Source organism: Brumimicrobium glaciale, from assembly GCF_004152935.1.
GTDB lineage: Bacteria > Bacteroidota > Bacteroidia > Flavobacteriales_D > Crocinitomicaceae > Brumimicrobium > Brumimicrobium glaciale.
In genome coordinates this window covers 230,687-346,029 of sequence record NZ_SETE01000002.1, presented here as the reverse complement: position 1 = coordinate 346,029, position 115,343 = coordinate 230,687, and the positions used below count along the sequence as shown (strand labels likewise).

General features: G+C 33.2%; 106 protein-coding genes (2 of these 106 running past the window's edge). 55 read left to right on the top strand and 51 right to left on the bottom strand.

Features of this window, described 5'->3' with window-relative positions:
* The 13 genes from ERX46_RS05165 to ERX46_RS05100 form a co-directional block, all read left to right on the top strand.
* Positions 1-1,189, top strand: partial view of a patatin-like phospholipase family protein gene (locus tag ERX46_RS05165; protein ID WP_130092774.1) — the 3' portion only. Its footprint begins 1,094 nt before the window's first position; only the last 1,189 of its 2,283 coding nucleotides appear in the window; its start codon lies off the left edge, out of view; it ends in the stop codon at positions 1,187-1,189.
* A 4-nt stretch (positions 1,190-1,193) separates the two neighbouring features.
* Positions 1,194-1,538 (top strand): translation initiation factor, encoded by a 345-nt coding sequence (locus ERX46_RS05160; RefSeq protein ID WP_207214124.1) that lies wholly within the window; start codon positions 1,194-1,196, stop codon positions 1,536-1,538.
* A 375-nt stretch (positions 1,539-1,913) separates the two neighbouring features.
* The gene (locus tag ERX46_RS05155; protein ID WP_130092772.1) at positions 1,914-3,137 is read left to right on the top strand and encodes an ABC-three component system protein; all 1,224 of its coding nucleotides are present in this window, start codon (positions 1,914-1,916) and stop codon (positions 3,135-3,137) included.
* The gene (locus ERX46_RS05150) at positions 3,134-3,640 is read left to right on the top strand and encodes a three component ABC system middle component (protein WP_130092771.1); all 507 of its coding nucleotides are present in this window, start codon (positions 3,134-3,136) and stop codon (positions 3,638-3,640) included. The genes ERX46_RS05155 and ERX46_RS05150 overlap by 4 nt, the downstream gene beginning before the upstream one ends.
* Position 3,641: 1 nt before the next feature.
* Complete coding sequence (locus ERX46_RS05145) at positions 3,642-5,687, top strand: DUF3732 domain-containing protein (protein WP_130092770.1); 2,046 nt, start codon at positions 3,642-3,644, stop codon at positions 5,685-5,687.
* Between the two features lie 260 nt (positions 5,688-5,947).
* Positions 5,948-7,621, top strand: coding sequence for a hypothetical protein (locus ERX46_RS05140; protein ID WP_130092769.1), 1,674 nt, complete (start codon positions 5,948-5,950; stop codon positions 7,619-7,621).
* Between the two features lie 650 nt (positions 7,622-8,271).
* Complete coding sequence (locus ERX46_RS05130) at positions 8,272-8,517, top strand: hypothetical protein (protein ID WP_130092768.1); 246 nt, start codon at positions 8,272-8,274, stop codon at positions 8,515-8,517.
* Positions 8,518-8,753: 236 nt separating this feature from the next.
* Positions 8,754-9,788, top strand: coding sequence for a tRNA 2-selenouridine(34) synthase MnmH (gene mnmH, locus ERX46_RS05125; RefSeq protein WP_130092767.1), 1,035 nt, complete (start codon positions 8,754-8,756; stop codon positions 9,786-9,788).
* Positions 9,781-10,818, top strand: coding sequence for a selenide, water dikinase SelD (gene selD / locus ERX46_RS05120; RefSeq protein WP_130092766.1), 1,038 nt, complete (start codon positions 9,781-9,783; stop codon positions 10,816-10,818). The genes mnmH and selD overlap by 8 nt, the downstream gene beginning before the upstream one ends.
* 74 nt (positions 10,819-10,892) lie before the next feature.
* Positions 10,893-14,267, top strand: a complete 3,375-nt coding sequence (locus ERX46_RS05115; RefSeq protein ID WP_130092765.1) for a PKD domain-containing protein — start codon at positions 10,893-10,895, stop codon at positions 14,265-14,267.
* 207 nt (positions 14,268-14,474) lie between these two features.
* Positions 14,475-16,373, top strand: coding sequence for a S8 family serine peptidase (locus ERX46_RS05110; protein WP_130092764.1), 1,899 nt, complete (start codon positions 14,475-14,477; stop codon positions 16,371-16,373).
* Between the two features lie 579 nt (positions 16,374-16,952).
* Positions 16,953-17,384 carry a hypothetical protein gene (locus tag ERX46_RS05105; RefSeq protein ID WP_130092763.1) on the top strand — a complete coding sequence of 144 codons (432 nt, stop codon included), beginning with the start codon at positions 16,953-16,955 and terminating at the stop codon, positions 17,382-17,384.
* A 425-nt stretch (positions 17,385-17,809) separates the two neighbouring features.
* Entirely contained in the window at positions 17,810-18,361 is a 552-nt protein-coding gene (locus tag ERX46_RS05100) for a hypothetical protein (RefSeq protein WP_130092762.1), read from the top strand.
* 397 nt (positions 18,362-18,758) lie between these two features.
* On the opposite strand, the gene ERX46_RS05095 is transcribed toward ERX46_RS05100, so the two are convergent.
* Entirely contained in the window at positions 18,759-19,610 is an 852-nt protein-coding gene (locus ERX46_RS05095) for a Cbp1 family collagen-binding glycoprotein adhesin (protein ID WP_130092761.1), read from the bottom strand.
* Between the two features lie 82 nt (positions 19,611-19,692).
* Between ERX46_RS05095 and ERX46_RS05090 the strand changes: the two genes are divergently transcribed.
* Positions 19,693-21,474, top strand: coding sequence for a M61 family metallopeptidase (locus ERX46_RS05090; RefSeq protein ID WP_130092760.1), 1,782 nt, complete (start codon positions 19,693-19,695; stop codon positions 21,472-21,474).
* A 129-nt stretch (positions 21,475-21,603) separates the two neighbouring features.
* Here the strand turns inward: ERX46_RS05090 and ERX46_RS05085 are convergent, their stop codons facing one another.
* The 6 genes from ERX46_RS05085 to ERX46_RS05060 form a co-directional block, all read right to left on the bottom strand.
* The gene (locus ERX46_RS05085) at positions 21,604-22,737 is read right to left on the bottom strand and encodes an alginate O-acetyltransferase AlgX-related protein (RefSeq protein WP_130092759.1); all 1,134 of its coding nucleotides are present in this window, start codon (positions 22,735-22,737) and stop codon (positions 21,604-21,606) included.
* A 3-nt stretch (positions 22,738-22,740) separates the two neighbouring features.
* Positions 22,741-24,162 carry an MBOAT family O-acyltransferase gene (locus ERX46_RS05080; RefSeq protein WP_130092758.1) on the bottom strand — a complete coding sequence of 474 codons (1,422 nt, stop codon included), beginning with the start codon at positions 24,160-24,162 and terminating at the stop codon, positions 22,741-22,743.
* An 11-nt stretch (positions 24,163-24,173) separates the two neighbouring features.
* Positions 24,174-25,319, bottom strand: coding sequence for a cysteine desulfurase family protein (locus tag ERX46_RS05075; RefSeq protein ID WP_130092757.1), 1,146 nt, complete (start codon positions 25,317-25,319; stop codon positions 24,174-24,176).
* Positions 25,320-25,452: 133 nt separating this feature from the next.
* Complete coding sequence (gene glmM / locus ERX46_RS05070; RefSeq protein WP_130092756.1) at positions 25,453-26,838, bottom strand: phosphoglucosamine mutase; 1,386 nt, start codon at positions 26,836-26,838, stop codon at positions 25,453-25,455.
* A gap of 11 nt (positions 26,839-26,849) precedes the next feature.
* Positions 26,850-27,338 carry a 6,7-dimethyl-8-ribityllumazine synthase gene (gene ribH, locus ERX46_RS05065; protein WP_130092755.1) on the bottom strand — a complete coding sequence of 163 codons (489 nt, stop codon included), beginning with the start codon at positions 27,336-27,338 and terminating at the stop codon, positions 26,850-26,852.
* A 2-nt stretch (positions 27,339-27,340) separates the two neighbouring features.
* Positions 27,341-27,982 carry a tetratricopeptide repeat protein gene (locus ERX46_RS05060; RefSeq protein ID WP_130092754.1) on the bottom strand — a complete coding sequence of 214 codons (642 nt, stop codon included), beginning with the start codon at positions 27,980-27,982 and terminating at the stop codon, positions 27,341-27,343.
* A 176-nt stretch (positions 27,983-28,158) separates the two neighbouring features.
* Between ERX46_RS05060 and recF the strand changes: the two genes are divergently transcribed.
* The 4 genes from recF to ERX46_RS05040 all read left to right on the top strand — a co-directional run bounded on the left by recF (position 28,159) and on the right by ERX46_RS05040 (position 32,705).
* Positions 28,159-29,268, top strand: coding sequence for a DNA replication/repair protein RecF (gene recF, locus ERX46_RS05055; RefSeq protein ID WP_317127177.1), 1,110 nt, complete (start codon positions 28,159-28,161; stop codon positions 29,266-29,268).
* Positions 29,265-29,567: a DUF721 domain-containing protein gene (locus ERX46_RS05050; protein ID WP_130092753.1), complete on the top strand. Its 303-nt coding sequence runs from the start codon at positions 29,265-29,267 to the stop codon at positions 29,565-29,567. Before recF ends, ERX46_RS05050 begins: the two co-directional genes overlap by 4 nt.
* Before the next feature lie 52 nt (positions 29,568-29,619).
* Entirely contained in the window at positions 29,620-30,900 is a 1,281-nt protein-coding gene (locus ERX46_RS05045) for a lipopolysaccharide biosynthesis protein (RefSeq protein ID WP_130092752.1), read from the top strand.
* A gap of 686 nt (positions 30,901-31,586) precedes the next feature.
* Positions 31,587-32,705 (top strand): N-acetyl sugar amidotransferase, encoded by a 1,119-nt coding sequence (locus tag ERX46_RS05040; RefSeq protein WP_130092751.1) that lies wholly within the window; start codon positions 31,587-31,589, stop codon positions 32,703-32,705.
* An 82-nt stretch (positions 32,706-32,787) separates the two neighbouring features.
* On the opposite strand, the gene ERX46_RS05035 is transcribed toward ERX46_RS05040, so the two are convergent.
* From ERX46_RS05035 to ERX46_RS05015, 5 genes are all read right to left on the bottom strand, one after another.
* Positions 32,788-33,471, bottom strand: coding sequence for a TrmH family RNA methyltransferase (locus tag ERX46_RS05035; RefSeq protein WP_130092750.1), 684 nt, complete (start codon positions 33,469-33,471; stop codon positions 32,788-32,790).
* A gap of 71 nt (positions 33,472-33,542) precedes the next feature.
* Entirely contained in the window at positions 33,543-33,815 is a 273-nt protein-coding gene (locus ERX46_RS05030) for an HU family DNA-binding protein (protein WP_130092749.1), read from the bottom strand.
* 315 nt (positions 33,816-34,130) lie between these two features.
* On the bottom strand, positions 34,131-35,087 hold the full coding sequence (gene fmt, locus ERX46_RS05025) for a methionyl-tRNA formyltransferase (RefSeq protein WP_130092748.1): 957 nt from the start codon (positions 35,085-35,087) through the stop codon (positions 34,131-34,133).
* Positions 35,087-36,418, bottom strand: a complete 1,332-nt coding sequence (locus ERX46_RS05020; protein ID WP_130092747.1) for an MATE family efflux transporter — start codon at positions 36,416-36,418, stop codon at positions 35,087-35,089. Before ERX46_RS05020 ends, fmt begins: the two co-directional genes overlap by 1 nt.
* Positions 36,419-36,608: 190 nt before the next feature.
* Positions 36,609-38,681, bottom strand: coding sequence for a T9SS type A sorting domain-containing protein (locus ERX46_RS05015; RefSeq protein ID WP_130092746.1), 2,073 nt, complete (start codon positions 38,679-38,681; stop codon positions 36,609-36,611).
* A gap of 329 nt (positions 38,682-39,010) precedes the next feature.
* Here ERX46_RS05015 and ERX46_RS05010 point away from each other — a divergent pair, with 329 nt between their 5' ends.
* The gene (locus ERX46_RS05010) at positions 39,011-39,532 is read left to right on the top strand and encodes a GreA/GreB family elongation factor (protein WP_130092745.1); all 522 of its coding nucleotides are present in this window, start codon (positions 39,011-39,013) and stop codon (positions 39,530-39,532) included.
* A gap of 63 nt (positions 39,533-39,595) precedes the next feature.
* Here the strand turns inward: ERX46_RS05010 and ERX46_RS05005 are convergent, their stop codons facing one another.
* Positions 39,596-40,183 carry a pseudouridine synthase gene (locus ERX46_RS05005; RefSeq protein WP_130092744.1) on the bottom strand — a complete coding sequence of 196 codons (588 nt, stop codon included), beginning with the start codon at positions 40,181-40,183 and terminating at the stop codon, positions 39,596-39,598.
* 107 nt (positions 40,184-40,290) lie between these two features.
* On the opposite strand from ERX46_RS05005, the gene ERX46_RS05000 reads away from it, so the two are divergent.
* Together ERX46_RS05000 and ERX46_RS04995 are read left to right on the top strand one after the other, a co-directional pair.
* Positions 40,291-41,064, top strand: a complete 774-nt coding sequence (locus ERX46_RS05000; protein WP_130092743.1) for an enoyl-CoA hydratase-related protein — start codon at positions 40,291-40,293, stop codon at positions 41,062-41,064.
* Positions 41,065-41,100: 36 nt separating this feature from the next.
* A complete protein-coding gene (locus ERX46_RS04995) occupies positions 41,101-42,264 on the top strand; it encodes a 3-hydroxyacyl-CoA dehydrogenase NAD-binding domain-containing protein (protein WP_394345103.1) in 1,164 nt (387 codons plus the stop codon).
* Between the two features lie 237 nt (positions 42,265-42,501).
* Here the strand turns inward: ERX46_RS04995 and ERX46_RS17470 are convergent, their stop codons facing one another.
* On the bottom strand, positions 42,502-42,642 hold the full coding sequence (locus ERX46_RS17470) for a hypothetical protein (RefSeq protein ID WP_165366155.1): 141 nt from the start codon (positions 42,640-42,642) through the stop codon (positions 42,502-42,504).
* A 511-nt stretch (positions 42,643-43,153) separates the two neighbouring features.
* Between ERX46_RS17470 and ERX46_RS04990 the strand changes: the two genes are divergently transcribed.
* The 6 genes from ERX46_RS04990 to ERX46_RS04965 all read left to right on the top strand — a co-directional run bounded on the left by ERX46_RS04990 (position 43,154) and on the right by ERX46_RS04965 (position 49,622).
* Positions 43,154-43,966, top strand: a complete 813-nt coding sequence (locus tag ERX46_RS04990; protein ID WP_130092742.1) for an XRE family transcriptional regulator — start codon at positions 43,154-43,156, stop codon at positions 43,964-43,966.
* 341 nt (positions 43,967-44,307) lie between these two features.
* A complete protein-coding gene (locus ERX46_RS04985; RefSeq protein ID WP_130092741.1) occupies positions 44,308-44,841 on the top strand; it encodes a hypothetical protein in 534 nt (177 codons plus the stop codon).
* Between the two features lie 137 nt (positions 44,842-44,978).
* Complete coding sequence (locus ERX46_RS04980) at positions 44,979-45,350, top strand: response regulator (protein ID WP_130092740.1); 372 nt, start codon at positions 44,979-44,981, stop codon at positions 45,348-45,350.
* Entirely contained in the window at positions 45,351-46,772 is a 1,422-nt protein-coding gene (locus ERX46_RS04975; RefSeq protein ID WP_130092739.1) for a sigma-54-dependent transcriptional regulator, read from the top strand. It begins immediately after the preceding gene.
* Entirely contained in the window at positions 46,769-48,172 is a 1,404-nt protein-coding gene (locus ERX46_RS04970; protein ID WP_130092738.1) for a sensor histidine kinase, read from the top strand. Before ERX46_RS04975 ends, ERX46_RS04970 begins: the two co-directional genes overlap by 4 nt.
* A gap of 4 nt (positions 48,173-48,176) precedes the next feature.
* Positions 48,177-49,622, top strand: a complete 1,446-nt coding sequence (locus tag ERX46_RS04965) for a hybrid sensor histidine kinase/response regulator (protein WP_130092737.1) — start codon at positions 48,177-48,179, stop codon at positions 49,620-49,622.
* Here ERX46_RS04965 and ERX46_RS04960 read toward each other — a convergent pair.
* Positions 49,612-51,090, bottom strand: a complete 1,479-nt coding sequence (locus ERX46_RS04960; RefSeq protein ID WP_130092736.1) for a hypothetical protein — start codon at positions 51,088-51,090, stop codon at positions 49,612-49,614. The genes ERX46_RS04965 and ERX46_RS04960 overlap by 11 nt on opposite strands.
* A gap of 243 nt (positions 51,091-51,333) precedes the next feature.
* Here ERX46_RS04960 and ERX46_RS04955 point away from each other — a divergent pair, with 243 nt between their 5' ends.
* The 4 genes from ERX46_RS04955 to ERX46_RS04940 all read left to right on the top strand — a co-directional run bounded on the left by ERX46_RS04955 (position 51,334) and on the right by ERX46_RS04940 (position 55,904).
* Complete coding sequence (locus ERX46_RS04955; protein WP_130092735.1) at positions 51,334-51,978, top strand: protein-L-isoaspartate(D-aspartate) O-methyltransferase; 645 nt, start codon at positions 51,334-51,336, stop codon at positions 51,976-51,978.
* Complete coding sequence (locus tag ERX46_RS04950) at positions 51,978-52,682, top strand: hypothetical protein (RefSeq protein WP_130092734.1); 705 nt, start codon at positions 51,978-51,980, stop codon at positions 52,680-52,682. Before ERX46_RS04955 ends, ERX46_RS04950 begins: the two co-directional genes overlap by 1 nt.
* Positions 52,683-52,684: 2 nt before the next feature.
* The gene (locus tag ERX46_RS04945; RefSeq protein WP_130092733.1) at positions 52,685-53,449 is read left to right on the top strand and encodes a hypothetical protein; all 765 of its coding nucleotides are present in this window, start codon (positions 52,685-52,687) and stop codon (positions 53,447-53,449) included.
* Positions 53,450-53,576: 127 nt separating this feature from the next.
* A complete protein-coding gene (locus tag ERX46_RS04940; protein ID WP_130092732.1) occupies positions 53,577-55,904 on the top strand; it encodes a choice-of-anchor B family protein in 2,328 nt (775 codons plus the stop codon).
* 315 nt (positions 55,905-56,219) lie between these two features.
* Here ERX46_RS04940 and ERX46_RS04935 read toward each other — a convergent pair whose 3' ends face one another.
* Positions 56,220-57,056, bottom strand: coding sequence for an alpha/beta hydrolase family protein (locus ERX46_RS04935; RefSeq protein WP_130092731.1), 837 nt, complete (start codon positions 57,054-57,056; stop codon positions 56,220-56,222).
* A 743-nt stretch (positions 57,057-57,799) separates the two neighbouring features.
* Here ERX46_RS04935 and ERX46_RS04930 point away from each other — a divergent pair.
* From ERX46_RS04930 to ERX46_RS04915, 4 genes are read left to right on the top strand one after another with little or no spacing between them, the layout of a single operon-like run.
* Positions 57,800-58,180 (top strand): hypothetical protein, encoded by a 381-nt coding sequence (locus ERX46_RS04930; protein ID WP_130092730.1) that lies wholly within the window; start codon positions 57,800-57,802, stop codon positions 58,178-58,180.
* Positions 58,181-58,184: 4 nt separating this feature from the next.
* On the top strand, positions 58,185-59,186 hold the full coding sequence (locus ERX46_RS04925) for a CBS domain-containing protein (RefSeq protein ID WP_130092729.1): 1,002 nt from the start codon (positions 58,185-58,187) through the stop codon (positions 59,184-59,186).
* A complete protein-coding gene (gene aroF / locus ERX46_RS04920) occupies positions 59,183-60,181 on the top strand; it encodes a 3-deoxy-7-phosphoheptulonate synthase (RefSeq protein ID WP_130092728.1) in 999 nt (332 codons plus the stop codon). The genes ERX46_RS04925 and aroF overlap by 4 nt, the downstream gene beginning before the upstream one ends.
* Complete coding sequence (locus tag ERX46_RS04915; protein ID WP_130092727.1) at positions 60,181-60,852, top strand: KdsC family phosphatase; 672 nt, start codon at positions 60,181-60,183, stop codon at positions 60,850-60,852. Before aroF ends, ERX46_RS04915 begins: the two co-directional genes overlap by 1 nt.
* Positions 60,853-61,168: 316 nt before the next feature.
* On the opposite strand, the gene ERX46_RS04910 is transcribed toward ERX46_RS04915, so the two are convergent.
* The 4 genes from ERX46_RS04910 to ERX46_RS04895 all read right to left on the bottom strand — a co-directional run bounded on the left by ERX46_RS04910 (position 61,169) and on the right by ERX46_RS04895 (position 63,900).
* Complete coding sequence (locus ERX46_RS04910; protein WP_130092726.1) at positions 61,169-61,378, bottom strand: hypothetical protein; 210 nt, start codon at positions 61,376-61,378, stop codon at positions 61,169-61,171.
* Positions 61,379-61,520: 142 nt separating this feature from the next.
* Positions 61,521-62,093, bottom strand: coding sequence for a hypothetical protein (locus tag ERX46_RS04905; RefSeq protein ID WP_130092725.1), 573 nt, complete (start codon positions 62,091-62,093; stop codon positions 61,521-61,523).
* Positions 62,093-62,863, bottom strand: a complete 771-nt coding sequence (locus tag ERX46_RS04900; RefSeq protein WP_130092724.1) for an META domain-containing protein — start codon at positions 62,861-62,863, stop codon at positions 62,093-62,095. The genes ERX46_RS04905 and ERX46_RS04900 overlap by 1 nt, the downstream gene beginning before the upstream one ends.
* Positions 62,864-62,892: 29 nt before the next feature.
* Positions 62,893-63,900, bottom strand: coding sequence for an amidohydrolase family protein (locus tag ERX46_RS04895; RefSeq protein WP_207214123.1), 1,008 nt, complete (start codon positions 63,898-63,900; stop codon positions 62,893-62,895).
* 300 nt (positions 63,901-64,200) lie between these two features.
* Here ERX46_RS04895 and ERX46_RS04890 point away from each other — a divergent pair, with 300 nt between their 5' ends.
* The 7 genes from ERX46_RS04890 to ERX46_RS04860 all read left to right on the top strand — a co-directional run bounded on the left by ERX46_RS04890 (position 64,201) and on the right by ERX46_RS04860 (position 72,351).
* Complete coding sequence (locus ERX46_RS04890; protein WP_130092723.1) at positions 64,201-64,920, top strand: hypothetical protein; 720 nt, start codon at positions 64,201-64,203, stop codon at positions 64,918-64,920.
* A gap of 4 nt (positions 64,921-64,924) precedes the next feature.
* The gene (locus ERX46_RS04885) at positions 64,925-65,824 is read left to right on the top strand and encodes an alpha/beta hydrolase (RefSeq protein ID WP_130092722.1); all 900 of its coding nucleotides are present in this window, start codon (positions 64,925-64,927) and stop codon (positions 65,822-65,824) included.
* A gap of 83 nt (positions 65,825-65,907) precedes the next feature.
* Positions 65,908-68,601: a T9SS type B sorting domain-containing protein gene (locus ERX46_RS04880; protein WP_165366154.1), complete on the top strand. Its 2,694-nt coding sequence runs from the start codon at positions 65,908-65,910 to the stop codon at positions 68,599-68,601.
* 542 nt (positions 68,602-69,143) lie between these two features.
* Positions 69,144-69,809, top strand: coding sequence for a metal-dependent transcriptional regulator (locus ERX46_RS04875; protein ID WP_130092720.1), 666 nt, complete (start codon positions 69,144-69,146; stop codon positions 69,807-69,809).
* Between the two features lie 87 nt (positions 69,810-69,896).
* Positions 69,897-70,337, top strand: a complete 441-nt coding sequence (locus ERX46_RS04870; RefSeq protein ID WP_130092719.1) for a peroxiredoxin family protein — start codon at positions 69,897-69,899, stop codon at positions 70,335-70,337.
* A gap of 111 nt (positions 70,338-70,448) precedes the next feature.
* The gene (locus tag ERX46_RS04865; protein ID WP_130092718.1) at positions 70,449-71,408 is read left to right on the top strand and encodes a peptidoglycan DD-metalloendopeptidase family protein; all 960 of its coding nucleotides are present in this window, start codon (positions 70,449-70,451) and stop codon (positions 71,406-71,408) included.
* Positions 71,409-71,466: 58 nt separating this feature from the next.
* Positions 71,467-72,351 carry a patatin-like phospholipase family protein gene (locus ERX46_RS04860; protein ID WP_130092717.1) on the top strand — a complete coding sequence of 295 codons (885 nt, stop codon included), beginning with the start codon at positions 71,467-71,469 and terminating at the stop codon, positions 72,349-72,351.
* 51 nt (positions 72,352-72,402) lie between these two features.
* Here ERX46_RS04860 and rlmD read toward each other — a convergent pair whose 3' ends face one another.
* The 5 genes from rlmD to ERX46_RS04835 all read right to left on the bottom strand — a co-directional run bounded on the left by rlmD (position 72,403) and on the right by ERX46_RS04835 (position 78,545).
* On the bottom strand, positions 72,403-73,833 hold the full coding sequence (gene rlmD / locus ERX46_RS04855; protein ID WP_130092716.1) for a 23S rRNA (uracil(1939)-C(5))-methyltransferase RlmD: 1,431 nt from the start codon (positions 73,831-73,833) through the stop codon (positions 72,403-72,405).
* A 104-nt stretch (positions 73,834-73,937) separates the two neighbouring features.
* On the bottom strand, positions 73,938-74,714 hold the full coding sequence (gene lpxA, locus ERX46_RS04850) for an acyl-ACP--UDP-N-acetylglucosamine O-acyltransferase (protein WP_130092715.1): 777 nt from the start codon (positions 74,712-74,714) through the stop codon (positions 73,938-73,940).
* Complete coding sequence (locus ERX46_RS04845; protein ID WP_130092714.1) at positions 74,704-76,116, bottom strand: bifunctional UDP-3-O-[3-hydroxymyristoyl] N-acetylglucosamine deacetylase/3-hydroxyacyl-ACP dehydratase; 1,413 nt, start codon at positions 76,114-76,116, stop codon at positions 74,704-74,706. Before ERX46_RS04845 ends, lpxA begins: the two co-directional genes overlap by 11 nt.
* A gap of 28 nt (positions 76,117-76,144) precedes the next feature.
* Positions 76,145-77,173, bottom strand: a complete 1,029-nt coding sequence (lpxD, locus tag ERX46_RS04840; RefSeq protein WP_130092713.1) for a UDP-3-O-(3-hydroxymyristoyl)glucosamine N-acyltransferase — start codon at positions 77,171-77,173, stop codon at positions 76,145-76,147.
* A 100-nt stretch (positions 77,174-77,273) separates the two neighbouring features.
* Positions 77,274-78,545: an HD domain-containing protein gene (locus tag ERX46_RS04835; protein WP_130092712.1), complete on the bottom strand. Its 1,272-nt coding sequence runs from the start codon at positions 78,543-78,545 to the stop codon at positions 77,274-77,276.
* Positions 78,546-78,568: 23 nt separating this feature from the next.
* Here ERX46_RS04835 and porX point away from each other — a divergent pair, with 23 nt between their 5' ends.
* From porX to ERX46_RS04815, 4 genes are all read left to right on the top strand, one after another.
* A complete protein-coding gene (gene porX / locus ERX46_RS04830; protein ID WP_130092711.1) occupies positions 78,569-80,113 on the top strand; it encodes a T9SS response regulator signal transducer PorX in 1,545 nt (514 codons plus the stop codon).
* 72 nt (positions 80,114-80,185) lie between these two features.
* Positions 80,186-80,602, top strand: a complete 417-nt coding sequence (gene tsaE, locus ERX46_RS04825; RefSeq protein WP_130092710.1) for a tRNA (adenosine(37)-N6)-threonylcarbamoyltransferase complex ATPase subunit type 1 TsaE — start codon at positions 80,186-80,188, stop codon at positions 80,600-80,602.
* Positions 80,599-81,819 carry an alanine dehydrogenase gene (locus tag ERX46_RS04820; protein ID WP_130092709.1) on the top strand — a complete coding sequence of 407 codons (1,221 nt, stop codon included), beginning with the start codon at positions 80,599-80,601 and terminating at the stop codon, positions 81,817-81,819. The genes tsaE and ERX46_RS04820 overlap by 4 nt, the downstream gene beginning before the upstream one ends.
* A gap of 271 nt (positions 81,820-82,090) precedes the next feature.
* Complete coding sequence (locus tag ERX46_RS04815) at positions 82,091-82,792, top strand: hypothetical protein (RefSeq protein ID WP_130092708.1); 702 nt, start codon at positions 82,091-82,093, stop codon at positions 82,790-82,792.
* A gap of 6 nt (positions 82,793-82,798) precedes the next feature.
* Here ERX46_RS04815 and ERX46_RS04810 read toward each other — a convergent pair whose 3' ends face one another.
* Genes ERX46_RS04810 through ERX46_RS04800 form a run of 3 tightly spaced genes read right to left on the bottom strand, consistent with a single transcriptional unit; the run spans position 82,799 to position 85,350 of the window.
* The gene (locus ERX46_RS04810) at positions 82,799-83,401 is read right to left on the bottom strand and encodes a DUF1684 domain-containing protein (RefSeq protein ID WP_130092707.1); all 603 of its coding nucleotides are present in this window, start codon (positions 83,399-83,401) and stop codon (positions 82,799-82,801) included.
* Positions 83,402-83,443: 42 nt separating this feature from the next.
* On the bottom strand, positions 83,444-84,109 hold the full coding sequence (locus ERX46_RS04805) for a YggS family pyridoxal phosphate-dependent enzyme (protein ID WP_130092706.1): 666 nt from the start codon (positions 84,107-84,109) through the stop codon (positions 83,444-83,446).
* Entirely contained in the window at positions 84,106-85,350 is a 1,245-nt protein-coding gene (locus ERX46_RS04800) for a DUF1015 domain-containing protein (RefSeq protein WP_130092705.1), read from the bottom strand. Before ERX46_RS04800 ends, ERX46_RS04805 begins: the two co-directional genes overlap by 4 nt.
* Before the next feature lie 705 nt (positions 85,351-86,055).
* Here ERX46_RS04800 and rimO point away from each other — a divergent pair.
* Positions 86,056-87,369 carry a 30S ribosomal protein S12 methylthiotransferase RimO gene (rimO, locus tag ERX46_RS04795; RefSeq protein WP_130092704.1) on the top strand — a complete coding sequence of 438 codons (1,314 nt, stop codon included), beginning with the start codon at positions 86,056-86,058 and terminating at the stop codon, positions 87,367-87,369.
* Between the two features lie 101 nt (positions 87,370-87,470).
* On the opposite strand, the gene ERX46_RS04790 is transcribed toward rimO, so the two are convergent.
* The 10 genes from ERX46_RS04790 to ERX46_RS04745 all read right to left on the bottom strand — a co-directional run bounded on the left by ERX46_RS04790 (position 87,471) and on the right by ERX46_RS04745 (position 96,847).
* Positions 87,471-87,869 carry a hypothetical protein gene (locus ERX46_RS04790; RefSeq protein WP_130092703.1) on the bottom strand — a complete coding sequence of 133 codons (399 nt, stop codon included), beginning with the start codon at positions 87,867-87,869 and terminating at the stop codon, positions 87,471-87,473.
* Positions 87,866-88,207 (bottom strand): hypothetical protein, encoded by a 342-nt coding sequence (locus ERX46_RS04785; protein WP_130092702.1) that lies wholly within the window; start codon positions 88,205-88,207, stop codon positions 87,866-87,868. The genes ERX46_RS04790 and ERX46_RS04785 overlap by 4 nt, the downstream gene beginning before the upstream one ends.
* A gap of 33 nt (positions 88,208-88,240) precedes the next feature.
* Complete coding sequence (locus tag ERX46_RS04780) at positions 88,241-88,465, bottom strand: YtxH domain-containing protein (RefSeq protein ID WP_130092701.1); 225 nt, start codon at positions 88,463-88,465, stop codon at positions 88,241-88,243.
* 353 nt (positions 88,466-88,818) lie between these two features.
* A complete protein-coding gene (locus ERX46_RS04775) occupies positions 88,819-90,090 on the bottom strand; it encodes a T9SS type A sorting domain-containing protein (protein WP_130092700.1) in 1,272 nt (423 codons plus the stop codon).
* A 233-nt stretch (positions 90,091-90,323) separates the two neighbouring features.
* Entirely contained in the window at positions 90,324-91,442 is a 1,119-nt protein-coding gene (locus ERX46_RS04770) for a hypothetical protein (protein WP_130092699.1), read from the bottom strand.
* Positions 91,442-91,921 carry an RNA polymerase sigma factor gene (locus ERX46_RS04765; protein ID WP_130092698.1) on the bottom strand — a complete coding sequence of 160 codons (480 nt, stop codon included), beginning with the start codon at positions 91,919-91,921 and terminating at the stop codon, positions 91,442-91,444. The genes ERX46_RS04770 and ERX46_RS04765 overlap by 1 nt, the downstream gene beginning before the upstream one ends.
* A gap of 453 nt (positions 91,922-92,374) precedes the next feature.
* A complete protein-coding gene (locus ERX46_RS04760; protein WP_130092697.1) occupies positions 92,375-93,670 on the bottom strand; it encodes a paraquat-inducible protein A in 1,296 nt (431 codons plus the stop codon).
* Between the two features lie 156 nt (positions 93,671-93,826).
* A complete protein-coding gene (locus tag ERX46_RS04755; RefSeq protein ID WP_165366153.1) occupies positions 93,827-94,255 on the bottom strand; it encodes a 3D domain-containing protein in 429 nt (142 codons plus the stop codon).
* 169 nt (positions 94,256-94,424) lie between these two features.
* Entirely contained in the window at positions 94,425-95,003 is a 579-nt protein-coding gene (locus ERX46_RS04750; protein ID WP_130092696.1) for a hypothetical protein, read from the bottom strand.
* A gap of 182 nt (positions 95,004-95,185) precedes the next feature.
* On the bottom strand, positions 95,186-96,847 hold the full coding sequence (locus ERX46_RS04745) for a SulP family inorganic anion transporter (protein WP_130092695.1): 1,662 nt from the start codon (positions 96,845-96,847) through the stop codon (positions 95,186-95,188).
* A 152-nt stretch (positions 96,848-96,999) separates the two neighbouring features.
* Here ERX46_RS04745 and ERX46_RS04740 point away from each other — a divergent pair, with 152 nt between their 5' ends.
* Together ERX46_RS04740 and murQ are read left to right on the top strand one after the other, a co-directional pair.
* Positions 97,000-97,338 (top strand): DUF6150 family protein, encoded by a 339-nt coding sequence (locus tag ERX46_RS04740; protein ID WP_130092694.1) that lies wholly within the window; start codon positions 97,000-97,002, stop codon positions 97,336-97,338.
* Between the two features lie 35 nt (positions 97,339-97,373).
* Positions 97,374-98,195, top strand: a complete 822-nt coding sequence (gene murQ, locus ERX46_RS04735) for an N-acetylmuramic acid 6-phosphate etherase (RefSeq protein ID WP_317127182.1) — start codon at positions 97,374-97,376, stop codon at positions 98,193-98,195.
* Positions 98,196-98,453: 258 nt separating this feature from the next.
* On the opposite strand, the gene ERX46_RS04730 is transcribed toward murQ, so the two are convergent.
* The 8 genes from ERX46_RS04730 to ERX46_RS04700 form a co-directional block, all read right to left on the bottom strand.
* A complete protein-coding gene (locus ERX46_RS04730) occupies positions 98,454-99,488 on the bottom strand; it encodes a hypothetical protein (RefSeq protein WP_130092692.1) in 1,035 nt (344 codons plus the stop codon).
* An 8-nt stretch (positions 99,489-99,496) separates the two neighbouring features.
* Positions 99,497-100,156 carry a DUF4159 domain-containing protein gene (locus ERX46_RS04725; protein WP_130092691.1) on the bottom strand — a complete coding sequence of 220 codons (660 nt, stop codon included), beginning with the start codon at positions 100,154-100,156 and terminating at the stop codon, positions 99,497-99,499.
* Positions 100,157-100,166: 10 nt separating this feature from the next.
* Positions 100,167-100,895 (bottom strand): 16S rRNA (uracil(1498)-N(3))-methyltransferase, encoded by a 729-nt coding sequence (locus ERX46_RS04720; RefSeq protein ID WP_130092690.1) that lies wholly within the window; start codon positions 100,893-100,895, stop codon positions 100,167-100,169.
* Between the two features lie 9 nt (positions 100,896-100,904).
* On the bottom strand, positions 100,905-101,897 hold the full coding sequence (gene holA / locus ERX46_RS04715) for a DNA polymerase III subunit delta (protein WP_165366152.1): 993 nt from the start codon (positions 101,895-101,897) through the stop codon (positions 100,905-100,907).
* Positions 101,898-102,162: 265 nt separating this feature from the next.
* Complete coding sequence (locus ERX46_RS04710; protein ID WP_130092688.1) at positions 102,163-103,551, bottom strand: leucyl aminopeptidase family protein; 1,389 nt, start codon at positions 103,549-103,551, stop codon at positions 102,163-102,165.
* Positions 103,552-103,681: 130 nt separating this feature from the next.
* Positions 103,682-103,858: a GldL-related protein gene (locus tag ERX46_RS17465; protein ID WP_165366151.1), complete on the bottom strand. Its 177-nt coding sequence runs from the start codon at positions 103,856-103,858 to the stop codon at positions 103,682-103,684.
* A gap of 252 nt (positions 103,859-104,110) precedes the next feature.
* Positions 104,111-104,923, bottom strand: coding sequence for an alpha/beta hydrolase (locus ERX46_RS04705; RefSeq protein WP_130092687.1), 813 nt, complete (start codon positions 104,921-104,923; stop codon positions 104,111-104,113).
* 60 nt (positions 104,924-104,983) lie between these two features.
* Positions 104,984-105,685, bottom strand: a complete 702-nt coding sequence (locus tag ERX46_RS04700) for a KilA-N domain-containing protein (RefSeq protein ID WP_449374882.1) — start codon at positions 105,683-105,685, stop codon at positions 104,984-104,986.
* A gap of 536 nt (positions 105,686-106,221) precedes the next feature.
* Here ERX46_RS04700 and ERX46_RS04695 point away from each other — a divergent pair.
* Positions 106,222-106,494 carry a hypothetical protein gene (locus ERX46_RS04695; RefSeq protein WP_130092686.1) on the top strand — a complete coding sequence of 91 codons (273 nt, stop codon included), beginning with the start codon at positions 106,222-106,224 and terminating at the stop codon, positions 106,492-106,494.
* Positions 106,495-106,699: 205 nt separating this feature from the next.
* On the opposite strand, the gene ERX46_RS04690 is transcribed toward ERX46_RS04695, so the two are convergent.
* Entirely contained in the window at positions 106,700-107,779 is a 1,080-nt protein-coding gene (locus ERX46_RS04690) for a M42 family metallopeptidase (protein WP_130092685.1), read from the bottom strand.
* A gap of 301 nt (positions 107,780-108,080) precedes the next feature.
* Between ERX46_RS04690 and ERX46_RS04685 the strand changes: the two genes are divergently transcribed.
* The 4 genes from ERX46_RS04685 to ERX46_RS04670 all read left to right on the top strand — a co-directional run bounded on the left by ERX46_RS04685 (position 108,081) and on the right by ERX46_RS04670 (position 111,051).
* A complete protein-coding gene (locus ERX46_RS04685; protein WP_130092684.1) occupies positions 108,081-108,395 on the top strand; it encodes a rhodanese-like domain-containing protein in 315 nt (104 codons plus the stop codon).
* Positions 108,395-109,336: a DUF368 domain-containing protein gene (locus ERX46_RS04680; RefSeq protein WP_242494533.1), complete on the top strand. Its 942-nt coding sequence runs from the start codon at positions 108,395-108,397 to the stop codon at positions 109,334-109,336. The genes ERX46_RS04685 and ERX46_RS04680 overlap by 1 nt, the downstream gene beginning before the upstream one ends.
* A gap of 2 nt (positions 109,337-109,338) precedes the next feature.
* Positions 109,339-110,091, top strand: a complete 753-nt coding sequence (locus tag ERX46_RS04675) for a shikimate dehydrogenase family protein (RefSeq protein WP_130092683.1) — start codon at positions 109,339-109,341, stop codon at positions 110,089-110,091.
* A 327-nt stretch (positions 110,092-110,418) separates the two neighbouring features.
* On the top strand, positions 110,419-111,051 hold the full coding sequence (locus tag ERX46_RS04670) for an AlbA family DNA-binding domain-containing protein (protein WP_130092682.1): 633 nt from the start codon (positions 110,419-110,421) through the stop codon (positions 111,049-111,051).
* A 151-nt stretch (positions 111,052-111,202) separates the two neighbouring features.
* On the opposite strand, the gene ERX46_RS04665 is transcribed toward ERX46_RS04670, so the two are convergent.
* Positions 111,203-112,060: a mechanosensitive ion channel family protein gene (locus ERX46_RS04665; RefSeq protein WP_130092681.1), complete on the bottom strand. Its 858-nt coding sequence runs from the start codon at positions 112,058-112,060 to the stop codon at positions 111,203-111,205.
* A 78-nt stretch (positions 112,061-112,138) separates the two neighbouring features.
* On the opposite strand from ERX46_RS04665, the gene ERX46_RS04660 reads away from it, so the two are divergent.
* Positions 112,139-112,900 (top strand): YdcF family protein, encoded by a 762-nt coding sequence (locus ERX46_RS04660; RefSeq protein ID WP_130092680.1) that lies wholly within the window; start codon positions 112,139-112,141, stop codon positions 112,898-112,900.
* 213 nt (positions 112,901-113,113) lie between these two features.
* Here the strand turns inward: ERX46_RS04660 and ERX46_RS04655 are convergent, their stop codons facing one another.
* The 3 genes from ERX46_RS04655 to ERX46_RS04645 form a co-directional block, all read right to left on the bottom strand.
* Entirely contained in the window at positions 113,114-113,740 is a 627-nt protein-coding gene (locus tag ERX46_RS04655; protein ID WP_130092679.1) for an NUDIX hydrolase, read from the bottom strand.
* 7 nt (positions 113,741-113,747) lie between these two features.
* A complete protein-coding gene (locus tag ERX46_RS04650) occupies positions 113,748-114,377 on the bottom strand; it encodes a hypothetical protein (RefSeq protein WP_130092678.1) in 630 nt (209 codons plus the stop codon).
* Positions 114,378-114,492: 115 nt separating this feature from the next.
* Positions 114,493-115,343, bottom strand: the final stretch of a protein-coding gene (locus tag ERX46_RS04645) for a S46 family peptidase (RefSeq protein ID WP_130092677.1). It continues 1,294 nt past the right edge of the window; 851 of the gene's 2,145 nt are visible here — the last part of the coding sequence; its start codon lies beyond the right edge, outside the window — the gene reads right to left on this strand; its stop codon occupies positions 114,493-114,495.

Here is a 115,343-nt window from a genome sequence, read left to right as displayed (position 1 = left end):
AGAAAACTGGAAAAAGCAAACTGGAAAGAAGAAACCGAAATTAATTTTATTGAATACCAGTGGAGGTGGGTTAAGAAGCGCAATGTGGACTTTTAGAGTATTGCAGGAACTCGATAGTTTAACCGGTAAAGAGTTTATGAAAAACATTCAAATGATTACCGGAGCTTCTGGTGGAATGGTAGGCGCTGCATATTACCGTGATTTAATGATCATGGAAAAAGAAGACGATATCACCACACGAACAAGTGGAAAATACCTGATCAATATTTCTAAAGATCTACTGAATCGTTTGTCTTTTTCAATTTCTACAAATGATATGTTTTTCCGTTTTCAAAAAGTGGAAATCAATAATTTTAAATACAGCAAAGACAGAGGTTATGCGTTTGAACAAGCTTTGGTTTCGAATCTAGATGGTGCGTTTTCAAGAACTTTAGGAGAATATGAAGCGTATGAACGATCTGGAGAATTTCCAACGATGATCTTTACACCAACTATTGTAAATGACGGTCGAAGATTGTTGGTGAGTTCCCAGCATCACGGCTATTTGCAAGCCACTGATAAATTAGATGAAAGGGTTGGTTTGAATCCACAAATGGAGAATATTGAATATTTGAAATATTTTAAAAAGAATAATCCAAAAGAGGTGAGTTTTACTTCTGTCTTGAGAATGAGTTCCACTTTTCCATACATTATGCCAATGATTACGATGCCTACAGATCCAGGGATGCAAGTTATGGATGCAGGAATTAGAGATAATTATGGTTCTAAAATAACTGTCAGGTATTTAATTGCGTTAAGAAATTGGATTAAAGAAAATACCAGCGGAGTAATTGTCTTAAAAATTAGGGATACAAAAAAGACTTTAGTCGGTGAAACATTCGAAAATATTGGATTATTTGATCGTTTGTTATTGCCTTTTGGAAACATGTATGGAAACTTCCCAAGGGTTCAAGATTTCAATCAAGATGAATTGTTTTCTACTGCAATTCGCTCGATGAATTACCCTATTGAAGTGGTGACATTCAATTTGCGCGAGAATTTTAACGATAAAATTTCGTTGTCGTGGCACTTAACAAAAAAGGAAAAAGAGAAAATTATCAATGCAATTCATTCAGAAGAGAATCATGCATCGTTAGAGCGATTGTTGAGTATTTTAAAAATGGATGTAATACAAAAAGATACAAAATAGAATTATGGGAAAAAACAGTAAAAAACGCGAAAATGTAGTTTACAGCACAAATCCAAATTTCGGTTACAACGATGAAGAAGAAATGGAAGAGGAAACCTTAGAAAACAACCAACAATTGCTGTATGTTTCCATAGACCGCAAGCAAAGAAAAGGAAAAGATGTCACCCTTGTTGAAGGTTTCGTAGGTACTGAAGACGATTTGAAAGATTTAGGGAAAAAGTTAAAATCTTCCTGCGGAGGCGGAGGAACTGTAAAAGATGGCGAAATTTTAATTCAAGGAAATCACAGAGATAAGGTGATGGAGCTTTTGGAGAAGGATGGGTATAAAACGAAGCGGAAAGGAGGGTAGTGCAATTTAAAATGTCTGTACTGTGATTTAGAGTGATTATTTTGATGGGCTATGATTAAAAATCTTTATTCAGAGCTTTTAAAAAAGGACATTCTATCATTACTGAGCATCTTAAAAATAATATTTGAAGATGAAGAGTTGGATGAGAATTGAGTATGTTGGAATTTCCGACATACCTATCAACATTTTGCTATTAAAGGAGAGAGTCAAGATCAAAATTATGTTTCAGATTTTGATAAGGAATTATTGAAGAAGATTGAGGGTAGGCGAGGTGTTTATTTGCTGTTGAAAGAGTGGTTAAGAAATAATTGTTAAATTAGTTGCTAAAAAATATAAGAGTTATCAATATGTTGAGGCTAATTAAAAAGTTAGAGTATGAGTGATTCTGCGAAAGGTCCTGCGGCAGGATATATATATCAATTTGAACTCGCCTTGGTCGAATTAGCTAAAATGAGTAAAGATGATGTTTTGTCTATTGAAAGAATGGATGACTTGGCTATTCAGGATGAAAAAGGTCATTACATTTTAACAATGCAAGCAAAGCATAGCATTTCTATGACTGGATCAACCTTTGGTAGCACTTCTGTTGATTTGTGGAAGACACTGGTTAATTGGTTGGATAAACTCAAGAAAGGACATATAGTTGAGGGGAATAATTTCATTGCTATTACCAACGTAAAAATACCATTGACTTCTATTGTCAGGGAATTCGGAATTGAAAAGTTTGAAGTCGTTGTTGATAAGATTAAAAATATAAAAATTAATCAAGAAAAAAAAATCAAAGAGAATGCAAACAAAGAAAAAAAATCACCGGCTATAGATGCCACTCTCAAAAGAATAGATTTAGTATTAAATGATCTATCAAATTTGAAAATTATTCTATCAAAATTTTCTTTTAAAGAAAAATATCAACTAAAAGATGACTTTTTTGATTCAATTCAATTAGGCTCAATCACAGATGATTCATATAAATCTAATCTATACGATAACTTTCTAGGTTGGGTTGTGAGTAGATCAAAAGAAAATTGGGTCAATGAAAATGAAGCACAATTTACAAAGAAAGATTTTGAGGAAAAATATGATCACCTTCGGAAAGTTCACCCATTAAAAAAGGCATTGTTCAGGAATAAAAAAGATATCCCTGAATTTCTAAAAATCAATTTGACAGAAATAAGAAGTGATACCTACATTCAACAAATTGAAGATATCGAAAGAGATATTGAGGATAAGGAGGAAATAGTCAAAGATGCGGTCATGGACTTTATTCTATGTGACATCGAAATTTCTCATTTGATTACCTCAATGAACACTTTTACTAAACCCGATTACGAAGATTTTAAAGAATCATGTATAGATATCTGGAAAAAAGTAAAAAGAAAACATGCTCCAAAGGATAAAAGTCATTATTCCGATGAAGAACAGAATAATATAGCCATCAAAATTTTTGATGAAATAATGTTGGATGTTAAACTAGACTTTATGAATACATTCGATTTTAATAATTCTAATAAATACGTTCAAAATGGAACTTTTTTAAAATTATCTAATGAACCTAAAATAGGGTGGAATCCTAGTTGGATTAAAAAGTATACGATATGAATAAAGAATTAGATTTATTTGACATTCTTCAAAATACAACAATAGGTGTAATCGCAATTCAAAGTTTCATCCTTGGCTATAATGCGGTGACTAAAGATTCAAAAAGCAAAACAATTTCACCCCATATTAATCATCTATTTTACGTTCTTCCAATTGTGTTTGAAAATTCTTCCGTTGAAACATTTATATCCTCAAGAGAGCTTTACACTGCTATTTCTAAAGATAAAACTCTAACTCTTGGGCTTCAAGAGCTTGCTAACAAAATGTCAACACAAACTTTTGACAGTTTGAACTTAGGATTTAATAAAGGAATATTCACATTGGATAAAAAGTCTATGAGAATAGGAATCACAGAAAAATATCAAAATAAGAGCATATTGAACAAGATGAAAATACCAGATCAATATTTTGGAGATATTCGTAAAGCATCATTTCGATTAGGAAATATTTTTGGGAGGAAAGATGAAAAAATGCTTCAACTGACACTAAACATTAGATTTTAACATGGATTTAAAAGTAAAAGATATAATACTATACCCAGTCAATACAGATTTGAAACCAAGAATATTACCTTTCAATTATAAAAAGGTAAACGTTATTTCTGGTTATAGCAAAAGAGGTAAGTCTTCCATAATCGAAATCATTGATTATTGCTTAGGAAATACTGAGCCAAACATTCCAATAGGTAGGATTAGAAATATGGTCTCCGTTTTTGCGCTTAAAGTAATTATTAATGGAACGTATGCGTTTATTGGAAGAAACAGTCCTGGGCAAACAGGTAAAAGTTCAGATATAATGTATTATCAAGAGGTGTCTTCAAAAGGTGAGTACCCTGATTTTAACACAAATAAGTGGAAGGAAAACCTAGATAAATACAAAATTAATAAAGAAAGTCTTGTTCAAATTCTAAATACAAAAGGTGGCTTTCAAAATTTGGAAGAAGATTCTTTTTTTACAGACAAGCCATTGACAATAGGATTTAGAAGTACTAGCTCATTTCTATTTCAACCTCAGGGTCTAATTGCAAATGGAAATACGATTTTCTATAAGACTGAGGAGTTCTATTATATAGATAGATTAAAAATATTTTTTCCATTAGCTTTAGGATACAAATCTTATGAAATACTAATTCTTGATTCAGAAATAAAAGAACTCGAGAAAATAGAGCGGAAAATAAAGGACAAAATTGAAGATATCACACTTCGATATGAGAATTGGAAAGAGGAGATGTATGAATATTACAGTGAGGCTATAAAACTTGGTTTATCGAGTACTGACATAAATATCATCAGTTCAAATGTTACCCAAATTAGGGATGAATTGGAATCTGTTTTCAATGAAGTCAGAAAGAGTAACACTTACAAAAAAGGTTCTGGACTTCTTTTTAGCACAAAGCTCAAGGAGTTAGATGTTCAAAGAAGAGATACATTAAGAAGTTTACAAGAGAATAAAATGGAATATAATCAAATTCTTAAATTTGAAGCAACCAAAGATGATTATATTGAAAATGTTTCCAAAGAAATTGAGACTAGATTAAAACCTGTAAATTGGTTTCTTCAAAGAAAGGGAAATGATTTGTGCCCTTTCTGTGATTCTAACTCAAAAAAAGCTCTTGAAAATCTTCAAAAACTTAGTGAGGTCAATAGTCAGAACATCAACTTATTAGACAGCAAAAAAGATGAAGTTTTTTCATTCGAAAAAGAAAAATTGAGCTTAAGAAATAGAATTTCAGTTCTTGAAGAGAAGATGAAACAAGTCGATAGCGTTATCGGTATTTTAAATAAAGAATTAGAAGAAGATCAAAACTCATATCAGGGAGTTTATGAGTTTGTTGGAAAAGTTTCTAATTTCTTAAAACATATTGAGTCACCATCTGATCAATATGACGAGCAGCTTAAGAAAATTATTGGTGAACTACATACTAAGAAAACTAAAGTCTCTGGATTAAGGAAAAAATTTAATAAAGAATCGACTTTAGAAAGGCTGACAAAAACAATTAAAACATACGTAGATATTTTACCTATAGAAAACAGAGAACATTGCAATGTTTTACTTGATCCGGATAAACATTTAGGTATTAGAATTGAGGATAAGCTAAATAAATCAACAACTTTTTTAAACAAAATAGGTAGTGGTTCAAATTACATGTGCTATCATCTAGCGACTATGCTGGGGATTCACGAATTTTTCTATAATCTAAAGGAATCAGGAAAGAAGAATTATGTTCCAACAATTTTGGTTCTGGATCAACCAAGTCAAGTTTACTTCCCAGATAGAATTGCGGATAAGAAAAAATTAAGTACAGAGGAATCCGAGGACAAAACAAATACAAAGAAGATATTTGAGGTATGTAAAATATTCATGGAGAGAACTAATCATGAGGTACAAGTAATAATACTTGAGCATGCAAATATGGATATGTGGCAAGGTCTAGAAAAGGACATACATTTGGTTGAAAATTGGCGAGGAAAAGAAGAGGCTGGAAATTTCACGGATGATTACAATGCATTAATACAAAAGGATTGGATTTTAAAAGATGATGTTAATTAAAGCCATAACTAAGCTACTGTATTTTAATTATATGCTCTTTTATCAATCAGAAAGTGAGTAAAATTTATATTGCGTTATTCTTGGCATTATATATGTGTTAAAAGAGAATTTGCAACTAATTATACTCGTAATTATTAGCATTATTTCAATAGATAAACCAATAATGGAAAGACTCATTAATTACACGAACCAATTGAATTTAACTATATTTACTTTCCCCAATAATCACTTACAATCTCACCTTTATAATTATTGAAAATATGAAACAATTTATATCCTTTTTTCTTTTAATTCCTATTCATTTATTTGCTCAAAACGAACTTTCAATTTTAGAAACAAATCATGTTGAAACTGAAAACCTCGGATCGAAAGCAAGTTCATCTCCTAAGCCCACTATTTATGATTTTATTGGAATCTGGCAATATGGGCAGAATGCCGAAACATTAAACATTTCTAAAAACCCTAAGACTGACTCTGTTTTTATACAATACAATTCATATAGTGATGGTTATGAGGATAGATTCATAGAAAATGTCCGCTTTGATAAAGGAGAAATTATTGGTGATTATTATGGAGCTAAAAGCAATGTAATTATTGTAATCGAAGAGGGAGATTTATTATTCACGATTGATCCATTTCACGAATTCAGTCCTATTAAAGAACAAAAATTCAAAAAATCGGGGAAATATATCTTTAAATACAATGCAAGTACTTCACAGGAATTCCTATTTGATCAGCCTACTCTGAATTCAAAAAAGACAGACAGTTTGCCTCCCGGAGATAGGTTTTTAATTTTAAATGAGCCTATTTCTGATTTGTTTTACGAGAATCAATATTACGTTAGTCGTTATCACAAAAATGAAATCAAAAACGATAATTTATATCTTTTAAAGAGTAAATTGAGTAACACTAAACCGCTATTTCCAAAAAACATTCAGTTGAAAGGATACCCTAATCTCAATAAAAGCGAGATTTTTGTATCAAAATTATACACCACTGGAGAACTCAATGAAAACACAATTGTTCTGCCTCTTCATGCCGAGCAGAATAAAAAGGGACAGAAGAAACTGCGTATTGATGATGAAGCTTACGCGAAACTTTATTTAGTAAATATTTGCAAAAAGTTTACAGACGTTTTTATCACGGGGACAGTTGATTTAAGTGAAAATATTTATAGTATTGTTGTTGATTTTCAGTACGATAATTCATATGAAACCTATTTAGTGAATTATGATTTGAAAGGAAATTATGTAGACCATATTTTAATTGGTCAAGGTGATTATGTAGAGAGTTTTTCAAGAGTAAATACCGTTTTTACTCCAGAAGAAATGTTCATTAACAAAGAAATAGTAGATTTCGATGAAATCAATTCCGATATGAATAATTTTATTTATAAAACCTATTCTTCAAAGAGATATGTAATTAATGAAAAAGGTCAGATATTAGCGTCAAACCATGGGCATTCTTACAGGGTTTTACCACAAGCCTCATTAGCTATTTCATCACACAAAGTAGAGAGTAAAACCTATGGAAAGATGCAATTGAAATTATTATTGAATTACAAAGACACCAGTATGTTTGGAGGATACGCTATCTCTATGTCAACGGAAATTGAAACAGCGAATGGAATGGAATTGACAATCCCGATGGATATTTCAATGCAAACTGGTTTTTGGTTGCCACCATTTGGCGATTTCTTGACACCAACAGATGAAATACAGAAAATATTCATAACAAACCGTTTAGAAGGTTTTGATGAGAGAGTAAAAGTAAATATGCAGTTAATTGACGTTAATGAAGACGGAGAAGAAGATCTACTCATTGAGCTAAGAGATAAAAATTATGTGAGTGAGCCGAAATCTTATTTTTGCTTTATCTATGAGGCAGGAACATGGGTGTATAGCAATTATAATAAAACAGCGATTCATTTTTAACGGCGATGAAATTGATACTGCAATCACCAGAATAAAATGACTAAAATTCTTTAATTCAAAAATATTCGAACTATTAATTTCTGAAAATGTATATTTAACCTTTATGCATCACGAATTGACAAAAATGAATAAAAATATTTTATTTACAGGAGCGACTTCTGGAATAGGAAAAGCAACAGCTATTAGACTTGCAGTAGAGGGAAACAACCTTATTTTATGTGGGTGAAGAGCAGAAAAATTAGAAGAACTTAAAACTTTACTTTCAAAAAAAGTAAACGTAGAAACATTGTTCTTTATGAATTAAGGAAATTTGATATTGGATCAGATAATGCAACTCAAGGAGCTGACTTCCATGCAAACCACGTTTTTATTAAAAGCAAAGATAAGTATACAAGTTACCATGCCTATTATAAGAAGGATGTCGAAATTTCAATTGAAAAGAGAAGTGACAAACTTAAATTAATCATTAAAAACACCGCAATTAACACGCACGAAATTTTCAATCTGAAAAAAATTGAAGAAATTGATTTTTTACCGAACAATCCAAAAGACACCTATAAATCTTATATTGATAAAGTCTATTATGATACTATAGCTAGGTTTACGTCAGAAAATCCTGAAAACTATTTGATCATAATTCTCATAGAGGAGTGGATATTGATAGTTTAACATTAGAGTATTATGCTGACAAACCTAAATACAATAGACTGTCCGAAAATGATACTTTTTTTAAAGCGAAAGAAAACAATAAAATATATGTCGTTCTTAAAAGCTATACTGAAAACACGGTAACTATTGGTGAAAAAATAAGTTTCGATGTTAGTGAGATAAATAAACAAGACTCTTTGACCATGGAAAAAGTGTTAAAAATGCTTGACTCGCTAAACAAAGAATAAAGTCATCTAAACTGACTTTAGCGATTATCCTGTAAAAACCTTTTACTTTTAAATGCCTGTCGGGAAAATTGCCAAGAGAAATATCTATTTTTACCTTACTATTTGCAATTGAAGCATATATAAATTCTATGCCTACAGTATTGTATTTAATACTAAAATTATTGAGGTTTTTATTTAAATTTAGAGTCTCTCTTAATGAATACAGTTTACCGCTGAAAAATTACATGGACTTTAAAATGAAACAAATCATTACCGTAGACTTTTACTATCAGAATTTAGAACACATTCCAATCATTGATGTTAGGTCGCCAGGAGAGTTTGAGAAAGGACATATTCCCAATGCTCACAATATTGATTTATTTACAAATGAAGAACGTGCAATAGTTGGAACGGCCTATAAAAAAGAGTCAAAAGAAAGGGCTATTGAACTTGGATATGAGTTTGTAATTCCCAAACTAAATGATTTTTTCACTCAATCTGTTGGCGTTGCTCCTGAAAATGAAGTTGTAGTTCATTGTTGGCGAGGAGGAATGAGAAGTAATGCTTTTGCCGATCATCTTATCGAAAATGGATTTAATAAAGTTTACGTTATAGAAAAAGGATACAAAGCTTTTAGAAATTATGTATTACACTATTTTGAACAACCCTTTAATCTTAAAATTTTAGGTGGATATACAGGGACAGGCAAAACTGAAATACTGCATTTTTTAGAAAATAAAGGGCGACAAGTGATTGACTTAGAAGGATTGGCAAACCATAGAGGGTCAGCATTTGGAGGAATAGATCTTCAACCTCAGCCAACAACAGAGCAATTCGAAAACAATCTATGTTCAAAATTACGTAGTTTAAATCCGATCCTACCTATTTGGATTGAGGATGAAAGCAGAATAATTGGGACTGTAATAATTCCTAATCTATTTTATATTAAAATGAAGGAAATGCCTGTCTATTTCTTAAATGTTCCTATTGAGAAAAGAATAGAACACCTTGTTGATACTTACGCTAGTTTAAGTCAGGATAAATTGGCAGATGCAATTGGTCGAATAGGTAAAAAGCTTGGATATGATAAAGCTAAATTTGCTTTGGATGCGCTTGAAAATAAAAATTATTATAAAGTTGTAGAGATTATCCTTTTCTATTACGATAAATACTACTTAAAAGGATTACAAAAACGTCAAGAATCTTCAATTCAAGAACTTGAAATCACCTCCGCGAATCATGAAGAAATTGCGGATATTTTAATACGCTTAATAGATGAAAATAATGGATGAACCAATAAAATTAACAAGTTTTAGTCACGGTGCCGGTTGTGGCTGCAAAATATCACCAAAAGTATTAACTACAATATTAAAAACGAGTACACCTAAAATTGAAGACCCGCGTCTTTTAGTAGGTAACGATACTAGAGATGATGCTGCTGTTTATGATATGGGAAATGGAACAGCCATCATTAGTACAACAGATTTTTTCTTACCTATAGTGGACGACCCTTTCACTTTTGGAAGAATTGCTGCTACTAATGCAATCAGCGATGTATATGCAATGGGAGGAAAGCCTTTAATGGCAATTGCTATCTTAGGTTGGCCCATTGATAAATTAGCTCCTGAAGTTGCTGCGCAAGTAATGGAAGGAGGCAGAAAAGCCTGTGCTGATGCAAATATTATATTGGCTGGCGGACACAGTATTGATAATCCAGAACCTATCTTTGGACTTGCAGTTACAGGATCAGCTGTAATCGCTAATTTAAAATGCAATGATACCGCGCAATCAGGAAGTATTCTTTACCTAACCAAACCTTTAGGTATTGGTATTTTAGCCACCGCACAAAAGAAAGGGTTACTAGAAAAGGAACACAAAGACATTGCCACCAATTCGATGATCATTTTAAATGATGTTGGATTAGCACTCTCAGAAATTGATGCCGTTACCGCTTTAACAGATGTAACTGGATTTGGGTTAATGGGACATTTATTGGAAGTGTGTGAAGGAAGCAATGTATCAGCGCATATCAATTATAGTAAAGTTCCGATTTTCAAAGAAATACATAGCTATCTTGATCAACAATGTATTCCAGGGGGAACATTAAGAAACTGGGAAAGCTACGGACATAAGTTGAATATTGAAGACGAAAGACAAAGACATATCTTGTGTGATCCACAAACCAGCGGAGGATTACTCATTGCTGTAAAGAAAGAAGCTGCTCAAAAAGTAGAATCTATTCTAAAAAGCAAGGGACTTTATGCTGAACCAATCGGAGAGCTCATAGAAAAATCAGATTTTTCAATATATATTAATGAATAAAAGACTCATTTTCAAGAACATCATCTATTTAAGATAAATTCACTAATTTTGAAGTCAAATGAAATATCCTACTTATGAAATTTAAATTTGCATCTTTTCTAATACTTAATTTACTCATCGTTCATTGTGCTATAGGTCAACATGGCGAAGTAGATCTTTCGTTTAACCCATACGACACCACATTATTTGGAACTTATATTGGTCCTGATGATGAAGTGAAAATTATATATGAGCAATTGGATGGTAAAAGAATTGTAGCGGGTGAGTTTCTGAATTACAATGGTGAGTTAAAAAAATACATCACTCGTATAACTTCATCAGGAGCACTCGATACTTCATTCAATCAATCTCAGTTTGATCTTGGGTTCAGCATTAGCGGCTTAGATGTTCAAGGAGATGGGAAAATAATTGTTGGAGGTGGTATCAGCGTAACAAATCTAGGTTATAGAAATATTGTAAGATTAAATTCAGATGGGACAGTGGACACAACTTTTGATACTGGTCCAACGCCAGGAGGTTATGTGAGGAAAATTAAAATCCAGCCAAATGGTAAAATTCTTGTTGCAGGGAATTTTACAGGTTGGAATGGGAGTCCGAGTAAAATTATCCGATTGAATACAGATGGAACTATTGATTCAACATTTCTCGTCAATGGAACAATTAGTTACATTCACGATATTGGTTTGTTGAGTACCGGTGAGATAATAATAACTGGAGACTTTACATCTCTAAATGGAATCAGCTGTAAAGGTTATGCAAAGTTGAATTCGGATGGTACTGCAGTTACTGGATTTACATATGATAGCTTTTTAGGAGTCGCAAATTTTTGGCATAAGAGTCAAGTACAGGATGACGATAAAACTATAATTCAATCGTCAGGAAAATTGTACCGAATAAATTCTAATGGAACTATTGACACCAGTTTCACGAATTCAAATGGTGGAAGCATACACGCTTTAAAACTTCTTTCTTCCGGTAAAATAGCTATTGGTGGTGGATTTAACAGTTTCAACGGGCATCCTTCAAAAAGAGTAGCTGTATTAAATAATGATGGAACTGTAGATACTACTTTTAATACTCAAATAAATGGAAATTCTCCGGGTGTAAAATGCATCACTGAAACTATCACTGGTAATCTTGCAATTGGAGGGACTTTCACTAAGGTCAATATGGCAATGCATACGAATTTAACGGAGGTTGATTTAACGGGAACAACCATCATTCCCCCTCTAGGAATTCAGCAAGGATTTGTCTTTTCACTGGCAATTCAACCTGATAATAAAATTTTGGTTGGAGGCAGTTTTACTCACTATGCTGGACAAGCTTCTAGAGGTTTAGCTCGTTTAAATATGAATGGAGAACTAGACACAGCATTTCAAAATAAGTTAGGTCTTGGAGTAGCGGGAGAAATACAAGACATTTATGTTTTACCGAATCAAAAAATCTTGGTTGGAGGAAACTTTCTTTCTGTAAATGGATATCCTGCAGATAGAATTGCTCGTATTAATGCAGACGGATCAGTAGATACCACATTCAACGGTCCAACATTTTTGCATGGTGGAGTTAACTCAATAGATGTTCAACCCAATGGTAAAATTCTTGTGGGAGGAAATTTTCGATACGTAAATGGCAGTCCTCAAGATTATATAGCACGTCTGGAGGTGGACGGAGCATACGACAATTCTTTCTTTTCTCCTTTGTGGGATAACGTTACTTTTGGAATGTCTGCCAATAAAATTCAAATTGTTTCCAATTCAAAAATAATGGTTACAGGAAAGTTCGCTTGTTGTAATCCAGTAGTTAGACTCAATGCTAATGGAACAATAGATGGAAGTTTCTACTTCAATTTGAGTGGAACTGTCTATGATTTTGTGGAACTAGATAATGGTAAATACATCATTGGAGGAACGGCCTTCTCTAATAATGGACAAGTTCCATATCTTTTAATGGGAATAAATTCCGATGGATCTTACGACCCGACTTTCAATGAAACAAATCCTGGATATTTTGGCTACTCAAGCAGTTTGGTTAAAACAATAAATCGTATTTCAGATGACCATATTTTGGTGTCAGGTACTTTTCCTAGTGTACCTAATGGAACACGAAATGCCTTTATTTTATCCAATAGTGGACAACGAGATACACTTTTTGATGTACCAGAGAGTTTTTCTATGGGCCAAGTTAGAGCATTAGATATTCAGTCTGACGGACGTATTATTGTAGCTGGTAATTTTGATTACATTGGCTCTGTAAAACGCAATGGTATTGCTAGATTACACAGAAGTACTTTTCTAACGGATCAAGTGGATTGTGAAGATACAACATATCAATTTGGAAATTGGTTAATAGACCCAGTGCTGCCTGGTACTTATGTGGACACTTTGCAATCTGCAATGGGTACAGACTCAATTGTTTCCCTGACGCTTACTTTAAACAATACACTTATTAAAGACATGAGTCAATTTGATGAGTTTACGTTATTTGCCGAAGAAAGTGGATACAGTTATCATTGGATTGATTGCGTCTCTAACGCTACAGTTATTGGAGAAACAAATCAGTATTTCTCACCAAGTACACCTGGAACTTATGCTGTTGAACTAACCCTTAACCATTGTGTAGATACTTCGAATTGTGTTACCATTAATTTTTGTAATAGTATTTCAGACTATTCTTATGTAGACAATGGAAACGGAAATTATTCTTTCACCAATAGCTCTACAGGAGATTTTACCGATGTTCATTGGGCTTTTGGTGATGGTTCGACATCTATTTTAGAAAACCCGAATCATACCTTTAATACTAATGGAACTTACTATGTTGTGTTAACTGTTAATGATTCCGTGAATACGATAACTTGTTTTGATTATTTTATCGATACAATTATAGTTTCAAATGCACCAGTTCAGTTGGATTGTAATGCTGGGTTTGTTGTTTATCCAGACACAAATGGAGGTGTTAATGTTATAAATAGTTCAACAGGTAATAACCTAAGCTATTTATGGGATTTCGGTGATGGAACAACTTCAACTCAACAAAATCCTACTCATAATTACAACAGTAATGGCCCTTTCTATCTTTGCTTAACAGTAGATAATCAAGCGGGTTGTGTTGATTTTTATTGTGATTCTATAGGTGAAAATGGTGTTGTTTTTAAAGCAAATGGATTTACCATTAACGTAAGTTCAACGCCTAATACTGTAGGTCTGAATAATGAAGTAAATTTGAATTTAGAAGTAGACATCTATCCAAATCCTACTTCAAATCAGTTATCAATCCTAACTGAATTAAGTTTAAATAAAGTAACAATTTTCGATTTTACAGGTAAAATTTTAAAAACAGCTATTGATGGTTTTGATAAAATTGATGTTTCAGACTTAAGTTCTGGAACCTACTTTATTGTCTTGAGTACAGAAAAAGGATCTATAAATAAGCGATTTGTAAAACTCTAATTTAAAATTTAGGGAAAGTAATTTTTCTACATAAAGTGATTTGACGGCAATATTTTATTGAATTAATAAATAACTTCACTAAAATATGTTGGGTTTAGATATTTCAAATGATCTCCAAAAAAAAACTCAAGCCGAAACAATTTACTGAACAACAATACTTTAAATTTATTACTTTTATAGATTAGCAATGGTTCAAAATTTATACTCATGAAAACTACTACGAAAAAACTTGTTTTATTCTTTAGCGTTTTATTCTTCTTTCAATCCGAATTAATAGCGCAAAGTGAGAGTGACAGATTGAAAATTATAGAACAAACCAATACCAAGAAACTAAATGAGTTATCGAAAAAAGCAAATACTCATTATATTACGGCCCTTAAAAAAGCACTAGCGGAAGGAGTAGAGACAGAAATCCTAAATAGCAATAATGAAATAGGATATTTGTCTGGATTTGATGCACAAGGAAATCCTGTTTATGATTTTGACGATAATGTAAATTCAGCAATAACGAGTCGTGTAGATAAAATTTGGAGTGGTGGAACCAGTGGACTCAATCTTGATGGTTCAGGAATAGAAATCGGACATTGGGAAGCAGGTGGTTTGGCTTTAACAACGCATCAAGAACTTGCGGGCAAAATTACGCATGCTGAAAATGAAGCGGTGAGTAGCCATTCAACACACACAGCTTGCACCATGATCGGAACCGGAATTGATACTGACACACGTGGAATGGCTTCAAGTTCAACTATTGTTTCGCGCAGAAGCAGCAATGATGAAGCTGAAATTGCAAATTTTGGCGCTGCAGGAGGAATTTTATCGAATCATTCCTACAGCACAGGAAATCCGAATGGTAATATTCCACTTTATGGTACATATACTACTAACGCCGGAGAATGGGATGAAATTTTGTATAACGCTCCTTATTTAACGTTGTGCAAATCGGCAGGAAACACACGGAATGATGGCGTAAATGTGAGCGATAACGGTTACGATCTTATCTATACCGTGGCAGTAGCTAAAAATTTATTGTCCATTGGAGCTGTAAGTGATGTGAGTATTTATAGCAGTCCATTGTCTGTTTCTCAATCTTCATTTAGTAGTTGGGGCCCAACCGATGACTGGAGAATAAAGCCTGATCTAGTGGCAAATGGTGTATCACTTTATTCAGCAGACAATGCGAATGATACAGACTATTCAGTTAAAAGTGGTACGTCGATGTCTACACCGTCTGTAGCTGGAGCTATTGCATTATTACAGCAGCATTATCGCAACGAGAATAGTCTTTATATGAAAGCAGCAACTGTTAAAGCTTTATTGTTAGGAACAACTGAAGAAGCTGGTGCGAATGATGGTCCAGATTTTCAAAATGGTTGGGGACTAATCAATGCCGAACGTGCTGCACAAGTAATTTCAAATAATGGTACGACTTCAAGAATGGATGAACTCACATTAACCAACGGGAATATATACACAACTACTTTTGAAACAAATGGATTATCTCCCTTAGCGCTAACAATAGCCTGGACAGATCCTGATGGAAGTCCTGTTGGAGGTACAGATAGTCAATCACCAATGTTGATTAATGATTTAGATGTCAGAATCACCAAAGACGCTGAAATTTACGAACCTTGGGTAATGACTCCAAATGCTACTTCTGATAATTTTGATGATGCTGCAACAAAAGGCGATAATTTTAGAGATAATGTTGAACGAATTGATATCAATACTTTGCCACAAGGCGTTTACACAGTTACCGTAACCCATAAAAACAACTTGGTAAATGGAATCCAAGATTTCTCTATGGTTATTAATGGAATATCAGTAAGTACTGCAAGTACAGTAGATTTAAATGACCAAAATAATTCAATTTTAATCTATCCAAATCCATCTAGAAATGGTTATTTCAATATATCCATTCCAGAGGAGCATAACGCAGATAATTATGAAATACAAATGTTTGATTTGTTGGGGAAAATGATGAAAAGCATTAACTATAACGATAAAGAAATTAAAATGGATGTTTCTACTTTGAATTCAGGATTGTATATCATGCGAGTAAGAACAGAGGGTAAAGAGTATAAACAATTGGTTGTTGTTGAGAATTAAAATATTTCTATCCACCCAAGGCTCGAAAAGCCTGTCATTCCGAAGAAGTACAACCACTGAGGAGCTCACCGACCTCTGGCGGAATCCCTTTTAAAAGAAGTGCGACTTAGCTTGTTAACCCAAACAAGTTTATACTGTCAATATAATTCTCTTGGTAATTATAGCTTTTTATGATTGACTCTACATAAAGTATCCAGTAGCCTCAATTTACAACTGAGACGTTTACAAGCGCAAGTCTGGATCTCTTTTTTGGTTATTCACCATTATAGATTCTGATTTTTATAACAATGCCGAGGAATCCGATCAGAGACGGAGAACTCTCTTCTTTTCAATCTAGAAACCTGATTCTTATCTATTTTGATAAAAAGAACGGGTATGATAAAGGCGGATCAAATTTTATGATCTCATTTTTTTGAATATTGTAAAGCGGTTAATATCTAGGATTTAAGCAACGTTCTAACAATACCCAATTAAATTCTTTCGTTTTTATACGCTATAAAATTAAATTTTACTAATTTAGAAATGGCAGCAAAATAACAGTCTAATGAATCTTCTAAACTATTTTAAAAAATACCTATTATGAAATACACTCAAATAATTACATTATCTATTCTACTTTCTTTATCATTTCTATCTTGTAAAAAAGAAAGCTCTAATTTGTGCCATGATTACTTAATAGGGGAGTATGCAGTAAAAGATTCAATATCTGGAGGTATGAGTCCAGGAGATTATGACCACAAATCTTATGATCTAGAGATATTGGCTTCAACTTGTTCTCCTAATAAAATAAGGATTTCAAATTATGCAAATAAGAATTTAAGTGGAACCGCTTTTGAAGTAGTTTGTGAAGTAGATAACAATGTTATTACTGTTCTTGATCAAGACATTAATAATGTTAACGTTAGAAACTCATCAGGATTTGCTACTAATGATTCAATTTTTTTCGAAATTAGCTATGAAAGTAGTTTGGGTGAAGTTTTTTATGGAGACTGTTTTGGGAGAAAAAAGTAGCTAAATATTTATTAGCGATCTGAAAAAAAAAGTAGGCGCTAAATGAAATGCTGTAGGCAATCAATTTTAATATTTTCAAATATTAATGATTATACCATAAACTCAAGAGGAACTTTGAAAATCTGATTTTTATAATTTTTATAAAAACGTAGTCTTGTAAATGGATGTCTTTTGCATTTTGCAGATGTATAGTTAGTTGAGCTTTTATTAATTATTTCAATTTTTCGGGTTTTACAATGGTTTCTATCGTTTGCTGAGTGGACAATTGTCTATCCTCATTAAATGTTGTCCTATTGGGTCTTTAAATAATAAACGCTTAGGAATCTACAGCAAAACATACATCGCTTGAAGACCTTAGAAAAAAAAAGTAATCATTATATTTGTTAATAGTTTGTCCTATCTCAAACCCATTTTAATATTATTTAATGAAAAACTTACTCAAAATATTACTGCTTTTTATTCCCTTCACATTTTTCGCACAAAGTGATTCATTAAATCAATATAATACAAGTGGAAAAAAAAATGGCACTTGGCAAATTTATTTGGATAGTTCACTTTTTGAAATAGATGTGAAAGGTAAAGCATTTTTTATCGCCTTTGAGTCGTATGATAATGGTAAAAGTGTATTTAAACATTATGAAAATCGAAATGTAGATGCTGATTCGATGTCGCACATTGGAGTATGGCCAAAGAAAGGTTCGCCGCAATTATTGACAGGTGTTTTTAAATGGTATTTAAGTGACGGACGAATTTCAAACCATGAAGAATATAGAAATGGCTGGCCTTGGTATTTTAAATCGTATGCATATTCTAAAAAAAATCCTCAAATAAGCTCATTCAATGAAATACTGGATTGGTCTAGAAAATATAAAGGTTTGGAAGGTTCTTTTTATTATGAAGAACTTTGGAATGGGAAGGTGAATAATCAAGGATATTATAGAAAAGGGAATCGACGTTGGCGAGTCTATAGAAATTAATAAATAATTTGGTTACCAAGATAAGTCGTTATCTATAATTCCATAATTTATTAAAAAGAAAACTTATCGTCACCAACTAAAAATCTCCAGCAATAGGAGAACTATTATATTTTTTAAAAAAGGATGATTAAGATTCAACTTATTCGTAATTTGTTTTAATATTTATCACCGCCACAGAGTGGTGCAGTGTTATTAAAACCACTATTGATATGCCTCTATAAGCCACAGAATTGGCGACACATGGTTGCAATTCAAGTAAATAATTATTGGCCTTCGCTGTTCAAAAAAATAAATAAGGTTCAATTAATCAGTCTAGAGAGTGATATCCGATATACATTCAACAAAAAAGCGTGATAACCCTAAGATCACCACGCTTCCAATATTTTAAATCAATTCCTTACTTCACAGTAATCACTAAATAATTTGAAATTTTCCAAAATTTATCGGAGTCCAAAATGATCAATTTATTTCCTTTCCATTCGTAAGATGCGATTGGGTGGTCAGTTATCAAATCTGGTTTATCTCCGACAACTCTAATTTCTTTAATTTTAGTCTTATCCATTTTCTGGAAGTATTTTTCATTCAAATTAGCTGCAATATTTGTTTTACGACCAATTCCAATAAATCCACCTTCTCTCACTAAGACACTATTGGCAGTTAATTCATCCAATGTTCCATAAGCGTAATAAACAGTATTCAATTCTTTTATGACATCTAAAGTCATTTCAACTTGTTCTTGGTACTCGTCAAATAATTCTGAATACTCCATGTCTAAGTCAGCCAAAGTCCTTTGTAAAGAAGAAATTTGTTCATCTTTTGCACGAATTTGCATTACCAAACGATCTCTCATGTTTTCTAACTCAGCAATCTTTAAATCTTTTTCTTTTAATTTCTGCTTTAGATTTTTAAGGCTTTGTGCGTTTTGCTTTCTTAAAAAGTTGATATTTTGAATCTCTTGTAGAATCCATTCTTGATCATCTTTTGATATTTCTGGATTGTCACTTCTTACTCTTATTTCTTCTTCCTTAATGTTAATTTTAGCAAGGTTACTTTGTACCTCATTAAAGAAAGAAATTGCTTCGTTTAGTGCAGCGTCTTTTTGTGAACTTTCGAGTTCTAATTGAGCAACTTTGTTTCGAAGTTCAACCATTTCAGCTTCTTTCTCAGAAGTAGCATTGACATCATCGTTAGCATCGCCTTTACAAGCAGCGAAAACGAAAAGTAGTGTAAATAAGAATAAGTATTTCATTAATTTGTTTATTTGATTCTACTCACAAAACTAACGAATTCTTTGGGTAAATCGTATATTTGAGAAAATTCAATGATATATTATGAAAATTTACAATTTACTTGCTTTAATTTTATTGTTTAGCGGAACAGTTTTAGGTCAAAAAGTACATCACGAACTTTCAATGCCCGCTCCCGAAACCCACTACTTTCATGTAGAAACTACACTTACTGATTTTAAGGAAGAAAAATTGGTTATTGTTATGCCAGTTTGGTCTCCAGGATCTTATTTAGTGAGAGAATTTCCTAAAAATGTGAATCTTGTTCGTGCAAAAGACGAAAATGGAAATGATCTTTCTGTTCAAAAAGTGAGCAAAAATAAGTGGGAAATTAATAAAGGAAATTCCAAAAAAGTCACTGTAAATTATGAAGTTTATTCTTTTGAATTAACAGTAAGAACTTCATTTTTAGATAAAACACATGGTTATCTTAACGGAACCACCATTTTTACATTCCCTGAAGGTCACACAGATTTAGGTGGAACTTTAACCATCATTCCTCATTCATCTTTTAAAACCATTACAGCTCCTTTAGAAAAATCAAAAGAAGGATTTAGTAATGACAACAATGCGGAGACTTTTGTTTTTGAAAACTTTGAACAACTTGCAGATACACCAATCGAGATAGGAAATCAAGAATTGTTTAGCTTTCAAGCTGCTGGAATAAAGCACAATGTCGCAATGTATGGACCTGGAAATTACGATATAGAAAAATTAAAAGTAGATATGGCAAAGGTTGTTGAATCAACCACAGCTGTTTTTGGACAAAATCCAAACAAAGAATATTGGTTCATCATTCACAACACAGACAGCAGAGGCGGAGGATTGGAGCACATGAATTCTACAACTTTAAATGTAAACAGATGGACTTATGGGCCAGAAAACTACAATAAATTTCTTTCTTTGGTTGCCCATGAATATTTCCACGTTTGGAATGTGAAACGTTTACGTCCAGCGAATCTTGTTGAATACGATTACAGCAATGAAAACTACACAGATTTACTATGGGTAATGGAAGGATTCACCTCTTATTATGATGAATTGATTTTAAGAAGAGCTGGTTTTTATACTGAACAAGAATACATGGATGTTTTTAAGAGCACAATCAATTATGTGGAAGGAACACCAGGAAACAACATTCAACCAGTTGCACACTCTTCTTATGACGCTTGGATAAAGTCTTACCGTCCAAATGAAAACAGTAGAAACACAAATATTTCGTACTATTCAAAAGGAGGCTTATTGGCCCATGCAATTGAAGCGATGATTATCAAGAAAACGAAAGGTAAAAAGTCATTGGATGAGTTTATGCAAGTACTATATTCTAAGTTTTACGAAGAAGACAATACAGGAATGACGCCTGCTCAATTCAAAACTACTTTAGAAGATTTCTTAGGTGATAACTTGGATGAATTCTTTAAGAAATACGTTTATGGAACAGAAACAATTCCTTATGCTACTTACTTCAAGGACTTAGGATTGAAAATAGAACAAATAAGAGAAACTAGAACTTCATTAGGAATTACAATGTCTAATAATGAAGGAAAATTAATCGTAAATGGAGTTCAGTCGAATAGTGCTGCTGAGCGTGCTGGGATTTCTCCAAACGATGAAATAATTGCCTTTAACGGATTTAGAGTTGGTGTTAGTGACCTTCAAGATTTCTTAGGTAAATTGGCTGTAGATGATGAATTCAATTTGATAATCGCAAGAGGTGATCAATTGATGAGTATCGACGCTAAGATGGGAACAATTGAGTCGCCGCGTTATGAGTTTACATACGAAGTAAATAAATTAGGAACATATTGGTTAAGAGAAAAGAAATAAGGTTTAAAAAATAGGGTTGGTTTGTGTTTTACAAATCTGCTATGTGTTTGCGCTGTGTTTTATGCGCTGTAGGCATGCGCTAATAGCGCAAGCCTACTGCACATAAAACACAAACCAATCACGTTTTTTTTATTCATAATCTTTCAAGAAGTTTTCAATGTTCGTTTCCAGTCCAATATAAACCACCACATCAGGCTTCATTCTCTCTACAATTTCTTCATTCACTTTGAATTGCCACGCATCAAAAATGAACACACTTTCTTTGAATGCTTCTTTTAAAAATTGACGTAGCGCTAAGGCAAACGAATCACGAATAAAGAGCACTCTTATACCATTATCTAAATCCTTATTGATAAATCGATTTTCATAATCCCACGGATAAGCAAAACCTTTTATACTTTCAAATCCATATTTTTTTGCTTCCTTGGCTTGTGGATTATCTATTACCGCAGTTTCATTAATTTCACTTAATTCATCAATTCCCATAACACGATGGTGGAATCCTTCTTTATGATTTTCATCAATTTCCCATGTAATCTTAGGAATATCAAGAATGGTTTTCGTTGGAAACTCAGCTCTTAATTTTTCTATTAATAGATTACTGATGTAATAGCCAGCTCGATCATTCCAATGATTATCTAATTGGTAGTAAACCTTAAAACTGTCTCTCTTCGCCTTTAATAAATCACTTGGATCAATAATTAAATTTGGGAAATCTTTCTTAAAATGCGCTTTAAGTGATTCAATTCTATTTGTTTCAGAAACAAAAACACTATAAGGCAATTTGTCTTTATAAATTCGTTGCTTTATAGGCGCAATGATCCAAAATACAGGAATATCCAGCTCTTCATAATAGCGCATTCTTTCTTTCCATTCATTTGAAAAAGAATCCAGTGTTTCAGGCGAAAAATCAGAATTGCCATTGATAATATCTATTTCTCTACCAGATTTAAACATCCAACCGTCTTTTCCTATTATCGCTTTTTCAGGATGTGGTGAAATGTTGAAAATATTAAATTTCATTTGATGAAAGTAATTCAACATTGGAGTTCTGAAAAAGAAATTATCCTTGGCATAAGCGTCATAATCTCCGGGGAAATTGTCTAATTTGTTGATGTTTAAAGACACGGAATCGCTGAAGGTCCTGTTCTCATCTTTACGATCAAAGCCTTTAACACCAGAAATGTTGAAGAAAAACGGCACCATTATAATCAAGAGAAATAGAATAGTGAGCTGATATTTAATGAATTTATTTTCCTTCATATCTTAGAATCTAAAATAAATAAAAGGACTGTAAGATCCAGAATTTATATAAATAATGCAAATGAGTAAAAGCGCTACCACACCAAAATCCATGAATGATTGAAATGCAAATTTTTGAAATAGTTTTCTTTTTATCAAGAATTCTTTGATTTTGAGGAAAAACAAAGAGCTTGAAAGTATTGCCAATAACAAGATTAAAATCCTTTCATTATTTAAATAAGTTAAGAAATTCATGTTTTCTGACAGTTGAAAGCTGAAAAGCGTTGCAATATAATCAAGCGCATCAGAGAAGACTTCTACTCGAAATAAAACCCATCCAATCATTACTACAAGAATGGTATAAAACCATTGAATACCTTTTGGGAGTTTATCTAAGATTGTTTTAAATCCTAAACGCTCCATGATTAAGAAAAAACCATGAAATAGTCCCCAAATAACAAAACTCCAAGTCGCTCCATGCCAGATTCCAGTGAGGAAGAATACAGTTATCAAATTGAAATAGGTTTTGTATGGACCTCCTCTGTTTCCGCCTAATGGAATGTAAACGTAATCGCGGAACCATGTGGACAAAGATATATGCCATCTTCTCCAAAATTCTTGAATACTTTTAGAAATATATGGAAAGTTAAAGTTCTCAAGAATTTTAAATCCAAACATTCTCCCTAATCCAATGGCCATGTCTGAGTATCCAGAGAAATCGAAATAAATTTGAAGAGAATAAGCAATTATTCCCAACCAAGCTGTTGGAGTGTCTAGGGAATCAAAAGAACTATTGAAAATGTTATCTGCTAATTCTCCACAAGTATTAGCAATGATTACTTTCTTAAATAATCCGAGAACAAAGCGTTGAATTCCTGATCGAAAAAGAGGGAAGGAAGAAACCCTGTGTTTAATTTGGCCAACAATGTCATTGTACCTTACAATAGGTCCAGCGATTAGTTGTGGAAATAAACTAATGTAAAGGGCAATGTTTGAAAGTGTAGTTTTCTCGGTGTTTTCATTTCTATACACATCCCAAATCAAAGACATTTGTTGGAAAGTAAAGAATGAAATTCCTAAGGGTAAAACGATATTCTGAAATGGAATTGCTGAATAATCTGAATTTATTGCAGTTCCAACGATGTTAATATTATCAATTAGAAAATCTAAATATTTAAAAAGTACGATAATGAGAATGTTCACTATCAAACCAATAATTAACCAAGTTTTCTTTAATGAATTATTCTTTTCAATCTGTTTTACAAATAGGTAATTAACCAGAATTGAGCCAATTAAAATTAACGTGTAAGAAACACCTCCCCATGCATAAAATAGTAAACTAGCCAGTAAAATGGTGTAGTTCCTATATTTTTTTGGAGTTAAATAATATAGAATTAATAGTAACGGCAGAAATGCAAATAGAAATACTATACTATTAAATAACATAGAGTGTTAATTTAATCAACTAATTCCTTTTCAAACACTTCTTTTAAAACTGTAACTGCGAAATCAACTTCTTCTTTTGTTGTGTATCGAGAAAATGAGAACCTCACGTTTGGTTTTGTAGTATCTGCTTTAATTCCTTCTAAAACATGTGAACCTTTGGCGCTTCCTGATGTGCAAGCCGAACCTCCAGAACATGCTACACCTTTTAGGTCGAGCGTAAACAAGAGCATTGCTGACTTACTTGTTTTAGGCAAGCAAACATTTATGACAGTGTAAAGACTATTTTCTGGTTTAATATCTCCATGAAATCCAACATCATCGATGTTCTTCTTCAATTCACTAATCATGTGCGATTTCAATCCTTGAACATGGTTTTGATGGGCTTCTAAATCTTCATAAGCAATTTCCATTGCTTTAGCTAAACCTACAATTCCATATAAATTCTCTGTTCCACCTCTTAAACCGCGTTCCTGAGAACCTCCGTGAATAAATGGTAAACCTTTGATGTTATTCTTGATGTATAAAAACCCAACTCCTTTCGGTCCATGAAATTTATGTGCCGCTCCAGTGATGAAATCAATGTCTAATTTGCTTAAATCGAAATTGTAATGTGCCATTGTTTGCACAGTATCTGAATGAAAATAAGCATTGTATTTACGACAAATCTCGCTTACACGTTCTAAAGGAAGTAAATTTCCAATTTCATTGTTTCCATGCATTAATGAAACCAATGTTTTTTTATCGCTATTGGCCAAAAGTTCTTCAAGATGTGCTAAATCGACATGTCCGTTTGGAAGTAATTTTACCAAAGCGAATTCTAAAGCGTTCTTTTTACAAACATCTTCAGCAGTATGAATAACAGCATGGTGCTCAATTTCAGAAGTAATTACTCTTTTAACGCCTAATTCATTAATGGCTATGCTAAAAGCCATATTATCGGCTTCAGTTCCTCCAGAAGTAAAAATAATTTCAGAAGGTTTTGAGTGAATTAGACTAGCAACTTTTCTTCTTGAAGTCTCAATTGTTCCTTTAGCCTGACGACCAAAAGAGTGAGTAGAAGATGGGTTTCCAAATTCATTTTTTAAGAAAGGTACCATTGCTTCAAAAACTTCAGGAGCAATTGGTGTAGTTGCAGCATTGTCTAAATAAACTCTCATTGTTGTGTATTGTTCTTTAAGTCTAAAAAAGTGACTTATTATTTAATTGTGCAAATTAACTAAAAACCAGACTAAGTATTTAAAATAGAATTTTTAAAAATTTCTATTCTTGTAATCTTATGAAAATAAATGATTACAATATACTTTCAATTTCAGCCATAATTTCCTTAGCTAATTGGTCTGCTTTTGATTCGTTCTCGCTTTCAGCATAAATTCTGATGATAGGTTCCGTGTTACTTTTACGTAAGTGTACCCATTCTTTATCAAAATAAATTTTTACTCCGTCAGTTGAATCTACTTCTTGTTTGCTGTATTTCTTAGCCATTTCAACAAGCACCTGATCAACATTTGTTTGAGGAGTTAACTGAATTTTGTTCTTTGAGATCGTATATTTTGGGTAACTGTCTCTTAATTCAGAAGCAGTCATTTTCTTGTTTGCTAAATGCGTTAAGAAAAGTGCAATTCCAACCAATGCGTCACGTCCGTAGTGTAATTCAGGAAGAATAACTCCTCCATTTCCTTCACCACCAATAACTGCATTTACAGCTTTCATTTTTTCAACAACATTTACCTCACCAACAGCTGATGCAAAATATTCGTGACCATGTTTCTCTGTTACATCACGTAAAGCACGTGTTGAAGAGAGATTAGAAACAGTAGAACCGCCTTTGTGTCCTAAAACAAAGTCAGCTACAGCAACTAATGTATATTCTTCTCCGAACATTGTACCATCTTCACAAACCATTGCTAAACGGTCAACATCTGGGTCAACAGTAATTCCTAAATCTGCTTTGTGTTGTAAAATTGCTTCAGAAAGATCCGTTAAATGAGCTGGTAAAGGCTCGGGATTATGAGCGAAAACTCCTGTTGGTTCACAGTGAATTCCAGCTACTTTCTTTACGCCTAAAGCATCTAGAAGTAATGGAACTGCAATTCCTCCAGTTGAGTTAACGGCATCAACAACAATTGAGAAATCAGCTTTCTTAATTGCTTCAATATCTACATAAGGAAGATTTAAAACAGCTTCAATATGCTTTTGAATATAATCGTTATTCTTTGTAAGTTTCCCTAGTTTATCAACGTCAGCAAAAATAAATGCTTCTTTTTCTGCGATTTCTAGTACTTTTTCACCTTCAGCTCCAGATATGAATTCTCCTGCTCCGTTAAGTAATTTCAATGCATTCCATTCCTTAGGATTATGGCTTGCAGTAATTATAATTCCTCCATGAGCTTTCTCCATTGTTACTGCCATTTCAACAGTTGGAGTAGTGGAGAGGCCTAAATCAATAACATTTATTCCTAAACTTCTTAATGATGCAATTACTAAACTGTTTACGATTGGACCAGAAATCCTGGCATCCCTACCGATAACAACAGTTAACTTCTTTGCGTTATTTTCCTGCTGTAACCAAGTTCCGTAAGCAGATGAAAATTTAACAACATCAAGAGGAGAAAGTCCTTCACCGACTTTTCCACCAATTGTTCCTCGAATTCCTGATATAGATTTAATTAAGGTCACGTTATAAGGTTTTAAATAGATTTTTTTAAATGTACCATTTTTATGCAAGCAATGGCAGCTTCAATTCCTTTGTTACCATGCTTTCCGCCAGAACGATCAATTGCTTGTTGCAAATTGTTGTCTGTTAAAACACAAAAGATAGCTGGTTTATTGTATTTCAATCCAACATCTTTTACACCCTGAGCTGTTGCATTGCAAACAAAATCAAAATGCTTTGTTTCACCTTGAATCACGGAACCAATTGCCACCACGCCATCAATGTCTTCTTTTTCAAGTAACCATTGGGAAGCAAGCGGTAATTCAAATGATCCAGGAGCGTAATGCACATGAATATTTTCTTCTTTGACACCATTTTCTAGTAACGCTTCTTTAGCACCTTTAAGTAAGTTAAAAGTGATATTTTCGTTCCATTCAGAAACAACAATGCCGATTTTGAAATCGGCACCGTTTGGTATACTGTCTTTATCGTAATGCGATAAGTTTTTATTTACTGTAGCCACAATTATTCAATTACTGAGTTTTCTGCTCTAGTGATATATTTATCAATTCCTTTTTGACTAGCAAATGAAAGATAATCACTTTTGATAATTTTGTAAAATTCTGTTGCTTTTGAGAAATCTCCCGCTTCTTCAGCATTGATTCCAGCTTTGAAGTAGAACATTGGTGTAGTTACATCATTTGTTTTACGTTCAGCTGCTTTTACGTACATTTTAACTGCGTTCTTATAGTCTCCTAATTCAGAATAACAATCTCCTTGTGTTCCAATAGCCAAAGTCATCAAATATGTATCTTCGATTTTTACACCTTTCAACTCCTTCAATGCTGCTTCGTAGTTTCCTTGCTCGAAATATAAATTTCCAAGCGCGTACTGTGCTACTTCTCCACCTTTGTATCCATCGTATTCAGATGTAAGATATTCAAACTCCTCTGTTGCCAAACGTGTTGAATCGTTCTCTAGATACATTATACCATTTGCAATTTCTGCTTCAGATGCCTTCTCTTTCGGTCCAGAAATGAAGTTCTTATATGCTAGTACAGCAAGTACTATCACTGCAATTACACCTACAACCATTGTAGAGTATTTAAGGATCTTGTTGCCCTTAAATTGTTCGATTATTTCTTCCTTTGTAATGTTTTCACTCATAATTAGCTATTTTAAAGCAAGTGCAAAAATAAGTTTTTTTTTCATCCAAAACGAACTATTTATAAAAAGTCCTGTGTTAGTAACTATTTTTAATTTTTTAAGTGTCATTAAATACTGTAAATACTTTACAATTTCCCTATATTTACCGGGTGAGTAATCATATATTTCTATCAAAATTGAGCTTGATTAATTTTAAAAATTATAAACAAGCCGATGTATCGCTATCGCCCGATATCAATTGTTTCATTGGTCCAAATGGTGCCGGTAAAACGAATATTCTCGATGCTATTTACTATTTAAGTATGTGTAAATCGTACTTGAATCCAATCGACAGTCAAAACATTTTATTTGATGAATCTTTTTTTGTGATTCAAAGTACTTGGAATAAAGATAATGTTCAAGAAACTGTTTATTGTGGTGTAAAGAAAGGTCAAAAGAAGGTTTTTAAGAAAAATAAAGTCACTTATGAGAAGTTAGCTGATCATATTGGACTTTTTCCAGCGGTGATGATTTCTCCTTATGACAGGAACTTGATTTTAGAAGGAAGCGAAGTGAGAAGAAAATGGATGGATGGGATTATAGCCCAATTTGACCGAGATTTTCTTCAAGATTTAATAAAATATGGAAAAGTATTGAGTCAAAGAAATGCGCTTTTAAAAAACATGGGGAGCTATGGATTTTTCGATCAAGAAAGTATCAGTGTTTGGGATGAACAATTGGTTGCCTGCGGAAATAACATTCATAAAGCGAGAAAAAGAGTCGTGGAAGAATTTATTCCAATTTTTCAAAAGTATTATCAGTGGTTATCTGATAACAAGGAAGAGGTCAGTTTAGAATACCGGTCTCAATTATTTGATCATTCATTTGAAGATCTTTTAGAAGGTGCAAAACGCAGCGATCAGAGAAAACAATACACAACCGTTGGAACACATAAAGATGATTTCATTTTTACTATAAAAGGTCACCCAATTAAGAAATTCGGATCGCAAGGTCAACAGAAATCTTATTTAATAGCATTGAGATTGGCGCAATATGAATGGCTTTTATCTCGTTTAAACCGTAAACCTGTTCTTTTATTAGATGATATTTTTGATAAACTAGATAATGGAAGAGTGGAAAGATTGATGCAAATGGTGAGTGATCAAGATTTCGGACAAGTTTTAATTACAGATACCGACAAAGAACGAATTGCTACTATCTTTGAAAATAATCAAATTGAATACAAAGCTTTTCATATTGATGAGAATACAATTGTTGAATCAGAGACAAAAATTGCAGCTATATGAGTGATAAAGAGCGTAATCAAAAAGACCAAGGAATAGATAAAATCATTGATAAAATGATGAAAGCTTGGGGCTTGGAAGGAAAAATGAAGGAAATGGACATCATTAATGCATGGCCAGAAATGATGGGACAAGGAATTGCCAATCGAACTGAAAAAATCTATATCAGAAACAAAGTCCTGCACATAAAATTGAATTCTTCAGTGATGCGTGATGAATTGCATTATGGTAGAACCGTAATTATTCAAAGAGTAAATGAATTTGCTGGTTCTGAAGTGGTCAATGACATTTGGTTTGAATAAAAGAACGATCAACAATACTATCCACTTGTTTTCTGAATTAATAATTCAATAAATGCGCTCCAAAATCAATTTAAAATCTGAGTTGATCAAGTCTGCAATAGTGCTTTCTTCTGGAACTGTGTTGGCTCAAGCGATAAGTTATTTACTTACTCCTTTTATCACAAGACTATATTCTCCTGAAGATTTTGGAGAATTTGGAATCATTATGAGAATAGTGGCTTTCCTCGCTGTGATTGGCGCTGCAAGATATGAACATGCGATTCCTTTACCTAAAAAGAATGAACATGCGTTTCATATTTATCGCTTGTCGCTTAGGATTTTAATGTGGACGGTTGGACTGACATTGTTAGCCGGAGGAATATTTTGGTTATTCAAATCTGAATCAAATAATTTATTGTTTTACATTGTAACTATTAGCGCTATTACTGGCTTTACAGTTTTCATAAGTATTGGTCGACATTGGGCAATTCGAATGAAATGGTTTAAAAATATTTCTATTTCCACCTTAATAGCCTCAGCGACGACAAATACGGCAAAGTTACTCGCTGGAATTGCCGGCTTGGGAGTTATAGGATTGGTAATTTCGACTTTGTTAGGAGTAATTGTTGGGAGTTTGGTTTTTGTTTTTGACGCTTTTGGGATTTATAAAAGGAACAACAAGAAGTCGAAGCTTCGTAGAGCAGTTGTCGCAAGACAATACCGAGAATTCCCTAAAGTGAATCTTCCACATTCTTTAATTGACGCAAGTAGAGAATTAATCATTGCTTTCTTCTTGACTTTATACTTAAGTACTTCTTTATTTGGGTCTTATGACCATTCTTTTCGAATGTTAAAGATTCCATTACTGTTGATTGGTGTAGCTGTGGGACAAGTTTTATACAATAAAATTTCAGCTGATTTCGCTCAGAAAAAAGTCATTTATCCTTTACTAAAGCGCTCGGTAATCCTCTTGACTTTAATAGGGATAATTCCATTTACAGTAATATATATTTGGGGAGCTCCAATATTCGCCTTTGTTTTTGGAGAGGAATGGAGGCTGTCTGGTCAAATAGCAGCAGTTCTTTCGCCTTGGTTAATGGCTAATTTTGTAGCGTCATCAATTTCTATGGTTCCAGCAATAATTGGAAAATTAAAATGGTTCTTTTGGATTGGAATTGTAACGACAATAATGCAATTGTCCTTCTTTGCAATGTTTCCCGAGTTAATGGAAATTTTAAGAATAACCGAAATTGGAGTGTTTGAGATTATTTCTTGGATTATGTTTGTACTGTTTTGGGGAAGTACGATTTGGTTGTTAAGGATCGTGAAGGGCTTGGACCATAGTAATGGATGATTTTCAATGTTAGCGTAAAATATGTTTTTTTACGCGTGGAGTATTGAAAAGTTTTTTTTACCCTTATTTTGGATGTCGGAGTAAAATGTGTTGATGATTTCCTTCAAATGATTTAAAGTATTGCAATTATAATAGTTTTGCATATGAAGTCGTCAAAACCATTGTATTTTGTATAAACTATCATCAAATAGATACAAAATCTAAATATAATTTGTTCAAAAACAGTTGATTGAAGCCTTACTTGTGAGCGTAAATATTTACGTTCATAAATTTAAGATGTCAAATTTGGTATTCTTGAAATCATAAATATCGCCTCAGCATCGAGTTATTTTAGTTACCTATTAATACTCCAATATCCGACAAACTCCCATCTTTTTCTAAGGTAAACTGAAAAATTAATCTTTCGTGGACAATATTTTATAGGGCCTTCTCCTAGTAGTTGGTGTATTTTGCAATGTGCTTTTTTTTAGGTTCACCAGAATATCGATCCTATATTTCCGGATATTGTGCTCATCTCGGTTGTTACAAAAGAACAAATTTTAATGGTGAAGAACAGAAACTACCAAGCCTAAACTTTCATTTAATATATTTTAATCTTTTGTTAAAATTATAAAAGTATGAAAATAATAGACCGCAATATCTTAAAAATTAAACCGTTGTATTCTTAGACTGAAAATGTACAAATCATGAGTAATTATAAAGTTTGTAAGAACTGTGTTATGGATACATCTGATTCAGATATTTCCTTCGATTCAGAAGGAATATGTAATCATTGTAATCAATATAATTTTTTACGCAATGTTGAATACAAGAATTGGAACAAAGAATTTCAATCCATTATTGACCGAATCAAGAAAAGAGGTAAATCACATCCCTACGATTGTATTGTGGGTTGTAGTGGTGGAACTGATAGTTCTTATATGTTGCATAAACTTAAAGACTGTGGACTTAGAGTTCTAGCAGTGCATTACAATAGTGGATGGAATAGCGAAGAGGCAAATCATAATGTCAAATCTATGACAGATATTATTGGGGTAGATCTGTATGAGTTTACGGTTAATTTTGAAGAATTCAGAGCACTTCAAATAGCTTATTTAAAAGCTGGAGTAATAGATCTTGACATACCTATAGATCATGCTTTATATGGATCACTTTACCAGGTAGCGAGAGATAAGAATGTGCCATTTATATTAACGGGGCATAATTTCGAAACAGAATGTGTAATGCCGAACAGTTGGATTACGGACAAGCTTGATAGTAGAAACATAATGGATATTTATAAACAATATGGAGATGGTACTTCTTTAAAATCCTACCCAATGCTAACTTTATGGAAAAAATTTCTCAATTATAATATTAGAAAAATTGAGATGATTTTTATTCTCAATTACCTAGATTACGATAAAGAAAAAGCTTCCGAAGAAATGAAATCTATTTATGGTTGGGAGCGTGTTCGAGTGAAACATGGGGAATCTATTTGGACTCGATTTTATCAATGTCATATTCTTCCAACAAGATTTGGGATTGATAAGAGAAGAGCTCATTTTTCTAATTTGATTCTTTCTGGTGTAATGACCAGAGATGAAGTTTTGTTGGAGTTAGAAAAACCTATATACAAAGACAAACTAGAAGAGGATAAGAAAATTATATTTGACAAGTATCGTTTTAATAAGGTAGAATTTGATCAATGGATGACTCAACCAATACGTAAACATTCTGATTTTAAGGATGAAAAATCACTGAAAAAGTGGTATTCAAATCTCAGGAATTTTATACCTGGACTTAATATATCTACGAGACATTAGTAAAGAGTCCAAAGAAAAATATGTTTAGTTGCCTAAGTATATCAAACTTTTTACCTATAAAATCTAACCCTAAAATCACAGACTAACCATTCTCCAGCGCAATTCTTCTCATAAAATCTTTTACAACATTCTCTGGATTTTTGATAATGTTCTTACACCATTCAATCTTTAAAGCGGTTTGTTCTTCTTTTGAAATTTTCCAGTTTAAGTTTTCTTGATTTTCTAATCGTGTGCGCACCGTATTTATCGTTAATGCAGCAGAAACGGAGATGTTAAAGCTCTCCGTAAATCCAACCATTGGGATTTTTACATAATAGTCAGATAAATCGAGTGCTTTTTCTGAAAGTCCAGTTTGTTCTGTTCCAAAAAGAAATGCGATTGGTTCGTCAATCGGAACATCATTTATGGTATAAGCGTCGGTGTGTGGAGTAGTGGAGGCAATTTTGTAACCTTTGTCTTTCAATGTTTGAATACAAGTCGTGGTCGGATAAAGTATATCTGTATAATGATAGTGATTTACCCATTGTCCAGCGCCAAGTGCAATATCCTTATTTACATTAAATTTATTGTCTTTTTCAATAATGTGTAAATCTTGAATTCCAAAACAATCACAGCTGCGCATTACCGCACTTGCATTGTGTTCTTGGTATAAATTTTCAACTGCCACTGTTACATGTCGGGTTCTTTCAGCAGCAATTCTTTCAAATTTTTCAATTTTAGCAGGAGTAATAATAGAATACAACGCTTCTAGCAACTTTTCATTCATATAATTAAAGTTTTAAACAAAAAAAAGGGAGCTTTTCGGGCTCCCTGCAATTTTTTTAAAAGAATTGCTTTCTAGTTAACAGAGCTTGCTAACTCAGAACCAGCTTTAAACTTAACAACTTTTTTAGCTGCAATTTGAATTTCTTTTCCTGTTTGAGGATTTCTTCCAGTTCTAGCTGCACGCTCAGAAATAGAGAAAGAACCAAAACCGATTAAAGAAAGGCGATCACCTTCTTTTAATGCACCTGTAGTTGCGTTAATAAATGCGTCTAAAGCTTTTTTTGAATCTGCTTTTGACAATCCAGCTTCTGAAGCCATTGCTTCGATCAATTCTGCTTTGTTCATAGTTATGGTTTTTTTTTGTTAAAAATTATACTCTAGCAAATATAGCGGAATATCCACTACTCACAAGCGTTTGAGTGAAAAAAAATCACAATATGTTGAAAAAATCATCAAAATAAGGGTAAACAATTGCTCTTCTCCTTTGTTTTCGGGCGATCTGATCAATTAATGTTTATTTTCAATGAAATGTTAAAAAACTATTTCTCTAACTAAAGTTTAGTTTTAATCGACTAAAACACCTTCTAAATAGGCTAATTACACCATTCGAAAACAAAAAAAACATCAATTCGAATGTAATATAATCAAGAATAGGATCGCTTAATTTACAATTTCCCAATCCTCAATTGGAAATCCAGCTAAAAATGAAACTGCAGCTAACCTTTTCTTTCCTTCTAATTGTACTTCACTTAAAGTTAATGCGCCAAATGAAGTTTCTAAGATTAAACTTTTATTATCATTTACTAAAACCGTTTCTGAATACTTTTCAGTATCGCGTACTTCGGAGTGAAATAATTTCAAGGTCTTTTCATCTTTACTTTCCTTATGTTGAAGTTTAATCCAAGCTGTAGGATATGGTGACATTCCTCTAATAAAATTATGAATTGCTTCAATAGGTTGATTCAAATCCAATAAACAATCCTGCTTTGAAATTTTTGGAGCTGCTTTTAAATCACTTTCTGGTTGTGGTTTTGCTTGCGCATTCCCTAAACGAATTAATTCAACTGTGTTTGCAACTGTTTGTGCTCCTAAAACCATCATACGGTCATGCAGTTCACCAGCTGTTTCATTTTTACCTATCGATATTTTATCGCTCATCAAGATTTGACCTGTGTCTATTTTTTCATCTATATAAAAAGTAGTCACTCCTGTTTCTGTTTCTCCATTTATCACAGCCCAGTTTATAGGGGCCGCTCCTCTATATTGTGGCAATAAAGATCCGTGTAAATTAAATGTACCCATTGTTGGAATTTCCCAAACAACTTTCGGCAGCATTCTGAAAGCAACAACAATAAATAAATCAGCTTTGTAGGACTGTAATTCTTGAATAAAATCTTCGTCCTTTAATTGAGTAGGCTGTAAAACAGTTAAATCATGTTTAATAGCACAATCTTTCACGGCGCTTCCTTGCAATTTACGTCCACGTCCAGCTGGTCTGTCCGGTGCAGTAACTACCGCTTTTATATTGTATGATTCTGAAATCAATTTTTCTAAAATCGTAACCGCAAATTCTGGGGTTCCCATAAATACGATATTCAAATCCTTCTTTTCTTTCATTAATATTCTTTTTTACGCCAGTTAAATATAGATAAATACAATAGTGACAATGCCCCAAGAGAGATGAAGTAGAGATATTCAACAGTCCATATTGCTGCGATACTCCAGTTCCATACTTTAATAGTGAAATAAGCATAGGCAATATAAACAATCATTCCGAAAATTTCAATTGCCAAACTGACCCTTGTATTTCCAGATCCATTAATCGTTTGAAAGTAAGGCGTGGAAAGTCCAAATATCAATATTGAACCAAAAACCATCCTTAATATATAAGCACTGTCTTCTAAATATGCTTCTTCCGGATTAATTATGGAAATTAATTGTTCTGGATAGAGCAGTGCGCCATGGAAAATTGCCAATAGAAATAACATCGTTAAGAACTGAATCCGCTTCACAACTTTTGGAATGATGGTTTTGTCCTTGGCATCCATATATTGTGCTACATAAGTTTTTGTGGTGGCTCCAAATCCAAATATGGGAACAAATGCCAAAAAATAAATGGCCCGGATGTTTTGTGAGACAGTTAAATCATAAGTACTCATTTGTTCTATCCAAGTAAAGAAAACTGTCCAAGTTGCTAAAGCGAAAAAACCTTGAATTACCAATGGCATTCCTACGTTAAATAAGCGACGCAGACTTTTCAGTGTAACCTGGAATTTGGAGAAAATTCCGTAAGTTATGCGTTCTTTCGAAGAAAATAGAAGTACCAACAGTACCAAAGCAGTTAATCCTTCTGAAATCACAGAAGCCAGTGCAGCCCCTTTAACACCCATGGGTTCGATATCCCAAAACCCGAAGATGAGTAAATAATCTAAAATGATATTTGAAGTAGCAAAAAATGCTGTACTGACCATGATTACCCATGTTTTTCCAGTCGCCATAAAGAAGCTATTCAGGGCCAACATTAAAACGCCCATGAAAAATCCGTAGGACCGAATAGAAAGGAAGTTAATTTGTTCTTGCGCTAATTCTTTGTTTCTAGAATATCCCATGAGCATATCTCCTACATGATTTTGAATCAAATAAAAGAATACAATTGCAAATAAAAAAATCACAAAAAGGGCAGATTGAAAAGTGGCATTTAAAGCTTTATTTTCACCTTGACCAATTCGTCGCGCCATGATAATTTGAGCTGCATCACCTAATCCAGTTAATCCCATGAATAATGTCACGTAAATTAATCCTGCATTTCCACTCGCATCAAAACTTAAAGTACTGAATCGACTAAGAAAAGCGGCATCAGTAATCATAACGATTGACTGAATAAACGTTCCCAGCATTAAAGGTAAAGCGACTTTTAAGATTTGTTTATATGAAATAGAAAGCTGCATATCAAATTTTCAATAAGCCGCAAAAATAATCATTCGATTGCTTGAAAGCATAGATTAATTGAAAACAATAGTAGATTGAGATCTTTTTATGAAATTGGTTTCATTCTAATCCCAATTCCTATAAATTCAAAATTCCTTGCTCCTAACTCTCTACTCAAAACTTTCTACTCACTACTGAAGACTGTTTCACTTACTGTTTAACAATTTTCTCTTTTTGAAGAACCTCTTCATTTGAAATAAGGAGGACAGTATAAATACCGTTTGCTAGTGGACTCATTGAAAAAACATATTCATTAAGTCCTTTTTTTGCTGGTAATGTTTCTAATTTCTTCACCAATTTCCCACCAGTATCATAAATCTCAATATAAACGATTTGTGCTTGATCTATTTCAAATTGAATAGCCACTTGATCAGATGTTGGATTTGGATAAACATTACCTGACGAAATATTATTTGGAGGAATAACATATTTAAGTGTGTCAAAACAACCTCTTGAATCTCTAACTACGCATTGAACGGTGTCGTTTGTACAACCACCTTTGAATTTATTGTCAGTGGAATAATTTTGGTTATTCCAAGAGTATTCAAAAGGTGCAACTCCTCCAATGGATGAAGCTTCTATCACGACATTGCAAAAACTGTAGTCTATGACTTTTAATTGCAATCTTATTCTTGTGGTATCTGGACTGAATAGTTGAGCCATAAAACCTGAATTGCCACTATTTGATAAGGCTAGAAATCCAAAAGAATAAATCTCTCCAGTATTGTACTTTCGCTGCAGTCCATAATAATCGCCCCATCTTTCGTAGCCTCCACTCAATCGATTTACATAATTGCTTCCAGCTTTTATTTTGAGAACTGGTGAATATTGACGTTCATTATTACAATAAATGGTTGAATTACCAGGGTAATCAGTAAATGAGCTATGATTAAATCCAATAATTACTTCTCGATCACAAGTCTCATTTCCAGACCATGCAATATTTGGATATCCATAATCTCTTTCAGAATCTCCAATTATACGTCCTGAAACAATTGGAGAATTGTAAACACTGGATATTAAGCCATGATAAACACCGCAATAGCCTGTAGAAGGATCAATGGTATTACTTACAAATTGTATCTCATCATCTATTAGAATTCCGCCAAGTACACGTCCATCATTGGTTTGAAGACCACTGGTCGCATCAGATGTATCCGTATCAATCTGTCTTGCATTTGGTGGGACACCGTAAGAAACATCAGAAGTTAAGGGTGAAATGAGTAATGATCCATTATCGATTTCTAAAAAGAAAATAGTATCGTTTTGAATATCAAAGTTCCTGTTAGAAAGTAAAAACTGTTTATCCGAATTTCCTTTTGCTCCAGTTATCAAGTGCAGATTACGAAGATAATTTCCATCATAAGTGATGTTGTCATAAAGCGTGGCTTGCATTGTGGTGTCTCCAGAGTACGCCTTAAATTTATCCATTTCCCAAATGATAGAACCATCAAATCCAGTTTGCCAAGGCTCATTAGGAACAATTAAATTTCCAGTGAAGTATACTTTGTCATTCGTTATTGAAATAGTAGGGAAATCAGTCCACCTATTGCTGTTAAGCGGGTTTCCAGGTAAATTGTAAATAAACCATGGATCACGTGGATCATTTGTGGAGCTGAAACACATGATAACTTCGCTTTTCAATGGATCATTGTCTTTGAGAAAAGCAAGGACAAATCTATCTTCTTCAGAATCGTAGGCGAGCTTTGGATCGTAATAATTACTAGAAGGAATTCCAGCAACAAAACTTTTTAATGAAATCATTTGATCTTCGAATAATGTAGTGTCCGAAGTCATGTCATAAGCCCAAACAGTACTGTTCATCGATAACATAAGGATTCCATCATTTGAAATAGCTAAGGTATTGTCACTTGGTATTCCTCCAGGAATTGGTTTTTTTGAACCATTGTACCATCGACTAGGAATAAACGAATCACCAACAACTGGCTGGGCAACTGATTTAAGATAAGTAGATTGAAAACCTTTTTTTTGTGTGCTAAAATATTCTTTACTCAACTTTTTCTGTCTCAATAAATGAGATTTTGTTGAGTTTCCATCTGGCAAGGGCATTTCTAAATTATTGACCACTTCTAAATATGGACTTTGTTTCTGAAAATCAGTGATAGTTTTTGACTTGTTAATCGAAAAGTTAGTTTTTCTGAAATCCTGTCCCACCATATAATGAGAGAGTATAATGAAACATAAGAATGTAGTGATGCGCATGTTAATTCAAATTTATACTCTAAAAATACATAAATACATTTTATAAAAAAAGCTATATTAAACTATCTGTCAATATTAAAGCACATTTAATTATTTTCAAACGCTCTTTTCATAAATTTTTTATTTGAAAAATAACAGCGATAGTTTGAGGTGTATAAGCAGAAGTAGAAGACAATTAGAGCAACTTTTACATTACAAATTAAAGTGAGGTTTAATTGCTTTTTTTTATTTCAATTTGTGAAAACTTATGATTATGAATTCCTTAGAATTATAAACAGAAGTTTAAAATCCGTATATTCAGATTTCACTCAAAATAAAACAGAGTCAAAATGAGCAGAGGATTTGTTAGAGAAGGAGATCAAGAAGAAGCACCAGTTATTCCACCTAGAGCTGCTTTACCGAATAATGTAACAAATTACGTTACACAAGAAGGCTTCGAAGCACTGAAGTCTGAAAAAATTGAACTTTTGCATGAATTGTCGAATTTTGAAAAGACTGATGAAAGAGAAAAAAGAAGGAAATCTGCCGAAATTGACGGAAAACTAAATTTACTGAATGAACGCATAAATTCTGCAAGAATTCTAGATGCTAAAGATCAAAATTTAGATGAAGTAAGATTTGGTGCAACGGTAACTTATAAAATTGATTCATCAAAAACTCCAGTTACTTTAAAAATCGTAGGAGTGGATGAAGCAAATATTCGAGAAAAGAAAATAGCCTTTATTGCCCCAATTGCCAAAGCCATGATTGGAAAAAAAGTAGGAGAAATAGCACGACTTTCTTTAGGAGGTGAGGAGCGAGAAGTTGTGATTTTAGAGATTGTTTATGGAGCTAAAAGTAAGCCGCAGTAGTGCAGCTGTAGCTGTGCTTAGCATTTAATATTGCTATAATTATACAACTGCCACAGTATTCAATTATAACCGCCAACCCGCAATAACATCATTCGGATCGATTTCCACCACATCACCGGGTTTCATTTCTCCCAAATCAAATTCACCAATCGAAAATCTTACTAATCGTAAGGTTGGAAATCCAACAGCGGCTGTCATTTTTCTTACTTGCCTATTTTTACCCTCCCTTAAGGTCAAAGCAATCCAACTTGTCGGAATTTCTTTTCTCACGCGAATTGGAACACTTCTTTCTGGTAAATTTGGTGTTTCTATTTTCTCACATTCCGCTTTAGCAACTCGGTGTTGTTTTCCATTGTGTTTGATGGAAATCGTTCCTGCTGCTAATTCCTTGCAAGCTTCTGGAGTTATTTCGTGATCCACTTGAACGTAATATGTTTTAGGGGATTTATTCATTGGATCTAAAACACGATTTTTAAATTCATTGTCATTGGTCAAAAGCAATAAGCCTTCGCTTGTCTTATCCAAACGTCCAATAGGATAAACATCGATTGGAAATTTATGTAAATCACCCAACAAACTAGCATTTTCATCTCCTGTGAATTGTGATAACATATCATAAGGTTTGAAAACTGCGAAATACTTTTTTACCATGTCTAATTGAATTAATCTTCAAAAATGAAGAGAATAAATTGAAAAATCAATTACTAAGTTCCATTTATGGTCGATTCTTTTATATTTTTAGCAAAAAAGAAATAAAAATGGTTCTACAATTCACAAAAGAAAATGGCGTTGCAACGTTAAAGTTTAACCGCCCAGATAAATACAATAGTTTCAATCAAGAAATGGCATTCGCTGTTCAAAAAGCACTAGATGACTGTAAAGACGATGATTCGGTTCGTGTAATTGTTCTCACAGGAGAAGGAAAAGCATTTTGTGCTGGTCAAGATTTGGCAGAAGCAACAGATCCGAATGGACCGCCTTTGAAAAACATCGTTGGAGAACATTACAATCCAATCGTTATGCGTTTGCGTGAAATTGAAAAACCAATTATCGCAGCCGTGAATGGTGTAGCAGCAGGAGCAGGGGCAAACCTTGCTTTAGCTTGTGATATTGTGGTAGCGAAAAAATCGGCAGCGTTTATTCAAGCTTTCGCAGCCATTGGATTAATTCCAGATTCCGGAGGAACATTCTTTTTGCCAAGATTAGTTGGAGCGCAAAAGGCATTGGCTTTAATGATGACAGGAGATAAAGTTTTGGCCGAAGAAGCAGAAGCGATGAACATGATTTATAAAGCAATCGCAGATGAAGATTTTGATGCTTATATTGAGAAAATGGCTTCCAAAATGGCGAAAATGCCAACAAGAGGTTATGGTTTGACCAAGAAAGCGGTAAATGCTTCATTTAATAATTCTTTGAAAGAACAATTAGATGTTGAAGAGAAATTGCAAGCTGAAGCGGGTTCAACAGAAGATTTTAAAGAAGGAACACAAGCGTTTTTAGAAAAACGTAAACCAGAATTTAAAGGAAGATAAAATACTGTTTAAACGATATTTAAAGAATTTAAAATAATGAGTAAAATTAAAGTTGGTGTATTAGGTGCTGGAACGATGGGGGCAGGAATTGCTCAAGTTGCTGCTCAATCTGGACACAGGGTTGTTTTAGTTGATGTCAATAAAGACGCAATAGAATCTGCCAAAGAAAAGCTAAGAAAAATCATTGAACGTTTGATTGAGAAAGGAAAATGGACAGATGAATATGGAAATGGCGTTTATGGTAGAATCAAGTTTTCTACTGAAATGCAGGATTTCGAAGGTTCAGGAATGATTATCGAAGCAATTGTAGAAAATATTGAAGTAAAACACGCTGTTTTCTCAAAATTAGAATCAATAGTTGATGAAAAGTGCATTTTAGCATCAAACACTTCTTCACTTTCAATTGCTGCAATTGGATCTATTTTAAAGAATCCAAGTCGTGTAATTGGAATTCATTTTTTCAATCCAGCACCGTTAATGCCATTGGTTGAAATTATTCCAGCGGTTCAAACAAGTGAATCTGTAACAAAAGAAGCAAGATCAATCATTGATTCCTGGGAGAAAGTTACTGTTTTGGCGAAAGACACACCTGGTTTTATTGTGAATAGAGTTGCACGTCCATTTTACGGAGAAGCATTGCGCATTTACGAAGAAGGAATAGCTGACTTTGCGACAATTGATTGGGCAATGACAGCACTTGGAGGATTTAGAATGGGACCATTTACGCTAATGGATTACATTGGGAACGACATCAATTATACGGTTACAGAATCTGTTTTTAAAGCGTTTTATTACGATCCAAGATATAAGCCTTCGTTTACTCAAAAACGACATTCAGAAGCTGGTTATTTAGGAAGGAAATCGGGGAGAGGTTATTTCGATTACAGTGAAAATGCTGTTGCATTATCCCCAAAGAAAGATGAAGTTTTAGGAAAACAAATTTTAAATCGAATTTTAGTGATGTTAATTAATGAAGCAGCAGATGCTTTATTCTTGAATGTTGCTACAAAAGAAGACATCGATTTAGCAATGACCAAAGGCGTAAATTATCCAAAAGGATTATTGAAATGGGCTGACGAATTAGGTATAGACAATGTCTTGAATGAATTAAATAAACTTTTCGAAGAGTATGGAGAAGATCGTTACAGACCTAGTCCAATGTTGAAAAGAATGGTCAGAGAAGACAGAAAGTTCTTTTGATATTATTACATTATTTATTAAAACGCCGCTTTGGTTATGGTCGAAGTGGCGTTTTTTTTGTGGGTTTGAGGTTTTGAATGAATTGACTTTTAATCAATAATTTATAATTCAGACTTTTGAATAATTCAACATTGAGATTTCAAAGTTTTTATCACTAATACATTTGAATAGCGTCTATGAATACGCATATTATTTCCGCTTCTACCTCTATTCAAAACTCACCACTCAAAACTCAATTTAAAGCTCCCTCAACTTATACATCATCTCTCGAACTTTGTCTCTCATCAATGCCACATGAGCATAATTCTGAATTTTAATAGCTTCAATTTTTTCCTTCTCTAGCGCTACAATTTGATTTTCAATTTCCTTTTTACTCATGGCTTTAGTTTTTAGTTAATTCTCTTCAAATAGAAGTGTTCTTAGTTAATTATCATCAAATATAGAAGTGCAGAACGTAAAAATTTTACGTTGTGTTTAGGTTTTAATCCACTTTCAATATTTTTACGAATATATGTAAATATGATTAATATATCGACATTATTGTGATTAAAATATTGTTTTTATATATTTGCAATAAAACAAATGAGATGTATAGCTGATTTAAAGACCCATATTTACAGCTACTTATGGGTTTTTTTGATATCAATTTGTTATTTATACAAAATCTCACATTAAAATTTAATTGATTGGTATTTCTGAACAACTGCTTTTGGCGTTAGGGTTTTACGGTATAAAAAACTGGATGTATTCATTCTTTGGATAAGCTGCAAAATAGTATAAGGTTTGTCTAAATTAATGATGCTCATCAATATTATTTTCTAATAAAACTCTATTTGATTAAAATATTTTCGTATATTTGATTAATATATAAACAATTAAACGGCGAAACATGCAAATTTACTTATCATCAAACTTAAAATTATTGAGAAAGAACCGTAAGAAATCTCAAGAAGATGTTGCTCAAGAACTTGGTTTGACCCGATCTTCGTATTCCGGTTATGAAAATGGAGTAGCTGAACCTGGAATTGAAAATTTGGTGAAGATGAGTAAGTTTTACCGAATTCCATTGGACGATTTGCTAAAGAAAAATATGGTAGACTTGACCGAAAGTGATTGGGAAGCTATTGAAAAAGGAGTTTATGCTGATGTTAAAGGAAGAAAATTGCGTGTTTTAACAGCGATGGTTTCAGAAACGAATGATGACGTCATCGAAATGATTCCACAAAAAGCCAGTGCTGGATACACTTTAGGATATGCAGATCCAGATTATATTAAAGTTCTGCCAACATTCCAATTGCCTTTTCTGAAGAAAGATAAAAAATACCGTTCATTTCCAATCTCTGGTGACAGTATGCCGCCTGTTTCCCCAGGTTCTTATGTTGTTGCAGAATACATTCAAAATTGGGAATCAATAAAAAACAATCATCCCTATATTATCATAACAAAAGAAGATGGGATAGTTTTTAAAATTGTCAACAAAGTTCCAGGCAGAGAGCATTTTATTCAATTGTCTTCAACTAATCCAATGTACGAACCTTATATGTTGGATATCAACGAGGTGATTGAGATATGGAAATTCGTTAACTACATTTCTCATGATTTACCTGAGGTGACTATCTCAGAAAATGATTTATTGAAGTCTGTAAAATCAATCCAAAATCAGGTGAATGAAATGAAATCACTTATGCAGAAGAATTTTTAAATGATGATTCCAAATCCTTAATAAAGTGAAAGGTGGTGGAATCCTAGTTGAAACATGATCTGTTATATCAATTGAACTATTTTGAATTTTAAAACCTAAAGCTTTGTTGTTAATACATTTTTTAAGGAAGAAGATTGTTTTAGAATTTCATAATAGTTGTACTTTGATGTATAACGGTGCTCTGCAATTTATATAGATCGAATTTTCTGGATCTTCGTTTACCGCATCTCATCCACTTCCTTAATTTTTCAATTTCTTTTTCTCTATTCTTTATTTCACTGATGATAAATAAGCTTTACTAACCTTAACTGCGACGGACTCCAAACAAGAGCTAAACCTTTGTGGTAAAGAAAAAAAAGTTAACGCCACTCCAAAATCTAATAATTACCTCATTTCCTTCAAATACTGATTTTAATCATTTTATTTTACCACCAAAATCATTCTTCTACACTGATATTTTGATGAGTTTTGCCAAAGTGGAAGCAAACTTATTATATATACAAGAAGACGAGCTCAAACCAGAGTTTCAAAAACGATTGTGTTTTTTTAGTAGAACAACTGATCCTTTGTTTATTGTTATTCAATTGAAGGTTTCACCAATAGGTTCAGAACCGATGATTAATGACCTAAAAGAAATAAGAAAGGATAAAGCAATTAAGAAAGTTGACAATTGGATAAAAATCTGTTTTGCTAAACATCAAAAATTATTTGTAACGGTAATAGACGGACTTCCTAAGCCATCCAATCCATATCTAGATTTTTCTGGTATCAATAAGCTTACAGTTTATCGTTCTAGAATAAATGGAGATCAAATTATTCCTTTAATTAAAGGATATTTTGCTTCTGAAGATTTGAACTTACAGTTTTTTACATAACTGTAGATTATTTCCCGATTGTGTGAATTATTTTCTACAATAATTTCGATTCATGCATTCCCAATCTTTAATTTGTGTTAATTTTGAACTAAGCAAGTGTTGCATTGTTTCTTATTCAAAGCATTAATTTATTTGTAATGAAACGCCCAATTTTATTAATAGTTGACGATGAGTGTGATATCAAAGCATTGTATAAATCGATTGTGAATAGACACTTTGATTTTGATATTGTTGAAGCAAACTCTATTAAAGCGCTACAGAGTGTTTTGATGGATTGTGCTCCTGACTATGTACTTTTGGATTTATGTTTACAAGATGGTTCTGGATTCGATGTAGTTCCAGCGTTAAAAAAAGCGAATCCAAATGTTCAGTTTTTAGTCATTACAGCTTTTAATCACTGCAAAGAAAAAAATAGAGCTGCAGAGCTCGGAGCGGTTGGTTTGTTGTCAAAACCTTTTGAAAAAGAAGCACTTGTGGAGTACCTTAAACAAATGCATAAATCATGGTAAATGACAAAAGATAAGATTCTTATTATTGACGATGATGTCGATATTTGCATGTTACTCAAACGTTTTTTTGAGCGTAACGGGTACGTAGTAAAGATTGCCTTCAAAGGTATGGAGGGATTAAATTACGTGAAAAACGAAAAAGTTGATATTATATTAACAGATTTCAGATTGCCTGATAAAGATGGTTTTCAAATGATTGAAGCCATTAAAGAAATCAATAAAAATATCCCTGTTATTGTAATTACTGGTTATTCAGATGTCAATCAGGCCGTTAAAGTCATTCGCTTAGGAGCTTATGAATATGTTACTAAACCAATTTATCCAGAGGAAATATTATTGCTTGTTCAAGATGCTTTAAAAAAACAGAAAAACGAACCTCAATTTACGGAAAAGGATGTTGTTTTAGAACCTAAGCCTAAATCCGTAAAAAAATCCAATACCAAAAACGATAACTTTCTAATTCCAAATAGTCCATCAGCGAAAAAGGCGCAAAGACTCATAAAGTTGGTTGCTCCAACAAACATGACTGTCGTGATATTAGGTGAAAGTGGAACCGGAAAAGAAGTAGTCGCAAGAATGATCCACGAAGCATCTACTCGACAAGGACAACCTTTTATACCTGTAGATTGTGGAGCTTTACCTCAAGAATTAGCTTCAAGTGAGCTTTTTGGACACGTTAAAGGTGCTTTTACGGGAGCATTTTCTGATAAGAAAGGAAGCTTTGAATTGGCTGATGGGGGGACTTTATTCCTAGATGAGATTGGTAATTTATCTTATGAGAATCAAGTGAAACTCTTACGTGTACTGCAAGAAAGGGTTATTCGAAAAGTTGGAAGTGAGAAGGATATGCCAATTGATGTACGTATAATCGTCGCAACAAACGAAGATTTGAAAGTAGCAATGCATAAGTCCACTTTTAGAGAAGATATTTATTACAGAATTAATGAGTTTAAAATTGAATTAAAACCTTTGAGAGAGAGCAAAGAAGAACTTTCAGATTTTGTTGATTTTTTCTTACAGAAATCAAACCAAGAGCTCTCAAAATCAGTAAATAAAATAGACGACAAGGTATGGGAAGTATTTAATTCTTATTCATGGCCTGGGAATATTCGTGAATTAAAAAATGCAATAAAACTTTCTGTTTTAATGACCGAAAATGATTCTATTTCAAAAAATGACTTGCCTTATGATATTTTAAATCCACACAATACAAATTGGAACAATAATGGCAGTAAAAATGATACTGATACAAAGCAGAAATCTCTCTTATTGAAAGATGTTGCAGCTGAGGCTGAAACAAAAGCTATTTTGAGAGCTTTATCTATTGCTAATAACAATAAGACCAAAGCTGCTGATATTTTAGGCGTTGATAGAAAAACGTTATACAATAAATTGAATGTTTACGGTTTACTGGAAGAATGATAAAAGGTAGGAAATCAAGTTATTATAATTATTTTTTAATGTTGTCACTGGCGCTAATTGCTGGTTATTTCTTTACTTCTCTAATTTTTTTGAACAGGACTTCCAAATCAGGGAAACAAGCCGAACAGTTTGGGATGACTGTTGAAAAGACAAACTCCGTTATTCAACAAATTACACAATTAGAAACTTCTTCTTATAGCTATGTGATCACTAAAACAAAAGAAAGTGAGGCGATTTACATGCACAAGAAGGAAAGGTTAATCAAATATGCTAAAAAACTTGGGGATCATTGTTCTGCTCATCATTTCGCAAATCATGAAACTGAAAAGCTCAATCGACTAATTTCTCAAAGAATTGCCACCCTAGACAATATGATGGTCCAAGATTCAATGACCACAGAAATGCAAATGCAGCAAATGTCATTCGGTAATGAAACGACCATGGCAATTCTGAATACGCTCAAGAAAATTCGCGCTATGAATACTGAAATGCGTGAAAAGAGTCAGAAAGATGCTGAAATGTCAAATAGAAACGCCATGGTTTTATTGACTCTTTTTGGAGCGGTAATGTTACTCATTGTTTTCATCAGCTTTTTCAAAATGAGAAAAGAAATCCTAAGAAATGAGCGTTATTTAAAAGAAATAAATCAAATTAATTTAGAGCTGAGCTCGATGAATGAAAATTTAGAGAACTTCGCTTTCGTTGCCTCGCATGACCTAAATGAACCACTTAGAAAAATAAAAACTTTTGGTGATCTGATAGAAATTGAGTTAGCCAATGAGAAAGTTGATCACAACACGATAGTTTCACATGTCAATCGAATGCAAGCCGCTTCATCGAGAATGCAAGAATTGATTGAAGATTTACTTTCTTATTCAAGAATTTCTCGCCAGTTTGATATTGTTAAGCAAATTAACCTAAAAGAGGTAGTGAATACCGTGATTAGTGATTTAGAAGTTAGCATTAAAGAAAATAATGCGATTGTTAATATTCATGAATTACCAACCGCAATAAATGCTGATCAAATTCAGATGCGTCAATTATTTCAAAATTTAATTAGTAATGCAATTAAATTCAAAAATGTTGATGTAGATCCAATAATTGAAATTCATAGTGAACGAGTGAATAGCAATCAAATTGAAATAGAAGAATTAGTGAATAGCGATATCCAGAATTACTGGAAAATTTCAATTGCTGATAATGGAATTGGATTTGACGAGAAATATGTAGACAAAATATTTGCAGTTTTTCAGCGTCTACACGGTCGTTCAGCTTATGAAGGAACAGGAATTGGGCTTTCAATTTGTAAGAAAATCACTGAAAATCATAAAGGAAGTATTTCTGCTCATTCAGTTGAAGGAAAAGGAGCAACATTTGTAATTTATTTACCTGTAAATTAGAATAATGAGTATCAAAGTACTAATTATAGATGATGATGAAGATGATTTTGTAATCATGAGTCACTTCTTGTCAAAAATTCAAACAGAAGAATATGAAGTTTTTTGGTGCAATGATTACGATTTTGCTGAAGAGGAAATTCTAAAAGGCGAGCACGATATTTACCTTATCGATCATTTTCTTGGAAAAGGCGAGGGGATAGAAATTATTGAGAAAATTCGTGCAAGAAACATCTTGAAACCAATGATTTTATTAACTGGTTCAAGTGATTATTCTGTTGATGAAAAAGCCATGGCCAAAGGAGCTTCTGACTTTTTAGTAAAGAAAGAGGTTCGCGTGGATACAATTGAACGTGCCATGCGTTATGCAATTGAAAGATATCATCAGCAACGCTATATCAGAGCACAAGAAAAAAAGTACAGAAGTTTATTTGAGCTCAGTCTAGAACCCTTTTTAGTGTTGGATGAAGAATTAAATATTTCTGAATACAACGCTGCATTTTTGCATGTTTTTCATGATCAAAATACACCTTTAGATCATTTAAAATCTAAAGCATTTAGTGAACTTTTTAAATATGATTTTGATTTTAAAGCACTAATACAACAATTAGAAAAAGAGGGTTTTGTAAAAGGATTTAAAACTACACTTCTTGACCATGACAAGGATGTCGTAGCTATTCTTTCCATTGCTCATCTTCCAAAAAGTGGTGATATTGAGGAGAATGCTTATCATGTTGCAATAAGTGATCTAACTAAAATAATGGAGCAAGAAGCCGAACTGAAAAAGGCTGAAAAAATGAGTATGTCTGGGCGTATGGCACGAATGATCGCACATGAAGTTAGAAATCCATTAACGAATATTCGCTTGGCAGTTGGTGAATTATCAGCTCTATCGGATCAAACAGAAGAAAATAGCGATGCAAAGCTGTTGGAACAAATGATTGAAAGAAATACAATCAGAATTTCAGATTTAATTGATGATTTACTGAAATCAGCACGTCCATCGGAATTGGAAAAAGTTCCTTCGGATTTAAAAACCATCATTAATGCCGCAATCGATTTTTGTCAAGACCGCGTTGAATTACTCAATGTTAACCTAGAAAAAGACTTCTGTAATCATGAAATAAGAGGGGAATGGGATCCTGAAAAACTTAAAATTGCTTTGGTAAATATTATCATTAATTCGATAGAAGCGATGGGAGAAACCGGTATTCCTGAATTACTGATTACTTTGACAGAAGAGGAGGAAAGCCCTGTGATTTATATCCGTGACAATGGAAAAGGAATGGATCAAGACACACAAATTAATATGTTTGACCCGTTCTTTACAAACCGCAAAAATGGTCTTGGATTAGGAATGACTGCAACTTTAAATATTATTAATATGCACAAAGGAAAAATTGTTGTGAATTCTACTGAAGGACGAGGAACAGAATTTAAAATCACCCTTTAAAGATCTTTTTCCTCAACTTTTCATAATCTAGTTTTAAAGCGATTATCACTAAAATTGCAACATGCGCAGGAATGATATATCTAACAATTGCTCCGGAAACTGGAGTTGTCCAACCTACAATCATAGCAATAAAAACAGCAAATAAATTCAATGAAATAGCAATTCTTTTTTCTTTCTGAGAAAGCGATTTTGGGAATAAAAAGAATGTTAAAGCAGCTGCAAATACATAAAGCAGGTTTTCGATAAACGCTGGATATTGAAGCCACGTGCTTTTTTTATTCGGAATGGGTTGTAAAAATGAATTAAAAATAGCCTCGGGAATATTCAATAACATTTGCCAAAAGTTGTCTTTAATTAAAGTGACTTTTACTTTACTTCCAGATTCGTTTAAAGTTAAATATACAGGATAAGTTGCTCCAACTTCATTTAATTTCATCGGAAAACGCTCAAAATTTTCATTCTTTTTTAAATAATAAGCACCAACTGGCTCCAATAGCGTTGCGTTTCCATTCTCAATACTGAAATGATCCCTATTCGAATAATAAATATAGTAGTAATGCTCTTCGTCTCCATGAAGATAAAGACCACCATCTCTTAAATTGATGAAATCTTCTTGTTGATTAGCGATTATATATGCCGCTTTATCTGAATAGCCTGTAATTACTAAAACGCTAATTCCGAAAATACCAAATGCTAAAATTGCTTTCCATTGTTTCTGAAAGAACTTGCTAAAGATGAAGTAATAGATCAAAACCACTATTAAACAAATGAAAACATAAGGTTTAAATGCGATTGTAAGCACTCCACCGATGATGATTCTCCAAGTTTTTCTAGAAATAGAAATGTCATCGAAAATACCGCGAATAAACAGAGATAAACCTAAAATCATTAAAGGTTCCTTAATAATACTACTGCTCCAAAAAGCAAGACTTGGAGCCAGTGTTAGAAGAATTAAAAGTAGGAGAGGAGGAATATTTGACTTCTTTTTTAGCCATTGAAAAAGATCAAATCCGCCCATGAAAGAAGCGAAACTAAAAAACATAAAATGTATAATCACTTCACCATTCGAAATGAACAATAGCAGTGCATTTACTCTGATTACATGACGTGAATCGTTGGGTAGAAAGCGATCTCCACCATTCCAATGCATCGTGGTTTCTAAATATTTATTTATAAATTCTTGACTATCATTAAGTCCAAAAATGAACTGAAAAAAATCGTAAGGAGATTGTTGGAAAACACTATGTAAAACTTTACTTTCTTTAAAGAAAACACCTGCATCTGCTGTCAATTCTCCACCACCATAATGGTAAGTGTACACATATAAAAAGAAAAATGCGTAGGCTATTTTAACCAAAAATAAAAGAGGGAGTGTATAACTAGGCAGTACTTTGATGTACTTTTTATTAAGCCAATAACACAACAGTAGGAAGAGAGAAGTATAAACTAATATTAATAAAATTCCCAAGGATATAATTTTGGGTAAAAATAGAAAACAAAATGGATTAAAGTAGAAGTTTTCTATTCAGATGAAAAGCTATTTGTAAAACGATTTTCTATTGTTCATTAAGAAATTGTACTGAAACGAACAGTGTGATTTAATTGGAAGTTAAATTAACCAAGACTATATTAACCACAATTTAAACTCCACAACCGAAAAGAAAACCAACGTAAGTAAGCAAATCTTAATTGTTTCCCTATTTTTGTTCCGATGATTGACAGTTATAGACACAAAGGGCTCAGACGCCAACTAATTGATGAGTTGAAAGAAAAAGGAATTTCTAATCAAGCAGTTTTAGACGCATTTGATAAAGTGCCTAGGCATTTTTTTCTAGATTCTTCATTTATGAATCAAGCTTATACCAATATGGCTTTTCAAATTGGAGCTAAACAAACAATTAGCCATCCATTTACTGTGGCTTTTCAAACGACTTTACTCGAATTGGAACGTGGACACCGTGTTTTAGAAATTGGAACTGGTAGTGGTTTTCAAACTGCAATTCTTTGTGCTATTGGTGTTAGAGTTGTTTCAATTGAACGTCAAAAAGAGCTATACATTAAAGCAAAACCAATCATTTCTCATTTGGGATATTCTCCAAATTTATTTTATGGAGATGGCTACAAAGGGAAAGCTTCTTATGCTCCTTATGATTCTATTTTAGTGACTTGTGGAGCTCCATTTATACCTCAAGAATTGAAAGATCAATTGAAAGTTGGAGGACGACTCGTTATTCCTATTGGTGAAGGAAAAATGCAAATCATGACAAGACTCACAAAGTTGGAAAATGGTGAATTTGAAACTGAAACCTATGGAGATTTTAGTTTTGTTCCAATGTTGACCAAAACGGCTAAATAATGAGGGAGTTACGGCCGCTTACAATATCTAATAGTATAAAGTCAGCGCCGTCTGTTTTATTAACTCCAGAGATGGAGAAATTCTCTTTTATCCAACCTTTAAATCCAGATTTTATTCTTGCCCAAACGATTTATACCTTAATTCACAAGCATTTTAAAGTGGAAATGCTGGAAGCAGGTACGTTTAAACTGAAGGAAGTTAAATATTTATTAGCTGAAGAACCTGAAGGAGTTCTCAATGTTGATGATTGGTTAGATTGTTTATGGACTTCAAAAAGGAAGTTCAATCACTTGTTGAATCCAAATGCATTGTTTAAGATGTATTTAATTAATCTTTTCTTTCCATTATTTTCAACAACAAGAAAGTTGATGTTGCCAGGGAAAAAAGACAGATTTGTGATGGACGCCTATCCCAATTTATCAAAGAATGAAGGAATTCGTTTTCGTCCAGTCAATCTAAATGAATTAGGACTGACTAAAGTAGAATTCAAAAAGCTTTTCAGTTATTTACATAAAGATTTAGCACAAATAATAGATGATTTTTTAGTTTTACATCACGATAACTTGTACAAAGATTTAAAATATCAAGTGAGTTTGTATCCAACAATTAGAAATAAATACTGGAATGAACTTAAACAATGTTTTGAACCTGAATTTAAGACGTATGCTCGTGCAGAGGCTGAAAATTACCTCTTGAAATTATAAATATGGAATCTTTCTATTCAATAATATATTACAAAACAAACCCGCTTACCGACGAAATGGTGAGTATCGGACTCTTGGCAGGTGGAGGAGAAGGGCCATTTATGTATATTTCAAATGCGCGTTTAGATTTATTGAAAAAAGTACTGCATCCCAATACTTTTCTTTCCGTAAGGAGACATCTCAAATTTCTATTTGAAAAAGTTGGAAAGCACAGAAACGAAGCCGCTGGAATTCTATTATTCGATCCCGTTTTTTCTGTCGAACAAATGGACTTATTGTCTCAACGATCAAAAAACACAATAGCATACAGTCAGCCAACAACGATTAATGAATGGTTGGACTCCAACTTCTTTACTGAATTAACCAAGTCTTTCTTTGGCGAAACAAGGAATTCCTCACCGAATAAAAGACCCGTTTTTCATTTAAAGTGGAAATCATTTTATCATTCTGTAAAGTTTAAAGCTTGGGAAAGAGATCTACCTATTTCTTCAATTCTTCCTAATTCATCTTTAAGTTTAAGAATTGATTTAGCAGATTTAGAAAATAAGAAAATCATTAAAGGAATTGATTTTGATCTAAGCGAAACGAGTTTGAATAGAAAATTATACGAATTGGAATTGATTAGTAATGCGCTGCAAGAATTTCAGATTACAATTGTTTATCCAACACCAAAAAAGAACTCAGGAAAAGACGCTTTTGAAGCTACAAAAGACAAATTCATGAAATTAGGCTTTCAAGGATTTAGTGAATTTAAAAATTTGAACTAACTTCGGCTTGTGAAGGAATTTATAAAGAAGTATTTGCCTTATTTTGTCGATGTATGGCAATATTTAGTCATTGTTATCTTATTTATTCTGGCTCTTCTGTTCTATCTCTAAACATTCAAACTACATTATGAAATATCTTTTTGTACTGACATTTCTTATCTCTTTATCTGGTTGGACTCAAAACTACAACCTAGACTCCCTTTCACATATTGATTATAATGTACTGCACAGTTCAGAATTAAACGATATTTGGGGGTATACCGACGAATTAGGGAATGAATATGCCTTAGTTGGTGCTGAAAAAGGAGTGAGTGTTGTTGATATTACTGATCCTCAAAATCCAGTTGAAGTATATTGGCATGTTGGAATGTCAAGCATTTGGCGAGATATCAAAACCTTTGGAGACTACGCTTATGTAACAACAGAAGCGGATGACGGCTTGTTAATCATTGATTTATCTCCATTGCCTGGAAACCCGATTATTAACACAGCAAATTATTACAATACTTCAGATTATTGGTCTTCAGCACATAATTTATATATCGATGAAAATGGTTACGGATATATTTTTGGAAGTAATCGAGGAAATGGAGGTGCAATAATTCTTGATTTGTTTACCAACCCAATGCAGCCAATTGAAGTAGGAATTTACGATAATTGGTACATTCATGACGGTTATGTTGTCAACGATATGCTATATGCCGCTCATATAAATGATGGATTTTTCACTATCGTGGATGTATCAGATAAAGCGAATCCTATTATTCTGGGAAGTCAAGTTACACCTTCAAGTTTCGCTCATAATATATGGCCAACTGATGATCAGAATTTTGTTTTTACAACGGATGAACTAACAAGATCATTTATAGGAGCTTATGATGTTTCAGATCCAAGTAATATTATTGAAGTTGACCGCACTCAGTCAAGTCCTGGAAGTGGAGTAGTACCACATAATGTCCATGTGAAAGGAGATTTTCTATTCACTTCGTATTATGCTGATGGAATTATAGTACACGATATTTCTGACCCAAGCAACATGATTGAAGTTGCACGTTACGACACATATCCAGGGTCAGCCAATTACACGATTGGAAATTGGGGAGCTTTCCCATATTTTGCATCTGGAACCATTTTAGCAACAGATATTGAGAATGGACTTTTTATTCTTGGCTCTGATTTCAATTATGCTTCAAGAATAGAAGGAACAATTACGAATCAAAATAATGGAAATCCAATTCAGGGTGTTGATGTGACAATTTTAGGAGATGTGCAGACTGAAATTTCTAAAGTGAATGGAACTTATAAAACTGGAATTGGAGTACCAGGGAATTATTCAATAAGATATGAGAAATATGGATTTGTTCCCCAAGAAATACAATTGACATTATCAGCTAACACTGTTTACAATCAAGATATTCAACTAGAGCCTCTCCAACAATATGGTATAGAAATAAAAGTTGTGGATGAATTCGATACTCCAATTTTAGGCGCAGATGTTAAGATTGTTCATGAAGGAGTTGTCTTTGAATTGCAAACAAATGGTTTAGGTATTGTGAACCAGGACGTAAGTTATACCGATACTTTCTTTGTTGCTGCCGGTAAATGGGAAAAGATCACAACTTGCGAAAACTTTGAGTTCTCGCCAAATATCAATCAATTGACCTTGGTTCTGGAGAAAGGTTACATGGACGATTTTACTTTTGATTTTGGTTGGTCTGAAACTTCTTCTGCCGAAACTGGCGACTGGGAAAGAGGTGTTCCATTTTTTAATGCTGATCCAACTTTGCGTTCAAGTCCAGATAATGATAGTCCGAATGATTGTGGTGAATCTTGTTTTATTACTGGAAACCAAGAAGGCGTAAGCGTTATGAGAGGAGAAGTAACATTGATTTCTCCAGTTTTTGATTTATCCTCTTTCAATGAGCCATTTTTAAATTATGAACGTTGGTTTTTTAATTTTCATGGATTTCAGCCATTCAACGATACCTTAAGAATTGCTATTTCAAATGGAACTGAAATTATTGAAATTGATAAACAAGGATATGAATTCTCTATTTTAGGTGTTTGGGTTCCAGTTTTTAAGAAAATTTCGGATTATCTTACTCCATCTTCTACAATGCAGATTTTTGTGCAAACTTCAAATTATGAGTTGTCGAATAACATCACTAACGCCGCTTTTGATAATTTCTATATTACTGATGGAAGTCCATTAGGTAATGAGTTAGAAAGTATTGAAAAACAATTGGTAAGCATTTATCCTAATCCATTTAGTGATCAAATTACAATTGAAGGAATCAAAGAGAATTCAACATTAAGACTATTTTCAATTGATGGAAAGAAGCTGAACTTTGAAGTTGATTATACTGAGAATTCGGCTGAAATCAATAGTACAAATTTATCTTCTGGAGTTTATCTTTTGCATGTTGATGGAGCCGTTTATACGGTGGTGAAATAGAATATGTTTACACATACATATTAACTATCAAAATCCCATGTTTTAAAGTGTACAGCGTTGAATGAAGCTCCCTAAAAATGGCTTAAAAAATCACTTTTCCTCCTGCGGTTTCTTAAAAAATACCTGCCATTCAATCAATAGCCACAGAAATATAAACAACATTTGAACTGTTTGTAATTCTACCTGCATATTCACATGCAAAATAAAGTAGAAAACTAAATAAGTTAACACTGGGTATATGATTCGAACGATGAATTTCACACCCAACGACATTTTACTAATTTTTATTCTAAGGGATTCTAACATTACTTATTTTTAGTCGTTTTCTGCTTGTGTTTCAATAAACTGAAAACTCAATACACAGGCTTCATGTAGTTTATTTGGCATATCATCTTCTTCGTAGGGTTGGTACGTATTAAAAGTATGATTTGCTTTATTGATAATAATTAATTTACCACCTGTCCAAAGTCCTAACGCTTCAGATTCCGTTAAAGAAACCGAATCATCTGCATCGCCATGAATATGTAATGCCGGAACTTTAATGTTTCTAGCTTTAAATTCAATATCAAGCTTGTCCTTATTTTCTAAATAATCTTCGTATAAAACATATTTATGAGGCATGTCCTGCTTTGTACGCGAATTCTTTACAGTATAAAAACCTTTTTCTTTCCATTTCTCCAAAGTTTCTCCTTTAGGAAAACGACTTTCAATATTTGAAATACTAGCCCAAGTTATTACAGAAGAAACACGAGGATCATTTGCCGATAAAATTGCAATTCCACCTCCTCGACTGTGACCAATTAAGTGTACACGTTTGTTTTCGAGATCAACTTTTTGCGCTAACCAATCCAAAACATGCTTAACATCTTCCACTTCGTAACTATATCTATTCAGAGAAAAAGCTTCTAAATCTGGAAAGTCAATACCATCATCAACCGTTCCACCATTATGACTCATATTGAACTTGCAAAATCCTATTCCATTCGAAACGAAATACTTTTGAACCAAGTTCCATGCTCCCCAATCTTTATATCCTTTGTAACCATGAATAAAAACCACAATATCAGTGTATTCAAAGCTATCTGGTGCTTCAAAATCAATTTGTGATTCTCGACCATTTGCTCCTTCGTAAAACATATTTGTAAGCTTCATTTGACTTTCCTTGTTTTCTGTAAATCTAATGGATTTTCATGTACTTTAGCTTGCTTTTTGAGGAAATAAATGGAATGAGTGAGTTGTTTACAAAATCGAATTTTGAATACTTTATAATATGCTTTATTTCATAAATGATTAAGCTATACTAAGTCGTAATTCTTAAATAGAAATTACAGTAATTTTCACTGCGATAAATTCGGATTAATGTGATGACGTTTAAATCGATATTTTCAACTAAAGATTTTAAAGAATTGAGGGATGTCCTTTAATTATTTTTTTTTAAACGCTTTTTAATCAGCGTTGCTAGCAGTTGTTAAGAGCCTGCTGAATCATCTGTTTTTATCCTTGTCCCATTCAGTTGATTTCTTTAACTTATGGAGTTCAATATTTACTTTCAGATATGGAGTCCAATTAACACTAATAATAGATAAGCAGATTGCTGACAAAGCAAAAGTCTAAGCATTCGAAAAACAAATGAGTTGAACAAAAATAGTACAGGATTATTTGAGTACGTTGACTTCAGAAACAAAAGATACAGATTTTGAAATATCTGCTTTTGTAAAGAGTATTTCGACTAGTTCTTCTATTCCCTCTAATTTAGATTATAAAAAGACATATTATAGCCATCAAATTAAAAAGTTAGAATAAAAGGTTGTTGAATTCGATAATTCCTTTAATTACCCATCTTTTTCCTCACTAAACCAATCCCAATTAAGATTATCTTTATATTTTTGAACATCATGAGAAATTGGATTGTTATATTCTTGGTTGCTTTACTTTTTCAAGGCTGTGGAATATCGATGGGAGACCGAATCGATAACGGAAATTTAAGTGTTTATTTTTTGGAAGGAATAAATAAAGAAAAAGCCATTGAATTTTCTAAATACTGGAGAAACAATGGTTTTCTAGGGGAAGAGAAACAAATAATTCAATTGGAACGAGAAGAGAAAACAGTAGTCATAAAACTTATTGAACGCGAAATGTATCATTCAGATTCATTTACAATTAATGAGGAAGCAATGTTACAAGAATTAGAAAGAGCGTTGAAAAAGGAAATCTTTCACGAAGACGTGGAGATAATGATTACCGACAATACTTTTCGACCAATATTAAAAAGATAATTATATGAAAATTTCAGGATCAATATACTCTGATAAAAATAGAACACTCAAGGAAACTATCCTCGATCTTGAAGCACATCAAGTTGATTTACTTCATGTTGATTGTAACGATGATGTCCGTGTTTTTGATGATATAGCAAAGATTAGAACTTGGTGCGATATGCCAATTGATTTGCACATTATCACAGAAACACCAGAAAAGTATTTTGACTTATTGAGAAAACATCCAGTCGAATATGTTACGTTTCAGTATGAGCAATTATCAGAGAAATTAGAAATTCCAGCGGATATCACAGGAGAAAAAGGCTTAGCATTAATCACTCCAACGCCAGTTACCGCTTTTGACGAATACAGTTCATTTGACTTTGTATTGTTTATGGCAACAATTCCTGGACAAAGCGGTGGAGTTTTCGACCCTGAGAACTTTAGAAAAATCAGAGCTTTCAAAAAGAAATATCCAAGTAAAAACGTTCACGTTGATGGTGGAGTAAATGGTGAAGTATCATTTATATTAAGAAACATGGGAGTTCATTCCTCAGTTTCTGGAAGCTTTCTGTTTAAAGGAGCAAGCGTTGGTCATGCATTGATGGATTTAACGAAGCGTGCAATCGAATCTAGGTTTATGATTAAAGATTTCATGATTCCAATTGAAGAGTGTCCAACTGTTGATTTTGGAACTATGACTTTCAAGCAAGTTTTAGAAGCCATTGACAGTGGGAAACAAGGATTCACTTTAGTTGAAAAGAATGGAGATTTCGAAGGAATTATCTCAAATGCCGATGTTAGAAAAGCATTGATTAAAAACTTTGAAGATATTCCAGGATTGCATGTTAAAGAAATGATCAACAGTAATCCAATTACGATTGATGCAGAGGCAAACGTAGATGAAATGCTATTGATGGTAAGAAAGCAAAGCTATCCGGTAATGTATATGCCCGTGATTGACAATAATAATAAAGCAAAAGGTATTGTTACCTTTATAAACTTAATTAAAGGAGAAATATGATTTTAAAACTAAATACATCGGTTCATAGTGCGGAAGCTGCAAAATTAGCAGAACAGCACAAAGCGTTTCACATTTCTTACAAGGGAAGTGAACATTTGATTACTTCTTCTTCTGTTAAAGAAGTTCCAGCAGCTTTAGAAGGTAAGGTTGATCAAAATTGGGTATTCGCAAATGATATGCAATTGGCTTCTCGTGAATTCCAAAAAGAAACACGTGAGGTAAAAATCGGTGATTTAACAATTGGTGGAAATTCAAAAAACACGATTCTAATTGGTGGACCTTGTTCTGTAGAGTCTTTAGAGCAAATTCAAGAAAGTGCTCAATTGATCAAATCTTTAGGATTAACAACTTTGCGTGGTGGATGCTACAAACCAAGAACTTCGCCTTATAGTTTCCAAGGTTTAGGCTTGGAAGGGTTGAAATTGTTAGCTCAAATGCGAAAAGAACACGGATTAAGCGTTATTACAGAAGTAAGAGATGCTACTCATGTTGATGAAGTGATTGAACACAGTGATATTATTCAAATTGGAGCAAAAGCAATGTACGATCAAGGGATTTTACGTGCTTGTGCTAAAATTAACAAACCAGTTTTATTAAAACGTGGATTTGGTTCTACACTTCAGGAATTCGTTCAGGCAGCTGAGTTTATTTTAGCAGGAGGGAACGACCAAGTTATTTTATGTGAACGTGGAATTAGAACTTTCGAAACGAAAACAAGATTTACGCTTGACCTTTGTGGAGTAGCTTATTTACAAGAATACACAAACTTACCCATCGTTTTGGATCCTAGTCATGCATTGGGTTACCGTTACGGAGTTGAAAAATTAGCCAAAGCTTGTGTAGCAATGGGAATTGACGGATTAATTATAGAAGCGCATCCAGATCCTTCTGTAGCGAAGTCTGATGCAGCGCAGCAATTAACTCATGATCAATTTAGAGCGATGAAATCAGCAATCGAACCTGTTGCAAATAGTGTTGGGTATAAAATCGTATAATGAAATTATTAAACGCAAATATCGAAGCTGTTTTAGTTAAAAACAAAAGCAGTTTAGAACAATATTTAAAAGAGAACAAGGTGTCTAAAGTTGAAGATTTAACTTTAGGCACACTTGAGCTTTTCTGTTACCGAAATGATCTAGATTTCGTCAATCTTTTGTCATACAACATGACAGTTGATCCTCAAAAAGCAAAGAAAATCAAATTATTGATTTTAGATGTCGATGGAGTGATGACGGATGCTGGAATGTTTTTTACTGAGAATGGCGACCAAATCAAAAAGTACAACGCCAAAGACGGAATGGCAATAATGGCCCTGAAAAAGTCTGGTGTTGAGGTAGGAATTATTTCCTCTGGATTCAAATTACAAATGGTAAAAGCTAGAGCAGAACTATTGAAAATTGAACATCTTTATGTTGGAAGAGATCCTAAAATTGACATTCTAAACGGCTGGTGCAAAAAGCTAAATATTGATTTGTCGGAAGTTGGAATTATCGGAGACGATATCAACGATTTGCAAGTGATGAAAAGTGTTGGTTTCTCTGCTGCGCCTTCAGATGCTGTGCCAGTAGTAAAAGCACAAGTCGATCTTGTTTTGAATAGCAAAGGTGGTCGTGGTTGTGTACGTGAATTTATCGATAACTATTTATTAGACGAGCCACTGGGTTGAATTAACAATTAACAATTGATAATTAATAAACTGGTAATGATGTTAGGATTATCTTTTATGGATTCAAATTGTACAATCAGGGGAAGGACTATTGAATTGAACATGTTTATGTTTGACGATAACAAAATAAAACATTCCAAATTTATAGTGTAAAAGATTAATCTAAAAAGCTAGATATTGATTTATTTGAAATTTGACTTATCGGAGATGACTTCGATGCTTTAAGATTAGACAGGAGTGTCTATTTTTATGCTGTATTTTCTATATGGAATGTAAAACACAATTGTCAATTATCAATTGTGAATTATCAATTACTTTATTCCGCAGTGCATGGCTTAGATGCTGTTTCTACCTCTGTTTCCGTTTCAGAAGATTGAGTAGGGGACTTTAATTGTTTCTCCACCTCCTTTGGGTTAATAAAAGACCCATTTTCACCCAATTCTTTAAGTGCAGCGTCAAAAGTTTGTTTTTTGAACAACTCTTCTTTGTTTTTCCATTTCGGTATTTTTACTTCTTGTAAATCCATGATTTCTTAATTTGATATTAGTTAAGCAAGAATGATTCCAATTTTAATAATTATTTTCATTTCTTGGTTTTCTTTCCTTCAATTTTTTCAATAAAAAAAGCATCCTCAAATTGAGAATGCTTCTAATCATTATATTAACTTTCTAATTCACCTGCATGATCAACACACCCAATTGCGTATTTAATCCCATAATTGGTGTAGCAGCATAAGTTGAATTATCATAAACTTTTGTGACTGGGTTTTTAGTGTTAACCAATTCCTTTTTATCAAAGATTGCACCTTCGTCCTTCTTGTTCGTACTCAATATTGCTTTTCCAGTATTTTGATTAACTAAAAGTATTCTTTGAACATTAACAGTTTTCAAAGACTGAACGAAATATTGATTCACTTGATTCATATTCTCAGCAATCATTTCGCTACGAACAGCTAATGCAAGTGTACTCACTAATTGTTTCAAATGTTCACCTTCTAATACTTCTATTTCATTTTCATGAGCAGTATTGATCTCTGTAATTTGCTTTTCATAAGTGGATATTGTTGATCTTTTTTCAGCATATCCCCAAACAATACTCACGATGAGTAGCAATACCAAAAACAGCTTTAAGAAATGCTTTTTCCAAAACGGTTTTTTCTTTTCTTCTTTCACTCCAACAGTTGAAGAAGCGCTTGTTTCTTCATGTTTTGTTGGTACTTTGTCATTATCTTCTGATTTCATTAGTCAACTTTTTTTAATGTGATACTTCCTACTGTTGATTCAAGGGTTAAATGTAAGTTATTGAGACTATATATAGGTTGACTTCTTAAAATATTTAAAATTTCGTTTTCATGATTTGATGCTTCTCCACAATACATCTTTGTAGATGATAATGGTTCAATAATCATTTTGTTGTATTCAAACTTTAAAGCACCGTTTACTTGGTTACAACCTGCAAAGCCACTCATCTGTTTTGTAACTAAATTAAACTCGAAATGAGGAAGTTCTTTAGGAAATTGATCCGCTGAGATTTCTTTTCCATTGATTTGATGTAGCGCCCAAATATCATGTAATTGTGGAGTTCCACGGTAATACCCGCATCCTGTATAGTCTAAACCATCTTTCACCTTGATTTTTCTTATCATGATATTCACTTGCTTTCCATCTCGCATGCAATCAGCAATGTCAATGTTTACACGAATTACATGTGTTGCATTTTGTGCCATAACATTTACAACATCAGCTCCTTGAGCCACAATTAGCTCATTCTCCTCAGCCATAAATTGAATGTCGTTTTCTGTGTCTGTAAAAACGATTTTACCATCAAAGGTGATTGATAATTTCCAAGAATCATCTTTCGATTCTGCATGGAAATCAACTCCGCTAATGTCTTGATGTGAAACTTCTGATGTCACTTTATCGTTACTTTTGTTTTCTCTTTCTTTAGAATTGCCACATGACCCAAGAGATAATAGGGTAAAAGACAATAATAATACTGTTATTTTTTTCATTCTTCTTATTTATACTTTTTAATATTCAATTAAATGTAGTTATTCTTATCTAATTTCAACCATTCTACCGTAGAATTTGCAAAAATATCTTCTTTCACTTGATTTGATAAATCACTGTCTTCAATAAATTTACCAATTTCAAGATCACCCAGAGGAAAAGGATAGTCTGACCCCAAACATATTTTCTTGCTTCCTTGCATTTTTAATAAATACTTCAACATGTCAATGTCGTGAGTAATGCAATCAATCCAAAACTTCCCGATATATTCTCTTGGATTAATTGGATTATCAATAGCCACCAAATCAGGTCTGCAGTTAAATCCATGCTCAACTCTACCTATTGTTGAAAGGAAAGAACCTCCAGCATGTGAAAAACATACACGTAATTCAGGTAAACGTTCTAAAGTTCCACTAAAAATTAATGAACAAGCTGCACGAGAAGTTTCTGCAGGCATTCCAACTAACCAAGGGAGCCAATATTTTTGCATATCATCAAAGCCCATCATATCCCACGGATGAATCATAACTGCCATTCCTAATCTTTCACAAGCTTCAAATATTGGAAAAAATCTTTCTTCACTTAAATTTAATCCATTGATGTTTGATCCAATTTGAATTCCTTTCATTCCTAGCTTAGCAATGCGCTCCAATTCTTGAATCGCTAACTCTGTGTCTTGCATAGGAATTGTTCCTAATCCAATATAGTGTTTTGGATAACGATCAACTAAATCTATGATGTGATCATTTAAAAATTCACTCACTTCCAATCCATCTTTTGGTTTGGCCCAATAAGAAAATAACACAGGAATGGTGCATACCACTTGAACCGAAGTATTAAATTCTTTATACTCATTAATACGTACATCTTCTTCCCAGCAGTTTTCTTTAATGGTTCTGAAATATTTACCACCTTGAATCATGTCTGCTTTTCCATCATCTCTTCCTTCTAAAAATATAAAATCACCATAACCAAATTTCTTTGTCCAATCTGGAAGTGTTTTAGGGATGATGTGGGTATGCATATCGATTTTCAACATAGTTTTTGTATTAAGGTTTTCTTTATATGAATATAATTAATTTCTATTTCTGGTTCAATATTTAATTCAAAACCGTTAATTCATGTTAAGGGTTTTTTATCAATTTCCTTCAAAATTAGGGCTTAGAATCTATTTAATCTGACAAAATACCAAAAATAAGCGGCAATCTCAATGAAAAAATCATAAATGCAAATTGTGCATTAAATTACATAATACTTAAAATTCTCATTCTATTTCAGAGAATTTATTGTAATTATTTGTCACCTTCCTAATATTGATAAAATTAGCTATTTTTGAATTATGAAATCAATTTTTAATTTCTTCCTTATAATAGGAGTTTTAATAGGTTTGAATTCTTGTGGTCCAGCAAGATTTGTTGAACCGCTCAGGAAATATCAAAATGCTATTGCATTGGATGTAGGTGGTCCTGTAATTAGTGTTCCTGATGTTGCGACTACACCGATTCCATTTTCATCAATTACGTATGGTCGAGGAATCACCAATAAATTAACTATTCACGGAAGTTGGTATACAACAGCTGCTATTTTTGGTGTTGCTCAAATAGGAGCAGGGGCAACTTATGGTATTTGGAAGAGTAAAAGAAATAAACATGGTATTTCAACAATGCTTGGTTTTAATACCGCCATTGATGTCTTTGAGAATAACTTTAAATTTTGGCCACAATTAGATGCGCATTATTATTTTAAATATAACCATAAACAAATAAATCAAGAAGACTTGTTGACCAGTGGCCGTAAAGTATCTAATCTGTTGTATTTCGGAGTGGGGACTTGGTATGAATTAGACCGAACAAAAGCCCATGGTGAAAGACAACAGACTTTAGTAATACCCATGCTTAATTTTGGACATGATTTAAATTGGAGTAGATGGACTTTAAAAACAGAGCTTAAATTGATCGCACCATTTACTTCAAATGAAAACCTAGTTGTTGATTATTTTAGTTTAACTGGAAAGAATGGAGCAACAGGAGTTTATTTAGGTTTAATCAGAAAATTTTAGTCAAATGAGAAAATTACTACCATTAGGTATCATTGGAATTCTATTTCTGTCAATAGGATGTAAAAAAAGACTGGACAGTTTTCTTTTTAATAATGATAATTCCATAACAGAATATAAATTAGACAGCTATGGCGGTGAATTAGCATTAAACCTTCCAATAGATTACCTTGTTCCAAATAGCGATATTCATTTATTTGAATATGAAATAATGGATGAAGGATCGAAATTAAAAGTATCTGCAATTTTCGTGGGTAATATTGATAAAATTAAAACGGATACAGTTATTCTATATTGTCATGGAAATAAAGACCACATGGATCATTATTGGCCTAGACAAAAACTGTTAAGTCATATAGGGGAGCAAGGAAGGTTTGGAGTTTTAATGTTTGATTATCCTGGCTTTGGTTTGTCACAAGGAATACCTTCAGAACAAAATGTATATGCTGCAACAAATGGAGCTATGAAGTGGTTACAAGAAAAAGAATTGACAGATGATAGATTAATCATTTACGGCTATTCTTTGGGTAGCGCTCCTGCAAGTAAGTCTGTTGGTGATAAACCTTTTGTTATGAATCCCAGTAAAATTATTTTAGAGGCTCCATTTGCGAGTAGTGAAGTTATGGTTCAAGATGCTTCAATTATCGGTATGCCTTCTTCGTATTTTGTAAATTCTAAAATTGATAATGCTGAACAAATAAAGAAATGTACTGTTCCTTTATATTGGCTTCATGGTGTAAATGATGATTTTTTAGCCATTGAAACACACGGAAGATTGGTGTATAATAATCACAAAGGAAATTGGAAAATGAAAAACGAAATGCAAGGCGCTGGACATACCGATGTGCCTCAATTTATGGGGTTAGAAATATACTCAGACAGTATTCTTTCCTTTATTACAAAATAATTTATTAATCTTTTCTATTTTAGACAACCATAAGCGTTGACAAAACGTTTTAACAATAATAAACCCGTAAAATGTTAGAAACTATGTTCAAGAATTTATTTATAGCCATATCTGTTTTGTTTGCTTCAGCAAGTGCTATGTCGCAGCAAACAGTCTGTTTGGGTAATGATATTTCTGTATGTGCAGGAACAAGCGTTCAAATTAGTAATTGTGGAGGATCTGTAATTGGAGGTACAGCAATTGTATTGCAAAATCCAACCACTGTTTCACTCTCTGATGATTCATGGTCTAGTGTGGTAAACATCGGTTTTTCATTTAGCTTTTACGGAACTACTTATACGCAATGTTTGATAGGATCAAACGGGGTAGTTACTTTTAATACTTCAAGTGCAAATGGTTCAAATGGTTGGAGTCTTGGTGGAACTGGACAATTACCAAATGGCAACAACAATAACACTAAAAATTCGGCGATGCTGTGTTATTCAGATATAAATCCAGCGTCTGGGGGTTCTGTTTTTTATAAAACAATTGGGACAGCGCCAAATAGAGAATTTTATGTTGTTTATGCGAATATTCCTATGTTCTCAGCTCAAGATTGTAACTATATGGCTCTTATTCTGTTTGAAGGAAGTAACAATATTGAATATCACATTTCAAATAAAACTTTAAATACTGGTTGGAATGGAGGTTTAGCCATTCAAGGTGTTCAAAACAATACTGGTACGGCTGCTACTATTACTCCTGGTAGGAATAATACGCAATGGTTAGCATTAAATGATGGACAGCTTTTTCAACCAACAAGTCCTACCAATACAGCCGCTTATGTGAATACTGTGATTCCTTCTAAAACTGTACTTTCTGGTAGCGCAACTTTTGGATGGCAAAACACTAATGGTCAAAACTTCCCTTACAATAATGGTACTTTAAATATACCAAGTGCAGCAACAGGTACAGTCGGTTATTTCTTAACAGTAACAGGAAGTAACTGTACTTCACAAGTAGGTGCTGTTTCTGATACAACATTTGTTACAGGCTTAACTTCTAGCGTTTCTGCCTCAAAAGTTGACGATATGTGTTCTGCGGGTATTGGAAGTGTAACAGCGACTCCAACATCAGGTATTGCTCCTTACACTTTTTTGTGGCCAGGTCTTGGAAACGCAACAACAGCAACTGTAAATAATGTATCAGCAGGTACTTATACCGTGCAAATGACTGATGGTAATGGATGTTCATCTTCTACAAACGTAGCAGTTGGTGATACACCAGCAACTTTCCCATCAAGTGTAACGCCTGTTTCTTGTCCTGGTGGAGCTGATGGAACTGCAACGGCAGAAATGTTACCAGTATTAGGAAACGTAACTTATTCTTGGAATGATCCAAACAATCAAACAACAAGTACAGCAACTGGATTAGCTGCTGGAACTTATGAATGTTTGGTTACATCAAGTATTGGTTGTTCAGAAACAGTTGTTGTAATTGTATCTGAAATTCCAGAAATGATTCTTCAAGTGGTAAATCAAGTAGATGTCACTTGTAATAGCGGAAATGATGGAATAGCTGAAATATTAATTACAGATGGAACTGCACCTTATTTTTACTCTTGGACAGGTTCTAATTCAAACACTGAATTATCTGATGATTTATCCTTTGGAGTAACTACAGTTACTGTTTTAGATGCTAAAGCTTGTGTTGTAACAGAAGATATTAGCATAGGTCAACCAACAGCGTTATCAATAGCTCAAATGTCACAGGATACAGTAATATGTATAGGCGATTCAGTTCGACTTTATGCTCAAGGTGCAGGTGGAAGTAGTCCATATATTTATAATTGGTCTAAAAACAATCAAGGTGTAGGTAATGGAAGTGAGATTTATGTAACTCCTAGTGGACCATTGACGGAGTATTGTCTAGTTTTAAGTGAGCAATGTAGTTCACCAATGGCAGACGCTTGTGTTACTGTTAAATATCCGGATGAAGTAAATCCTAGTTTAGTTCCAGATAAAACGGGTGAGTGTTTCCCAATTGAAGTAACTTTTGATAATACAACAAATACTACTGAAATAGTAAGTTATACAATCTGGACTTACTCGGATGGAGAAAAAGATACAGTTCCAGGAGAAAATCCTGTAGTTCATGAATTTGGAGAAGGAATTTTTGGAATTGATATGGAAGTTGTTACAAATAGAGGGTGTAGTTATAAAAAGTCATTCCCTAATCTTATTGAAGGGTTCCCTTATCCAGAAGCAAGTTTTTATGTTAATCCAAACCCAGCTTCTATCTTTGAACCTAAAGTAACGGCTTACAGCCAATCTGGTAGTGATGTTTTGAGTACTAAATGGTTTGCTGAAGGAGCAAAACCAGATTATTCTTCAATTCAGAATCCGACTTTTAAATACTCAAACGAGATACAAAACTATCCTTTAATACTTGTCGTTGAAAATGGATACGGTTGTACAGATACATTGCAGAAATTAGTAAGAATTGAAAACGAGGTATTGATTTTTTCTCCAAATACTTTTACACCTGATGGTGATGGTTTGAATGATACTTGGAAAGTTCAAATTCAAGGAATCGATATTCAAAACTTCCAACTAGAAATATTTAATAGATGGGGTGAAAAAGTATTCGAATCATTAGATCCAGATGGAGAATGGGCCGGAACTTATGGTGATGGTAGAATTGTGAAAGAAGGTGCTTACGTATGGATAATTAAAGCGCATGACTTCGAGAATGATAATAAATATGAATTTAACGGTACTGTGACAATCTTAAAATAATTTAGCTTATAGAACCAACAGAAAAACGACCGTTAGCAATAACGGTCGTTTTTGTTTTAAGAAGTCTTTCCAAGAAAACTCCAAATACTGCATTATGCTCACTTCGACATTTCGACAAGCACAGTCACCGAAGAGTAATCCGTTGACTAGCCTGTCGAAGGCAATGCAGGCAAATGGAAAAACGTTTTGAAAAGAATGAAAATAAGAGCAAAATAATTAAGTTATATCTTAGTATGCTCAATGCAACGCAAGCTCTGCGCAGGTGTTTTAATTTGCAGTCCCTTCTGCAAGCATACTTCGATAAGCTCTCCGCAACGCTGCACAATGAAGAGCAGCATTTATAAAGATAAACTCCTGATAATTAATGTTTGGTAGAGATTATCTTTGAATTTTTCTTATCAAAGTCTTAAAAATCATTGGTTTTCTTGCGGACACTAAGCATTTTCTTAAAATTAGTTTGTAATTTCATTAAGATTGAAATTGACATTTTTTAGATAAAACTAAATAAGTATTTATATTTGTACATCATTTAATTATGCCAAATGGATTACTTAACACAAAGTGAGGAAAACTACATTAAAGCTATTTATTACTTACAAAAAGTTTTAGACAAACCTGTTGGAACAAATGATTTGGCTAGTAGAATGGATACGAAAGCGAGTTCTGTTACAGATATGGTAAAACGACTGTCTGAAAAATCGTTGATTATCTATGAAAAATACAAAGGTTGCGAATTAACTGAAACAGGTGAAGGAGCAGCTTTGAAAACGATTAGAAAACACAGACTTTGGGAAACATTTTTAGTTGAGAAATTAAACTTTGGATGGGAAGAAGTACATGAAATCGCAGAGCAATTAGAGCATATTCAATCTGTTAAATTAACCAATCGATTAGATGAGTTTTTAGATTTCCCGAAATTTGATCCGCATGGAGATCCTATTCCTGATCAAAACGGTGCATTTGTACTAAGAGAAGAAACCTATAAATTAATTGACTTGGAAGTAGATGTTCCTGCAATTGTAATCGGTGTAGCAGATAATTCGGCATCTTTTCTAAAATATCTTGACAAACATGGTATTCAATTGGGTATTACTGTAAAAGTTAAAGACCGTTTTGAATTTGATCATTCAACAGAAGTTCTTTTGAACGGAAAAGAATTGAATCTTTCTGCAGAAGCATCTTCAAAGATTACGGTGCAAGTTAAATAGTTGTTCATTCTTTTTTATAATTATTAGGTAACAAAACTCACCTTTTAAGATGAGTTAAAAGACTAACTTCGCAGGAAAAATAGGACAATGATATTTCCAGATATAGAATTAATAGATCTCAAAGAAGAGACACATTCTCTAACTTCTTTAATTCAGAAGAATAAATTGAATTTGATTCTTTTTTACAATACAAATTGTTTGGGTTGCACAGGAAGAGCGATACCATTGGCTTATAAATTACATCAACAACATTCTTTTTTGGCTTTAACTGTCATTCACTCCAATTTTAGAAAAACATCTTTCTCAGGAGGTGAGGTGTTATCTGTTTTTACTGATCAAGAAAGTCCGATCCCAATCTACAGAGAGTCAAACCATGAGTTGTATGACTTTTTTCAGTGTGAAGGAACACCTCATTGGGTTTTAATGAATGATAAACAAGAGGTCCTATATTCTTTCTTTGGTTCGCAAGATGGAGCGCAAATGAAACTGCAATATGCCATTGAAGAGTTTGCAAATGAGTTTTCATAAATCTTCTGTTTACAACTTTTAACATAAATTAAATTTTCCGATTACATTTAGTTCTAAATTTGTTTCATTAATTTCAATCTAATTTTAAGATTGAGAAATATTTACACATTAATGAAGATTCTTTTTTTAGTAACTGTTCTTTTAGCAATAGTTAACCCTTTATCTGCTCAGTCAGTAAAAGACACGATTGATTCTCCTAACGGGAAAATCTTAATGTATGATAATCACACATGGGAATACCTTGATGATTTAGCCTTTGATGGTGTATTGAATGAACTTGTTCACGATTACTTCTCAAATGACTCGTTATTGAATTATCAGTGGCCATGGGACAGTGAATTATGCTATTCTTCTAACAAATCAAACGATTTATCATTAATGAAGGATACACTATGGCTGTGTATAACGGATTCAATATACTCTGATTTTGTAATGCCTTTCAATGGTAAAGTAACTTCAAGATACGGTTATAGAAGAGGTCGCTACCACAATGGAATTGATATTGATTTAAACACTGGAGATTCTGTAGTTGCTGCATTTGATGGAAAAGTTAGATATTCTAAATTTAATAAATCAGGTTTCGGAAACTTAGTAATTATTCGTCACTACAACGGATTAGAAACTTTCTATGCGCATTTATCTGAATTAACTGTTGTTCCAAATCAATTTGTTAAAGCTGGTGATTTAATAGGTTTAGGTGGAAATACTGGGAATTCTTACGGTTCACACCTGCATTTTGAAACACGTTTCTATGATGCTCCAATGAATCCTGAAGAGTTTATTGATTTTAAGAATAAGAAAATTAGAGATGAGAATTTGTTCGTGCACAACGGCTTGTTTAGACCAGGTGCTTCTCCAAGTCATTCACCAAATAACTTAACTGCTTCAACAGGACATACAATGGCAGCTTCTTCTGCAAAGGTTTCTGAAGCTTATTACCGTGTTAGAAGTGGTGATACTTTAGGGCATATTGCTAGTCGTAACAGAACTACTGTTAGTAAGTTATGTCGATTAAATAATATCAAACCTTCAACTACTTTAAAAATTGGTAGAAGACTTAGGGTAAGGTAGATTGAGTATCTCAAAAATTTCTATAGGTTTTTAGTTTACTTTTATTTATCTTAATAAAATGCAAATCAATAAAAGAAAGCTAAAAGTTATTGTTTCAATTGATGGTGGAGGAATAAGGGGTGTTTTACCGCTTTTAATTCTTAATCATATTGAAACATTGATCAAACAAAACGATCTTGGAGACAGCCTTAGCAGTAATATTGATTTAATTGCTGGAACCTCAACTGGTGCAATTATTTCAGCTGGATTAATTGTAAAAGAAGATAATAAGAACCTTTATTCAATTGATGATTTGTTGGCTCTTTATACATTGAGAGGTCCACAATTATTTAATTTATCTAGTCCGTCAAATGAAAAATCGGAAGGACTTAGACTTGTTCTCAAAAGACGCTTTAAAGACATTTTACTCTCGGATTTAGAATCCCATTATGCCTTTGTAAGTTATGACAAGACCACAAAGCTTCCCTTTGTATTTGGAAGGAATAGGAGTGAGTTATCAACCGTTGCACTAAGTACCGCTTTGGCTGCTTGTAGCGCAGTTCCTGGATATTTTTCTCCTGTAAAAATCAATGAACTCGAATTGATAGATGGAATTATGGCTGCAAAGAATCCTTCTGAAATTGCATTTAATCATTCAAAGACTTATTATCCTGATGAAGCATACTTATTGCTAAGCTTCGGAACAGGTCAGCTAACAGGAGAAATGTATGACGATATAGAAAAGGATGTAGATGCAGTGGATCATTTATTGATTGAAACGGCTAAGTCAAATGATAATTTAATCTACTACAGATTTCAGCCAGATATTTTGACAGCAATGCCACAAATGGACAATGCAACACCTGAAAACATTGAAAAACTTGTAGCTGATGGCAAATCCTATATTGATCAAAATAAAGCCTTATTTGAACGTTTAATTATGGATTGGAAAAAGCATAAATAAAAAAAGCCACTCTTTAAGGAGCAGCTTTTATAAATCGATATATAAAATATTTTATCTTTCAAATAATCCAATAGCCTCAATATGGCTAGTATGTGGAAATTGATCAACTAAACTAATTTTCTTTGTCTTGTATCCATATTCTTCAAGTGTTTTGATGTCTCTTGCTTGAGTTGAAGGATTACATGAAATGTAAACTATTCTTTCAGCTCCCAATTGAATCACTTTAAGCAATGTTTTTGGCGCTATTCCAGCTCTAGGAGGATCTAGTACAATTGTGTCAATTTTTCCTTCGTAATCTGGATAAGCTTTTAAGAATTTACCCACATCCGCTGCATAAAATTCAACTCCACTGATGTTATTTCTTTTCGCATTTCTTTTGGCATCAGAAATCGCTTCTGCAACAATATCAACTCCAATGATTTTTGTGTCCTCAGTGCGCTGCGTCAATAGCTGACCAATTGTTCCAGTTCCGCAGAATAAGTCCATCACGACTTTCCCTTTTAATGAGCGATTTCCTTCAAAAACATAATCCAATGCTTTATTGTATAAACGTTCAGCACTTTTTGGGTTGGTTTGGAAAAAACTTTCCATGCTTATTTCGAAGAATAATCCATTGAGTTCTTCGATGACATGATCTTTACCGAAAGCTAAAACACAATCGCCATTTTCAATTTTGGCTCTGTCTGCTACATTATTGTTAATTGTATGTTGGAAGCCTGCAATTCTGTCGCCCATTTTCTCTTTCAAGAATTCAGCAACAGAATGAAGATCAAAGTTTTCAATTCCTTCAGATGAAGTAACAAGATTAATCAATAATTTATCTTCATGGAAAGATTTACGGACTACGATATGTCTAAAGAATCCATCTTTTCTTGGTGGATGCCATGCTGGTAAACCTGTTTTAAATAAGAATTCTCTAAATTCTTTTAAGAAGTTTTCCCATTGCTCATCAAATAAACCAGAAGCTTTGTTTAAGCTTTCTACTTTCCACCATGTTCCGCGGTGCTTAAACCCTAGTGCAAATGCATCATCTATTTCTTCATCTGTATGGATGTCATGTTCAATACTTGAAAATGAATATTCCATTTTATTTCTGTAATGATAATGATCTGGTGAAGGTATAAATTCATCAAATATTTCATCAATGTTCTGAAGATTCGCTAGTCTGCGGTAAACTTCTAAAGTCACCTTTTCTTTTTGTTCTTCTTGAATAGTTGGAGGAACATGAATGTAAGGTGCACCACTAATTTCTTGATATTCTGAGATAATTTCTTGAGGAGATCTTTCCAAAACCTTCAATAAACTACATTCAGCGTGTTTTTTTCTTTTTTTGGTTACTCTTGCTAATACTTTTTGACCTGGAAAAGAATTCTGAACGAAGAGTATAAATGCACCGTTATCATCGTGAATACGAGCAATTCCTTGACCACCAAAAGCTAAATTTTCAATAGTTAGTTCTATTGTTTCACCGCGTTTTACCAATTGAATATGAAGTTTAATATGATTATTTGGTATCTGAATTTAAAATTACTTATCAAGTTCAGACACTTAATTTATTGTTATGTATTGTCTTAGAAGAAGAATAATTACATCAATCCTCGAATAATTCCTTTTTCACTGCTTTTCACGAAATCAATCACCAAAGTTTTTAATCTATGATCTGGCATTTCAGTTTCCAAACATTGTAAACCGTTGGAAATATTATTATTTTGAATAAAAAGAATTCTGTAAATATCTTCAATAACTTTAATGTCGTTGTCTGAGAAGTCTCTTCTGCGTAAACCAACAGCGTTAATTCCTGCATAACTCAATGGTTCACGTGCTGCACGAACGAAAGGAGGAACGTTTTTACGAATTAAACTAGCTCCGGCTATAAATGAATGTGCTCCGATATGAACAAATTGCTGTGCTGCAGCCTTGCCTTCAATAATTGCATAATCATCTATGGTAACATGGCCAGATAAACCAACATAATTCGCTAAAATCACATTGTTTCCTAAAGTACAATCATGCGCTACGTGCACATATCCCATTAGTAAACAATTATCACCAACAGAAGTTTTCATTTTATCTGTGGTACCTCTGTGAATTGTTACACATTCACGTATCGTAGTATTGTTTCCAATTTCTACAGTTGTGTATTCTCCCCCAAACTTTAAATCTTGTGGAACAGCACCAATCACAGCGCCAGGATAAATTTTACAATTGTTTCCAATTCTTGTTCCAGGATATATGGTAACATTTGGACCAATGTGACAGCCATCGCCAATAGTAACATCTTCATAAATAGATGTAAAGGCTTCAACGGTTACATCGGTTCCTATCTTAGCTTCAGAGGAAACAGACGCTAGATTACTGATCATTTTCTACTTTATCTTTAATTACTTGTGCTAACATTTCAGCTTCTACAGCTAATATTCCGTTAATATAACCTTTTCCACCCATATTTACTAGACCACGTCTCATAGGAGATAATAATTTCAATTCAAAAACTATTGTATCACCAGGAATTACCTTTTGTTTAAACTTAACATTATCAATTTTCATGAAATAAGTCGAGTAGAGGTGTGGTTCATCTACTTTACTTAAAGCGAAAATTCCACCACATTGTGCCATTGCTTCAACTTGCAAAACACCCGGGAAAATAGGGTTTCCTGGAAAATGTCCTGTGAATTGTGGCTCATTCATCGTGATATTCTTTACTCCAACAATTGTGTCTTCAGTAATTTCCATCACTTTATCCACCAATAAGAATGGATAACGATGTGGAAGCATTTTCTCAATATCGTTGATGTTATATAATGGTTCCTTCGTTAAATCAAATTTACGTGGAGCATTTTTCTGTTTCTTGATTTGATCTTTCAATACTTTAGCGAAACGCGTATTTCCGGAGTGACCTGGACGTGCAGCTAAAATATGCGCTTTAATTGGCTTACCTACCAAAGCTAAATCTCCAACGATATCAAGCAATTTATGACGTGCTGGCTCATTTTGGAATTTCATTTGGTAGTTGTTCAAAGTACCAATTCCTTGAGGCTTAATTTTTAAAGCCTCTTTGCCTAATATTTTTGCTAAATGATCTAATTCCTCTTGCTTTACGTCATCACGCTCAACTAAAATGATTGCATTATCGATGTCTCCACCTTTAATCAATCCATTTTTTGCTAAAAACTCTAGTTCACGCAAGAATACAAATGTCTTACAAGTAGAAATTTGCTCCTTAAATTCACCAATCTTATATATCGTAGCGTGCTGTGTTCCTAAAACTGGTGAATTATAATCAACCATTACAGTTAATCTATATTCACTGTCTGGAACAGCTAAAAATTCAATTCCTTTTTCGGTGTCTTCCCATGGAATAACTTCATCCAATATAAGGTATTCTCTAATTGCTTTTTGTTCTTCGTAACCTACAGATTCGATCGCTTGAACGAAAGGGTAAGAACTTCCGTCCATAATTGGAATCTCTGGACCAGAAATTTTTATCAGTGCATTATCGACTTGCATTCCATACAAAGCTGCCAAAACATGCTCAGTTGTATAAACTTTAGCACCATTTTGTTCTAATGTTGTACCTCTTTCAGTTGAAACAACTAAATCTGCATCTGCATCAATAGTAGGTTCGCCTTCGATGTCGATACGTTGGAATTTGTATCCGTAATTGTCTGGAGCTGGACATAATTCTATTGTCACTTTTTCACCAGTGTGTAATCCTACACCGACAAGCTTTACAGCACTTTTTAATGTTCTTTGATTCTCAATCATATCTTAATAATATCCGATTCGGGTAATTTTATTTAAGTTTTTCTTCTATTTCTTGTAAACGTTTCAATATTAAAGGTAATCTTCTAAAACCAACAAATGATTTTTTAAAGTCATCCATTGGAATGGCAGGAGAGCCCATTAATACAGTATTTGGCTTTTTCACACTTCCTGGAATTCCTGACTGTGCTACAATCTGTGTTCCATCAGAAATTTTGATATGTCCACTAATTCCAACTTGTCCTCCTATAAGAACACCTTTACCAATCTTTGTAGATCCAGCAACTCCAGCTTGTGCAGCCATTGCAGAATTAATTCCAATTTCAACGTTATGTGCAATTTGAACTAAATTATCAATTTTCACACCTCTGCGTAATATAGTTGAACCCAATGTAGCTCTATCTATAGTAGCGTTTGCTCCAACGTCTACATGATCTTCTAATATAACATTTCCAATTTGAGGAACTTTTTGAAATTCACCTTTTTCGTTAGGCGCAAATCCAAATCCATCTGATCCAATTACTGCTCCTGCATGAATTAAGCATGATTTTCCAATCACACAGTCATGATAAATAGAAACATTTGGATGAATTGTAGTATTGTCTCCAACTTTCACATTGTCTCCAATATAAGAATTGGGATAAATCCGTACGTTATCACCAATAACAGCATTCTCACCAATGTAAGCATTTGCACCAATATAAACTTCGTTCCCCACTTTCGCAGATTCAGAAATAAATGCATTTCTTTCAATTTGAGGAGCTTTTTGGTTCATTTGGTCGTAGACCTCCAGTAATTTCGCAAAACAACTATATGGATCTTCAACTTTTACCAAGGTAAGGGTAGAAGGTAGTTCTTTCGTTGGATTGAAAGTTTTGGCAACAATTGCAATAGAAGCATTTGTGTTATAAATATGAGGTTCGTACTTCATATTTGATAAAAAGGTAAGAGTATTGGGTTGACCTTCTTCAATTTTAGAGAGGCCAGATACCATAACTTGTCCATTACCATGAACTTCACCCTCCAAGATGCCCGCAATTTGTTCTGCTGAAAATTCCATTCTTCAAAAATATAAAAAGAGTTTGTTCAAAACCCTTTGATTCGCTTTATTTTTCCACAATTCAACTTTAATAGGTGATTTAAACACCTATTTCCATACTTTAATTCATCTTATGCGAGGGATAACATAAAAAATATTTTTCAACAGGTTCCGACAAAGCATGAATATTCAAATTATCAGCCGCCAAACTTATATCTTTTACACTTCCATCTTTCATCAATAAATTAATGTTTTCCTTTTGTTCATTATATGCATTGTTTCTTAAAACGTCGGTATGTACAAAATAGTTTGCATCTTCTTGATTTAAACCAAAATTATTTATGACTAGATCTACTTCATATTGAATGCGTTCTTTTGAAAAAGCTTCAGTTGAGATTTCAATTTTAAATAACTTTCTATTAATTAATTGTTCCGCCAACAATGAAAGTACTTTATCTTCATTGAATTGCCAAACTTTAACAGCTCCCATTATATCGAAATCATCTATCAAAGCAAATTGGTCCAACAAACCTTTATCTTTCTCAAAATCAGCTAATCCAATATCTCTTTCTAAAAACAACCTAAAGGCTGGACTTGCAAATAGATCTTTACCTGATTGAACTAAAGTTTTCGCTCTGCGCAGTATATAAGTTAACATCACTTCTGATGAAACCACCGTTTTATGCATGTAAACTTGCCAATACATTAGCCTGCGAGCAACCAAAAATTTCTCAATAGAATAAACTCCTTTTTGTTCAACAACCAATTGATTGTCTACAACATCAAGCATGGCAATTATTCTATCACTTCCGATTACTCCTTCAGAAACTCCAGTGTAAAAACTGTCTCTGTTCAAATAATCCATTCTGTCCATGTCTAATTGGCTAGAAACCAATTGATGTAAGAATGATTTTGGATATTTATCTTCAAAAATCTCAATGGCTAAGTCTAACTTGCCTTTAAATTCTGTTGATAAGCGTTTCATAAACAATAAAGAAATTTCTTCATGGCTTACATTCTTCACAATATCTCTTTCTAGCGTATGACTAAATGGACCATGTCCAATATCATGTAACAAAATCGCAATTAAAACAGCTGTTTCTTCCTCTTCGGTAACTTCAATTCCTTTATAACGTAAAGCATGAATTGCTTTGGTCATCAAATGAGTAGCACCAAGGGCATGATGAAATCGCGTATGCAAAGCTCCAGGATATACCAAATGAGACATTCCCAATTGCTTGATTCTTCTCAATCTTTGGTAAAACGGATGTTCTATTAAATCGAAAATTATATCCTTCGGTAGGGAAATAAAACCATACACCGGGTCGTTAATAATTTTCTTCTTGTTAATTATGTTGAGGTTTGGACGCAAATCTTTACTTTTATAAATCATACAAATTTAAAAATAATCAGACAATGCAGGTGAAAATTCTTTGGGCAGATGACGAAATCGATTTATTAAAACCACATATTATATTCTTAACTCAGAAAGGATACGAGGTGGAGGCCGTTCATAGTGGAGGCGAAGCAATTGAAAAATGTGAGGAAACAGCTTATGATATCGTCTTTTTAGATGAAAATATGCCTGGAATTTCTGGATTGGATGCTTTGGCGAGAATTAAAGAACTGCGTCCAATGGTTCCCGTGGTGATGATCACCAAAAGTGAGGAGGAGAGCATCATGGAAGAAGCAATTGGCGGAAAAATCGCTGATTATTTAATTAAACCAGTAAATCCGAATCAAATTCTTTTGAGTTTGAAGAAGAATCTTGATCAATCTAAGTTGGTTTCTGAAAAGATAAATACCAACTATCAAAGAGAATTTAGACAGATTGGGATGGATTTAGGCGATCGCTTGAATGCAGAGGAATGGAGTGCAATGTATAAGAAACTGGTCAATTGGGATTTAGAATTCTCAAAAATGGAAGACCAGGGAATGCAAGAAATATTCGATATGCAATTGAAGGAAGCCAATTCTTCATTCTCTAAATTTATTGAAGAAAATTATTTAGATTGGTTGAATGGAGTGGAACAAGCACCACAAATGTTGCACACACTATTTAAGGATAGAGTTGCGCCACATTTAAAAGAACCTGTTTATTTATTGGTCGTTGATAATTTACGCTACGATCAATATCAAGTTTTACGTCCGGCGTTGAGTAAATATTTTTCTTTTGATAAAGAAGATATTGTTTATTCGATTTTACCGACAGCGACTCAGTATGCGAGAAATGCATTTTTTGCGGGATTAATGCCTAGCGAAATAAAAAAGAAATATCCAGACCTTTGGGTAGGTGAGGACGAAGAAGGTGGTAAAAACAACCACGAGGAAGAATTGTTGAACAAGCAATTGAAACGTCTTGGAAGTGATGTAAAAGTTGGATATAGAAAAATCACCAATTTAGAAGCAGGAAAGAAACTCTATGAAAACTTCAATCAATTAAAGAATAATGACTTAAATGTGATTGTTTACAATTTTGTAGACATGCTCTCTCATGCCCGAACAGATATGAAGGTAATTCGAGAATTGGCTGATGATGAAGCTGCATACCGTTCATTGACTTCAAGCTGGTTTGATCATTCTCCATTGCAAGATATCATGAAAGAGATTGCTAAAACAGGAGCAAAGGTGATTTTGACAACAGACCATGGGACAATAAAAGTAAATAATGCAATTAAAATTGTTGGACCAAGGGAGACGAATACCAATTTGCGTTATAAAATTGGAAAGAACTTAAATTACAAGGAAAAAGAGGTTTTCGAAGTTAAAAATCCTGATGAAGCCTATTTACCAAAGGACAATATTTCAGATAATTATGTGTTCAGTAGAAACAATGATTTCTTTGTTTACCCTAATAATTACAATCATTATTCTAAGTTCTATAATGATACTTTTCAGCATGGTGGAATCTCATTAGAAGAGATTTTAATTCCTTTTGTTGAGATGAGAGGAAAAAAATAGGTTTTACAATTTGAATACGAAGCCGCTAATTTAGTATCTTCGTATTCTTTTTTTTATGAAACTCCTCTTTATATGAAGTTTTACGCCAGAACAGAAGAAGATTTAATTAGTGTTAGCACAGAATTTCTTGATTTAATGCAGGAATACAAATGCTTTGCTTTTAAAGGAGAAATGGGTGTCGGGAAAACCACTTTTATTTCTTATCTTGCTAAAGCAATGGGAATTGTGGATCAAGTAAGTTCCCCAACCTATGGTTATGTTAATGAATATGAAAGTCCATTCTATGGAAAGGTTTATCATTTTGATTTATATAGAATTGAAAGTGAAGACGAAGCCTATGATATTGGAATTGAGGAATATATTTATGGTGACAACATAGTCTTAATGGAGTGGGCGGAAAATATTGAGAACCTTTTACCTGAAGATTGCGTATGGGTAAATATTACTAAGAATGATCATGAAGGTCGGGAGATTGAAGTAGATATATGAAGACAGATCCAGAGATTTTAAAAAGCTTAATGAAAGAGGGAAGGTTACTTCCACAAGAGGAAATGTTGGAAATTGCCCGTAAAAAAGGCAGTCTCAAAATTGGGATTCCAAGAGAATATTCATTTCAAGAACGCCGTGTAGCACTTGTTCCAGAGGCTGTATCGCTATTGGTTGCCAATGGACATGATATTAAAATCGAGACCAAAGCAGGTGAAAACGCCAATTTCTCGGATCGTGCTTACTCTGAAGCAGGAGCTGAAATCGTTTACGACAGAAAAGAAGTGTTCCAATGTGATATTGTGTTTAAAGTTTCTCCTCCAATTGAGGAAGAAGTAGATATGATGGGAATGGGTCAAACTTTAATTTCTGCACTTCAAATCAGTTTACAGCCAAAACAGATTTTGCAGAAAATGATGCAAAAGAAGATCACTGCAATTGCTTGGGATTATATGCGTGACGATGAAGGTCATTTTCCTGTTGTGAGTGCAATGGGAGAAATTGCTGGAAATACATCTATTCATATCGCAGCCGAATTGCTCAATGCTTTTAAGAATGGTAAAGGAGTAATGTTGGGCGGTATTGCAGGAGTTCAGCCAACAGAAGTTGTAATTCTAGGTGCTGGAACTGTTGGTGAATTTGCCGCACGTTCTGCATTGGGATTGGGATGTTCTGTGAAGGTTTTTGATAATTCTTTGGGTAAATTAAGAAGATTACAAACAGCTATCGGACATAGAATTTACACTTCGATTATTCAACCAAAAGTTTTGAGTAAAGCTTTAATGAGAGCGGATGTTGTAATTGGTGCTGTACGTTCTCCATTTGGAAAAACACCGTGTATCGTTTCCGAAGAAATGGTGAGTAACATGAAAACGGGTGCTATAATTATAGATGTTAGCATTGATCAAGGGGGTTGTTTTGAAACTTCAGAATTAACCAATCACGAATCGCCTACTTTCGATAAATATGGTGTAACTCATTATTGTGTTCCTAATATTGCTTCTCGTGTTTCAAGAACGGCATCTTTTGCAATCTCAAATATTTTTGCACCTGTTTTAATTAAAATGGGAGAAAAAGGAGGTGACAAAGAGTTGATAAAAAGAGATCACGGATTCAGAAGTGGAGTCTATATGTATAAAGGAACATTGACAAGTGAAGTGCTTGGAAAAATATTTGACCTTAATTATAAAGAAATCGAGCTTTTATTAATGGGAATGTAAGGTTATACCACATTTACCGAGTTCGGGTTTGTATTTATACTAAGTACTTGTGTCCATAGCTATCATTATGTAATTCCTCTGCAGCTTATTAATTGAAAAACGAAAGTTATATTGATAAATACTTTGGTTATAGAATTCAATTAGTTTCCATTAAAATAGTGGTGGAACAATTTTTTTATTTCATTGAATTAAAAGATAATTCAGATTCTTATGCGCCATTTGATAAACATGTTGGTAATCCTCCTATTTTTGCATTTTAATATACGTGATTATGCAAGGAATTTGGAAAAGGCTTAGATATTATTTGATCGGATTTCTTATCGGAACAATTTTCGTTAGTATTCTTTTTAAAGACCGTGGTTGTTCTTGGACACCTGCTAATAGAGTAAAAAACTCCATTCAAGATAAAATCATTGTTTTTCCAGAGGATCAGATTGTTTCATTGAAAGCACTTGGATTAAATAAAGACAACATCTATAAGTTTCTGGTAAATGGAGATGTAGATTTTTCAAACAGTCTAAAAGATAAATTCCCGAAGGTATATATAATTGAAGAAAACGATTCTATAGACAAGCGTTTACAATTTTCGTTGTACGAAGACAGTTACATAACTATCGTTCATGCCTTGAAAAAAGAAGAAAAACCACAACGTTATGAACACCTTGATGGCTGGGGAGAAATGATACGTTTACCGAAAGATTCTGCTTTAGTTTTTATCGATAAATCAAATTATTCTCAGTGTAAAGCCAGGGGATTAGCAACAAAAGATCAACAAGAAATCATCAAGGCTATGAAAACAACAGGAAGAGTTGATTTTTCAAAAAGTGATTTGATGTTAACAAAAGCTGTTCAGCAAATTCAGTTTATTCAAAATGATACATTAGAAGTCAACGCCAAGACAATTTGGTTCGAATCTAGAATTACATTCAAAGATTTCGATTGGGATTATAAATTGGATTGTGAAACGGAATAGGGGTGCCTACAACGTTTTATCAGGATTCATAATCCCAGCATTCACCTTCACATCAATGTGATTTTCTTTTGGTGTAATAGGACAGGAATAACGATAAGAATAAACACAATAAGGATTGTAAGTCTTATTAAAATCAACGCTTACTGTTTTATCTTTGATAGACATCTCTAGGTCTAAATATCTTCCTCCACCATAAGTGATTTCTGGTGCATTAGCATCCACAAAAGGGACGAATACATAGTTTTTATATTCTTCAGCTGTCAAACCTAAATTTTTATAAACTGCTAATTTGAATTTTTCATTGTCTTTTTCAAAATGAAGATAGCCTATTCTTTGGTATTTTGGAGTTCTACTTGTGGTAGTTGGCATGTCAAAAATCTTACCTTTTTTCTTCTTAAACTTTGCCGTTAAAACCCAAGATGAGTCGATAGGAAAGTGATTCAGCTTTTCAATTGATTGCTGTTCTTCTTTATTTATAATTGAATCTGTTTGTAATAATTTATGCTCAAAATTATCTCTTTCTATTTGAATAGAATCTAAATAATAGTTTTGAGCATTAACAACTCCTAAGGATAAGAAAAATAATGCAGCCAATAAGTTTAACTTCATAGCAGTGTTTTTATACGTTTATTGTAGAATATCTAAATTAATCTAAGTATTTCTTTCACCGAAAATAGTACTTCCAATTCTTACCATGCTACTTCCTTCTTCAATGGCAATATCATAATCACCGCTCATTCCCATTGAAACTATAGAGAAGGTCTCGTTAAATTTAAAGAAATGACTTTTAAAAACATTGAAATAATTATTTAATGTTCTGAATTCATCTTGTACTTGTTCTTTGTTATCAGTAAATGTCGCCATTCCCATAACTCCACGAACATTTATGTTTTCAAGTTCTACAAAATCACCACTCTCCAACATTTCTTTGGCTTCATCAAAGGTGAAACCAGATTTGGTGTCTTCTTGTGCAATATGAAATTGAATCAAAATGTCAATAATACGATCTTCATTTTTGGCGCGTTTATTAATTTCTTTGAGTAATTTAAAATTGTCCACTCCATGAATTAAAGTAACAAAAGGAGCAATATATTTAACTTTTTTGGTTTGTAAATTACCAATCATGTGCCACTCAATATCTTTAGGTAGCGCTTCGTATTTATCGACCAGTTCTTGTACACGATTTTCTCCAAAAATACGTTGACCAGTTGCGTAAGCTTCTAAAATAGCCTCGTTGGGCTTAGTTTTGGAAACAGCAACCAGTGTAACATCTGTTGGAAGGTTAGCTTTTACTTTTAATAAATTCTCTGAAATCATTCGTCTATTCTATAAATTGTTAAGCCACTGCGCATTTTTGGTTCAATGTATGTTGACTTTGGTGGCATAATCGCATTTTCGTCAGCAACTGCTTTGAGTTGTTCCATTGTTACTGGATACAATAAGAAACCTACTTGATTAACACCAGAATTTACGGAATGTTCTATGGCTAGAATTCCGTCTTCACCGCTTTGAAAAGAAATATTTTCATCTGTTGTTAAATCATGAATTCCTAAAACAGGGGAGAGGATATAACGTGTTAATATTTCAGCATCAATGCTACTCACTGCATCTAATTTACTGTGCATGTCCGTCCTTAAACGAAGTCTATACCAAGTTCTGTCGATAAACATATGAATATCATGTAACTGCTCTGGCGGTTTTGGTCTTTTTAATTCTTTTACTTCGAAGTGACTCTCCACCAAATTCAATAGACTGCTTTTTGAATGGCCGTTTAAAGTATTACATAAACGATTAAAAGGCATGATGTTCAATCTTTCTTCATCTATGAAAAAGCTCAAGAAAGAATTGTAATTTTTTTCTTTAGAATAATCGCCTTTTGCAGCAATTAAATCATGTAATCGAACTGAAGAAGCTGACCTGTGATGACCATCCGCAATGTAACAAGTTTCGATATTTGCATAAGCATCTTGAATTAGTTTTACTTCTTCTTGAGTGGTAATCCATAACTCATGGGTTGACTCATCTGTAGTAGCGAATTCATATTCTGGACGTTTCTCAACAATTTTCGAAAGAACTAAATCTAGTTCCTCACTTTTTTTGTGGCTCAATAGTACCGGTTCAGCATTAAAACCAACTATGTCAAGGTAATTTGTGAACATAGCCTCTCTTGAAGCCAATGTTGCTTCATGCTTTTTGATTTTATTGTCTTTGTATTCTTGAATACTCGCCCCACCAATTACACCTAAGTACGAATGATTTGGAGTGGATTGTCTGTAGACATAAAAAGCTTCTTCTTCATCTTGTTGCAGAATTCCTCTTTCCGCAAACTCTTCGTACTTGTCCTTTACCTTTAGAAAACGCTCTATTGTATTGGGCAAAGTTCTGGTATTGTCATTTTCAAAAAATTCTGGGTGAATTATATGAATAAATGAAAAAGGATTAGATTCCAGCTTTGCTTCAAGAATTGAATTTTTGTAAGTAGAAACAGCACGAGAAGCTACTAAATGAGCTTTGCTTCGAACAGGACGAATTGCTTTAAAAGCTTTAATTTTTGTCATAGTTTATGAATTTCATAATTGTATTGCAAGCAATGACAACAAAGATATAAATTTGTTTGAATCACTGGTAATTTATCCATTTTAGTAAAAAAGATATGGCTCTATATGAAATACTGTGGGTAATCAATTTTAATCCTTCGAAAAATTAATAGTTCTACTACGAATTTAACTGTAACCTATACGAGTTGTATTTTAAAGTATTTATCAAAATTGTCATTTCATTTTCACAAACAAGCATATGATGGTCTGTATTCCAGCTGGTTAGTCCCGGAGTAACGGCATATTAATAGCCAAGGACGTAAGTCCTTGGTTTAAAACAAATAGATATAAAACATAACCCCACAAAATCGACATAATTGCATGCAATTAGGTCGATTTTGTGGGGTTATGTTTCGGATTGTATCGTTTGACGGAAGGGCTTTAGCCCATCCCTATTAATATGTCGTCCCTCTGGGATTTTTGAATTATAAATACTTAAATAACAAAGGCTTATCAAATTTAGCCAATTGTGTTTTAAAAGAAAAATTCCATTTAAGTAAAAGCAGAACCAAATTGACAATCTTTTGGCTTCAATTAAAATCATAGATTTTAAATCTACCCACACAAAATCATATAGAGCCAAAAAAGATATGAATAGTTTTATTGTTTATCATTCTTTTTATAACGGATTGCTTGTAAATCTTTTTTAAGCTGTAACTTTGCGGCATGAAGACAAAAACGCTGAAGAAAAACAAAGTGAATGTTGTCACTTTAGGGTGTTCAAAGAATATATATGACTCTGAGGTGCTAATGGCACAATTGAAAGCAAATAAATTTGATGTTGAGCATGAGGCAAAGCAAGATGATTCCGAGATTGTAATTATCAATACATGTGGATTTATCGATAACGCAAAACAAGAATCAATTGATACTATTTTACGTTATGCACAAGCAAAAAAAGATGGTCAAGTTGATAAAGTATACGTTACAGGTTGCTTATCTCAACGCTACAAAGACGAATTAGAAAAAGAGATTCCAGAGGTTGATGCTTATTTCGGTACACGTGAATTGCCACGTATGTTGAAAACATTAAAAGCGGATTATAAGCATGAGTTGGTTGGAGAACGTTTATTAACAACTCCTTCTCACTATGCATACTTTAAGATTGCAGAAGGTTGCGATCGTCCATGTTCATTCTGTGCTATTCCAATTATGCGTGGTGCTCACCGTTCAACTCCTATTGAGGAATTGGTAAAGCAAGCACAAAGTTTAGCTGCAAAAGGGGTGAAAGAATTAATGTTAATCGCACAAGATTTAACTTATTACGGATTAGATTTATATAAGAAACGTGCTTTAGCTGAATTGGTTGACCGTTTAGCTGATGTGGAAGGAATAGAATGGATTAAATTACATTATGCTTTCCCTACAGGTTTCCCAATGGATGTTTTGGATGTAATGAGAGAGAGAAGTAATGTTTGTAATTACTTAGATATGCCATTGCAACATGGATCAACGAATATGTTGAAAGCCATGAGAAGAGGTACAACGCGTGAAAAGACAGAAAAACTAATTTCTGATATTCGTGATAGAGTTCCTGGAATTGCAATCAGAACGACATTAATAGCTGGTTACCCTGGAGAAACAGAGGCAGATTTTGATGAAATGTATGACTGGGTTGAGAAATCTAGATTTGAACGTTTAGGGATTTTTACGTACTCACACGAAGAAAATACACATGCTCATAAATTTGAGGATAATGTCTCAGCAGCTTTAAAACGTGAACGTGCCGATACGATCATGGAATTACAATCTGGAATCAGTTACGATTTAAACCAAAAACATATTGGTCAAGTAAGAAAAGTATTGTTTGATAGAGCAGAAGGGGAATATTTCATTGGAAGAACAGAGTTTGACTCTCCAGAAGTGGACAACGAAGTTTTAATCAAAGCAAAAGATAACTATGTAAGAATTGGTGACTTTGCACCGATCTTAATTACGTCAGCGGATCATTATGATTTATATGGTAATTTGGCAGAATGATATTTTTGTTGAAACGCAGTATTTGACGTTACCTTGCAAATAATTATAAAAACAAAAAAGGCGCAATAGTATTGCGCCTTTTTTGTTTGAGAAATAATATTTTATTTCTTCAACTTTTCAATGTTTTGGTCTATGAATTCAGAAACTGCATCGGTAACTGCGATTTTGTTACCGATATAGATTTGGTCAGCATAACTTTTAACGATAAGTTTCCAATCTATACCTTCATCCTTTTCATCTTTGCTTGTGAGCAACTTATCTGACACTTTATTATACAAGAAGTCTAACGATAAACCTACCAAGTATTTCTTTAATTTGAAATCGCCTGAAAAGCTTTGATTATCTTCTTTTTCTACTTTCTTTTCCAAGAAACTAAATAAGTTACTCGGCTTTAAATAGGATTTGATGTTTTCTTCAATAAAGTCTTTTGACAACTGAATTTCTGTTTCAATGCGCTCTTCTTCTAAGAGTAATTCCTTATAGCTCTTTATTGTATTCATAATTTCTTAGTCATTATACGTGTGAAACCATTGAGTAAATAACGGAGTGTGTACTTATTGAAGATACGCATTAAAATAATAGCTAGAAAGGGAAGCGCTCCAACAATTAAGAAACCTAGTGTATAGCTTTCTAATAAACCACCTAAGTAGATTGCCAAAGCAAAACCAAAGAAAGATAAACCTGTCATTATTAGAATAATTTTCAAGAATCCATAGGTAGCGTTAGCTAAAACCCCAGTAATCTTCTTAATTCCTTTAATTTTTAGCAAAGTCAAAGTAGACTTTAATAGTCGTTTAACTTCATCTATACCTTCTTCAGTAGTCTTATTTTCCCTCATAGTCTCTTGTAGTTATTAATCGCAGTAAGTAATTTACGACTTTAGGTGTGCTTTTTTTAAAAGTTCATCTCCTTTTTCCATTACCGCATCTTTAGCAGTTCCTAAAGCATCTACAGTTGCATTTTTTGCTTCTCCAAACTTTGTTGCAATTGCATCACGCGTATCTTTCCCGCTTGCTGGTGCTAATAATAAAGAAACTCCTGCTCCTACAACTGCTCCTGCTAATGCTGCTACGATGATTTTTGATTTTTCGTCCATAATAATTTTGTTTTTTATTTGTTAATATTTCTTTTAATAAAGATACGTTTTTAATGAGGTTATTCAAAGTTACATATCACAATAAATTCTAAAATATAAATATATTATACGTTGGTAATCAATTGTTAAAAAGTTATAAATCCATATTTTATGGTGTCACATTAATTATATTATTTTGAATTGTCTGGTAAATATGAATGATAGAATAAATAGAGATGGGTTGATGGCATATTGCTTTTAGGAAATCTTCATAAAACGCAATTGTTAAGTTGAACCTATTGATTTAGTATGTAGCGCAAAAAAAAAGAGGCTACCTTTTCAGATAACCTCTCCTTAACATAAAATGTATTCAATTATTTACGAACAACCAATTTGTTTGTTTTAATAACTTCATTGTTGTTGTTACGAATTGTGTAAATGTAAACACCATTGTTTAGGTTACTTACATCAACTTGTTTCATACCATTTGAAATTGTAGTATTCACAACTTCTTGTCCTGTAACAGAGTTAATGATAACTGTACCGTTCTCTAAACCATCAATCTTGAAGTTAACAAAATTGTTTGCTGGGTTAGGGTAGATACTAATTTCTTTATACTGATCTGTAACAGAAACAGGAGATGTTAATGTTATAGCATTTGAAGTAGCAATAACACTGCTATATCCAGTAGCTGCTTCAACTAAAACATAAATTTTCATTTCTACGTCTTCTTCGATAGCTACATTTTCTACAGCATCTCCAGCAGCATTAATTCTCCAGTATTCACCAGCAGCTGTAAAGTTAAAAGTTTGATTAGCACCAGTTGTTGCAATCATAACACCACTACCTGCAATAAAAGCTTCAGCGTTTGATAAATCAAATGGGCTAACATTAGACTGCATTGCTACAACATAATAAGCATTAATGTTTGATTCATCTGGAATATCAAAAGTAAGTTCTAAATCAGAACCATCCTCATTATCAGAAATATCAGTTGCTAAAACGTTAGTAACATCAGGAACATTAGGAATAATAGCTCCTACAACAATATTATCAACAGATATCCATGATCCTGGTGCCAAAGTAGATAATGCATTGTTAAAAATTTGTCCTTCACTACTTGCAATAAAAACAGTGTACTCAGTTACTGCACCAATATAATTCATATCAACAGTTACCGTAGAGAATGCATTTTGTGTTCCTCCAAATATTTCAGAACCTGCACCAACTAAATTACCAGCACCATCATAAGCTTGTACAATAAAGATTGCTGTATCATTTGGTTTAACATCATACTTTACATCAAAAGTAAAGTCTTCATACTTGTCAGTAGAAACAATGTCTTGTACTAATATAGAACCATAATCTCCATCAGGATAGTTGGTTGCATCTGTTGAGTTCGCTAAATTGAAAGAAGTAAGTTTAGCAAAACTATTTCCTTCAGTTGCTCCAGTTGTTACTTCTGTAGCTGGAGTAATTACGTTTGTACTTCCGTCTGTAATGTCACCAATAGTTGATGTAATGTTAAAGTTGATCCAGTCATTTGGTGATCCAGTTGTCCAGTTTTCAAAACCAGCGTTGTTAACTTGAGCACTAATACTAGCACCAGCGATTAAAGCCAATGCGGATAAGTAAATTTTATTCATAATATTGTTTTTTTTGATTCCTTCAAATATACTAATTCATTGCCGCTTAGACAAACAATTTATACTTTTTTAAGATAATATGTTTTACCTAGAAACCTTCTATTAATTGAAGTTTGTACCTAAAATGACATTGGTATAATATCTAAAAGAACTTTTATTTAAGTGAATTTCACTTCTGAACTTTTAGGATTTAAGAATACCATTAAGATTTGATTCAAATAATGTAGTTAATTTTATTTTCTTGATTGACGCTCTATTTTGAGACTTCCAAGTTGAAAAATAGTGGTTTTGGTTTTTGGCATATCTTGAATATAAATAATCGGTTTCTCATTTTTATTCACATTTGTGAGCGTATTGTTTATAATCCCTTTTAAATTAGGTCTACGTTCTTCGTTAAGAATATTTTTTCGTTGTAGATATTCAGCAGTTAAATCAACTATGGTTGGAGTTTTTTGATTATCGTTTTCTGAAATTATTGAACCTTTATTCGTATCAATTTCTTTAACTAAAGCAACAGAGGTAACGACTCCGGAGATTTCTATTGCTTTTAATTGTGAAACATTTATTAGGTCGTTATCTATCGATTGTGCTTTATTTTGATCTTTTAATGGAGATTCTGCCTTTTGTTTTTTGCTTTCTGAATTAGCTAAAGATTCTTTGTCTAATTCTTTAATTTTTATACTATTTTGAATAGAGTCTATTGGAGAATTCGAAGTGAAAAGTTGCTTATAAATTTTGTTTTCTGATCTAAGAACTACTGAGTTAATTGGTTCATTTGAATCAATCTTAAATGAATCCGATGTGTACTTTTCAATTTCTAAATCTACTGGCTGTGAAATCGTATATAAATAAGGTGATTCTTCAATTGGAAGTTTAATCCAAATTAAGAATACAATTGAAGCTGCTACAACTCCCATAAACCATCGTCTTGCTGGAATAGAAATAATGTGGGTTTTTCCTAAAATCAATTTTTCTTTGTTTGGATATTTAATCGTTTCTAATGGTAATCTAGCTTTATTGAATTGTAGGAATTTGTTATTTAATTCAGGATTTTCAATTAAGAAACCTTCAATTGAATTCATTTCATCTTTAGAAAGGTCACCTTCTGAATAAGCGATAAAAAAGAATTCATAATTTTTTGAATTAATCTCATCAAAGTTGATTGATGTTTTATCAAAACTAAGTTTAGATTCAGTAATTGAAATGTCACTCAATAAATTCAAATGATCACCATCATCAAGCTCAGGATACTTTTCCAAGAATTTATTCAGCATCACTTTCAACTCCTCAGAAAGATTTCCTTCCCAAAGATCAAGTAAATAAGCTTCATAATTTCCCTTGTTAATTTCCATTATATTACTGATTCTAATTTTCCGATATATTTTTGTAATTGTTTTCTTGCTCTATAAATGTAAACTTTAACTTGTGAGGCATTGAGTTCAAGAATTTCTCCGATTTCATCATAATTATAGCCTTCATAATCACGTAAAAGAAGAGCTGATTTTTGAATTGGAGGAAGAGTGGCCAAAGCTTTTTCAAGAATTTCCTTTAAATCACTAGTTTCTTGATGAATTTCTGGCTCGGTATGATATTCATCAATAGAAATAACTTTATTCCTTTTCTTTCCATCCAAAAATTGATTGAAAACGGTTCGGAAAAGATAAGATTTGACTTTTTCTGCTTGAATGGTTTCTTTTTTAATCCACACTTTCTCATAAGCATCTTGAACAAGGTCCTGCGCCAAAGCCTCACTTTTGGACAATTTAATGGCAAAACGATATAATCCATCACTGAAATCCTTTACTGCGCTATGGTATTCTTTTTTATTCAATTATATAGAAATTCAACGATTCAACGATTCAATGATTCAACGATTCAATGATTCAATGATTCAAAAATTCAATTGATAATTCAAATCTACGTGTATGACGATTAACTATTCTTAAAGTTACAATTTAATTGAAAATTGATAATTAACAATTGATAATTTCAAAAAGCACCCTTTTCGAAATTGTTTATTTAAAAGTAATTTCACCCAACTAAGTAGTGTTTAGTAAAAAGGTGAGAGTGAAAATAATTATCAATTCTAAATTGTCTGTTTGCGTTAAACAATTAACAATAGACAATTGATAATTTCAAAAAGCACCCTTTTCGAAATTGTATATTTTAAAGTAACCTCACCCAACTAAGTAGTGTTTAGTAGAAAGGTGAGAGTGAAAATAATTATCAATTCTAAATTGTCTGTTCGCGTTAAACATTAATAATTGAACATTAACCATTATTTTTAAACGCTTCTCTTGTGCTGTTTTTTAATAATGTGCTTTAAAATTGCTGCTAGGATTAATCCGAAAAGAACATAAGCGATGAATAAGAGGTAACCAGGTTGCAACGAAGTGTTGTTAGTGGCAATACTATTCATGGCATCTGATTGTACATTGAGGTATTCCATTTGGTCTTCTAAAATTCCATTGAATCCTACATAAGCCATGAAAATCGCTACGACCATAACATCCGCCATCGACCATTTTCCGGACTTGAATGCTAGCCAATAAATGAGCTTGTTATTTTGCCATTTATCTTTACCAAATAGATAAACTTGAGTAGATATCAATTTCGTAATAGGAAGAACCACACTGAAGCCAAGAACTAAAATTCCAACCAAAATTGAATCCACTTTTCCGGTTTGTAACAGGATATTTACCAATTGAAGAATACTTTTACTTTGATAGAAAATTACTTGATCTTTAAAAACCACACTTTCTCCCAGTAGAACAAAGTCCAATTGATTTATTCGCGCATCAATTTCAATCATGGCGCTTGTGAGACCAACGAGTAGAACGATTATCGCTAAAATAACGGATAAAAAGAAAAGTGATTTTTGTAAAGCAATAAATTTGAATACAAAAAACCAAAGCAATAAGAAGATAACTACAATTCCTAAAATGAAAAAAGTTTCTCTGTAGTTTTTAATTTCTAATTCCTTCGCTTTTACCAGCAGAATTGAGTTGATATCTTCACCCAAAGAAATATCGTATTTCGCATGAATGTCTTTTATCTCGAGTGAGTCCTGCAAATCATAAGTTTCATCTGCAAACTCAGTCAATTTACTAATTGCCAAAGTTTTCATTCGATCTTTGTTCTTCTCCTTCATTACCTCGTCGATTATTCGTCGACTAAATTGAGGAGCTCCAGCTTTAATTTCATCTGCATCAACAAAAGTATTAACAGCCCATTTACGAATGGTATTTTTGAAACCTTCATCATTTGCCTGAATAGTTTTATCCGCTTGATCTACCAAACTGCGAATCAATTCTGTCAATTGAAGATGTAATAAACTGTCCTGACTTTTGGTTAATTCAAAATCCGTAATTTGATGTTCAACAATGTTCATCATCGTCCCTTTCCAAGCGGTTACAGACAGCATTCCTTTATTGATATAGTTAAGCGTACTGTAATCATCCTTGATTTCAGATCGCTTAATTGAATCCTGATATACGTTATAAGCAAAGTACGAAGCCAAAGCCAGTAGCGGAATTGTAACGGTAAAAAGAATAATCTTTCGAATCTTGAATCGCGACATAGTGTTAATTAATTATGAATTACGAATTGAAAATTACGAATTAAATAGATTTGGTGAAAGAAATAATTCAATAAAATGAAAAATCAGTATTATTTAAATGTAGGTTGAATTAATTACGAATTAAGAATTGCGAATTACGAATTGAAATCAAGATCTTTATTCACTCACCTCTAAAGTGTCTACATAAATAACCACTTTCTTCCTTCCCCATTTTCGTGCTTTTTTCACATCTGTGCCCATGTAAATGTCGATTTTGTTTTTCCAGCGATCATTCATTTTGTCTTTTACAAGATAGTATCCATCAAAACCGTCAATTTTAACGCGTGTATTGTGAGTAAGTCCTTGGGCAATTAAATCGCGTGATACCGCTATGGCTTTCATTTCTTCTTTTAATGAATCTCCCCAAGCTGCAATCACGGGATTACCTTTTGTTTGGTTGTTCAGCGAATTGTAAGCCGAAGCTTTAACGGTCATTTTTTTCCAACTATTATATTCAGGAATCACACGTGCAGGTTTGTCTTCGTTAACACAAGATGTAAATAGTGCTATGGAAAAAAACAAAAGTAATCCTCTCTGATATTTCATAATGAAATTATTTGGCTGCAATAAAACAGTCGTTTGAATGCTTAAATCTAGTCATTTAGTAATAGAGTGCAATGGTTAGCAATTATAATGATTTTGTTGGGGTAAAAGCATAGTATATAATTATTCCATATACCATTAAAAATCTCTCTGACAAATAGCCTAAAAGTTATTAGTTAAATCTTAAATTCACTCCAAAGGCCAAACTCATTAAATCGGGATACCCGGGGACAAAGGAAATAGCAAAATCTAGCTTTTCATTCATCTGATATTTGTATTCAAATTCTCCTCCATACCAAAGGAATAAATATTGGAACGTATTTTCAGGACCTCCTTTGAAACGGTTTGGGTTGACATATCCTTCTAAATCTAACCAGTTTCTTCTAAAAACTAGTGTCGGCCCAATTCCACCGTTTAAAGTGTGTTTTCCTATTTTGAAAATCTTTGCTCTTAATCCAATATGACTAAAGCCACCTAATCTTGCAGCACAGTCTGAATAGATTGCTTGAATAACTTTAATTGATAAAATATCTTTGTAAATGAATTTTTCATACATGATTTCCGTACCAAAATTCATTACGAAATAACCATTTTCATCTAACTTGTTAGGCATCAGAAAAGCATTTTCGTGTTCTCCTTTTGGGTGCAGACTCAAACCAAAAAACTTAATACCAATATTGTCTTGCGCAATAGAATGGATAGGGAATAAGAGTAGTAGTATAAATGTAATTTGTGTAAAGTGTAGCCTCATAACAAAATATTTTGATGAAGAATTATTCTACCAAGTTAAAACATAGCCTACATTAAAGCAAATGAAACTTACTTGGCAAATATCAATCATCAATCATTCCAATTCTGAATTAAAATAAATCTCTTACCCATTAATTATTATCATCCCTATCGCGTTTAAAATTAACCATTGATAATTAACAATTATAGAGGGTATTCCGAAAGTGGCCGTGGAAAATCCTCAGGATTAGCTGCTAAATGATATCTCGGGTCATCAATATCATTAAGTATCACTTCTTTAAACTTCGGACTCGCTTTGTACATCAACTGTTTACAATCTTCACTCAAGTGTTTAAGTTTAATGGTTTTTCCTTCCGCTTCATATTTTCCAACTATGTTGAAAATTGCTTCGAGGGCTGAATGGTCACTTACACGAGATTCGACAAAATCGATTTCCACACTTTCAGGATCATTTTTTGGATCAAATTTTTCATTGAAAGCTTGAATTGAACCAAAGAATAAAGGACCCCAAATTTCGTAAACTTTAGTACCATCTTCTTTAACACGTTTTCTAGCGCGAATACGAATCGCATTCTGCCATGCGAATGATAATGCAGAAATTATCACACCTACGAATACTGCAATTGCTAAATCGAAAATCACAGTAACAGCAGAAACGATTACCAAAACTATTGCATCAGATTTAGGAATCTTTTTGATGATTCGGAAACTAGACCAAGCGAAAGTTGCAATAACCATCATAAACATAACACCGACCAATGCTGCGATTGGCACTTGTTCAATCAATTTATCTGTAAAAAGAATAAATGTAAGTAAAGTCAGCGCCATCATAATACCTGATAAACGACCACGTCCACCAGCGTTAATATTGATTACCGTTTGACCAATCATTCCACAACCACCAGTTCCTCCAAAAAGTCCTGACATGATATTTCCAGTTCCTTGAGCGATACATTCTTGGTCACCATTTCCTCTGGTTTCGGTTAATTCATCGACTAAATTCATTGTCATTAGTGACTCAATTAATCCAACTGAAGCGGCTAGAAATGCATAAGGCAAGATGAATTTCAGGGTGTCTAAATTAAAAGGAAGATGCTGCCAAAGCTCTAGATTAGGAGTTGGGAATTCACCTTTTAATCCTGTTCCACCACCTTCAATGATATAAGATCCAACTGTTGAAACATCGAGATTAAGTCCAATAGCGATAAAGGTTGTCACTAAAATTGCCGTTAAAGCAGCTGGGATTTTCTTTGTGATTTTAGGTAATCCCCACATAATTGCCATGGTTAAAGCAACCAAACCAATCATCAAATAGAGCTCCGAACCTTGCATAAATGTGCTCGCATATTCTTTCACTCCAGTATCTGAAACCACCAATGATTTATGTGTAAACATTTTTACTTGTGCCCAGAAGATAACAATAGCTAAACCGTTCACAAATCCCAACATTACAGGGTGAGGAATTAAGCGAACGAAGCGTCCTAACTTAAATACACCCGCTAAAATTTGAATAATTCCCATTAAAATAACGGTAGCCATTAAATAGAAGAATCCCATGTTTTCAATGGGTTGGTCGAAAAGCATTCCTTTAGAATGACCTTCAGCAATCATAGCAACAAATATTACTGCCACCGCACCTGCAGCACCAGAAATAAGTCCTGGTCTTCCTCCAAAAATAGCAGCAATTAATCCAACAATAAATGCACCTGAAAGCGCCATCAACGGATCAATTTGCGCAACAAAAGCAAATGCAACCACTTCTGGAATCATTGCCAATGAAACGGTAATTCCGCTTAGAATGTCGTTTTTAGGATTAGTGGTGAATCTTCGGATAAATTTATTCATTGTATTTTTTTAATGGGGTGCAAAAATACTATTTTTATTCTGTAATGAAGAAACACAGACTATTCTTTGATCCATCTTTTACATTAATCGTATTAGGGTTGCTTTGAAGGCGAGTTTTTTACTTAATTTAGTAGTTTATAAGTCGAAAATCTATGAAATCAAAATACTTACTTTTAATACTTACTCTGCTCATTGTGACTATCTCTTTTGGTCAGAAAATTCATATTTCAGATTATAAAAGTGGTGCTGACTTAACAGCTTATGTCGTAGATTATGAAAGTCAAGCGGACCTATTGGTTTATAGAGTTGAATATGAAAGTGAAGCTGGAATAAACGACGGAAATTGGTTTTTTGTACAATTTCAAAGTCAGTCTGATAAAAGTATTTTCTTTGTAGATTATGAGAGTCAAGCTGATATTAAAATCTACTATGTGCAATATGAAAGTCAAGCAGGATGGAAAACTACAACCAAAAAGCTATTCTTAGAATAGGAATTATTTTCAATTATTTCTTTTAACACCATTCTATAAAACATTTATCAGTGAATAAAGTTACAGAACAATCCAGCAATTACGATAAACTTGAAGAGTTAACAATTCATGAACAATTAACGGCAATGAACAAAGAGGATCAATTGGTTCCTTTGGCAGTTGAGGCAATCGTACCCGAAATTACAGCATTTGTTGAAGAAGCATTAATTCGCATGAAAAGAGGTGGAAGATTATTCTATCTTGGTGCTGGAACGAGCGGAAGACTAGGAATTCTTGATGCTTCGGAGTGTCCCCCAACATTTGGAGTTGAACAAGGTTTAGTGGTTGGATTAATCGCTGGTGGAGATGCTGCGATTAGAATTGCAGTTGAAAATGCGGAGGATAATACGGAATTAGGTTGGGAGGAATTGCAGAAAATGAATATCCAAAAAGATGATATTATAGTTGGAATTGCAGCTTCTGGAACAACACCTTATGTTTTGGGAGCTTTAGAAAAAGCAAATGCAGCGGGAAACTTAACTGCTGGAATTACTTGTAATCCTGATAGTCCATTGAGTAAAGTAGCTCAACATGGATTAGTTGCTGTGGTTGGGCCCGAGTTTGTGACTGGAAGTACACGTTTGAAATCAGGAACAGCACAGAAATTGATTTTAAACATGATTTCAACGAGTTTGATGATTGGTTTAGGAAAAGTGCAAGGAAATAAAATGGTAGATATGCAATTGAGTAATGCTAAATTGGTTATCCGTGGAGCAAATATGGTAGCAGAGCAATGCGGGATTGAGTTTGAAGAGGCGAAGGCTTTATTGTTGGAATTTGGATCTGTTAGGAAAGCAGTTTTAGAATATAATGGTTAATTGTCAAGGATTAATTATTAACGCGATAGGGATGGTTTTTGAGCATTATTATCAATGTTTAATGATGTTGGGAAGGGTAATGTATATCAGCCTTTAGGAATTTTTCTTCAATTCTCCAAAATTGAAAATAAAAGTTAGAAGTAAATGTGGTTTTTAATGTGAATTTCATGAAACGTATTTTATTTATTTGAATTTCAGTTTTTTACGCCACGATATTCAATACTCCAAACTCAATACTGTCTCGATTTTTCGAGATTTCTACTTCTTAGACTTCATGAAAAACACTACAAACGCTAAAGCCAAGGCAAGAATGATCATTATGAGAATTGAATTATTTATCCAGGGTAAATAATCTTTCTGACCTTCTTTTTTTGGTGGTGGAGTGAATTTCGGAGCAACAGATGAATCTTTTGCGGCTTTTTCGGTAAAATCTGTTTTCATTCGAAAACGATTACTAATAATTTTCCCAAACTTCGTTTTAAAGCTTATAGAAATATAATTGTTTTCGTTCATTTCTTCAACAGTGCTATTGTATTTTTCAACAACCGCCATGTCAGGTGCATAATAATGTCTTGAGCCAGCGTAATAAAATAAAGCATTAGTGGTATAGAAATATTCTTTTTGAAAATCTGCCATTTCTTCAAAGGCTTGAGATAGAATATAATCTTTTTCATCATGGAGAATAGTAAAATGACGAAAAGCAGAATCAATAGCAAAAGCAATTTCTACCAATTTGTTATTATTTGGCGATTTCTTAGGATTCATTTCCTCTAATGCCTTATCTTTTAGAATTGGAAATATTAAAGTTGAATCAGGAATGAAAGTTTTCTTTTTGTACTTTATATATGCGTCATTTAAGTCAAGTACAGCGCTTTTTATACTGTAAATTGAAATAGGATCTTCTGGAATTGTTTTTTTATTGAATTTTTTAAGCATTTCATACCGTTCTAAATGCTGTAAAGTTGTTCGGTAAAGCATCTGCGCGTGAGGCTCCTGAATAGTATCAATTTGTAATCTCGCAAAAATACTCAAAGCTTTTTCAAATTTCTCTAAATGAACATTTTCGTAAGCATAAAATAAACTGTCTTGCGCTGTCCACTGAGTTGTCGGTTTATCTGCTATTTCTGAAATCCGGTTTTTCATATATGCAGGTGGAGCAGGCTGTCTATGGTATTTAACTACTTTAAATAAGTAGGTATTTTCTTGGCTAGGTGGTTTTTTGTAGTCAATTTTTTGACCAATTACCAAATGCGCATTTAATAATAGTACAATTGAAAAAAGTAAATATTTCATAATGTTATTCATTCTAATCCTCCGTTAATTAGTGCAAATTGTAAAATATTGAGTCCCATTTTAAGTGCTTTTTCATGATTCTCCTGCGTATCACTGTGCACAGTAATGTCTTCCCAACCGTCTCCTAAATCTGTTTCATAAGTATAAAGTAAAGCTAATCTGCCTTCAATTATAATTCCAAATGCTTGTGCTCTTTCTCCGTCATGTTCATGAATTTTAGGTAATCCGTTGAACTTATATTTTTGATTAAAAATGGGATGATTATAAGGCAGTTCTACTAATTTAAAATTAGGAAATAACTTTTCAAGTTCCGGACGAATATATTGATCCATTCCGTAATTATCATCGATGTGTAGAAATCCTCCTCCAATTAAATAATTTCTTAAATTCTCTCTTTCAGAATTAGAAAATACAACGTTTCCATGTCCTGTCATGTGAACAAATGGATAAGTAAATAGGAGGGAAGAGCCCACATCAACATAAGGAACTTCTGGATTAATGTTCGCATTTAATTGTTGATTGGCGAATTTCACTAGGTTTGGAACAGCAGTTGGATTGGCGTAATAATCACCGCCACCGCTGTATTTGAGTACTGCCAATTGATAACTTCCTTGCCCGAAAGCGAAAGTTAAGATGAAAAATGAAAAAATGCTCAATATTAATTTCATGGTAATTATTCTAACGTTCTTCAAAAAATAGTTTGACATTCATACATGCATAAACACCCGCCGTTTCAGTTCTCAAACGCGTATTACCCAAAGTTACGGCTTGATATCCATTTTTTATGGCTTTTTTAACTTCATTTAAGGTAAAATCTCCCTCAGGTCCAATTAAAATTGGAGTGTTTTTCCCAATCCATTTGCTGGAATCTAATGCTAATTGCTTTTGAATTGTGGTATTTCGTTCTTCTTCCTCGTAACAATGTGCAATTAATCCATTTGGATGTTGCTTTATAAAGGCTTCAATAGAAGTTAATTCATTTAATTTTGGAATAAACAAACGCTTTGATTGTTTCATCGCTGAAACTAAAATCTTATGGAATCGTTCATTTTTAATCTTTTTGCGTTCGGCATTTTTGCATAAAATCGGTGTGATTTCATGAATTCCTAATTCCGTTGCTTTCTCTAAAAACCATTCGAAACGGTCGTTATTTTTAGTAGGAGCAATCGCAATGTGAATGTGGTGTGCGTCTTGAATAGCTTTATGAAAATCAATTCTTTTTACTACGACTGCCTTTGGAGCGCTATCGGTTATTTCACCAGTAAATACAACTCCAGTTCCATTCACAATCTCCATTTGATCTCCTGGCGTCATGCGCAAAACTTTCGCTGCGTGTTTTGATTCGTCAGGTGGCAATGTTATTTCAGCCTGATCCAAAGTTTCGATATCAATATAAAATCTTCTCATTTGTTTAGACTAGTGCATTAATAGATAAACTAATTCACGCAATAAATCTGCATCAGAACCTGGCCCATGATTTATTCCCTTACTTTTTAAATCGTATTCTTGAAGTGTTGCAATGTTTTTAGCAATCTTTTTTGGATTATAAATTCGCTTGGCTTGTAAAACTTCTTTTGCCGCTGGATAACTCATTTTTAATGCTGACATTAATCCATTGACATCAGTTGCATTAGAAAAATGTGCTTTCATCAATCGTTCATGAAAACCAAATAATAATGGAATCAACTGTGTAATATGCGCCGCTTTTGGATTCTGTTCGAAATAATTTATGATTTTATTGGCTTTCAAAATATCACGAGAAGCCAAAGCATTCGTTAATTCAAAAGCATTGTAATCTTTAGAAATTCCTATATTTTCTTCAATATGAACTTCGCTAATTTGTGTTCCTTTTTCAAGAACAATCATTAGTTTCTCAAGTTCTTTGGCAATTTTCCCTAAATCAGCGCCTAAAAATTCAACCAAAAGCATTGTCGCTTTTTGATTGATGGAATATCCTTTTCCTTTCAAATAAGTGATAATCCAACCATCGACTTGATTTTCATAAAGCTTTTTACTTTCGAAAATAACACCATTTTTCTTAATGGTTTTAAAGAACTTCTTTCGAGAATCAGCTTTCTTGTGTTTATGTGCAAGAATCAAAACTGTGGTCGGTGATGGATTCTCAAAATAAGCTTCCATCATTCCCCAATCCTTTACATCTTGTGCTTCTTTTACAATCACCAACTGGCGTTCAGCCATCATCGGATATTGTTTTACTTGCTCTTGAAGCTGACCCATATCAGCATCTTTCCCATATAAAACCGTCAAATTAAAGTCACGTTCGCTTTCATCTAAAATGTATTTAGTGGCTGCATCAGTAATTTGATCGATATAGAAAGATTCATCACCATGCAGTAAATACAATGCATTTGGTGTTTTATCTTTAAACTGTTTTATAATTTCTTTCACGCTAATTTGAATCAATAAGGGGTTAAAATAACACAAATTTTGCTAGTTAACCTTCGTTTTTCCAGCAAAATTTTAGTTTCTGAATATGTTGCCTTTGACAGTCAACGGATTCCTCTTTCGAGACGCTCCCTTCGACTGGCTTCAATTTCTTCAATTCCTTCGTCGCCTTCGACAAGCTCAGTCACCGAAGAGTAATCCGTTGACTGAGCCTGTCGAAGGGAACGACTACAGAGGAGAATTTGTTGGCTGTCGAAGTCACAAAGAATTAGTAATTCTCTAAAAAGTTATTCAACAACCTAACCCCAGTTCCAGTTCCACCTTTTCCTTTGTAATTTTCTTCAGAACCTAAAAAAGCAGGACCAGCGATATCCAAGTGAATGTAAGGAGATTTCACAAAATGCTCAAGGAATTTTCCAGCGGTAATACTTCCTGCATACTTTCCTCCAATGTTTTTTAAATCTGCAATTGAAGATTTAACTTCTTCAGCATAATCATCCCAAAATGGCATTTGTGCTAATCTTTCGTGAACATTATATCCAGATTTAACTAACTCATCAATGATTTCCTGATTAGCATTTCCCATTATACAAGCTGCTTTTTGTCCTATCGCTGCAACTGCTGCACCAGTTAAAGTGGCTGCGTCAATTACCAATTCCGGATTTAATGCATTGGAATAAGCCAAAGCATCTGCCAAAATCATTCTTCCTTCAGCGTCCGTATTTAAAACTTCAACTGTTGTTCCATCATACATTGTAATTACATCACCAGGAACATAAGCATTTCCACCCGGACGATTATCCGTTGCTGGAATCAATGCTATAATGTGTAAATCCAATTCATTCATTGCCGCCGCATAGATAGTTCCAGCCATACAAGCTGCGCCTCCCATATCACTTTTCATAATATCCATGGAGCCAGCAGTTGGCTTTAAACTCATTCCTCCAGTATCGTAAACAACACCTTTTCCAACTAAAATTATTGGTTTTTTGTTCTTTGGATTTTTTGGTTTGTATTCTACAATTGTAAAAGTTGGTTCATCAACAGAACCTAAATTCACTGCCAAAAGTCCACCCATTTTTAATTCTTCGATTTTCGCTTTATTGAAAACAGTAACTTTTAGGTTATCTACTTTCTCGAATGATTGAATTTCTTTCGCTAATTGAGGAGCTGTTAAGTAGGAGAGTGGTTCATTCACCATATCTCTTGACCAATAAACAGCAGTTGTAGTATTGTTTAAACGACTAATTTGCTTTGCCTCAAAAGTATCCAATAAAACAATGCTTTTTAAATGGTAACGTTTCTTGTCAGCATCTTTGAAATACTTTAAAAACTGATAATTTGACAATGCCAATCCTTCAGCAAGCGCCAAAGCATTCGTTCCTTTACCAGAAATAAAAATCTCTTCAGCTGATTTAGATAATTTTGTTCTGATTTCATGACCAGCCACACGAATTTTCTCTAAATCGTCATTCTCCTTTACGAAGAAAATAAACTGTTCCCCTAATTTTATATAATCTGTCTTTTCATCAGATGCGATGAATTTCTTTGCTTGTTCTTCTACAATCGTTGAAACGCCTTCTATTGTTGTGAATTCCTTCCCTACAATAAATGCTATATGTCCGTCTTTTGAATATGATTTCCCTTGTTTGATCATTAAATTTGAGTTTATAATTATGGTTCTCAAAATTAACAAAAATGGGAGATTATATCAATTATGAATGACGAATCCATTAATGTGTTTCAGGAAACTTAACGAACTGAAGTTATTTGACAATTCATAGTTTCTATTTAATTTTATTGTATCGGTAAACGGCAAAGGAGGGAACGAAAATTAAAGCCAATCCGCAATAACCGATTATGAGTCCAATAGCTCCGCCGGGCCAATGCATAATTTTAAACAACATTGACAATAATGTAATACTGGTAAATAGAGATCCAGAAATGTAAGCAATCAGTTTCATCGTTTTGGATTTATAATTTCTTAGTTCAATTTTGTTTTTGGTACTTCCGATAAAAGTAAAGTTAGTGAATTCTTAATTGTAGACTTCCGCATTAGGGATAAAAGCGGCATCCTCTGACGTTTCATTCAGAGATATAGCGGAAAGCCCGACCCTTTTCCAATAGAATATAGTGTTTTAGTACAATGTAATCGCTTTAGTTGGAAAAGGGTAATGCCCAAAAAAAATAACAACTTCCAGCTTCAAAATTATCAATTACGAATTCCCCAAACTCCAAATCAAAGCTTTTTCCTTTGTAGCACGAAAAATTGTGTGGTGTTTTTCTTCTGGTTCATCCGAATAGGTCCATTTTAAATTTTGAGGGGCGAATTTCTCCAACTTTTTCTCTAGTTGATTCGTGTTAATTGATATGTCTGGAACAACAGAGCCAGCAAACCATAGTTTTTTCTCTTCATCTGGAAAATTAGTCATTAGTTTTCCTGTATTTTTTACCAAATAGCCGTCGTTCCACCAAAGTGAGGGATCCATTGCGATATAGAAATCAAACGCTTCTGGTTGTAGAAAGAATGTTTCCATGACAAATAGTCCAGAAAGCGACTCTCCAATCAAGCCTTTTTGATTGTTCACTCTGTATTTACTCTCTATTTTAGTAAATAATTCATTGGTAATAAATGCTCTAAAGTTTTTAGCGCCATCCGTTAAAGGACAGTAGTTTGAGTCCTTCTCCACATCCGAAAACCCAGTCAAATCTCTTCTGCGATCAGTATTTTCTATTCCAACTAAAATGATGGGCGGAATACTATCCAATTCGATAAGCTTAGCCAAAGTATTTGCGATATGAGGAAAATCCTCCATAACTATTCCTCCATCTGCCATATATAAAACAGGAAATGAGTCGGTACTAGAATCATATTGTGGTGGTAACCAAACATTAATTACTCGGTCTTCGCCAATTTGTGGAGAATGCATAGTAAAAGTGTCGTGATTTGGAACAGGATCATTGTATTGAACTTTTGTTCCACAACTTGTGAGGAACAATAAGGCGGTATAAAGGAAGAGATATTTCATTTTAAACGAATTGAAAAAGTTGAATTAAAATTACAAATTTAAATTTTAAGTAGTTTTAAATCATGGATCTAATTTCTTCAAATCTTCATTAGCCAAAAGTGATTTCATTTGCATAATAGCTACTTTATTGAGTTGAATAAGCCTTTCTTTTTGTGGTAAACCTTGTTCAATCAATAAAGCATTTATACTTTCCATATTACTCATAACAACCAATTGCTCTATGTTTGCTTCATCTCGCATGTTGGTTTTTAAATCTGGATTCTCCCTTTTCCATTGTTTTGAAGTCATTCCAAAAAGCGCCACATTTAATAAATCAGCTTCACTTGCATAAGCGAAGTTAATTTGTGATTGTGAAATTAGATTAGGGACAATGTTTTCTTTAATAGCGTCTGTGTGAATTTTGTAATTGATTTTAGAGAGTGTGCGCTGCAAGTTCCATTCAAGACTTAATCGGTCATTTTCATCCTCTTTTAGTCGTTGAAATTCTTTGATTATATAAAGTTTGAATTCAACTGAGATCCAAGATGCAAACTCAAAAGCAATATCTTTATGTGCAAAAGTACCGCCATATCTACCTTGTTTGGATACCAAGCCAATTGCATTTGTCTTTTCAATCCATTGTTTTGAGGTTAATGTAAAACTATTTAATCCTGCCTGTTTTCTAAACCCATCGAATTCGATGGGTTTAAAACTTTTGTTGTTCATTGTCTCCCACAGGCCTAAAAGCTCAATGGTATTTCTATTTCGTAACCAATTTTGAATAATGTAATCAGTCCTTTAACTGTCCTTATACTTTGCAATATCGGTTAGAGAAATGAAATCTTCCTTCTTGTTTTGATAGAAAACTACATCAAATCCTTTTACATTTATTGTTTTATTTTTTGCCATGATTTAAGTGTTTGTGGTTATTGATTTTTTAAACGCTTATTTAAGATATGAAAATAATTGCCTCCATAAATGTTTTAATTGATTTATTTTTGATGTAATTATAAGTCAACCAATTGATTGAGGCGTAAGACTGGATTAGAGTTTTTAAAATGTTAGAATTCGATCACTTTAAAATCTAGAAAATCTAGAACTAATAATTTCTAATTGTACCGATTTCGGGTTAATTAGAATATCTGTTATTTGGATTGGAATTTTAAACCCATCGAATTCGATGGGTTTAGAATATTGCGTTTGAACTAAGGATCTGTGAAGAAAAACGAACTCTAATTTCATGGAATCTCAAAATGCGTTACCTTCATCAATCAAAAATAACTGCAAGCAAAGAAAGAATTTTTAAAAGTTAGATAAGAATGGAATTAGAATCATGGGCTTTAATTTTAATCATACTCTGGAGCGCCATGATTTTCTATGGAATCTATCGCAAAAGATATTTGCTTGTCACTATATTTGTGACTTTAGAAATAGCGGTTGTCCTATTTTCTTACTTCTACGATAATAGAGATTACAGAATGCATTTTGCCGTTTTCGGAACAATTGCACTTTATTTAAATTCACTGATTTTTCTTTTGACTTTACTTCTGATAAAACCAATTAAGAGACAAAAATCAGAGTTAGAAGATTAGAATTAAATTACTTTTTTCCATAAAAAAAACCGCTTAGAATTTTACTTCTAAACGGTCTTTTTAGTCAAAATACCGAAACCTAGTTTTTGAATTATATAGCTCAATAGCAAGGCGCGCTTATTTTTGGAATCCAAGGAGTTGACATTTGTCAATGACTGATTTCAAAAATATGTGCAACGCCGATATTGAGTTCTATAAACAAAAACTATGTGAAATATCTAAAGTCTTGCTTGTTTTCAATCCTCTTAATCGAAGCGAAAATCAACTTAATCGTATTCTCTACATCTTCTTCGTGCGTCATTTCAACCGTCGTATGCATGTAGCGAAGCGGCAATGAAATCAATGCGGATGGAACTCCATCGTTACTGTATGCAAAAGCGTCTGTGTCTGTTCCTGTTGCTCTTGAAGCAGCCAAGCGTTGGAAAGGGATTTTCTCTTCCTCGGCAGCTTTCAAGATTAATTTCAATAAATTATTCTGAACCGCTGGACCATAAGTTAAAACTGGGCCTTTTCCGCCTTTTAAATCTCCTTGTTCTTTTTTGTCAATCATTGGTGTGTTTGTGTCGTGACAAACATCTGTGATAATTGCTACGTCTGGCTTGATTTTCTGAGCAATCATTTGCGCTCCTCTTAATCCAATTTCTTCTTGAACAGAATTCACAATATACAATCCGAATGGAAGTTTCGTTTTAGTTTCTTTCAACATTCTCGCAACTTGTGCAATCATAAATCCACCAACTCGATTATCCAAAGCTCTACCCACGTAACGTTTTTTGTTGAGAATCATGAATTCATCTTCAAAAGTTACAACACAACCTACATGAACTCCTAATTTCTCCACTTCGTCTTTTGTGTCACATCCACAATCTAATGTGATGTTTTTAAGACTCGGTTTAGGATCTTTTTCTTGTCTGGTATGAATTGCTGGCCATCCAAAAACAGCTTTCACTATTCCTTTATCTGTGTGAATATTTACACGTTTCGAAGGAGCAATCATGTGGTCTGAACCTCCATTTCTGCGTACGTAAATAAACCCTTCATCCGTTATATAATGCACAAACCAAGCAATCTCATCAGCATGTGCTTCAATGACAACTTTGTATTCCGCTTCTGGATTTATAATTCCAACCACAGTTCCGTAATTGTCCACCATATAATCATCAATGTATGGTTTGATATATTCCAACCACATTTTTTGACCTGATGATTCAAAACCTGTTGGCGATGCATTGTTCAAATATTTCTCTAAAAATTCTTTACTTTCCTTAGTTATTGCTTTACTCATTGTTTAATTTTTTCTAAAGATAAAAAATAAAATAATTACGAATTATCAATTACGAATTACGAATTGAAAAAAAAGCATTACGAATGAAAAATGTTTCTCAAAGTCAGCCTGAAAAATTCCTAATTCTCTTATTTGTAATTGAATTTTTGAATCTCTATTCTTAGTTTAAGAATCATCAAAGACCAATTGTGGAAGTAGGACCACAAATTCGTAATTATCACATTCGTAATTCGTAATTGTATTCTTCATTCGTAATTAGTTTTTTGTTAAATTCGCCAAGAATTTATTTTGATTGAAACCGATGAAAGATATATCAGTACAACAACTTGCCGCTGCTTTAAAGCAGAATAAAACATTCATATTACTGGATGTGCGTGAAAACTATGAATTTAAGATTGGACATATTGCATGCGTGCATATTCCTATGGATGAAATTCCTAAGCGTGCTTCAGAGTTAGATTGTCAAAAAGAGACGTATGTAATGTGCAGATCTGGAAAACGTGCTGCTGCAGTGGCTAATTTTCTAAATACGAATCATAATTTTTCGAATATCGGAATTGTGATTGGTGGAGTAGAGGCTTATGCAAATGAAATTGATCAATCAATAGAAGTATAATGGAAAAACAACCTAGATCACTTTCCCAATTAGCGGGAATTACCTTGCGTGGACTTGCAATGGGAGCTGCTGATGTTATTCCAGGAGTTTCTGGAGGAACAATCGCTTTTATTACTGGAATATACGAAGAACTGATTGGTAGCATCAGTAATATCAATTTAACAGCGCTTAAAAAACTAAAAAATGAAGGAATCTCTTCTTTTTGGAAGCATGTTAATGGAAACTTTTTTGTTGCTTTAATATTAGGAATAGCAATCAGTGTATTATCATTGGCAAAAGCAGTAACTTATTTGCTGGTTGAATATCCTGTTTTACTTTGGGCGTTTTTCTTCGGATTAATTGTAGCAAGTGCGCAGTTGATTTTGAAAACGGTCACCAAATGGGATGTGAAAAATGTAATCGGATTAATTATAGGGACTGCAATTGCGGCTTATATTTCAACTGTTCATGTTACCGCAAGTGGGGGTGAATATTGGTATATCGTAATGAGTGGAGCTATTGCAATTTGCGCCATGATTTTACCTGGAATTAGTGGAGCATTTATTTTAGTGCTTTTAGGTTCTTATGCGATGATTATCGAAGGATTAAAGAATTTAGACTTCATGATTATCGGACTTTTCTGCTTAGGTTGTTTAGTCGGAATTCTTTCCTTTAGTCGACTATTAAAGTATTTATTTGAAAATTATAAAAACCTTGTTTTAGCGATTCTTTCTGGATTCCTTATTGGTTCATTGCTAAAGATTTGGCCATGGAAAAATGCTATGGGAGATGCACCAATCGTTGTTCATTCTGATGGAAAAGAAGATTGGATGATGGCGAATGTACTACCTGGAAATTTCATTGGTGAACCGCAAATTCTATATGTTGTTCTTTTGGCACTTTTCGGATATCTATTGGTTTATTTAATGGATAAATTCGGTAATAAATCTGAAAAAGTTTAGTTATGAGTCAGCAAGACACAATAAAATTTGGATTATTAGGTAAAACGCTTGGACATTCTTTTTCAAGAAGTCACTTCATGGAGAAATTCGAGGCAGAACAGATTGATGCTACTTTTGAGAATATCGAATTGCCTGATTTCAAAGCTTTAGAAGAGTGGATGAAAACTGCTCCGACTGAATTTACTGGTGTCAGTGTAACAATTCCATATAAAGAAGCAGTGATTCCTTTCTTGGATGAAATAAGTCCAGAAGCGAAAAAAATTGGCGCTGTAAATTGCATTCATTTTAAAGATGGAAAATCAATTGGACACAATACAGATGCTTTTGGTTTCGGTCAATCCATTAAACCATTTTTGAGAAATATTCACGAACGCGCTTTATTGCTAGGAACAGGTGGAGCTTCAAAAGCGGTTGCTTATACTTTAGAAAACTTAGGAATTACGGTTGCGCATTTATCAAGAACTCCAAAAGAAGATCAAATGATTTTTGGATATGACCAAGCCAATGATTTAATGGTGAAATCTTTTCCAATGATTGTGAATTGCACACCATTAGGAACTTCGCCAAATGTAAATGAAAAACCAGACTTCCCAATTGAATTGGTTGGAGAAGATCATTTTGTAGTTGACTTGATTTACAATCCATCAGAGACTTTGTTTTTGAAATTAGCAAGAGAAAGTGGAGCTGACACTTTAAATGGTTTGTCTATGTTGAAACAACAGGCGGGGAGGGCTTGGGAGATATGGAATAGCTAATCTTTGCAATAAGGCGTCAAATACTTCGTTATGCTTGTTTTTAATTGCAATCATTTATAAATATAAAATCATGAAATTAAAAACTTCACAAGCCTTGTCTTTAACGTCTTCTTATCAAAGACCGGAAAATGCGAATTTTATTTATGAAACTTTTAGGATTAATTAAGATTGCAATATTTGAAATTCATTCGTTAAAATAGCTTTAGCCTCAACTTGAATTCATACCTTTTTCTTACCTTCGCCATGGCTTAACTAAAGTATAAAAGCAGATTATATTAAAAGTTTCCAATCGTTTTAAAAACGATTATAACCGATAAAAAGTTTCCTATGAATATTCTTAAATCTTATATTAGGGAAGGTGAACATCAGACACAGGATTTCAAATTTCGTGTGGATGACGCCAAGAAAATTGCACGCACTTTAGCGGCTTTTGCCAATACAGACGGTGGAAGATTGTTGATTGGTGTGAAAGACAATGGAAAGGTCGTTGGAGTCAATCCAGAAGAAGAATTTCATGTGATTCAAGGTGCAGCAGCAATGTATTGCAAGCCAGAATTGGTTGTGAAAACGCAAATCATGCAAGACGATCATAAATTGGTATTAGAAGTAACTGTTGATGAAGTTAAAAACAAACCCGTAAAAGCATTGGACGATGATGGAGAATGGAAAACCTACGTCCGCAGAGAAGATCATACCTTATTAGCAAGTAAAATCTTGATTGGCGTTTGGAAAAAGGAACGAACAAAAACCTCAACTCCGCAAACTTTTGATAGAGACGAACAGTTGATTTTAAATACTATCAAGGAAGCCGGTGAAATCACTTTGAGTAAGTTATACAAAGAAACAAAACTCAAAAAAGCCTATATCGATAGATTACTTATTCTGTTTATTACTTGGGATGTTGTGGAAATGAATATTACTTCTGGGGGAACTTATTTTTCGGTAGGAGAAATGCTTTAGGCAATAGGCAATAGGCGGTAGGCTTTATGCTTTAAGCTTTAGGCGGGGTTTCCATAAATCTAAATTTATCCCAAAGAAAATGCCGTATGCTTAAAGCTTATGGCTCATAGCATACGGCATTAAAAAGTATGTTATACTAAATATGTTCTAATTAATTCTGACTTTTTATTGCCCCATCAACATGCACATCCATTTGTGGGAAAGGAATAGATAATCCATCAATTTCTCCATATTTCTCATAAACTTTCTCGTTTACGTAATAGTGGATATCCCAATAATCTTCTTTATTACACCAAATCTTAACTGCTAAGTTTACAGATGAATCTCCTAAAGAACCTAGTTTTACGAATGGCTCTGGATCTTTAAATACTTTGTCATGACTATTAACTATTTCTAAGACCGTGTCTCTTGCTAATTTAAAGTCTTCACCATAACCGAATCCGAATGTAAAATCTACACGACGAGTTGGTTGCATGCTAAAGTTTGTGATATTACTATTGTATAAAGGACCGTTTGGTATAATAATCGTTTTATTGTCAGGTGTTGTCATTACTGTATGAAAAATTTGAATTTCTTTCACAGTACCTGATTCTCCTTGCGTTGTAATGAAATCTCCAACTTTAAATGGTTTGAAAATCAATAACATTACTCCACCAGCTAAATTTCCTAATGTTCCAGAGAATGCCATACCAATAGCCAGTCCAGCAGCACCCAGTATTGCTATGAAAGAAGTCATTTCGATTCCCACTTGTGAGAATACAGTAATTATCGTTAATACCTTAACTAATCCACTTACTAAACCTTTCATAAAAGTGATTAAACCTTTATCAGAATCTCTTTTCTCAAGAATCTTAACAACCATTTTACTGAAGAACTTCGCTAATCTCATCCCTATAAAAAAGATTATGACTGCAATTAGAAGATTCCCTCCAACCTCAATAAGTTTAGAAAATATTTCACCTTGAGAAACGCCAAAATATTTCTCTGTATCAAGAATATCTGTATTCATAATTAATGTATTGATTAAATAATTTAAATTTGGGCACAAATATAAATCTTTTATTGTGTTTACATAAGAATTTCCACCATGATTTTGATCCTTTCTAAAATAGTTTACTTTTTAATAACTCCGTTAACATGGTTGATACTAGCAATATTGACGTGGGCTTTTGCGAAAAAAAAGAAAATTAAACAGATTTCAAAAGTGTCTGCAATTGTAATCATTTTGTTCTTTTCAAATACTTTTATTTACAAAGAAGCACTTCGTTTATGGGAAATTCCAGCAATTAATAAATCTGAAATTCAAAAACATGATGTTGGAATAGTTTTGGGTGGAATGTTCGAATATGACAATGATGCAGACCGTTTAAGTATTAGAAGAGGTGGAGACAGAATTTGGCAAGCCATTGATTTGTACAAGGCTAATAAAATTAAAAAGATATGCATTGTCGGTAAGCATGGAAATATTATAGATAAAGGGTTAGATGAAGCGGTTCAACTCAAAACACAACTTGTAGAGTGGGGGATTCCAGCAATTGATATTCTCATTGAAACAGAATCAAGAAATACGAACGAAAATGCTAAATTCACAGCGGCTTTATTTAAACAGTCCTATCCACATTTCAATTCTTTCCTATTAATAACATCAGCCAGACACATGAAAAGAGCGGAAGCTTCTTTTGAAAAAGTGGAAATGAATGTTACTCCTTTTTCAACTGATCAATATGTCGGAAAAGAACGCTATTATACTTGGGATGAGTTTATAATTCCCAGTTCAGATACTTTTAATGGCTGGTTTGGTTTGATTAAAGAGGTGGTTGGGTATGTGGGATATGGGCTTTTTAGTTAATTACGAATTGTGTTGGAGTTTTAATTTCGATTACAAAATATTATAAAATGTAAACGTAGATTCCTTCTAATAGAACGCACCATGAGTTAGTTTGGATGTTTGTTTTAATAGTATATCAGGAAATTAGAATTCATCATTTAAAAGAGAGCTTTGGTCATAAAGGAAAATCTACAATTCGTAATTCATAATTCCCAATTCGTAATTATTTTTCTTCTATCGAATAAAAATATGTTTAAATTCATGCAATATCAAAGCCGTAGCGCCCCAAACCACTTTATTATTAATATCAAAATACGGAATATCATCCAACGCCGTTCTTCCAGTGAGTTCGATTCTGGTTTTTTTAATTATATCTTTTTCGAAAAGTTGGTGAATAGGAAAGGAGAATATTTCTGCTACTTCTCTACTGTTTTTAATGAAAACTGGTGGTTCTGTGTAATGAAAAACATAAGGTTGGATGCTGAAATTACTTATTGGAATAAACACCGGAGTGAGCTTTCCTAATAAATCAAATCCTTCATATTTTAAACCTATTTCTTCAATACATTCTCGAATGGCAGTTTGTTGTAAATCCTCATCAAAATCTTCCATTTTTCCGCCTGGTAAACAAACTTCTCCACTGTGCATTCCGCGATAGGGTGAACGTTCGGTAAGGATTACTTTAAGCTCGTTGTGTTTTTCGTAAATAACTAGAGCAACTGCACTTTCTCTATAGTTTATGGCTTGTTTAATTGCTTCAGAAGAACGACCTCGACCAGTTGGTGACATTGGAATATGCGCATCTTCTCCCGGTAATCGGAAAGTTAACTGTTTTCTAATCTCTTCAATTGTAAGCATCATGTCATTTTTACTTTTCTATTCTAAAACTTTTAAATATTTCTAAAATATCATCATATAAAAAGGCTGTATTATTTTTGCTCATAATTGCTTGCAAAATATAATAAGAGTCCTTTCCTGAAACAACACCAAATTGATAGAATAGTTCTTTTCCCTGAGATCCTTCCTTGCCTTTAACGCTTCCTAAATGAATTGGTTTATTGTCAAAAGAAACAATGTTTGAGTAAATTGATTTCGTTGCATCTGTCAAACCATTAGCTCTTGTTTCTACCGAGTAATCTCTCATGATGTAATCTCCTTCTTGATTTTTTATTTTTGTGTCATTAAAGTATTCAGCGTAATGATTGATTTCTTCTTTTGGAATCACATCAACACTAAAGTAAATTTTGTTTTCTGAACATACAAAATTATTCTTGTTGGTGATGCTTATAGAAGAGTTTTCGTTGGTAAAGCATTCTGGCAAGGTAATGTAAGCTCCTGAATTTTTATCGTTTTCAATGAAATGTTTAACTCCATATTGATTGTCAAAATACTTGAGTTTTCCATGATAATCAATTTTATCTTCATTGTCTAATTTGCATTGTACGAAAATCAATGGAAGAATAAACAGTAGGGGAGCGTATGAAAGAAGTTTTTTCAATAGTTTTTGGTTAAAAATACAAATTTTCATTCAGATTGAAAATCACAATTCGTTTATATAAAAACAAAAAGCCTCGACGTTGCAGTCGAGGCTTTCAAAATCAATTCAAAATCGTTTATTCAACAATCTCCATTTCTTCAATCAAGTTAAGCGCTTCACCATATTTTTCAATAATGAACAAAACATAACGAATATCACAAGAAATTGTACGTTGGATATCTTTTTCAAAGAAGATGTCACCTGACATTGCTTCCCAGTTTCCGTCAAACGCAGTTCCAATTAAATGACCATCTGCATTAAGAACCGGTGAACCTGAGTTTCCTCCAGTGATATCGTTGTTACTGATAAAGTTTACAACCATTTCACCTTTGTCATTTCCATATCTTCCATAATCCTTTTTGTTAAATAAATCCTTCAATTTTGCAGGAACGTGGAACTCTGGATTGTTTGGATCTTCTTTTTTCAAACCTTCTTCTAATGTAGTATAAATGTCATATTCTTTACCTTCTTCTGGTGAATAAGGTAGAATAGAACCATAAGTTAAACGCAATGTGCTGTTCGCATTTGGATAGAAAGTTTTGTCTTTATCCATTTCTCTGTATCCTTTAACGAACAATCTATTTGCGCGCTCAAGTCCACTCATAGCTTTCACATACTCTTCGTCCTCAGTTAATTTTTGATATTCTACATAAATAGATTCAATGATTTGGAATAAAGGATCTTTTTTAAGCGTTTCCATTGGGAATTTCTCTGATTTTTCAACCAATTGGTCAAATTTCTCAAATTTAGCTTTAGATGCAAAAAGAGATTTCTTCTTTGCTTTCTTTACTAATTTACTCAACTTCCCTTTGTCACCTGCATTTTTGATCAATTCAGGCATCATTTCAGCAGGAATATCTTTATAGTACATTTTTAAAACAGCTTCTAAAGTTTCAAATTCTAAATCAATATTAGCCGTTTCATAGA

Bases quoted from the DNA above. Each gene is read 5' to 3' on its own strand.
- ERX46_RS04690 (WP_130092685.1), bottom strand. From the start codon at position 107,779: ATGAGTAAAGCAATAACTAAGGAAAGTAAAGAATTTTTAGAGAAATAT.
- ERX46_RS04930 (WP_130092730.1), top strand. From the start codon at position 57,800: ATGAGAAATTGGATTGTTATATTCTTGGTTGCTTTACTTTTTCAAGGC.
- ERX46_RS05035 (WP_130092750.1), bottom strand. From the start codon at position 33,471: ATGAATGAAAAGTTGCTAGAAGCGTTGTATTCTATTATTACTCCTGCT.
- ERX46_RS04880 (WP_165366154.1), top strand. From the start codon at position 65,908: ATGTTCAAGAATTTATTTATAGCCATATCTGTTTTGTTTGCTTCAGCA.
- ERX46_RS04875 (WP_130092720.1), top strand. From the start codon at position 69,144: ATGGATTACTTAACACAAAGTGAGGAAAACTACATTAAAGCTATTTAT.
- ERX46_RS04720 (WP_130092690.1), bottom strand. From the start codon at position 100,895: ATGAGAAGATTTTATATTGATATCGAAACTTTGGATCAGGCTGAAATA.
- ERX46_RS04660 (WP_130092680.1), top strand. From the start codon at position 112,139: ATGATTTTGATCCTTTCTAAAATAGTTTACTTTTTAATAACTCCGTTA.
- ERX46_RS05005 (WP_130092744.1), bottom strand. From the start codon at position 40,183: ATGGTAAAAAAGTATTTCGCAGTTTTCAAACCTTATGATATGTTATCA.
- ERX46_RS05115 (WP_130092765.1), top strand. From the start codon at position 10,893: ATGAAATTTAAATTTGCATCTTTTCTAATACTTAATTTACTCATCGTT.
- ERX46_RS05140 (WP_130092769.1), top strand. From the start codon at position 5,948: ATGAAACAATTTATATCCTTTTTTCTTTTAATTCCTATTCATTTATTT.
- tsaE (WP_130092710.1), top strand. From the start codon at position 80,186: ATGAAGTTTTACGCCAGAACAGAAGAAGATTTAATTAGTGTTAGCACA.
- ERX46_RS05060 (WP_130092754.1), bottom strand. From the start codon at position 27,982: ATGAGTGAAAACATTACAAAGGAAGAAATAATCGAACAATTTAAGGGC.
- fmt (WP_130092748.1), bottom strand. From the start codon at position 35,087: ATGAAAGAAAAGAAGGATTTGAATATCGTATTTATGGGAACCCCAGAA.
- ERX46_RS04745 (WP_130092695.1), bottom strand. From the start codon at position 96,847: ATGAATAAATTTATCCGAAGATTCACCACTAATCCTAAAAACGACATT.
- ERX46_RS05080 (WP_130092758.1), bottom strand. From the start codon at position 24,162: ATGTTATTTAATAGTATAGTATTTCTATTTGCATTTCTGCCGTTACTA.
- ERX46_RS05105 (WP_130092763.1), top strand. From the start codon at position 16,953: ATGAAATACACTCAAATAATTACATTATCTATTCTACTTTCTTTATCA.
- ERX46_RS04870 (WP_130092719.1), top strand. From the start codon at position 69,897: ATGATATTTCCAGATATAGAATTAATAGATCTCAAAGAAGAGACACAT.
- ERX46_RS04905 (WP_130092725.1), bottom strand. From the start codon at position 62,093: ATGAAATCAGAAGATAATGACAAAGTACCAACAAAACATGAAGAAACA.
- ERX46_RS05015 (WP_130092746.1), bottom strand. From the start codon at position 38,681: ATGCGCATCACTACATTCTTATGTTTCATTATACTCTCTCATTATATG.
- ERX46_RS05145 (WP_130092770.1), top strand. From the start codon at position 3,642: ATGGATTTAAAAGTAAAAGATATAATACTATACCCAGTCAATACAGAT.
- ERX46_RS04975 (WP_130092739.1), top strand. From the start codon at position 45,351: ATGACAAAAGATAAGATTCTTATTATTGACGATGATGTCGATATTTGC.
- ERX46_RS05075 (WP_130092757.1), bottom strand. From the start codon at position 25,319: ATGAGAGTTTATTTAGACAATGCTGCAACTACACCAATTGCTCCTGAA.
- ERX46_RS04730 (WP_130092692.1), bottom strand. From the start codon at position 99,488: ATGAAATATTTACTTTTTTCAATTGTACTATTATTAAATGCGCATTTG.
- ERX46_RS04955 (WP_130092735.1), top strand. From the start codon at position 51,334: ATGATTGACAGTTATAGACACAAAGGGCTCAGACGCCAACTAATTGAT.
- ERX46_RS04760 (WP_130092697.1), bottom strand. From the start codon at position 93,670: ATGTCGCGATTCAAGATTCGAAAGATTATTCTTTTTACCGTTACAATT.
- ERX46_RS04770 (WP_130092699.1), bottom strand. From the start codon at position 91,442: ATGGAAATTAACAAGGGAAATTATGAAGCTTATTTACTTGATCTTTGG.
- ERX46_RS05020 (WP_130092747.1), bottom strand. From the start codon at position 36,418: ATGCAGCTTTCTATTTCATATAAACAAATCTTAAAAGTCGCTTTACCT.
- ERX46_RS04885 (WP_130092722.1), top strand. From the start codon at position 64,925: ATGAGAAAATTACTACCATTAGGTATCATTGGAATTCTATTTCTGTCA.
- ERX46_RS04695 (WP_130092686.1), top strand. From the start codon at position 106,222: ATGGAATTAGAATCATGGGCTTTAATTTTAATCATACTCTGGAGCGCC.
- ERX46_RS04755 (WP_165366153.1), bottom strand. From the start codon at position 94,255: ATGAAATATCAGAGAGGATTACTTTTGTTTTTTTCCATAGCACTATTT.
- ERX46_RS04835 (WP_130092712.1), bottom strand. From the start codon at position 78,545: ATGATTTATAAAAGTAAAGATTTGCGTCCAAACCTCAACATAATTAAC.
- ERX46_RS04925 (WP_130092729.1), top strand. From the start codon at position 58,185: ATGAAAATTTCAGGATCAATATACTCTGATAAAAATAGAACACTCAAG.
- ERX46_RS04860 (WP_130092717.1), top strand. From the start codon at position 71,467: ATGCAAATCAATAAAAGAAAGCTAAAAGTTATTGTTTCAATTGATGGT.
- ERX46_RS04915 (WP_130092727.1), top strand. From the start codon at position 60,181: ATGAAATTATTAAACGCAAATATCGAAGCTGTTTTAGTTAAAAACAAA.
- ERX46_RS05030 (WP_130092749.1), bottom strand. From the start codon at position 33,815: ATGAACAAAGCAGAATTGATCGAAGCAATGGCTTCAGAAGCTGGATTG.
- ERX46_RS04815 (WP_130092708.1), top strand. From the start codon at position 82,091: ATGCAAGGAATTTGGAAAAGGCTTAGATATTATTTGATCGGATTTCTT.
- ERX46_RS04680 (WP_242494533.1), top strand. From the start codon at position 108,395: ATGGAAAAACAACCTAGATCACTTTCCCAATTAGCGGGAATTACCTTG.
- ERX46_RS05095 (WP_130092761.1), bottom strand. From the start codon at position 19,610: ATGAAATACTTATTCTTATTTACACTACTTTTCGTTTTCGCTGCTTGT.
- ERX46_RS05155 (WP_130092772.1), top strand. From the start codon at position 1,914: ATGAGTGATTCTGCGAAAGGTCCTGCGGCAGGATATATATATCAATTT.
- ERX46_RS04820 (WP_130092709.1), top strand. From the start codon at position 80,599: ATGAAGACAGATCCAGAGATTTTAAAAAGCTTAATGAAAGAGGGAAGG.
- ERX46_RS04940 (WP_130092732.1), top strand. From the start codon at position 53,577: ATGAAATATCTTTTTGTACTGACATTTCTTATCTCTTTATCTGGTTGG.
- ERX46_RS05150 (WP_130092771.1), top strand. From the start codon at position 3,134: ATGAATAAAGAATTAGATTTATTTGACATTCTTCAAAATACAACAATA.
- ERX46_RS04780 (WP_130092701.1), bottom strand. From the start codon at position 88,465: ATGGACGAAAAATCAAAAATCATCGTAGCAGCATTAGCAGGAGCAGTT.
- ERX46_RS04900 (WP_130092724.1), bottom strand. From the start codon at position 62,863: ATGAAAAAAATAACAGTATTATTATTGTCTTTTACCCTATTATCTCTT.
- ERX46_RS04710 (WP_130092688.1), bottom strand. From the start codon at position 103,551: ATGATCAAACAAGGGAAATCATATTCAAAAGACGGACATATAGCATTT.
- ERX46_RS05040 (WP_130092751.1), top strand. From the start codon at position 31,587: ATGAGTAATTATAAAGTTTGTAAGAACTGTGTTATGGATACATCTGAT.
- ERX46_RS04800 (WP_130092705.1), bottom strand. From the start codon at position 85,350: ATGACAAAAATTAAAGCTTTTAAAGCAATTCGTCCTGTTCGAAGCAAA.
- ERX46_RS04965 (WP_130092737.1), top strand. From the start codon at position 48,177: ATGAGTATCAAAGTACTAATTATAGATGATGATGAAGATGATTTTGTA.
- ERX46_RS04655 (WP_130092679.1), bottom strand. From the start codon at position 113,740: ATGATGCTTACAATTGAAGAGATTAGAAAACAGTTAACTTTCCGATTA.
- ERX46_RS04995 (WP_394345103.1), top strand. From the start codon at position 41,101: ATGAGTAAAATTAAAGTTGGTGTATTAGGTGCTGGAACGATGGGGGCA.
- ERX46_RS04665 (WP_130092681.1), bottom strand. From the start codon at position 112,060: ATGAATACAGATATTCTTGATACAGAGAAATATTTTGGCGTTTCTCAA.
- ERX46_RS04750 (WP_130092696.1), bottom strand. From the start codon at position 95,003: ATGAGGCTACACTTTACACAAATTACATTTATACTACTACTCTTATTC.
- ERX46_RS05110 (WP_130092764.1), top strand. From the start codon at position 14,475: ATGAAAACTACTACGAAAAAACTTGTTTTATTCTTTAGCGTTTTATTC.
- ERX46_RS04990 (WP_130092742.1), top strand. From the start codon at position 43,154: ATGCAAATTTACTTATCATCAAACTTAAAATTATTGAGAAAGAACCGT.
- lpxA (WP_130092715.1), bottom strand. From the start codon at position 74,714: ATGATCAGTAATCTAGCGTCTGTTTCCTCTGAAGCTAAGATAGGAACC.
- ERX46_RS05090 (WP_130092760.1), top strand. From the start codon at position 19,693: ATGAAAATTTACAATTTACTTGCTTTAATTTTATTGTTTAGCGGAACA.
- rimO (WP_130092704.1), top strand. From the start codon at position 86,056: ATGAAGACAAAAACGCTGAAGAAAAACAAAGTGAATGTTGTCACTTTA.
- ERX46_RS04670 (WP_130092682.1), top strand. From the start codon at position 110,419: ATGAATATTCTTAAATCTTATATTAGGGAAGGTGAACATCAGACACAG.
- aroF (WP_130092728.1), top strand. From the start codon at position 59,183: ATGATTTTAAAACTAAATACATCGGTTCATAGTGCGGAAGCTGCAAAA.
- ERX46_RS04805 (WP_130092706.1), bottom strand. From the start codon at position 84,109: ATGATTTCAGAGAATTTATTAAAAGTAAAAGCTAACCTTCCAACAGAT.
- ERX46_RS04705 (WP_130092687.1), bottom strand. From the start codon at position 104,923: ATGAAATATCTCTTCCTTTATACCGCCTTATTGTTCCTCACAAGTTGT.
- ERX46_RS04980 (WP_130092740.1), top strand. From the start codon at position 44,979: ATGAAACGCCCAATTTTATTAATAGTTGACGATGAGTGTGATATCAAA.
- ERX46_RS04785 (WP_130092702.1), bottom strand. From the start codon at position 88,207: ATGAGGGAAAATAAGACTACTGAAGAAGGTATAGATGAAGTTAAACGA.
- ERX46_RS04945 (WP_130092733.1), top strand. From the start codon at position 52,685: ATGGAATCTTTCTATTCAATAATATATTACAAAACAAACCCGCTTACC.
- ERX46_RS04910 (WP_130092726.1), bottom strand. From the start codon at position 61,378: ATGGATTTACAAGAAGTAAAAATACCGAAATGGAAAAACAAAGAAGAG.
- ERX46_RS04970 (WP_130092738.1), top strand. From the start codon at position 46,769: ATGATAAAAGGTAGGAAATCAAGTTATTATAATTATTTTTTAATGTTG.
- ERX46_RS04950 (WP_130092734.1), top strand. From the start codon at position 51,978: ATGAGGGAGTTACGGCCGCTTACAATATCTAATAGTATAAAGTCAGCG.
- ERX46_RS05010 (WP_130092745.1), top strand. From the start codon at position 39,011: ATGAGCAGAGGATTTGTTAGAGAAGGAGATCAAGAAGAAGCACCAGTT.
- ERX46_RS05050 (WP_130092753.1), top strand. From the start codon at position 29,265: ATGAGTGATAAAGAGCGTAATCAAAAAGACCAAGGAATAGATAAAATC.
- ERX46_RS04675 (WP_130092683.1), top strand. From the start codon at position 109,339: ATGAGTCAGCAAGACACAATAAAATTTGGATTATTAGGTAAAACGCTT.
- ERX46_RS04725 (WP_130092691.1), bottom strand. From the start codon at position 100,156: ATGAAATTAATATTGAGCATTTTTTCATTTTTCATCTTAACTTTCGCT.
- porX (WP_130092711.1), top strand. From the start codon at position 78,569: ATGCAGGTGAAAATTCTTTGGGCAGATGACGAAATCGATTTATTAAAA.
- selD (WP_130092766.1), top strand. From the start codon at position 9,781: ATGGATGAACCAATAAAATTAACAAGTTTTAGTCACGGTGCCGGTTGT.
- ERX46_RS04845 (WP_130092714.1), bottom strand. From the start codon at position 76,116: ATGATTGAGAATCAAAGAACATTAAAAAGTGCTGTAAAGCTTGTCGGT.
- ERX46_RS04790 (WP_130092703.1), bottom strand. From the start codon at position 87,869: ATGAATACAATAAAGAGCTATAAGGAATTACTCTTAGAAGAAGAGCGC.
- ERX46_RS04865 (WP_130092718.1), top strand. From the start codon at position 70,449: ATGAAGATTCTTTTTTTAGTAACTGTTCTTTTAGCAATAGTTAACCCT.
- ERX46_RS05160 (WP_207214124.1), top strand. From the start codon at position 1,194: ATGGGAAAAAACAGTAAAAAACGCGAAAATGTAGTTTACAGCACAAAT.
- ERX46_RS05000 (WP_130092743.1), top strand. From the start codon at position 40,291: ATGGTTCTACAATTCACAAAAGAAAATGGCGTTGCAACGTTAAAGTTT.
- ERX46_RS04775 (WP_130092700.1), bottom strand. From the start codon at position 90,090: ATGAATAAAATTTACTTATCCGCATTGGCTTTAATCGCTGGTGCTAGT.
- ERX46_RS04935 (WP_130092731.1), bottom strand. From the start codon at position 57,056: ATGAAGCTTACAAATATGTTTTACGAAGGAGCAAATGGTCGAGAATCA.
- ERX46_RS04810 (WP_130092707.1), bottom strand. From the start codon at position 83,401: ATGAAGTTAAACTTATTGGCTGCATTATTTTTCTTATCCTTAGGAGTT.
- ERX46_RS05045 (WP_130092752.1), top strand. From the start codon at position 29,620: ATGCGCTCCAAAATCAATTTAAAATCTGAGTTGATCAAGTCTGCAATA.
- lpxD (WP_130092713.1), bottom strand. From the start codon at position 77,173: ATGGAATTTTCAGCAGAACAAATTGCGGGCATCTTGGAGGGTGAAGTT.
- ERX46_RS04740 (WP_130092694.1), top strand. From the start codon at position 97,000: ATGAAATCAAAATACTTACTTTTAATACTTACTCTGCTCATTGTGACT.
- ERX46_RS05085 (WP_130092759.1), bottom strand. From the start codon at position 22,737: ATGAAGGAAAATAAATTCATTAAATATCAGCTCACTATTCTATTTCTC.
- mnmH (WP_130092767.1), top strand. From the start codon at position 8,754: ATGAAACAAATCATTACCGTAGACTTTTACTATCAGAATTTAGAACAC.
- ERX46_RS17470 (WP_165366155.1), bottom strand. From the start codon at position 42,642: ATGAGTAAAAAGGAAATTGAAAATCAAATTGTAGCGCTAGAGAAGGAA.
- ERX46_RS17465 (WP_165366151.1), bottom strand. From the start codon at position 103,858: ATGAAACTGATTGCTTACATTTCTGGATCTCTATTTACCAGTATTACA.
- ERX46_RS04890 (WP_130092723.1), top strand. From the start codon at position 64,201: ATGAAATCAATTTTTAATTTCTTCCTTATAATAGGAGTTTTAATAGGT.
- ERX46_RS04685 (WP_130092684.1), top strand. From the start codon at position 108,081: ATGAAAGATATATCAGTACAACAACTTGCCGCTGCTTTAAAGCAGAAT.
- ERX46_RS04895 (WP_207214123.1), bottom strand. From the start codon at position 63,900: ATGTTGAAAATCGATATGCATACCCACATCATCCCTAAAACACTTCCA.
- ERX46_RS05100 (WP_130092762.1), top strand. From the start codon at position 17,810: ATGAAAAACTTACTCAAAATATTACTGCTTTTTATTCCCTTCACATTT.